The sequence below is a fragment of the Pontibacter sp. HSC-14F20 genome, assembly GCF_019599265.1.
Lineage (GTDB): Bacteria > Bacteroidota > Bacteroidia > Cytophagales > Hymenobacteraceae > Pontibacter.
The window spans coordinates 1-115,343 of the sequence record NZ_JAHZTC010000016.1; the positions used below are offsets into that span (position 1 = coordinate 1).

The following is a 115,343-nucleotide window of genomic DNA, read 5'->3' on the forward strand; positions in this document are numbered from 1 at the left end:
ATTTCCACCCTCTCCCGTTATCAGGCCCGCCGGTGCCAGGGCTGCCCGCTGCGGGGGCAGTGTTTTAAGGGCCAGGGCAACCGAATGATCGAGGTCAACCACCGGCTCCAGCGCCTGAAGGCCCGGGAGCGGCTCTTGAGTGAGGAAGGGGTGCGCCACCGCAGGCGCAGGGCCATCGAGCCCGAGGCCGTCTTCGGCCAGGTGAAGAGCAACAACCGCTTCACCCGCTTTAGGTTGCGAACACTGGCCAAAGCCGAAGTGGACTTCGGGCTGGCCGCCCTGGCCCATAACCTGCGCAAAATAGCTGGCAAGGGGGTAAAAGCCTTCCAGCAGGCCCTGGAAAGGACCGCCGCCGGCCTTTTACAGCCACTAAAACAGCCGACTGTGGCTCATGCCGGCCTGCTGGATCAGCTGACGGCTTTTTTCAGCCCGAGAGCCACTATTTTCCAGCTGGCCGCCTGAAGACCAAAAGCAACCGGATAAACGCAAAGAGGGCGCCCTTTCCGGACGCCCTCTTTTCTTTTATTTGAACTGCTTGAGTGAATGAGTGAGTTGGTGATTGAGTGAATTATTTATTCATTCATGAATTTTCGTGCTTTGGCCATGGTTGATAGAACTTCAGTGAATTCCTTTTGTAGGTTTAGAACCGCGGTAGTTGAAGTGCTGCCAGACTCTTCCAGAAGCTCGAGCCAAAATAGGCTTTCGTCGGCCTCTTCCACTACAATACAAAGCTTAGTATAAAATTCTGCTGATGACCGGGCTCAACAAGCCGCTCTATAATTTGCCGCAACTGATGTGGCAGAGCGTAGCAATTGTCGCCTCATAATTACTGCTTCCTGTGTCTTTGGCAAGTGCTTACTAAATTTAGTTACATCTAAGGCAAGTCGTTTTGTGCGCTGCCTGAACAGCTCTGCAAATTGATCTTTGGGTAAGTGTTCTTTATCCACAGTACTTTAATTTTGTTTCCTGTGAAATCAAAAAGTAACTGTTATTAGTTCAAAAACTTATCCAATCAAAATCACTCATCCTCTCAATCACTAACTCACTCACTCAATCCCCTTAGCTCCAAAACGGATAATCTGGCTTAGTTAGCAGATAGACGGTATAGGTCAGCACCACGCCATAAACGATGTGCGCAAAAATGAGTGTGATCAGGTAGGTGCGAAGCGCTATGAGAGGTGGTCTGAGATGCACCAGAAAAAACAGGTACCAGATGAACATTGCCATCAGACCATGGGCTAATCCAAAAAGGAAACCCCAGGAAACATTGATAAGCCCGACACCTGAGTGCCACAGCGCGATGTAGAAAAGAGCGAAAATAATCCCGACCAGGTAGTGCGCTACGGTGCCGTATACCTTGGTGCTGGTGGCCTCCGAAAGTGAGCCATCAGGTTGGGTGCGGTTCGTGAGCATAGTGCCCAGTATCCGGATCACCTTCATAACACGGTGCGTCGCAAATGAGAGCAGGTATAGGAAGGCGGTCATGGCGGCGGTGGCGGCAAGTCCGCCTATTACAGCGTGGAGAAATTTCATGTGGAGACGGTTTTTGCTGTTATACGAAATCAGGCTATGTAGTTATAAGAGGCTGGCCTACATGGGGTTTTACGAGGTATAAACAGCGCGTAGCAGAAGTATCAGAAAAAACGCCAAGCTGATACAAAGTGACGAGATCTTGTTCATGCGCATCGTGTTTTCGAAGTTTACCTCCTCGGGGTTCTGCCATGACCTTCGCACCCAACTCAGGAAAAAATAAGTAATTGGAGCGGTGAAAAGTAGGAAGACCAGAATGTTGAGCAACTGACCCAACGCCAGGTATAGCCCGATCAGAAGGGCTGCTCCCAAGCTCAGGGCTATACCTGCAAATACAAAAGTGCCCCGTATACCTAGCAGCAAACTCAGTGTTTTGTCTCCTCGTGCGCTGTCTTCCTGGTGCTGGTAAATTTGTGTGAGCGGATACGAACCGCAGAGAAAAGACGTGCTTACCAGGGCAAACCAAATATTGGGTGCTTGCAGAACCTGGCGAAACTCCAGATCAGATCCCACCTGTACCATCAAAAAAGTGAAGGCTCCCTGAAAAATTGTGACAACCAGTGTGCTGATGACCGGGTATTTCTTGAGCCGAATGTCACGGTTGCTGTAAGCCTTGGAAACCAGCAGGTATAGCGCAACCATCAGGGCAAACAGAGGAGAAAGTAAGAAACTGAGCAACAGGGCCAGCACATCAAATAGCAGCACCAGGTGAAACAACTCCTGCGTGACTTTGGGCGGTTGCCGCAGCCCACCGATGCTGCCTTCGTCCCGGTCGTGGTATGAGTTGTAACCGTTGCTGGCAGGGTATACCAACACATGCAGAATCAGGAATACGGCCGCTGCCCGCCACCAGGCATAGCCGTCTGTCACGCTAAGCGCAAACCAGTACACCGGCATCAGGTATACCGAAAACGGAATCCGCATGAGGGTCAGGGCGCTGCCGTATTTTCCGATGACAGGTATAGCGACTGGTTTCAAGGTGTGAATTGTTGATTGTTATTTGTTGATTGTTTTTGTCTCATTTACCAAAACTCTTTCATCTTAGGTTTTTAATTCTCAGATCAGACTTTACTCTTTTTTAATGTTGAAACCTGCCTATACAGCAATCAGCAATTTTATTAATCCGGATAGCCAAGCAGATAAATAACCTGCTGACCCGGTCCGGTACCGACAATGCCGCTGCGCCAGGTATAGCCGGGCGGCGTATGAACGTGCGCCAGCAACTCGTCGAGCATCCGTGGGTTGTAAAGCCTGAAAAGCGATACCAGGCCATCCCACATGATGCCCAGCGGGATAATTGGTATAAGGTACGTGAACAGGTGTCGGCTGAGTTTAAAAGGCCTGATAAAAGGTGTTACCAGCAGAATGACGATCGGGAAGGTAAGTAGGAAAATGATCAGTTCGGCCCATGTCTTGCCACCCCCCTCGAAGATGCCGATAGGTGCCCGTTGGTCGGCGGCATTTTGCAAAATGGCCGCTGCCTGCTGCGGTCTGAAATGATGAAATGAGGAAAAGATGGTGCGTAAGCCTTTTACCTGCGGCGGTACATTGGTGACATCCACTGGAGAGGCAATGAAATCGATCAGACCACCGGACTCGGCTTGCAGAAATTCGTAGGCGCCGATGTTAGGGTATAAGTCAGATAAGGTGACATGCACAGGCACTCCCATGCGCTGGCTCAGTGCTTCGCGTATACCTGCTATGCCGCCGCCGGCGCCGGAGCAAAGGTCAGTGAAGTGCGTCTGGCCGCTGCGACGGAGCAGATCCTCCAGCAAAGGTATAGCGGGTCCATAGGCTCCGAGATTCGAGATCATGAAGCGCAGGAAATCGAGCATGCCCTGGCGGAAAATGTGCGGAAACCAGGGCTGGTCTTCTAGCTCAAATAGGTGCAGGCGGAAGTTCAAGGGCAGCAGCGATTGTTTTGTTCGCATACTGCCCTCTTCTTATAAAGGTTGCTAGGGTAGCGTCGTGCCGCGCTGGCTCATCCAGGGATGCAGCTCCATGATCAGCTTGCCGGCTTTTACGGCCGGATCTGCCTCTGTCAACGCCTGCGCTTCCTCCAAAGTGGCTACATCAAAAATGAAAATACCACGCAGCTCACCATTGTCCAAGAACGGGCCAGCCATAACCAGTTTACCATCGGCGGCCATCTTCTGGATATGCGCCATGTGGCCACGCTGGATGCTGTTCACTTCGGCTGTGTCGGTTGGCTGGTAAGGGCCTTTTTTGAGCAAAGCCATGTAATAAGTTTTCATCTGGCTCATGTCCATCTCACCAGACTTTTTAGGAGCTTCCTGCGCTGTAGTAGCCGGAGCCTTTTTGGCAATAGGCTTTGCTTTGGATTGTGCCTGGGCACCTAACGTGCAGCAAAGGCAGAGTGCCAGGGCTATACCTGTGGTCAGTAGCAGTTTTTTCATGGGGTGAGTTGGGTTTGATGTTTTGGAATAGGTAAACGATTGTGCCACTATGCGGTGGTAATTGCAAGTAGAGGAATGATATGAGCTTAAATTGCCATCCTAGTGAATAGCGATTTTTTGACTGCTCTTTACGAAAAGTAACGAATCAACTGGCACTCTTTCCAGCTTAATTTTATATAATATGTAGCCTGACTGGGTAGCTGAACTTAGTGGTTGACTCAGGACAAAATTTGCTTTCTTGACGTAGAGCTTTATCGTATCTACTTTAGTGTAATCTGTAAAAGTAAAAGGTTGCCATTTTGGTCAACCAGGCTGTCATCCAGGGAATAAGTTTTCAATTGTGTTAACTCATCTTGCAAAAAAAAATTGTTCTCTAGAAGCTGTATCATTTCTTGCGTTGGTAAGCATGGATCCATTTGTCGTACTACCTGCTGTATATTTCAATTCAGGCTTTCCCGAAGGAGATTTGACATAGTAACTATTAAAGATGAAAAGTCGATGCTTCAATTTGATAGGCTCATGAACCCATATGCTACCAGGGTTAAAATCTAAAGAATCACTTATTAAAAGTTTACTTATAATAGGCAAGTATTCCGCTGCAAGAAACCCGTTTTCTTTAGCTAGTTCTCTGTCTAACCAGATACTATAACTTTCAGCATTTCTAACACTATTCACTCTAAGTGCTAGCAGCATTAGAAGTATCATAGCAATGGCTACAAGAAATGCTCTTTTAAGTTTAGCCATTATTCAGACTTTCTAAAGTACACTATAAGTGATAATCATGCTAAGCTAGTACTGATGTTAGCTAAAAGCAATTCTCTACTTCGTCACAACTCCCGCAGCGCCAGCCCCAATGCTGAAACCTTCACCGGAGTTGCTGAATAGCTGCCAGTATTCTTCCTGCGGCTTGCCCAGATCCGGCTTTAGCACCAAGCGGTCACCATTTACAAAAGTCAGGGCTATACCGTATGCGTCTTTTATTTCCGCGCTTTCCACCGCCAGTGCCTGGCTGCTGATCACAAGCCCTTGCAGACGCTGGTCGCGGAGGTTGGCACCGGGCACTTTCCAATCAAATTTGGGTGAGGGGAGGCCGGGCTCACGCTTGCGCATGAACACCTCGCTGTGTTTGATGGTCTCGCCGTTGGCAAGCTCAAAGGTCCAGGGGCAGTTCACAGCCAGGGTATAGAGGCCCACGTCCAGAATCAATCCGTGTGGCGTGGTATAGCTGGTTTTGCCGAAGTGGAAGTATTGCACCAGTTCGCTGCGGGTGGTTTTGGTAAGTGGCAGCCCATTGATCTTGTCGAATGCCGCCTGTAGTTGCTCTTGCATGGGGGTATAGGGAATGCTATGCACAAAGATAGGCAGGGCTGCCAAACTTATAACAGCTTCTGTATATCCCTAACTAAGTTTTATGCGTTTCTGGGAAAGTATTTGTACACAAAAGGTATATTTGCAGTAGATTAGAGAGAAGTGTTCCGGTAAAAAACGGGCAATCTGCCCCGATAATAAAACATGCTGCAAGAGCAAGAAAAAGAACAAGAAAAGCCACAGGTTAAGAAGAAGAGGAGGTCGGTTTACGGCAGTGTGATCGGCTATACCTGGAAACTGTTTCTGCTGGGGTTGATGGTGGTGATCGGGTACCTGGTGAGTGTGGAGTATAACTTCTTTTACCTTTTCGGCTCATCCCCAAGTCTGGACAGGCTGGAAAATCCGCGTAGCGACCAGGCCTCGGAACTATACACTGCCGATGGGCAGCTGATCGGGAAATATTTCCGTGAAAACCGCAGTCCGGTGAGCTACAAAGAGATGTCGCCTACGCTGATCAATGCGCTTATTGCCACCGAGGATGTTCGTTTTTACGAGCACGCAGGTATAGATCCGACGGCCATTTTCGGAGCCGTATACGACAACCTGCGCGGCGAAAGCCGCGGAGGCAGTACCATTACGCAACAGCTGGCCAAAAACCTGTACAAGACCCGCACCGACGATGCAAAGGGAGTGCTGGGCCACATACCTGGTCTGAACATCGTGATCTCCAAAACGAAGGAATGGCTCACGGCCATTAAGCTGGAGCAGCGCTATACCAAGGAAGAGATCCTGGCCATGTACCTCAACACCGTGGATTTTGGCAGTAACTCCTTTGGTATACAGGTAGCCTCCAAAACCTTCTTCAATACCTCGCCTGACAGCCTGAAGCCCGAGCAGGCCGCTGTACTGGTGGGATTACTCAAAGCCCCGACCTACTATAGTCCGCGCTTCAATCCGGAGAACTCTACCCGCCGACGCAACACCGTGCTGGGGCAGATGGCCAAGTATAATTACCTCACGCAACCTCAGGCTGACTCGCTGAGCAAGCTGCCACTGGAACTGGTATACAAAGTAGAAAATCACTACGACGGCCCCGCCACTTATTTCCGGGGAGCTGTGGCCGATTTCATGAAGGAATGGTGCAAGCAGAACGGCTACGACCTCTACCGCGACGGCCTCAAGGTATACACCACCATCGATTCGCGTGTACAGGCCCATGCCGAGGCGGCCATGGAGCAGCAGATGCGCACCCTGCAGCGCCGCTTCGACAATCACTGGCAGGGCAAAAACCCTTGGGTAGACGAGAAGAACAACGAGATACCGGGCTTTATTGAAGAAACCATCAAGCGCACTGACTATTACAAGCGCCTCAAAAAGAAGCACGGCGACAATGTAGCCGCCATCAACAAAGAACTGAACACCCCTCGCGACATGATGGTGTTTACCTGGGAAAACCCGGAGCGTGAAAAGAAAATGACCTTGTCCCCGCTCGATTCGCTGCGTTACTACAAGCGTTTCCTGCACGGCGGTATGATGACCATGGATCCCTTCTCTGGTGAGATTAAGGCCTGGGTGGGTGGTATCAACTACAAGTACTTTAAGTACGACCATGTGAAGCAGGCGCGTCGCCAGCCGGGTTCTACCTTTAAACCCTTCGTGTATGTGGCGGCCATCGATAACGGCTACTCGCCCTGTGACAAAATTGTGGACACGCGCATCACCATCAATTATGTTGAAAAAGGGGAGAAGAAAAGCTGGTCACCTACCAATGCTGACTGGGAATATACCGGAGCACCTATGACGCTTCGCCGTGGCATGGGTAAATCGGTGAACTCTGTTACAGCTCAACTCACCGAACTGGTTGGCTGGGAAACAGTGGTTGACTATGCCCACAAACTAGGTATAAGCAGTCCGCTGGATAAGGTGCCGTCTATTGGCCTGGGTCCAAGCGACGTGTCGGTTTATGAGATGGTAGGAGCCTATGGTACGTTCCCTAACCACGGTTTCCATACCGCGCCGCGTTTCATCACCCGCATCGAAGACCGTGATGGCAACCTGATCGAGCAGTTTGTGCCGGAACAGAAGAAGGTATTGAGTGAAGAAACGGCTTTCCTGATGATGCACATGCTCAAAGGAGGTATAGAAGAACCAGGCGGCACTTCACAAGCGCTCTGGGAATACGACCTTTGGAAAGGAAATGAGATTGGTGGCAAAACCGGTACCACCTCCAATCACTCCGATGGCTGGTTTATGGGCGTAACCAAAGATCTGGTAACTGGCGTGTGGGTAGGCGGCGAAGATCGAAGCATTCACTTCCGTACTTCCAATCTGGGCGAAGGGTCCAAAACGGCGCTGCCGGTATACGGGCTATTCATGGAGCGCCTCTATAAAGACAAAGACCTCGGCTATACCATGGGTCGTTTCCCGGGTCCGACCGTTAAGATCAGCAAGAAGTATAATTGCACCACTGTGCTTCCAAAAGCGGAGGAACCCGACTCCATTTTCTTCGATCTGAATTTTGAGATTCCGGAGTTAATAGATACTTTCTAAGCTATACCTGAATCTGGGAAAACAACAACGCCGGCTATGCCTATTAGCCGGCGTTGTTGTTTAGTTATATGCTATACCTGTGTCACCTGTCGGACAGGTATAGGGAATCAGCTTTTGTCTTTGCTCTTGCTGTAAAACGACTCCAGTGCCTCATCCAGGTAATTGTACTCGAAGGTAAAACCGGTCTGCAGCACTTTGTTAGCGCTCACACGCTGGCCACTTAATACTACATCACTCATCTCACCGAGCATCAGGTTAAGAGCAAAAGATGGCACTTTAGGCAATACCAGCGGTTTGTTCATGGCTTCAGCCAAAGCTTCGGTAAACTCCTGGTTCGTGATAGGGTGGGGGGCGACAGCATTGTATACACCAGCAAACTGCGTGTCTTCAATGGCCCGGATGTAAAGGCGGCACAGGTCGTCGATGTGGATCCAGGACATGTATTGTTTGCCGCTGCCGAGCGGAGCACCTGCCATCATTTTGATCGGCCGGGCCATCTGCGGCAGTGCGCCTCCTTTTTCGCTCAGCGCTATACCTGTGCGCAGGATGACGGTGCGTATGCCCAGGTCTTTGATTTGCCAGACAGCCCCTTCCCAGGCTTTGCATACTTCGGCCATAAAGTCCTCGCCATAGCTGCTCTCCTCCGACATCAGCTGGTCGCCTGAGTTACCGTAAATACCGATAGCAGAAGCCGAAATAAAGCCTTTGACGTGGTGATTTTGCTGGCGAAGGCCATTGAGTAGCAGTTGTGTGCTGTCTACCCGACTGCGCAGAATTTCCTGTTTCCGTTCTTTGGTCCATTTCTCCTCTGCCAGACCAGCACCTGCCAAGTGAATGATGTAGTCAGCGTGCGTGATGGCATTCTCATCAATAGTAGCTTTCTCTATATTCCAGCGAAAAGTCTTGTAGTGAGAGAATTTGTCGGGATTCCGGGACAGGTGCGCTACCTCATAGCCCTGATCAATCAGCATCTCCGAAAGACGTAACCCGATTAGTCCTGAACCACCTGATATGAGTATTTTCTCAGCCATAAGTACTAATCGTCGTTATAAATTATATAGAAATATATCTATACGGGTAAGGACTAACTGAAAGTTGCTTTCAACGATCAAAACCGGCAGGCAGCGCAAAGGTTCGCTCTAGCAGCGGGTTTTATTTCTTGCGGATGTGGTTCAGGAACTCGTTGCGGTACTGGTCCTGCTCAAACAAGCCGGAGTACTCCGCTGTGATGGTGCTGCTGCTCACATCGTTTACACCACGACTCATCACGCAAAGGTGATCCGCCTCAATCAGCACGGCCACATTTTCGGTCTTCAGCGCCTGCTTCAGCTCATTGGCGATCTGCATGGTCATGCGCTCCTGCACCTGCGGGCGGCGGGCAAAGTATTGCACAATACGGTTAAGTTTGGAGAGGCCGATCACATGCTCATTGGGCATATAGGCCACATGGGCCTTCCCGATAATCGGCACAAAGTGGTGCTCGCAGGAAGAGTACACGGTTATATCGCGCTCCACCAGCATCTGGGTGTACTTGTACTTATTCTCAAAACGGCGGATAACCGGCTTGTTTTCGGGGTGCAGGCCACTGAAAATTTCCTGCACATACATTTTGGCAACACGCAGCGGTGTGCCTTTTAGGCTGTCGTCTGTCAGGTCGAGGCCCATGGTATGCATAATTTCACGGAAATGCCTTTCAATGATCACAATCTTTTCTGCGTCAGAAAGGTCAAATGCGTCAGGGCGCAGCGGCGTTTCCAGAGAGCCCATCATGTGGTCATCCATCTCTTCCGCTTCGGTGCCCAGGTCCTGGTTATCCATTATATTCAACAAAGTTTCGTTCAGTTTCATAAAGCGTTACCGCCAATTCATATTCCCGGCTTATTTTATCACGCAATCGCTCCCAGATGACAACAGCAATGTTCTCGGCGGTGGGGTTCAGCTGCCTGAACTCCTCTGTGTCGAGGTTGAGATTCTTGTGGTCAAACCTGTCGATTACCTCTTCTTTTACCAACTCGCTAAGCTTTTTCATGTCGTACACATACCCGGTTTCCTCGTCCACGGCGCCCGTCAGTTTCACAATAAGCTCGTAGTTGTGCCCGTGGTAGTTGGGGTTGTTGCACAGCCCGAAAACCTCCGCGTTTTGCTCGTCGCTCCAGGCCGAATTGTGAAGGCGGTGTGCGGCGTTGAAGTGCTCTTTTCTGCAGATCGTTATTTTCATTGCGGTTTCAACAGTTGGGCCTGTGTTATTGTTCGCGTACGTGAAAAATTCACATTGGGCTAGCCGGGCTGTAAACTTACAAAGGTAAGCTTCGTGGTATCCAAACCCAAACAGAACAGCTGCTAAATTAATCCTGCTCTATATATCTGAAATCTGCTATGGATTAGCTATTTTCGTAGGTATACGATTGTTCCTGTCAAATCATTATTTCTAAGTAGAGTATGCGAGTAAAAGGATTGTTGGTAGCGGCCATGTTGCTGGTATCAGGTATGGCGAGTGCGCAGGTGATGCGTGTAGAAGAAAACGAACAGGTGGTAAGCGGCATAAAGCGCAGCGGTCAGCAGCTGAGCGTGCAACTGGACCCTAAGTTTGTAGAGAAGATCTGGAAAGACCATTTATCGAAGGAAGCGGGTAAGGTGAAGCACTCCAAAGGCGTTTATACGGTAGAGGAGGCAAAGCTCATCAGCATCAGCAAGCAGCCTGTGCGCGTTATTTCTACGGTTGGAACACATGCCAAGGGAAGCTACGTGTGGTGGTCGCTTGACATGGGCACAACTCACCTTGATAAAAACGAGACACCGGAGGTATACGCGGCGGCTGAGCAGTTTATGGAAAGCTTCGGCAAAAAGCTGTACCAGGAAGACGTGCTGTTGCAGATCAATGAAGCCGAAGCGGTGCTGCGCAGCACCAAGAAAGAGCAGGACCGTGTCGTGAAGCAAGCCAACGATTTGCAACTGAGCATCGAGCGAAACAAGAAACGCAAGCTGGAGCTGGAAGCTGAACTGGTGCGCAATGCCGACGAACTGCGCCAACTGGAGCAGAATGTGGAGTTGAACGTGAAGCAGCAGGAAGCCAGCCGCCAGCAGGTGCAATCTATGGAGAAAGCTGTAGATGAGGTGAGAACAAAATTGCGCGACATCAAATAAGGTATAGCTATACCTGTGTAAACATGACTCATCCCCGGAGTTTGAATCAGGGATAAGTAGAGCAGATTCCATAAGTTGGCCAGTGCCAGGCGGATGCGGTAAAGCGGTGTGGGAGTTTTCCTGCACCGCTTTCCTGTTCTATGGCAGCCCTGCCGGAGCAGGTTGGAGATGGCCTGGCGCAGCTCCTTTTCCAGCAGCGAGAGCAGGAAGGCGTAGACGAGCGTGACGATCTGCAAGAGTTTCATTCTATTGTCCCAGAACCAGAGCCTGCAGCTCTCCATGCCCATCTCCGACTTGTTGAAGCGGAAGGCCTGCTCGACCTGCCAGCGGCGGGCGTAGGCAAAGACCAACCGCCAGGCGTCCCGATCCGTGTGCACCTCCTCATTGGTGAGCAAATACCGGGCTTGATGCGCAGGGTTCGCTTGGCCTTCATGCTGCGCACAGCACACAGGCCCTGGCTTTTGAGGCTTTCGGTTTTCTCCTGCACGCTCTCGTCCCAGAGCAAGAGGGGCAGCTCCCGCTCCTGCTCCAGGAGCCTATCCACATACGTTTGGGCTTCACCCGTCAGGTAATCAGTGATGGCTTCGGCCGACCATTTTTTGCTCCTCAACAGGTTGGAGAGGCGCTTGGTGCCGGCCGGCGCCTTGTGGGGGGAGAGCAGCACCCCGCCCAGCTCGCTCAAAAGCAGGCCCGAGGAGCGGCTGCGGTGGCGCACCAGTGCCTGGCACAGGGCCTGGAAGGTCAAAACAAGGCGGTGGTCCAGCAGCCGGTCGAGCTGCACCAGGAAGGGAGCGAGGAAATCCTCCAGGCGGTGGGAGAAAAAACGGGCCTGGGAGAGAACCTCAGCCTGGAAAGATGCGTTTTTAGAAGTAGGAAACATAAAAACCTCCTGTTTTTAAATGGCCTTACAACCACAAAACAGGAGGTTCTTCTTTTTCATCCCATTCCTAAACTTCGGGATGAGTCATGTTTTAAGGACAATACGTTAGAGTTTCATCCAGCGCTGTATTTCCTGTTCGGCGAACTGTTCGTTGCGCCAGCCTACAAACTTGCTTTTGGAGGTTGGGTTGTGATGCACAAACCATTGCTGCAAAATGGCTTTAGCAGCAGGGTAGTCGGCCGTGAAGCTGTTATAGTCTGCAGCGTTTATGGACCGTTCGCTCGGCCTGGCTGGTACTGCTATGATCTTGTGGTCCAACTCACCGGCCGTTTCCAGTTGCAGCACCCCCACCGGGATTACTTCCATCACGGTGCCTGTAGCTACACCTCCGGCCAGCACGACTACTTCCAAAGGTTTTTTCTGTGCGTTGGTTTCGGTAGAAGGTATAAAACCGAAATTGGCCGGGTAGGGCAGGAAAGATATGATGCGATCCTGGCCGGCCTGCTGCTCTGCTTCAAATGTCTTGGTCTGTTGGTTATAGTGGTGTTTTATAGCACTGCCAGCCGGCACCTCGATCACGGCCTGCAACTGTTTCTTGGCGTTGTAAGTGGGTAGGGATGCATAGTCTGTCTGACAGGACGCCAGCAGGGCCAGTAGTAGCAACAGGAAGGTATAGCGTTGTAGTGTTATCATGGGTAAAGGGGAGGCAAAGGGTAGAGAGGTATAGCTGCAAATATAGCAAGCCTGGCCATAGCAGGTATAGCTTGGCTGGCAAAGCAGGTATAAAAAAGGGAGCCGTTTGCTAACAAACGGCTCCCTTTTTACTAAAACTATGGAAAACTTATGAAAACAGGTTCTTCAATTATCTTCTTTCCTTGATACGAGCAGCCTTACCTTGCAGCCCTCTCAGGTAGTATAGTCTAGCTCTTCTAACACGGCCTTTTCTTACAAGCTCAATCTTCTCGATAGATGGAGAAAGCAGTGGGAAAATACGTTCCAGACCGATCTGGTTAGACACTTTTCTTACAGTGAAAGTCTCACCGTTTGTGTTAACGTTCTTGCGCTGAATAACAACGCCCTGGAACTGCTGGATACGCTCTTTGTTCCCCTCACGGATTTTCACGTGGATGTTGATGGTATCACCAGACTGGAAAGTAGGGAAAGAGGCGCGCTTGTCTGTAGATTCCTGCTCGATAAATTTAAGTAATTCGCTCATGGCTATGTTGTTAAAGCTAAATATCTTCTTCAAAATTCGGACTGCAAAGATATGTAATTATTTATTACATAAGAATCTTTGCAGAAAAAAAATGTAAGTTTTTGAAACTTATACCTAAAAAGCGCAAAAGAAACGCTTTTTACAATGTTATGAAGCTGTTTTGCTACTCGTTCAGTAAATCGGGTCTGCGTTGTCTGGTGCGCTCCACCGCCTGCTCAAAGCGCCACTGCTCTATCTTAGGCCCGTCTCCGGAAAGCAAGATGTCTGGCACGGTCATGCCTTTGTAATCTGCCGGTCGGGTATAAACCGGCGGTGCCAGCAGCCCATCCTGAAAAGAATCCGTCAGGGCAGAGGACTCGTCGTTGAGCACACCCGGTATGATCCGGATAATGGCATCGGCCAATACAGCCGCTCCCAACTCGCCGCCAGACAATACATAGTCACCTATGCTGATCTCGTGGGTTACGTAATGCTGCCGCACCCGCTCGTCTACACCTTTGTAGTGGCCACACAGGATGATCACGTTACGCATCAGCGAGAACTGATTCACTATCTGCTGGTTCAGTGTTTGCCCGTCAGGAGTCATGTAAATAACAGCATCATACTCCCGTTCCGCCTTCAGCTCCGTGAGGAGTTTATCAATTGGTTCGATCATCATCACCATACCTGCTCCGCCGCCAAAAGCATAGTCGTCTATCTGACCATGTTTGTTGATGGCATATTTGCGAAGATCGTGTATGTGGATTTCTACCAGGTTTTTTTGCTGTGCTCTCTTAACGATGGAATGGCTAAAAGGACTGTCCAGCAGGTCGGGCTGGCAACTGATAATGTCAAATCGCATGATAAAGGGGGCTACTCGTCGCGGTCGTCAGCGTCATCAGGGGTGCCGGGCTGTGTGTATACCTCCAGCAAACCTTCCGGCAAGTTCACGTGAAGCACTTTGGCTTCGTGGTCGGCTCTCACAAATACTTCATCCAGCACAGGAACCAGCATTTCCTGACCGTTATACTCCATGGCCATCAGCTGTTGCTGCGGCATGTCGTAAAAGTCTTTCACGGTGCCAAGCGGGCCGTGGTTCTGGTCCACCACCTGGTAGCCGATCACTTCATGGAAATAGAACTGTCCTTCTTCCAGCTCCGGGAGCTCGTCGAGTGGCAGGTATAGGCTGACATTGCGGAGCTTTTCGGCTTGCTCTATCGTTTTAATATCCTCAAACGTGATAATAAAACGGCCTTTTTGCACGGGCTCCATCTTGTCAATAAAAAAAGGAATCAGCCTTCCTTGTTGTTCAAGAAAGACTGATTCCAGATCATCATAATCTTCGGGGTAGTCTACGTCGAAAAACGCAACCACTTGTCCCTTGATGCCATGGGTTTTGACGATATGACCTAACAGGAAGCAGTCATCAATGTTCATGGCCGATGTAATTTATGCTTGCTCTTCAGTAGACTCACCTTCAGCAGCTGGTGCCTCAGGAGCTTCTTCAGCTTCAGCAGCAGGAGCGTCAGCAGCAACTTTGGCAGCTTCACGCTGACGGATAGCCTCTGCACGAGCTTCTTTCACTTTCGTTTCAGCATCAAGAGCAGCCTTACGCTTCGCATCTTTTTCAGAGCCAAGGGTAGTACGCTTGCTTTCGATTTTAGCTTCTTTCTCTTTCTTCCACTCTTCGAAACGAGCATCAGCTGTTTCTTGTGTGATAGCGCCTTTTACAACACCGATCTGCAGGTGCTTCTTGTACAGAATACCTCTGTAAGAAAGCATCGCTTTCACTGTGTCAGTTGGCTGAGCACCGTTCATTAACCACTGGAACGCCTTCTCCTCACTGAAATCGATAGAAGCAGGGTTCGTGTTTGGGTTGTAAGTACCCAGTTTCTCGATAAACTTACCATCACGTGGTGATCGAGCGTCAGCTACTACGATATCGTAGATAGCGGCTTTTTTGCGGCCTCTGCGGGCCAGTCTGATTTTAACAGCCATTTTTTATATAAAATTTAAAGTCGGCGAAACCCGTCCGCCAGTTTTTAGAACCGCAAAGGTAATGATTTTGTGCCGATTAATGCAAGATATTTAGAAACTGATTTAAAAGACTCTGTAGGCGATGAGTAAGGAATAGGTATAGTGAGTAAGGTATAAGCTTAGGTATAGGCAGGACTAAGGAGCTATGACGTTAGATTGTACAAAGCCGCGCAACAACTGTCATCCTATCTTTGAAGCGTTGATTGGGAGTACAATTTAGAGGACTTGCCAGTTGTAGGATGAAGTGGTAGTTTTAAAGCAAAAGAAGAAGGGGAAAAGAGCAAGGCAGCGATGATTCATGGGTCCCTTAAGAGACCGTTCGAGATGCTGGTCCCTTTTCCCCCTCCTCTCCACCAGAGCTTGAACAGTTCATTAGGCCTTAGGAGCCTGCATGTAGGATTGATAAGCCCCGTGGAGCAGGATTTCTTCTTTCACTCTCTTAAACTACAGGAAAGATATGGAATCTATGGCAAAAGCCAAACACTATGTGGGCATTGACATCTCCAAGGACTACTTCGATGTGGCCCTGCCCCAGCAAGAGAAGTACCGGCACCTGAAGCTAAGCAACAGCCTGAAGGGCTTTGGGAAGCTACTCGAGGCTCTACAGGGACTACAGGCCTGCTGTGTGATGGAAGCCTCAGGCCCTTATTACCTGCAGCTGGCCACCTACCTGCACGCCAAAGGGATAGAAGTAAGTGTAGTGAACCCACTCTCTATCCGTCGCTTCTGCCAGATGCGCCTCACCCGGGCCAAGACAGACAAGGCCAAGACAGACAAGAAGGATGCCCAGATGATCGCCCGCTACGGCCTCTCTGAGCAGCCAGCGCTTTGGGTGCCGGAGGCAGGACACCTGTTGGAGCTACGCCAGCTGCAGATGGTGGCCGAGAGCCTGGAGAAGACCCTGCACCAGTACCGACGCCAGCTGGAGGCCCTTGCAGCGGCCCCACAAGTGAATAGACAGGCCAGAAAGAGCCTGGAGCAGTCGCTACACTACATCGAAAAGCAGGTGGAGAAAATAGAGGCCCAGATGCTTTTGCTTATTAAACAGCACCACCAGGAGCTCTTTGAGCAGGTGACCAGCATTCCAGGACTGGGCAAAAAGAGCGCCCTGTTGCTGGTGGTCATCACCGGCGGCTTCACCCGCTTTGCCCACTACAAGCAGCTGGTCAGCTACCTGGGCCTGAGCCCGAGGATCTACGAGTCGGGTACCAGCGTCAGGGGCCGGAGCAGGATCTGCAAGATGGGCATGAGCCGGGTCAGGGCTGTACGTGTGCTCCTGGTCGGCCATCAAGGCCAACCGGGCCTGCCGGGAGCTCTACGAGCGGCTCCTGGCCAAGGGGAAGGCCAAGCGCCTGGCTTTGATTGCGGTGGTAAACAAGCTCCTGCGCCAGGCCTTTGCCGTGGCGACTAAACAAGAGTTCTACTTAGAAAAAACATATTAAATGCATTGCTTTTTAACACAGTTCATCTCGACGGCATGGAGAGATCTGGGGTATTTCAAGAGTTCAGATTTCACACTTTGTTCGAAATGACAATGATTACCAATACTAGGCAGGCAACACCAAACAAAAAAGCCCTCCGTTTCCGAAGGGCTTTCTGTATGATTAAGCGTTGGCTTTTACTCTGGGTGGTCTGGCTGCTTTTACTTTCACAGGCTTCAGCTTGATGATACTCAGCTTATCCAGTGTCCAGATTACAGGCCAGGTTGGGTCTACTTCCCACCACTTCACACCGAAGTTCACACGGTTAGGCAGTTTGTGGTGGTTGTTTTGGAACAATTCGCCGCCTGTCAGGAAATCAAAGAAAAGCGAGTTGCGTGATTTGTCGTTGTTGTCGAAATTCTGGTAACCATACTTGTGTCCGCTCCAGTTTACGATAGCACCGTGCACCGGGCCCATCAGGAAGTGGATTGGCAAAAGCAGGAACATCCACCACTGCGTAGCGAAGGAGATGTAGAACATCACATAGAACACACCCCAGCCAATGCGTGAGAAATAGCTGTCGCCTAGTTTTTCGAGAGCTGACCAAAGCGGGTAGTCGCCATCGAAGCGGCGCTCCGGTTCCACGCGGTGGTTGAGCACGTCGTTGTAAATATTTTTGGTCTTCCACATCATCGAGAACGCATTGTTAGAGTAATGCGGCGAGTGTGGATCACGCTCCGTATCAGAGAAGGCGTGGTGCATGCGGTGCAAAATAGCATAGGCACGTGGCGATAGGAAAGAGGAACCCTGCGAAATGTACGTCAGCAGGTAGAAAGCCTTTTCCCAGAAAGGATTCATGGTGAACATCTTGTGCGCTGCATAGCGATGCAGGAAAAACGTCTGCACGAACAGCGAAAGGTACCAGTGCACTACGAAGAAAATAAGTATGGCCATTAAGCAATGAGTAGGTTGAAGTGATTATTACAGGTTCAGGTATAGCGGTACTAAAAGTAGGTACTAAGCCTTCGCAAAATTACGATCTGTTTTTATAGAAATAATAAAAACAGGTATAAAAGTTCAGAAAGATGATGAATATCAATTTTTGCTAATAAAGAATGAGGAATGAATAGCGGATAAATAATGAATGATGAACAATGAGGAATAGTATCGTCCAATGAGCTGAGCACAACGATCAATGAATAAGGAATGCCTGAGGTAGGGAGCTAAACTAAGGTATAAGTTAGTCGAACTTAGTATTCATTACTCACTATTTGTTAAACGGCGCCCAGATAGTAGCAGCAGGGAGCGGGGCGGTAGCGGTAATCATGGTTTTGAGGGTAGGGTGCTCAAATTGCAGGCTGCGGGCGTGCAACGCGATGCTCTTGTCAGGCAAGGGCTTGCTGGCGCCATACCGGAGGTCTCCTACAATGGGGCAGTTCATGGAGGCCAGCTGTACCCGTATCTGGTGCGGACGACCGGTAACGGGCTTTACCTCCAGTAGATAATTTTTGTCATGTTGCCCGACTAAACGATAGCTCAGTTCGGAGCGTAGACCGCTTTTGTTTTCACGGGCATAGGCTTTGGTTACATTGCGACTGCTGTCCTTAATGAGCCAGTGCACGAGCGTCTGCTCAGGTATAGCAGGCCGGTTGAACACGATGGCCCAGTAGGTTTTTACAGTCTTTTTGCTTCGGAAGAGTTCGTTGAGGCGGGTAAGGGCCTTTGAGGTTTTGGCCAGCAACACCACACCACTCACCGGACGGTCGAGCCGATGCACCACGCCAATGTAGACATTGCCCGGCTTGTTATACTTTTCTTTGATGTGGGCTTTGGCCAGGTCGGCAAGACATTCATCGCCTGTTTCATCGCCATGCACCAGCAAGCCAGCCGGCTTGTTTACCACCAGCACATGATTATCCTCAAAAAGAACATCTAGAAAAGCCATTGTGTTTAATTAGAAATTAAGAATTAGAAATTGTGGTTTTACGCCTCACCATTTTGCAAGGTGAAGCTTGTATACCTGCCTGATGGTATGAGCTTCTAATAATCACAATATCATTTCTAATTCTTAATTTCTAAATGATTTAATACGCTTCTTTCTCGTTCGGGAAATCTTTGCTCTTTATGTCTTTCACGTAGTTCTGCACAGCGTCGGTCATAATGGTATGCAGGTCGGCGTAGCGACGCAGGAAGCGGGGCTTGAATTCTTTGTTGATACCCAGCATGTCGTGCACCACCAGCACCTGACCGTCTACGTGCGGGCCTGCGCCTATACCTATAATCGGGATCTCCAGCTTCTCGGCAACACGTTTGGCCAGTTCAGAAGGAATTTTCTCCAGTACGATCGAGAAGCAGCCTAGTTCCTGCAGCAGCAATGCGTCGTCAATTAGCTTTTGAGCCTCAGCGTCTTCTTTTGCCCGCACGGTATAGGTGCCAAATTTATAGATAGACTGCGGGGTCAGGCCCAGGTGTCCCATCACGGGTACGCCGGCGCTCAGGATGCGCACAATCGATTCCTTAATTTCAGCACCGCCTTCCAGCTTAATGCCATGCGCGCCTGACTCTTTCATAATGCGGATAGTAGAGCGCAGTGCTTCCGAAGAATTGCCCTGGTATGAGCCGAAAGGCAGGTCCACCACCACAAAGGCACGGTTCACGCCGCGAATCACCGAGGAGGCATGGTAGATCATTTGGTCCAGGGTGATGGGCAGCGTTGTCTCGTGGCCGGCCATTACGTTAGAGGCCGAGTCACCGACAAGCAGTACATCTACGCCGGCAGCGTCCAGAATGGTGGCCATGGAATAGTCGTAAGCCGTGAGCATGGAGATCTTCTCACCGCGCTCTTTCATATTCTGCAGCTGGTGCGTGGTAACTTTTTTTACGTCGCTTTTATGAACAGACATAGGATGCTGGTTTGAGTTTGATTCAAAATTATAAAAATCAAAGCAAAAACAGCCACCCAATTTGCTGGTGTGGCTGTTCGGGGTTTATCTGAAGTTCATACCTGATCTGTTTCTGGTCAGGCGTAAATCGCGCAGCAAAGCAGATCGGGCGTTGATAGTTACATTATAGCCGCGCATCTGGCCGAAAGGTCGCCAGCCGATGCTCATCTCCCAGCAGTGCAGGTCGCGGTAAATGTCGAGGCTAGCGTTGGAAATGTTCTGGTTCGTAAAGTCATACCCGGCCATGTAGCCAAACTTCCACTTTTCAGTAAGGTTAAGCGTGCCCTGCATGCCAATGTTCTGCGTAATCGTTCCCGGGTTCAATGGTGTGCCCCCGGTATAGAAGATCGTGTAGTCCAGGTTCAGCGTCCAGGGGATGTTGAAATCTACATAGTCCGGCAGGAACTGGTCATTCGGGTTCAGCATACCGGGCAGGTTGGTCGGCGGTGGCGTGTTGGTTGACCGTGCTTCAGGGTTAAAGTTGGCCCGTACACTCAGGTTCGCATTAGTGAGTCTGGCAAGTTTAAAACCAGGAGACTCCAGCATAAAGCGGTCGATGCGGCGGTTGCCATCCGGACTAAGCTGATAAGGATCAAGGGTAGACGTAAAGTTGACATCAAACACTTTGAACAGGCGTGTGTTCATGCTGATGTTAATATTAGAAAGGCGCAGCGAGTCGGCAGCCAGGTTGTAAGAAGCCCCTATGTTCAGGTTATCGATCAAACTCACCTTTTCAGATTTAGCCTCTGTAGAGTCGCTGCGCGAGCGCACTTTCATCTCCACACGGTTGTTTATCTGCATGCTCAGGTTACTAGCCAGCCCTCCTGAAGGCACGTTGCCATTGAAGCGAGGCAGCGTCTGGAAGATCGGCTGGTTTGTCAGTGAGTCTATGGCTACCTGTGTGGTCTGCGTAAAGCCGTAGCGGCTCTCGTCACCGAAATTAGGGCGGTAGCCGTAGCTGATGCTCGGGATCATGGTATGGCGGATGGCCTCTACACGCTTGCTCTTCGGAAACTGCACGGTGCCGTACACAGTCGTGTTAAGAGAGGCGCCTGCCCCATACTCGTATACCCTGCCAAAGCTCGCTGTGTCGATGCGCACTGCCTGCTGCTCTTCGTCGTAGGTATAGGTCAGTTTGTTGTCGAACCAGGACTCGCGGTAGTTTACGTTCGGTGTCAGGTTGAAAAAGCGGAACACCTTGTAGTTACCCAGCCCGATGCTGAAGTTATGGTCGGCGCTCTTACGTCCGTTGCGCCACAGGCGATCCAGGTTGTTTAAATTAAGCGCAAAAGAGGTGTCGGTTTCTGTGCCATTGACTACAGGAATAGTACCCAGCCTGCGGGCCTGTACCTGGTTTGATACCTCATTACGAACCCGCACGTTGTAGCCGAACGTGAAGTTTTCGTACCATTTGCCTGTAGGCACTTCCTTCGAGAAGAGTTCATACAAGCTCGTCTGCGTCATGGCAAAGTTAAGGTCCGGCAGCGTGAAGCGCATAATGGTAGGCTGCGGTTTGCCGTCTTCTGTAAAACCACCGTTGTTCTGGCCCTGACTCAGCGTAGCAGTATAGCTAAAAGGGGAGTTCTGTATGTTCTTCTGGTAAGTGATGGTAGAGTTAAAGGTCGGGGCCAGGTATTCGTTCGGGCTGTTGTAGTTTACGCGGTTGTGCTGGCTGCTACCAGCACGCACGTTTGCCGAAAAGCGACCGCGACCCGGTTTCTGCACCGGACTATGCGACCAGTTAATGAAAGCCGTGCGCTGAGTAGGCGGCAGACCGGCCAGACTGTTCGTAGAGCGGTTCGGGTCAGCCACATCCGCTTCGTCATTTTTAAAGTAATCGTAGCTGATGTTTAGATTGCCACGGTACGAGTAGCGTTTGATGTACGTATTGTCTACAGTCACCTTATACCCGCCCAATGAATAGATGTCGCCGGTGATGCGGGTGCCAATGTAGTCATTGAGGGCCAGGTAGTATCCCCCGTTGCTCAGGTAAAAGCCCCGCGCACGCGATTCGCCGAAGGTCGGCACAATCACACCAGATGAGCGTTGATTCTTCGGTGTAGGGAAGAGGCCAAACAGAAAGCCGAGCGGCGTAGGTATATCAGCGATCACGAGGTTGAACGGACCCGACATAATCTTGTCGTTAGGTATAGCTTTGATCTTGCCGGCACTGATGTAGAAGTGCGGGTGCTCCAGATTACAGGTGGTGTACTTGTTGTGCAGACCGAAAATTTCGTTCGCTTCATTTTTTTTCACCACCTCGGAATGTATATACCCTTCGCCTTGTTGCGTTACTACTTCAGAGATCCGGCCACGCCTGGTCTTGTAGTTATAGGCAATGCGCTTAGCAGCGTAACTTTCCGCGCCGTCCTTAAATACCGGAGTACCAGTCTCCTGGCCCGCTGAGTCAGCGAGTGTCGTAGCCGTCAGGGTGTTGAGGTCGTAGTCGATCTGGATGTACGCCGCGGAAAGCTCCATGGTACCGTAATCAATTTTGGCATCTCCGTACAGATGCACTACTTTGCGGTCTACTTCAAACAGAATGGAATCTCTGGCAGAGTAATTGATTGTGGTCTCGATGTCGCCCTGGGGTGCCGTGGTCACAAGCGAATCCTGAGGTGGAGAGATGTTGACAGTGTCTTTTGGTGTAGCAGTACCGGGCGCACGACGTAACCTTTGGCCCAGTACAGGCTGGGCAGAAAGTACGGCGAGCTGCACCAGCAGCAAAAAGATTAAAATGTAGCGCAACTTCTTCAGACTTCCCTAAAGTTTTATTTATTTTGTACAAAGTTATTGTTTTAGCTTTTAACTAACGAGCGTTGTGAGAAATATTGTTACTATTTCAATTCTGGCCCTAAGTTTACTTCTACTCTCTTCCAGCAAGCTCGAATTCCGCGAGGCATACAAGCTGCGAACAGTGGTAATCGATGCGGGTCATGGCGGCAAAGACATAGGCTGTAACGGCAAAGTTTCGCATGAGGCTGATGTAGCCCTAAAATTGGCCCTGCAGGTTGGCGGGTTAATTGAGAAGAACGTGCCCGACGTGAAAGTTGTTTACACCCGTAAGGACGACACGTTTGTAGAACTGATCGACCGGGCCGGAATTGCAAACAAAAACAACGCAGACCTGTTTATCTCCATTCACCTTAATGCCGGACCTCCTGCTGCTTACGGTACTGAGACGTATACTATGGGGCTCCATACCTCCAATAACAACCTGGCCGTTGCCAAGCGCGAAAACGCTGTTATTCTACAGGAAGACGACTACAAAGAAAAATACGGTGGTTTTGATCCGAACTCACCACAGAGCCACATCATGTTCGCGCTGCACCAAAGTGCCTACATCGAAAATAGTCTGCGCTTTGCCCAGAAAGTAGAAAATGAGTTTAAAACACGTGTCGGCCGCACGAGCCGCGGTGTGAAACAAGCGGGTTTTCTGGTGCTCTGGAAATCCTACATGCCAAGTGTGCTGATCGAAGCAGGTTTCCTTACAAACCCTGCCGAAGAAAAATTCCTTAACGATAAAACCGGTCAGACGTATATGGCATCAGGTATATATCGTGCCTTCAAGGAATACAAGCAAGAGCTTGAAGCCATGAACTAATGCATAACGCAAACTCACCTACGTGAAAATATCAAAGGAAATTAAGGTTGCCCTGCTAGGTATAGCAGCAATTGTAATACTATATTTCGGGTATGACTTCCTGAAAGGATCCACAATCTTCTCCAAATCCAATACCTACTATGTCGTTTATGACAATGTGGATGGACTGACCATTTCTAATCCCGTGTTTCTGAATGGTATACAGGTTGGCCATGTAAAGGAACTGCGCCTGCTCACGGATCGTGCTAACATGGTACGCGTGGACGTTGAAGTCCGCAAGGACCTGCAGATCGGGGACTCGACTATTGCCAGTCTGGGTAACGCCGACCTCTTGGGTAGCAAAGCCATTACGCTGTACCTGGGCAATAGCGGCAAACCTTACAATGGTGGCGAAGAACTGATCGCCTTCAAAGAAACCAGCATTACCGACATGCTTTCTTCCAAGTCGGTGCCGGTAATCGATAAGGTAGACACCACGCTGGCCCGCGTCAACCGCCTCCTCGACAGCGAGGCAAAAGGTAACCTGCAGCAGATACTGGCCAACTCGAATAAAACGACGGAGATGGTGAACGAGATTCTGCGGGAGAACCAGCGCAACATCAACCAGATCACAGGCAACCTGAGCGAACTGACTTTGGCCCTGAAGCAAACGCAGCGTAACATCGACCGCCTTACACTGAATATGGCGGAGATAACGGATACGCTGAAGCGCGTGGAGATAAACAAACTGGTACGCGACGCCAACTCAACTGTGAACGAACTGGGGAATACGATTGCAAAGCTCAACTCCAACGAGGGCTCCCTGGGCCGTCTGATGAACGACGAGCAACTATATCAGAACATGAACCGCTCTACAGAAGCACTCAATCTGCTGCTGCGCGATATACAAGCCTATCCGAAACGCTATGTGCAGTTCTCCCTTATCGGTCGCAAAGACAGGTATAAAGTGGATGCCACGGGTCGCGTGATCACGCTGGAGGAAGTAAAAGAGCTACAGGATGAGAACCCGGACAAGTTCTACCAACCGGCGCCTGACTCTGTGAAGGTAGTGCCTGTTGATACCACAAAAAGGCAATAGTGCATCTTATAAAAATTGTATATTTGTGAAATCCGCCCTTAAAGCGGATTTTTCATTGTAAGTAGTCCCCTTATTTATAATAACCCCTTCATGGATATCGAATTCAATAAGAACGAAGACTCCCTCAAACAGCTGAGTTTCCAGCTGAAAAGCAAACTGAAAAAAGTACACCTGGGCGGCGGCGAAAAGCGCATCGCAAAAGAGCATGCCAAAGGTAAAATGACAGCTCGTGAACGCATTGACTACCTGCTCGACGAAGGAACCGAGTTTCTGGAAGTAGGCGCCTTTGCCGGCGAAGGTATGTACGAAGAAGTTGGCGGTTGCCCGAGCGGCGGCGTGGTGACAGGAATAGGTTACATCAAAGGCCGTCAGTGTGTAGTGGTTGCTAACGACGCGACCGTGAAAGCCGGTGCCTGGTTTCCGATCACAGCTAAGAAAAATCTGAGAGCACAGGAGATCTCGATTGAGAACAAACTGCCGATCGTATACCTGGTGGACAGTGCCGGCGTTTTTTTGCCGATGCAGGACGAGATTTTCCCGGACAAAGAGCACTTCGGGCGCATGTTCCGCAACAACGCTGTGATGAGTTCCATGGGCATTGTGCAGATTGCCGCGATTATGGGTAGCTGTGTGGCCGGTGGAGCTTACCTGCCGATCATGAGCGACGAAGCTTTGATCGTGGAAGGTACAGGCTCCGTATTTCTGGGTGGCTCATACCTGGTGAAATCAGCTATTGGCGAGAGCATCGACAACGAAACGTTGGGCGGAGCTTCTACCCACTGCGAGATTTCAGGCGTTACCGACTACAAGTGCAAAGACGATAAAGAAGCGCTGGATCATATCCGCACCATTTTTGATAAGCTGGGTGATAACCCGAAGGCTGGCTTCAGTCGCGTGGAGCCTGCTGCTCCGAAACTGGACGAAAAGGAAATCTACGGCATGCTGCCAGCCGATCGCACCAAGCCTTACGACATGATGGACATCATCCATCGCCTGGTTGATAACTCCGAATTTGAGCCTTACAAAGACCTCTATGGTCAGACGCTGATCTGCGGACTGGGCCGGATCGATGGCTGGGCGGTAGGTATAGTGGCTAACCAGCGCAAGATCGTGAAGAGCAAAAAAGGCGAAATGCAGATGGGCGGCGTGATCTACTCCGACTCAGCTGACAAGGCAGCCCGCTTTATCATGAACTGCAACCAGAAGAAGATTCCGCTGGTGTTCCTGCACGATGTGTCTGGCTTTATGGTGGGCAGCAAGGCCGAGCACGGCGGCATTATTAAAGACGGCGCAAAAATGGTGAACGCCATGGCCAACTCTGTCGTGCCGAAATTTACAGTCATTCTGGGTAACAGCTACGGTGCCGGCAACTACGCTATGTGCGGCAAGGCCTATGATCCGCGTCTGATCTACGCCTGGCCATCGGCGCAACTGGCGGTTATGAGCGGTGCAGCGGCAGCTAATACATTGTTGCAAATTCAGGTATCAGCCTTGAAAGCCAAAGGTGAGGAAATTACCCCGGAAGCGGAGAAAGAACTGCTCGAACGCATCACAGCCAAGTATAATGAGGAACTCTCGCCGTACTATGCGGCAGCCCGTTTGTGGGTCGACGGCATCATCGATCCGCTGGAAACCCGCAAGGTGATCTCGATGGGTATAGAAGCCGCTAATCATGCTCCGATCGAGAAACCGTATAATGTAGGTGTTATCCAAACCTAAGAATCAACGCGTGCTGGAGGTATGGTTACTAAGCAATTGTTCCTCCATCCCTATACCTGTCTGACAAAGCCGGATTCAGTTCGAACGTTAGAATGGTTATGGCTTCAGTTGACCATACTAAAATCTAACTGGGAAAGAAAAGCTTCGGCAGTGCACAGCGGACTTACGTAGAAATAAATTGGATTATATTTTACGTTCTGAAATCTTCCGGAAGAATCGGGGGTTAGTCTTAAGAAGGGCGGGGCTGCAAGTGATTGTGGCATTCGTGCTCTTCAATTATTATTGATTACGCTTTAACCATTTTGCATTATTTTGACAAAGAAGGAGATAAAGGCGATGATCTCGCTGTTGGATGATATAGATTATGAGGTCGCATCGCACGTAGAGCAGAAGATTGTGTCGCTGGGGGAGAGCATTATTCCGTTTCTGGAAGAAGAGTGGGAGGAAACTCTGAACTCGGACCTGCAGAAGCGAATAGAAGACCTGATCCATAGTTTGCAGTTTGACGGGCTTTTGCAGCGCATCAAGGACTGGAAAGAGCGTGGAGGACAGGACCTGGTAGAGGGCATGTGGCTCGTGAATACCTACCTGTACCCGGACACTGAACTGGCTACCTTATCGAAAGGATTGGATCAGTTGTACTTCGACGCCTGGACGAACATGAAGGAGAATATGCACCCTTATGACCAGGTGAAGTCGCTGAACAACTCGCTTTTCCGTGAAAAGAAGTTCTCGGCCAATACCAAGAACTTTCACTCTCCGTCTAACTCCATGATGCACCTGGCGCTGGAAACAAGGCGGGGAAACCCACTGACGCTTTGTGTGATCTACATGACCATTGCGCAACGGTTAGGAATGCCGGTTTATGGTGTGAACCTGCCAAATCTATTTATTTTGACCTATAAACTAGGTGAGGTGCAGTTCTACATCAATGTGTACAACAAAGGCCTGATGCTCTCGAAAGCAGACATCGACAACTACATCGTGCAGCTCAACCTCAACCCGGTAGATATTTTCTACGAACCATGCTCTAACATCGAGATTGTGAAAAGAGCGCTGCGCAACCTGGCATTTTCATTCGAAAAGACCAATGACCTGGAAAAGGCAACCGAAGTAACAAAACTACTAACGGCGATTACGGACGAGGATCCGACGGTATAAGCGCTGAGCGTTCAGGTATAAACATGAAACATCCCGGAGTTTAGGAATGGGATGAAAAAGGAAAACCTCCTGTTTTGTGGTTGTATGACCATTTAAAAACAGGAGGTTCTTATGTTTCCTACTTCTAAAAACGCATCTTCCCAGGCTGAGGTTCTCTCCCAGGCCCGTTTTTTCTCCCGCCGCCTCGAAGATTTTCTTTCCCCTTTCCTGCTCACCCTCGACAAGCTGCTGGACCGGCGCCTGGTGGCAACGTTTCTGGGGCTCTGTCAGGCACTGATCCGCCACCGCAGCCGCTCCTCGGGCCTGCTGCTCTCGGAACTGGGCGGGGTGCTGCTCTCGCCCGGCAAGGCCCCTGCCGGCACCAAGCGCCTCTCTAATTTGCTCCGAAGCAAGAAGTGGTCTTCCCAGGTGATCGCCGACTATCTGGCCGAAGGGGCCCGGCAGTATGTGGAGCGGCTCCTGGAGCAAGCCCCTGAGCTGCCCCTCTTGCTCTGGGACGAGAGCGTGCAGGAGAAGACAGAGCGTATCAAAAGCCAGGGTTTGTGCGCCGTGCGCAGCACAAAGGCCAAACGGGCGCTCAGAATCAAGCCTGGCTATTATGATCCCCCTACCCGCCAGCCGGTGCACGTGCCGGGCTTGCGGTGGGTGGGGCTCTTGTGCTGCGGCCTGTGGCAGGCCCCGCAGCTGGCCCGCTTTGCCTGGTGGAGTAGCCGGGGCGAGCAGGCCACCTCCCTGGCCCAGGTGCGCCTCTGGCTGCTGTTATGGGCCAGGGAAACCTTCGGCAAGGCCGTCTTGCATGTCTTTGACCGCGGCTACGCCTCGGCCAGGTGGCTGGGCCTGCTGCTGGCCCGCTCGGATCGCTTTTTGCTGCGCTGGCCCTCAAATTACAAGCTGCTGGACGTGAAGGGGCTTTTGAAGAATGCCTACCGCTTCTCGGTGGGCAAGAAAGCCACCTCCTCCAAAGTAGTGCGCGACATGGTGCGCCAGCTCACCTACCGCCGCAGCCTGGTGTGGATGCGCTGCCTGCACCCCGACTACCCCGACCAGCCGCTGACGCTGATCATCTGCCGGCCGGGCAAAAAGGGCCGCCCGCCCTGGTACCTGCTCACAAACGAGGAGGTGCACACGGACCGGGATGCCTGGCGCCTGGTCTTTGCCTACGCCAGAAGGTGGCAGGTGGAGCAGGCTTTCCGCTTCAACAAATCGGAGATGGGCATGGAGAGCTGCCGCCTCTGGTTCTGGGACAATAGGATGAAGCTTTTGCAGATCGTCACCCTGGTGTATGCCTTCCTGCTCTCGCTGCTGGACAAAGAGCTCCGTGAGGCGATCTCCAATCTCTTGCGGCAGGGCTGCCATAGAACAGGAAAGCGGTGCAGGAAAACCCCCACACCGCTTTACCGAATCCGGTTGGCATTGGCCAACCTCTGGAATCTGCTCTTTCTATCCCTGACTCAAAGTTCGGGATGATCCATGTTTTATCAACTCCAGGTATAGGACTGCTTTCCCGTTTCAGAAAGATGCCAGGTATAGCGTAACGATTAATAGCGCTTGATCATACAGCCTGTCGCGCGTTTATCGGTTGTGCTGATGTTTTTATTCGCCAGCACATCGTCAATTACGGTTTTAAGGTAATTGCTGCGTACGCCGCTTTCTACCTGTGGGCTGTCATCAATAGCGCCTTTATACTTCAGCACGAATTCGCCACCCATGTTGTGCAGCACAAATACTTCCGGGGTTTTAGTAGCCCCGAATTTCTGACTGATGCGCTGCCCTTCGTCTGCCAGGTATGGGAAACTGTAGTTTTTAGCCGCCAGATCCTGCATGGTATCGCTGCCTTCGCCCGCACCAACACCCGGATTAATGAAGATGAACTGCACGCCCCGCGCCGCATACGTACTCGACATAGTAACCAATCGGTTTTCGTAGAGTTTGGCGTAAGGACATTTGTTATCCGTAAATACCACAACCACAGTCTTGCTATCGGCAAAATTGCTAAGCGATACAGCATTTCCCTGCCCGTCTTTGAGCGAGAAGTCGGCCACTTTACTGCCCAACTGGTAGCTGCCCTGCGCAAATACACTGGCCGTGACCAGGAATGCTACGACTAAAGAAGCCAGATATTTCATGTTTGTTTGTTTAGGTGAGTGTAAGGAGTATCAACGATCCACACTATAAGTTAGTACGTGGTTATGAAGCACTTCGTGATGGATCTGGTACAATTTAGAAAAATTATCGGTAATAACATGTCCCTGCAATAAGTTGTTTTCAGGGCTATGAGAAGGCTCCACCAATAAGTTTTCCTTAAAAATAAGTCGTTTTTGGCTGTACATCTTGTACAAAGTTTCTTTGGCACTCCAGTACAGACAAGTCTGCTGTTCATCGTCAGCGGTATAAACCTTTTCCTGATCAGTCAAGAACTTGTCGGCTACCCGCAGCGCCTTCGCGCTTACTAGTTCAATATCTATGCCAACATCATACTTTTCAGATAGTATAACGGCAGCCATGCGGGAAGAGTGCGTAATGGAGAGCTGAAATTCAGTGCCTGCAAACACGGGTTTGCCTGTGGCGTCGCGTAACAAAGGCAGGGGCTCGCTGGTGAAATGTTGCAACAGTTGGTAAGTAAGCGCACGGCTGGCCAGCCATTCGCGCTGCCGTCTTGGGTGTGCCAGTTGCAGGCTCTCGTCAGGTATAAGATGGGCCGGCAGCAGTAGGCGCAATGCATCCGGGGCTTCGTCAAGAAGCCACACACCCAGCAGGGTATAGGAATCAAGTTCGCGGGTCTGGAGCAGGGGCATGGCGGTAATTTTTGGTAAGCAACGGATGGGTTCGCTGCGTTATTTGTTGTAAATTTAACTAAAATTAAGTGTAACAGACCAAGTACAGATGGCTAGCAAGATAGAAGTACAGAAAGTCGCCACCCTGACAGGCCACCGCGATTGTGTGTATACCCTGGAAGGCGGTGCTGCACCTGCCACCATTTATTCGGCGGGCAGCGATGGTATGGTGGCTTCCTGGGACCTGAACCAGCCCGATAACGGTGAACTGGTAGCGAATGTCACCACGTCGGTATATGCCCTGCGGTTGATGCCGGAGCGCAACCTGCTCCTGATCGGGCAGAACCAGGAAGGCCTGCAGATCATCGACCTGAAGAGCAAAGCCATCCATAAATCTGTGGCGCTACCCAAGGTGGCGATTTTCGACATTGCCTATGTGCCGGAAACAGGCCAGGTATACGTGGGGATGGGCAACGGAGGTATAGCCGTGATCGGGGCTGAAGACTTTGAACTGCGCAGCATGGTACGTAAATCGGACAAGAGTGTGCGCTGCCTTGCCTACAATAAAATTACCAACGAGCTGGCCGCCGGGTATAGTGATCATCTGGTGCGCATATTCGATGCCGGCACAATGGAGATGAAGTATGAACTGCCCGCGCATACCAACTCCGTGTTTACAGTCGTTTACTCTCCGGATGGCTCTCAATTGCTCACTGCGGGCCGCGATGCCCACCTGCGGGTATGGCAGGTACAGGAAAAATACAAGGAACGCGGCTATGTGATCGCCCATATGTATACCGTCAATCACATAACCTACAGCCCCGACGGACGCTATTTTGCGACCTGCAGCATGGATAAGTCCATAAAAGTGTGGGACGCGCAAACCTTTAAGCTGCTCAAGGTTATTGATAAAGTCCGAAATGCGAGCCACGGCACCTCGGTCAATAAATTATTTTGGTCGGCTCATCAGAATCAGTTAGTTTCGTGTAGTGATGACCGCACCATTTCGGTGTGGGATATAAAATTCAGTTTGGATCATGAAGATTACACCCTTAGAAATCAGACAAAAAACATTTGAGAAGGCATTTAGAGGGCTTGACAAGGACGAAGTAAATGCTTTTTTGCTGACCTTATCGCAGCAGTGGGAAAAGTTGCTCGATGAGAACAAAGACCTGCGCGGCAAGCTGGAATCGGCTCATCGTGAGACGCAGAAGCTGCGTGAGGTGGAATCTTCTTTATACAAAACACTGAAAACTGCCGAAGACACCGGTAACTCTATACTGGAGCAGGCTAACAAATCGTCGGAACTTAAGATTCGCGAGGCGCAGTTGCAGGCCGACCAATTGCTGAATACAGCCCGCAATCAGGCTCGCGTGGTGCTGGAGGACAGCCAGAAACAGGCCGAGCGTATGGTGAGCGAAATGCAGCAGGAGGTAAAAGCCCTGGAGCAGGATTACCAGCGTATGGAGTCGTACCTGGAGAGCATGGTGCGTGACCTGCGTAACCTGGCGAATGAGGCGCTGGAGAAAGCCGAGAAGACAAAGTCAAAACCTAAAACCAGTACTGCCAGTATTCTTTCAAGAGCGGCCGAACTTCGGGTAGAACAGCCCGAGCTGCTGCGTAACATGAAAGATATGGAAACGACAACAAACCGAACAATACAACTGCCAGAGGCTACGGCCACTGCAGCAACTGCTATACCTGCCATAGCCAGCACTGCTGGCTACGAGCCACTTGGCGATCCGGCCCCGGACGTGACACAGCCGCACCCGGAAATCCCGAACCCGGTAACGCCAGTGCCAAATGTGCCATCTCCGGAGATCGAGCAGCCAAAGCCAGACTACCCGGGTACTATACCTGCTCCGGAAATTGAGCAGCCTATACCGGAAATTCAGCCTGTAAAACCTGATCAACCGGAGATTCAACCGCCGATGACAGAGCCTTCGCGCAATAGCCTTTCAGACTGGGCGCAGAACCGACAGCCAAAAACGGCAAGTTCTTTTTTTGACGAGATTGGCTAGTTTAGGGCGAATGGGACAGATTGCACTGGAAGGGATGGAGTTCTTCGCCTTCCACGGTTTTTACGACGAGGAGCAAAAGATCGGCAATAAGTACGGCATCGACCTGTTCATTGAAACCGATCTGAGACGCGCCGCCGAAAGTGATGAATTAGGGGAAACCGTGAACTACGAAGTGCTGTATGCGCTGGCGCTGGAAGAGATGAAAGTCCCGGCCCGCCTGCTGGAGCACCTGGGCCACCGGATCATCGACAAAATCTATGATCGGTTCCCTTTTGTGCAGTCCATCAAAATAAATGTGTACAAGTTCAATCCTCCGCTAGGAGGAATCTGCAAGTGGGCCAAAGTGACATTAGAAGAGGCCCGATAAATTTACTTATTGATGAAGAGCAGCCGGTGCAGCAATGTGCCGGCTGTTTTCGTTTCTATCTTTCCAATTTTGAATTGGGATTCCCTCAGAGAGTAACAAGGCTCTTATAGGATGCTAAACAAGGTATAACGAACCTGTAATAGGCTCGGGGGAAGTTACACCAATTTCAAAAGCTCCGAAGCCGCTGCAAAAGCTGACTTCCTGCCTGCTGTTACTTCATCGGCTATACCTGGCAGTTGTTCTTTTACCTGCTGGTGTGCGAAAAAATTATCCTCTAGTCCCTGACGTATGGCTTCGTACATCCATTGCAGGTTCTGATCGTGGCGCTTCTTCTCGAAAAATCCATTTTTTTGCGTCAATTCCAGGTATGCGGCTACGGTTTGCCAGATGGTATCGAGGCCGGTTTGCTCCACTGCGGAACATACGGATACTTTCGGGAGCCAGCCAGAGGCGGCCATCGGGTATAGGTGCAGGGCATTTTGGTATTCGGCACGGGCGGCCTTGGCTTTCATGGCGTTCTCGCCGTCGGCTTTGGTAATGGCAATCGCGTCGGCCATCTCCATGATGCCGCGCTTTATACCTTGCAGTTCGTCGCCGGCACCCGCCAGCATCAGCAACAGGAAAAAGTCGACCATGGCATGCACCGCCGTCTCGGATTGGCCTACGCCTACAGTCTCCACAATAATGGCATCAAAACCAGCTGCTTCGCAAAGGATGATGGATTCGCGGGTGCTGCGCGTTACGCCACCCAGCGATTTACCAGCAGGAGAGGGGCGTATATAAGCCTGTGGATTGATGGAAAGTAACTCCATGCGCGTCTTGTCACCGAGTATGCTGCCGCCGGTACGCTGTGAGGTCGGGTCGATGGCCAGTACGGCCAGTTTTTTGCCTTGCTCCTGAATCAGGTAGTTGCCGAAAGATTCAATAAACGTGCTCTTGCCCACGCCTGGCACGCCGGTTATACCTATCCGCACCGATTTGCCGGCATGCGGCAGCACCTGGTTGATAACGTCCTGCGCCAGATCCAGGTCAGAAGCCAACCGGCTTTCCACCAACGTAATGGCACGACTCAGCATCACACGGTCGCCGGCCAGAATGCCCTCTACATACTTATCAGCACTGAAACGTTTTGCCAAGGCGGTATAGCGTTAGGTATAGAATCGATTGCCTTACAAATTTAGAATATATGCATTACCAAGCCAGTTATTTGTGCGAAACAAAAAAGCCGGACATCGCTGCCCGGCTTTAAAAGTCCATTCTATACCTTATTTCACGTTTGCAGATCTGGCTGTGCCCGATCGTATACCTTGCGGAAAGTTCGGCAGACCAAGATCACTCTTGCGACCACCTAAATGCAGTCCCGTGTCTACATAGCCACTTTCCTTGCCCAAAGCATCCGGGTTATTGATCACGCCTAAGTGAATGTTATCCTGACGTGCTACATACATTTTGCCATCCGCACCCATTTGTATAGCGCCGATGCGCGGACTGCCGGAAGTGCCAACCACTACAGCTGATTTGGCAATAGCATCCTCAACACCAGCCTGCAGATCGAATTGGATAATCTGTGCCTTACCGCCGCCTTTGCCGTTCGCGGATCCGTATAGTTTGGTGCCATCCGGAGAAAAGCAGACGCCATAAGCCTCTTCATAGCCTTTCAACAAAATGGGATCCGATACCACGCCGGTATTGCGGTCGAAACGGAGTACTTCAAAATTGCTGTCGCTGTCCCAGAGGGCGGCAGCCAGGCGGGTGCCGTCAGGAGAGGGAACGAGGTAGCCAATGGCTTTGCGGTGCGCGCCGCCATGTACGGTGCCCACATTGCTCATCACAGGCTCCACATTCACACCCTCGGCTGTCACCAGGTAGGCCATGTAAGCGTTGCTATTCCAGCGGTGCGCGATCACCCACCAGTCGCGGTTGTTGCTGTGGCGTATGGCCGTGAGTTTTTCGGTAGCTGGTGCGATCATGAACACGTTACGAGCCGTAATAGCACCATTGCCATCATCCTTGTTCATGTTCACCACACTGTAGCGCAAACCGTTAGACTGTGCCTGTATGTCGGTTGTGAAGATGTAAAAGACGCTGTCAGCAGCAGGCTTAGGTATAATCAATGCAGATTGGGTGGAGGACTTCATACCCATCAGGCCATTGCCGTTTGGCATCACGCGGTGGTGCTTATTCCAGACAGTGATGCCGTTGGTATAAAACAACAGGTTGCCCGCATTGTCAGAGATGGTGGCGCTGCCTTCTTCGGTTTGCAGCCTACTGTTAACTACCGCTGTTACTGTGTCGCCCCTAAAGATCAGACCGGCTCCTTTGCCGAAGTACCAGTTCGACGTCTCACCCTGCGCAAAAGTTGTGAAGGAACCTAAGAGTAGGGTAAATGCCGCTATCGTATGTTTAAACTGAATCATATCCTGTTTTCTGTATAACGCTGACTTTGCAAACTGAGTGCCAGTTTCTGAAGCAATCGGTAGATCAAGTATAGCAGGTGCTTTTTATACCTGATCTCTATAACGGAATACCCGCCTTACATAGCGCCGTGGTTCAGCTATAGTTTTACTGTTTTTGCAATAAGGTGGGTTCCTGCTCTGCAATTGGTCGCAGTTCAGGGTATAGGGCTATCAGTTTCAGGAATACACCATTGGTCCATCCGAAGCCGTCCTGGTTGGGGTACTCACCGCCGCCTGCGTCGAGCTCAAGGTTTTCCACGTTATACTTCTCCACCATTCTGCCTGTGTTCTCGTGCACTTCGGTACCGAGGGTGATCCAGCGCGTGGCGATGGTACGGGCCAGCTCTTCGTGCTCGTAATTGCGAAGCGCCTGAATACTCATCCACTGCAAAGGTGCCCAGCCATTCGGAGCATCCCACTGCTGATCGGTATGAACCAAAGTCGTGGCCAAGCCACCGGCCTTCAGGAAATCGTTTTGCAGACGCTCGGCTACAGCCCCGGCTTGTTTGCGTTTGGCCATGCAAAAGTAAAGCGGAAAAACGGCAGCCAGCGTAGGAATATCGGTGGATTTGCCCTGCACGAAATCATAATCGTAGAAGAAGCCATCACCATCGTGCCACATGTGCTGCAGTAGTGCTTTGCGACGGGCTTTGGCTTTCTGGCGGAACATCTTAGCCTCAACCGGATCACGCTCCAGTTCGGCCATCTCAGCCAATGTCAGTTCCATGTGGAAAAGCAGTGAGTTGAGGTCTACGGGCAGAATGTCGGTGGTGTGTATCGTACTGAGATTTTGCTTGTCAGCGAACCAGCGGCTGCTAAAATCCCAGCCAGATTCGGCAGCTGCCCTGATGTGGCGGTATACCTCTTCCGGATTTCGGCCGGACTCCTGCGCGATATGAACGTCTTCTTTGTAAGACTCGGGGCGTGGAGCAGGTTGGTCATCCCAGTAGCGGTTGAGGATGCTGCCATCCGGTAAGCGCACGACCCGCCGGTGCGTTGGATTGGCAGAGGTGAGTTGCTCAACTCCATCCATCCAGAAAGCATACTCCTTGCGCAGCGCGGAAGCATATTTTACCAACACATCGCGGCCTAGTTCCTGGGTGAGCAGGTGCAGCATGAGCGCATAAAAGGGTGGCTGGGAACGACTCAGGTAATAGCTGCGGTTGCCATTGGGTATATGACCGGTAGTATGGATCAGGTGCGTGAAGTTGTCGACCATGTGCTGGATCAGCGCTTTTTCGCCGCTTACCTGCAACCCCAGCATCGTAAAAAAGCTATCCCAGTAGTAGATTTCCTGGAAGCGACCGCCCGGCACTACATAAGCGTGGGGGAGAGGCAGTAGCGATCCGCCGCCATCTCCCGGCATACGGGTGAGCACAGGCCATAGCTGCCGTATATGTGCTGTTACAGATAAGCTGGTATCAGTTGTGAAGTTAGAGGACGGTTGCGTGGGCAGCAGAAAATGCTCCAGTACAAAGTCTTTCAGATCAAAGCCAGGCTGCTGGCGCTGCTCCCGGTAAGCCTGCAGAATATATGCCGGCTCCTGCAGGGGCACGCAGTCTGCAAAGGTTTTGGAATCCGGAAACACAGGCAGCAACTGCACATCACGAAAAAGCTCCTGTAAATCGGTCTCCGGTCGGTACTGCGCCTGTACCGGCAGAGGGGAGAAAATATAAGATAAAAGCAAAAGAATCAGATTTAGTACGAAGTATGATTTTTTTGATTTGCCTTGCCTCATAGTCAGCGCTTATTATATGAATGTGTATTCATACGAAATAAGGAAACAAGGGGCCAAGTATACTATTATACTGCCTGTTACACAAGCTCTAAACCCAGAAGATTATCTGTTTCCTCTATACCTGCAGGAAAATCTTGAAATTGTATGAAGAGTTGTGTTCGTCTGAAAGTGTTGCTTTTGTAATATAAAAAAGCGGGAGACAGCCTGAATAGCCTCCCACTTTTTGTTGAATTTTATACCTGATTGAATTACAGATACTTACATGGTGGTGCCCCCTGTGGTGCTACCACTTGTAGTGCCGGAGGCATCTGTGCCTGTACCGCCACTGGCATCTTCAGCCCGGTTGTCTTCCAGCGAGTCGCTGTCTATGTCCCGGGTCTCGATAGATTGATTATCCGGTACAGATTGCTGATTATCGCTACCGCAAGATGTTAACAGCAAGGAAGCTGAGCCTAAGCAGAAAGCGGCAGTTAGTGAGATCCATTGTTTTTTCATAGTCTGTTTTCAGTTGTAGTGAATTGTAGGAGATATATTCTGGTTGCGGCAATCAGAAAAGTGCCGCAACCAGAACGTGGTTATAACTAGTTGCCAGAGGTCGTGCCAGTTGTTGTGCCTGTATTAGTCCCGCCGGTGGTCGTTCCGGTCGTGGTACCAGTCGTGGTTCCGGTTGTTGTACCCGTAGTGGTTCCACTTGTTGTGCCTCCTGTCGTACCGCCAGTAGTTGTCATACCTCCGGTGGTAGTTCCGGTCGTCGTTCCGGTCGTCGTGCCCATCGTAGTATCCATTCCGGCAGTATCTTCAGGCATTACATAACCGTTACCTTCTATGCCGGTTTCCTGTGTGTTGCCCTCCATCGTTTCAGGTGGCATTTCTGAGTTACCACCCTGTTCTCCGCCGCAGGAGGACATAAGAAGAGCCGAACTTATAAAAAGAGAGGCAGCTGCTGTTTTCCAAATCATTTTCATAGCATATAGATTTTAAGTTACACATTCTCTCTTTTACGAATAATCTGGAGATGCACCGAATGAATATGCCGGTATAATATGGTGGTGACTACTTAATTATCAATAAGTAGTAATGCCAAAACAAAACAACAATTTAACGACTGAATGGATGCCGCATAAAGGATACCTGCCCCATGGCGTCTTTTTCGAAGCGGGCTAAGGTATAGGGCTCAAATTGAGAAGGGAAGTTCTGCTGGCCAGGTTGCACCTGATCGGGTGCCGGTTGATTATTCAGAAAGAAATAAACTCTTGTGGTGCCATACTTGGTATGCGGCATGTAATTGCCGTATTGCTCCATTTCCTTCCACAAGGTATCGGCTACGGTCACGGCATAAATCCTGACAATTGGGCCGGTATTATTCTCGTTTCGGTAAAAAGCCACTTCTTTAAAATCACCCTTTAGGTCGTCTACGCTGGGCAGTGAAAACGAGTCGTAAACGAAGTAGATAACAAGCGCAGCTGTGATGGTGAGGAGAAGGTATTTCGTTGATTTTGATGACATGAGTTACATTAATTAGCGTTGCAAAGGTACGGCTTAAAAAGGGCTGTAGCAAAGTACCGGCCCGCCGTATACCCTTCAAAAGAAGGCGTGTGCCTGAAAAACATCCCTCCCTGGAAAAGAAAAAGCTGCAGCCGACTAATGCAGCTGCAGCTTTCAATTTCTAACTCTGAACGCTTAACTTCCGGATTCCACGGCTCTCCTGATCAATTGCTCCAGGATATTCTGAGCTGCTACGGAGATGATCGTGCCCGGTCCGAACACACCTGTAGCGCCGGCCTTGAACAGGAAATCATAATCCTGGGCAGGTATAACGCCACCTACGATTACCATGATATCTTCGCGGCCGAGCTTGCGGAGTTCCCCGATCAGCTGCGGCACCAGCGTTTTGTGGCCGGCTGCCAGCGAAGATACTCCCACTACGTGCACGTCGTTTTCGGCGGCTTGCATCGCTACTTCGGCCGGAGTCTGGAACAGTGGGCCGATGTCCACGTCGAAGCCGAGGTCGGCGAAGGAGGTAGCGATCACCTTAGAGCCACGGTCGTGACCATCCTGGCCCATTTTGGCGACCATAATGCGTGGCCGGCGACCTTCTAGTTCCTCGAACTGATCAGCCAGCACTTTTGCCCGCTCAAAGTTCTCGTCATCGGAGAGTTCGGCAGAGTATATACCTGATATGGAGCGTATCACAGCTTTGTGTCTTCCGTAAATTTTCTCTAATGCATCAGAAATTTCGCCCAGTGTAGCGCGGTAGCGGGCCGCGTTCACAGCCAGCCCCAGCAGGTTGCCTTCCCCGGATTCCGCAGCGATGGTCAGTGCTTGCAGTGCTTCATTCACGGCCTGGTTATCGCGGCTTTCTTTTACCTGCGCCAGTCTGCGGAGTTGTGACTCACGCACCACCGTGTTGTCGATGTCAAGGATGTCGATTTCCTGAATCTGATCCGGGCGGTACTTGTTTATCCCCACGATCACATCCTTGCCAGAGTCGATACGGGCCTGCTTGCGGGCAGCAGCTTCCTCGATACGCATTTTGGGCAGACCAGTCTCAATGGCTTTGGCCATACCACCCAGCGCTTCTACTTCCTGAATCAGCTCCCAGGCTTTGTGTGCAATCTCGTGTGTAAGGGCTTCTACATAGTAAGAGCCACCCCATGGGTCCACCACTTTGTTGATGTTCGTTTCCTGTTGCAGGTATATCTGCGTGTTACGGGCAATGCGGGCCGAGAAGTCGGTTGGCAGCGCGATGGCCTCGTCGAGTGCGTTGGTATGCAAGCTTTGGGTGCCCCCCAGGGCAGCGGCCAATGCTTCCACGCAGGTACGGGTCACATTATTGAAAGGGTCCTGTTCGGTAAGGCTCCAGCCGGAAGTCTGGCAGTGTGTGCGTAGTGCCAGCGATTTCGGGTTTATCGGGTTGAACTGCTGGATCAGCTTGGCCCACAACATACGGGCAGCGCGCATTTTGGCGATTTCCATAAAGTGGTTCATGCCGATGGCCCAGAAGAAGGAGAGTCGCGGTGCAAATACATCGATGTCCATACCTGCCTTCAAACCGGTGCGCACATATTCCAGACCGTCAGCCAAGGTATAGGCCAGCTCAATGTCGGCAGTAGCGCCGGCTTCCTGCATGTGGTAGCCCGAAATGGAAATCGAGTTGAAGCGCGGCATGTTCTGCGAGGTATACTCAAAGATATCCGCAATGATTTTCATGCTCGGTTCCGGCGGGTAGATGTAGGTGTTGCGCACCATAAACTCCTTGAGGATGTCGTTCTGGATCGTGCCACTGAGCTGCTCCGGCGCTACGCCCTGCTCCTCTGCTGCCACAATGTAAAAGGCCATGATCGGTAACACGGCACCATTCATTGTCATCGACACCGACATCTCGTTCAGCGGAATCTGGTCGAAGAGAATCTTCATGTCCTCCACCGAATCGATGGCCACGCCGGCCTTGCCCACGTCGCCTACCACACGCGGGTGATCGGAGTCGTAGCCGCGGTGCGTAGCCAGGTCAAATGCTACCGAGAGCCCTTTCTGTCCGCCGGCCAGGTTACGGCGATAGAAAGCGTTGGATTCTTCAGCGGTGGAGAATCCGGCATACTGGCGGATGGTCCACGGCTTCTGCACATACATGGTGCTATAAGGCCCGCGCAGGTATGGTGGCAGACCAGCGGCAAAGTCCAGGTGCTCGAAGTGTTGCACATCCTCGGAGGTATAGTAGCTCTTGAGCGGAATTTGCTCGGCCGTTTTCCAGTCCTTCGGCTGCAGCGGGCCTTTCGGCCCGTGCTCTGCCTTGGCGACTCTGTTGATGTCTATGTTCGAAAAGTCAGGTTTCATGGGTTAATTTTTGAATGAGTGATTGAGTGAAGGAGTGAATAGGTATACAGTCAATTCAAACTCTCATCAATCTCCATTTATCTTTTATATTTCAGAATGAGCCAGCGCGTGAAATCATTTAAAAAATCAATTCGCTCAAACACTCATTCACTAATTCAGTCATTTTCTAACTCGCGTGCTCGGAGGTGATGACCCAACGGCCATTTACCTTTTTCCAGAGCTGCGACGATACACCGCCCATCAGTTTTTTGCCTTGCAAGTCTATCTTCCAGCGGTACACATAGTACACGGCTTCCGGTCCTACCTGCTCGATGTGCAACGGTTCGTAGGTATAGTCGCCCATTTTGCTGCGGTCGGTGAAGTCGGTTTTGAACATCTCCAGCACTTCCTGCCAGCCTTTTTCGGTGCCGTTACGGCTTATCCAGAGCATGTCCGGCGACTCCCAGTAAAAGTCCATCGCCTTTTCCAGTTCGCCTTTGTTCCAGGCAGCTACTTGTCCGTCAAGGGCTTGCTTAACTTCTGTTATCGCGTCGATCATGGTTGCTGGTTTGTTGTTTTTGAATGTAAAGGCTGTTACGGTCATCACCAGTATACCTGCTAACAGGTATAGCAGGCGGCTTCTAATGCTTATCGCCATTGTTTTCATCCCGTTCCAGGCGCCTCTGCACTAACTCTAAGATAGTCGACATGTCGCAGTCTTCGAAAATAAACTCGTCATACCCGTGGGCTACCAGTTCGTCTTTCATATGCTGCGGATCGTCGGCCATGATGATAGTCGACTTGGATTCGTGCTGACGAATCTTGGGTCCAAACTCGCGGGCATAGGTTGCTTCGGAAGTAGACACAACCACTACCTCGGCGGCTGCATGCAACAAGCGATCGGCAGCTGTTTCTACGTTATCATACTGTTGCATATCGGTTTCGAAACCGGCGCAGGTGAAAAATTCTTTTGCAAATGAGGCGTTGATATGGAGCTTGGCAGCCTGTCCGATCACGGCGATAACGGCCCGCGGACGACGTTTGCGCTTACGCAGGTGCAGTTCTGTGGCCATGCGCATCACCTCAGTCGGGTAGGCGGCGCGAGTTGTGTCGAACTCAGCGCGCTGGATCAGCTCCTCCGGGTCAAAATCAATCTTCTCTTTCGGGTTCGGAAATTTGTTAGTACCTACCAGCACCATGCGGCCTGTGGCGATGTCGCGGAACTTCTGGCGGTTTACTTCGGTGATTGAGCCCAAAATGAAACCATTTTCATAAGCGACCTCAAATCCTCCCTGTGCTTCCACTTCTTTAAACAAATCCCATGCTTTGGTGGCCAGTTCGTTGGTGAGCGACTCCAGGTAGTAAGAACCGGCGGCTGGGTCAACAGCTTTGTCCAGATAAGACTCTTCTTTCAGGATGATAGACACGTTGCGGGCAATGCGCTCCGAGAACTCATCTGAATCCTTAAAGGTGCTGTCAAATGGCAGTACAGTAAGCGAATCAGCGCCGGAGAGAACTGCCGACATGGCCTCAGTGGTCACGCGCAGCATGTTCACGTACGGGTCGAGCGTAGTTTGGTACCAACTGGAAGTCGTGCTGTGGATGCGCAGTTTGCCGGCCAGCGCCGGATCGGCCTGGTAGGCCTCCACTACGGCAGCCCAAAGCAGGCGCAGAGCCCGCAATTTGGCGATCTCAAAAAAGTAGTTGGTGCCGGCCCCCATGCAAAACAGCATGTTGCGTAACACCGATTCCAGAGGCTCACCAGCTGTGGTAAGACGATCGGTATAAGCTACGGCAGCACTCAGGGTATAGGCTACTTCCTGTGTGAGCGATGCGCCGATGCTGCTGAAACTGGTGCCACAAACCGTAACGCCGTAAAAGTCTGGGCTGTCTTTGGTAAGTTCGAGCACCTGGGTGATAATCTTGTTTTCGTCCTCGGTGAGCTGGCCTTTTCCTGACATCGGGTCGTAGTTCATAAAACCCTTCAGGTTGCGGTGCGAGATGTTCTGCTCAGAAAGCGAGGTATAGAGTCCTCTGAGAAAATCTGCCGGGTCGCTACCCAAGGTATAACTGACAGACTGCGAGGTCAGGTCGAGTTGCTCGGTCAGGTAGGCAACGTCGAAAGCCTGCGGATCTTCCACAATAAAGAGCACACCATCAGCGCCTCTGCTTAGGGCATCAGCGGCTTTGTCAATGGCTGTTATGCCGTTGCCATACGCTTTTATTTTCTGGATGTTCTGCCAGTTGTTGTCGCTGCCGGTGTTGCCGCGCAGAAAAGGGAAGTCACCCGGTTTCTGCTGAGCAAATGGCAGGTGTTGCGTGTCTTCGCGGGTATAGTAGGGCTTAATCGTGATGCCTTCGTAGGTATGCCAGTTCAGGCTTTCGAGTGGGGTTTCGCGCAGGTCTTTCTGTGTACGACTTGCCCAATCGGCTGCCGTGCCCGGCTTGAATTCTGAAAATAGCTTCTGCTCGTCAGTCATCGTGTATGGGTGTTATTTCCTGTAAATATATACTTTCTATTGCAGCTTATGAAAACGGGGAGAAGGTCTGGTGGTTTTTATCACGGCGTTTCTAGTTTACGTGAACCATAAAGCGCCGGTATAGCCAATTACCCAAAAGTAGCCAGATCGCTATAATGCAGACGGCCATGAGGTAATTGGATTTCCGCTTCAGCAGCTCGTTTTTTGTCTTTTGGCGATACTCCTGCACCACGTCGGCTTAGAAAGTTACCCGCGGATCGCGCTAGGCGAGGTACAGGGTATAAATATCCTCTTTTAATTTTCGAACTATGGCTTTCCACTGCTGCAGCATAGAATGTTGTTGGGCTGTTCCAAAAATTATGTAGCTTTAAAGGAAGCAAACCGTTGATCTTAAAAATGATACACCCTTATACCTTCCTTCAAAAAACACTGCCTCTCTGCCTGGGACTGCTGGTTACCATACCTGCTCTCGCACAGAACTCAAAACTGTTGACGAAGGCCAACACCATGGCCGACAAACTGGAACCGAAAGTGATTGAGTGGCGTCGTGACTTTCACCAATACCCTGAGCTAGGCAACCGCGAAACCAAGACAGCCGAAAAAATTGCAGACCACCTCCGAAAGCTAGGTATAGAGGTACAAACCGGCGTAGCTCATACCGGTGTGGTGGGCATCCTGAAAGGTGGAAAGCCCGGTCCTGTCGTGGCCCTGCGCGCGGATATTGACGGCTTGCCTGTAACAGAGCGTACGGATGTGCCATTTGCCTCTAAAGAGCGCAGTACTTACAACGGGCAGGAAGTAGGTGTGATGCATGCCTGTGGCCACGACACGCACATTGCCATGCTGATGGGTGCCGCCGAGGTGCTGGCAGGTATGAAAAGCGACCTGAAGGGAACCGTGAAGTTTATTTTTCAGCCTGCTGAGGAGGGATCTCCGGTAGGGGAGGAAGGCGGTGCGGCTCTGATGGTAAAAGAAGGCGTGCTCGACAAGGGACCTAAGCCGGAAGTGATTTTTGGGCTGCACATCAACTCACAGACGGAGGTCGGCACCATTAAGTATACGCCGGGCGGGACCATGGCGAGCGCCGATATGTTCCGCATTAAAGTAAAAGGCAAGCAGGTACACGGTGCCTACCCGTGGTCAGGTATAGACCCGATTGTGGTGTCAGCGCAGATCATAAACGGTCTGCAGACGATCATTAGCCGGCAGACGCACTTGCCGGAAGCTGCCGCTGTGATCACGGTTGGAAGCATCCACGGTGGTGTACGTAACAACATTATTCCGGAGGAGGTGCTGATGGAGGGCACGATCCGGGCTTTGGATGTGGAAATGCAAAAGAAGCTGCACGAGAAACTGAAGCTCACCGCCACTAAAATTGCGGAAAGCAGTGGCGCTGTAGCCGAAGTAGAGATCATCCCGCAAACCCCTGTTACCTACAACGACCTGGCCTTAACGGAGCGCATGCTGCCTACCTTGCATACCGTAGCAGGCCGCGATAAAGTGGTACTGGCCAAAGCTGTGACCGGAGCTGAGGATTTTGCTTTCTATCAGGAGAAGATTCCCGGATTGTTTCTGTTTGTAGGAGGTATGCCGAAAGGTGAAAATCCGGAAGCAGCCCCCCCGCACCATACACCTGATTTCTTTATAGATGAAAGCGGCCTGAAACTTGGCGTGAAGACCCTGACCAGCCTGACATTAAACTATATGGAAGGGAAAGGTAAAAAGTAGGCAGGTATAGTATAGACAGGTATAGAAAAGCCTCCCTCAGCACCAACTGAGGGAGGCTTTTTATTGAATAATTTATTGCAGCACGAGTTTTCCCGTTTCGATGGGCGAGAGCTGGCTGGTTAAGGTATAGGTATAGAGTCCCGAGGCCAGTTTGGCCGGACGGGCAAAGTCGTTTCTTCCCGGCCTCAAGGTATAGCTCGCCACCACCTTGCCCGTGATGTCGCGCACCAGCAGGTGGAGGGCCGGCAGATCGGGTGCCTCGATAGTGAATTCGCCCCGCGCCGGGTTCGGGTATAGCTTCGGCTTTTCAGTTGGGAAATCGTCACCGGAAGAGAGCGGACGCCGCTGCTCGCCCACATAAATGTACGCGAATGCCCAGGCATCCTCCACTTTGCTATAAGGGAGCCTGTCTGCCGTAAATTCTTCTACCGGTCTGCCTCGCATGCCAATAAGGTAGGGTTCTGTACGCTCCATGTCAGGGCCGGGCGTGAAGGAATAAGTAATGGCAAAACCATCCGCAGTATCGCGGAAAGTAAGCGACGTGTTGATCAGTTCTAAGGTATCAATCTCCCCGAATGGCCTGGCACTTAGTGGCAAGTCACTGGCCGGATTCTTTTTCAGGTAAAATTCCAGCTTCACCGGTTGGCCTGGCCAGGTCTGAATTGAACCATCGCCGTTCACCGTCAGGCGGTTCTTGTTCAGGAGACTCATTTTCGGTTGATCCGCCCGCTCGGTCACCTGGAAAGCCATATCGACTATCATATGGCCTATTTCCCTGCCGTCACGCATTTCTGTTACTTTCAAAGCGATCACATATTCTCCTTTTTGAACGGGATTTGGCCAATGGATTTCTCCAAACTCGCTCACTGTTAACCCCTCCGGAGGCCAATAACCGGGAACATCTGCAATCTCGAAAGAAGAAGATCTGTGTTTGGGAGTCACCAACTCATACACCAGGTAATCGCCATCTTCGTCATAGGCTAAGAAATTGTGGGTCCAGGGCTCACCCGTATAGGCTCCAGTAATTGGTGCGCCGGCAAGCTTCGCCCCATGCAGATTTTGAGTAGCGGTACCTGCCTTCACGCGTGTAATTATTTTTAAATTTATCAAGTCAGTGGGTGCTGCCATATTCATGATTCCCCCGTTCCGGTTCTCGCCAGTCCAATGCACGGTATAGTTTCCAGGCGCATCGTAGGTATGGCTCCAGGTAAAAATTTCCTTATCATAACGACTGGAGTAATGAGTAACGCTGCCTCTTTCAACCCTCGCGACCTTGCTATCACCCATACTTATGAATGCAAAAGGATCATCGGCAGATGAGGCGGCTTTTGTGTAAAGCGTAAACACAAAATCAAACTTTAGCGGATTCTCTGGATCGGCTGTATAGCTGATGTAGCCGCTGTAAATGTGTGTGGCCTGTACTAGCAACGGCGCAAAAAGCAAGGTAGCTAAACATAGAAGCAGGTATATTTTCTTCATATCCAGGTAGTTATAGGTGAAGGTTTATAAGAATACGATTTATAGGTATATTTTAGTATTATTTGTCTAATTATTTGACTATCTATTGCTTGTTCTATTCATACACTGTTTCCTAAAAGATAAATAAATGGCTATAGAGAATCTGGTTGATGCAGGTATAAAAATTAGACCTCAAAAATATAGCCAAAATCTTATATAACTGGGTGACAACGTGTAAGTTTTTAGTAATCGCGAAAGAAAAATTAATCCGCCTATTCTTTTTGCCCGGGCCCGACAATGTTGATAACTTTGGGGATAATTACAGCAGCATCCCATGAAGCGCCCTTTCCTAAAATACATCTCCGGACTGGCTCTGGCCCTAAGTCTGGTCGCCTGCCAGCAGCCCTTGCAACCCTCCGCCAACCTGAGCGAGACGGACGTAGCCGTTGACCATAACATCAAGGCCGATTCGGCTGTGGAGGCCCTGGTTGCCCCATACCGCGAAGAAGTGACCGTGAAAATGTCGGAGGTGGTGGGTTCGGCGCCGGTTGCCTTGGGCAAAGGCGACTACGAATCGCCGCTCGGCAACTTTGTAGTAGACCTGCAGCTGGCGCAGAGCGAACCAGTTTACGGAAAACCCATCAACATGTCCGTAACCACAGAAGGCGGTCTGCGCGTGCCGCTACCAGAAGGCAATATTACCACCGGCCATATTTTTGAGCTGATGCCGTTTGAGAACGAGATGGTCGTACTCACCCTCAGTGGCGAGTCCGTAAAGCAGCTGTTCGACGATGCTGCGGCCCGCAAGATCACCTACATCGGCAACGCAACCTATACCGTGGCTAACGGCAAAGCACAGGATATCAAAATCAAAGGCCAGCCCCTTGATCTCAACAAAACTTATACCTTGGTTACTTCCGACTATCTGGCCGGAGGCGGCGATAAACTCGACATGCTCAAGAATCCGATCCAATACGAGAAGCTGGGCCTTTTGCTACGCGACGCTATTCACCAGCACATACAGCAGCTCACCGCCGCCGGCAAGCAAGTGACCGTCCCGGCCGAAAAACGCGTGACCATCCTTCCATAAGCTATACCTGAACACATGAAGAGAAGAGACTTTTTGAAGCACACGGCCCTCGGCGCGGCAGGTATAAGCATGCTGGGTTTGCCTTTTTCGGCAGAGGCCGCCCGTGAAGGTATAAAACTGACCATCCTGCATACCAACGACCAGCACTCGCGCATCGACCCTTTCCCGGACGATGGGCGCAAGTATGGCGGTATGGGCGGTATGGCTCGTCGCGCGACACTCATCGAGCGCATCCGGCAACAGGAGCCGAACGTGCTTTTGCTCGACTCCGGCGACATCTGGCAGGGCACACCCTACTTCAATTTTTTTGAGGGCGAGCTCGAGTACAAACTCATGACCAAGATGGGCTACGACGCCGCCACACTCGGCAACCACGATTTCGATATCGGATTGGAAGGGCTCCAGAAGCAATTGCCGCTGGCTGGTTTCCCGTTCCTCACGGCTAACTACGATTTCTCCAACACGATCCTGAAAGATCGCTTTCAGCCTTACAAGGTGTTCGAAAAGCAAGGTATACGGGTAGGTATATTCGGGCTAGGTATAGAGCTCGACGGGCTGGTGAGCAAAAACATGTATGGCGAAACCGTATACCTGGACCCTGTTCAGAAAGCCCGCGAGACGGTGCAGGCACTGCGTGAAAAAGAGAAGTGCCACTTCGTTATCTGCCTTTCGCACCTTGGGTATAGTTACGACACCGACAAAATAGACGACCGCAAACTGGCCGCGCAGGTCAGCGGCATCGATTTGATTTTGGGTGGCCATACCCATACCTTCATGGAAAAACCGGAAGTGTTGCGACACGAAAGCGGGCATGAGACCATGATTAACCAGGTAGGGTGGTCGGGCTTGTTTTTGGGCAGAATAGATGTTACATTCAGCAGAAAATCAAAGCGTAGGACCGACACAAGGACCGCTGTCTTGGCTGTGGATAACCCTGTATTAACTTCGTGAATAAATAATTTTTTGTTTAGAATAAATTGGTCAAATTTGTAACCCCCCTGCCGTCAAGGTTAGGTTTGTTACACCCAACGGATCTTTTGTGTTTTGGAAAATTGGATGATAAAAGACTGTTCAACAGTATGGAGTAACTGTCTACAGGTAATTAAGGAAAGTATTGGCGAGCAGAGCTTTAAAACTTGGTTCGAACCGATCAAGCCTTTGTCCCTGCGTGACAATGTGCTCACCATACAGGTGCCTAGCCAATTCTTTTATGAGTGGCTGGAGGAGCACTATGTAGGTTTGCTGAAGAAGGTAATTTACCAGGAGATGGGCAGTGAGGGGCGCCTGGAGTACTCTATTATCGTGGATCGTGGAAACGAGTCTAACAAGCCGCAGACGGTCAACATCCCGACCAAGAAAATTCCGCAGGCTGTCGTTAATTCTTACCGGCCGGAGCAGAACTTCATCAAGAGCCCGTTCGAGTCGAAGACAATCGACCGCAACTTCCTGAACTCACAGCTGAACGGCGCCTATACCTTCGAAAACTACATTGAGGGAGATTGTAACCGCCTGGCGCGGTCGGCAGGTTATGCCGTGGCCAACAAGCCGGGTACTACTTCGTTTAACCCGCTGATGGTATACGGCGGTGTGGGACTTGGCAAAACGCACCTGGTGCAGGCCATTGGCAACCACATCAAAAACAGCAACCCGGATAAGTTCGTGCTCTACGTGTCTTCCGAGAAATTCGTGAACCAGTTCATCGAGTCGCTCAAGACCAACAACGTGCAGGACTTTGCCAACTTCTATTTGCTGGTAGACATCCTGATCATCGACGACGTGCAGTTTTTGAGCGGCAAGGAGAAGACGCAGGAAATGTTCTTCCACATTTTCAACCATCTGCACCAGTCCGGCAAACAGATCGTGATGACCTCCGACTGTCCGCCACGCGACCTCAAAGGCTTAGAGGAGCGTCTGTTGTCCCGCTTTAAGTGGGGCCTCACCGCCGATTTGCAGAGCCCGGATTTTGAGACACGTATGGCCATCATCCAGAAAAAGATGCAGGGCGACGGAATTGATATACCTGACAACGTAGTGGAGTACCTGGCCTACAGCGTAGACACCAACGTGCGTGAACTGGAAGGTGTACTTATCTCGCTTATTGCGCAGTCCTCGCTAAACAGAAAAGAGATTGACTTGGAGCTTGCCAAGCAGGCCCTGAAGCATATTATTGAGGATGTAGAGACGGAAGTAAACCTTGACTTCATCCAGAAAACGGTGGCCGAGTACTTCCAGGTGAGCCTGGACTCGCTCAAAGCCAAGACCCGTAAGAAAGAAATCGTGACAGCGCGTCAGGTGGCCATGTACTTTGCCAAAGAGTTTACCAGCCATTCGCTCAAGTCAATCGGTTACCATTTTGGTGGCCGCGACCACAGTACGGTGATCCACTCGGTGCAGACTGTTTCTGATCTGATTGATACCGACAAGAAGTTTAAAGTGAGCATTCAGGAACTACAGAAGAAATTCAAGTCCAAGGCGGGTTAAGCTATACCTAACTGAAACGCTATACCTAAAACAAAACTGCCGCTACTATACCTGAGTAGCGGCAGTTTTTGTTTTAAAGCTATACCTGTCGGGCTGGTTCTAAAAAGGAGAGGGCTATACCTGCGCAGATATAGCCCTCTCCTTTTATTGATTATCGTATGCTAGTTCACTTTTTTTGCCTTTTGCAAAAGGCGTATACCTAAAGTTGCTACAATTATGGTGGGCACTAGCAGCATCACTAAAGTCGCAGTATTGGTATACGGATTGAATATTTGATAAGCAAAACCAACTACCAAAATGGTAGCGGCTAGGCAAAAACGGAACAGCTCGGATGACATTTTCATCAGTGTATACCTTATGCCAGATTGGCTTCTGTTACTTCAAAATTATGCACTGCTGCCAGTTCACGTATTCTGCTTTTCACTTTCTCGATGTCACGCTTCTTGCGCACTTGCTTCAGGTCGAGGTATACCTTGTTGCCGTCGCGTTGGGTGATGCGCAGGGCCATAAGTGATACGTGCACCGCTTCGATGTCAGGTATAGCCGTGATCATTTTGGTGCGAAACACGCCATTCTTCTGCACGATGTACTCCTGCGTTACTTCAATGTAAGATTGTATACCAAACACAGAGGTGTTCTGCAGGATCACGTAGCCCAGAAAAACAACAGACAAACCGAAAAATATGTAGTACAGGTAATTCTGGTCGCCAGTCGGGTTTTCGCTTACAAGCAGCATAGTAGCCCAGGCCAGCCAGAAAAGGGTGAGCACTAGTTGTACCGTAAACGAAAGCTTAGCATTGCGCGAAGGGCTTAACTGGACTAAAAGCGACGATCTTGCATTACCGGCTGTTGGCATATAGGCGTATTAAAGTGAAACAAACGAGCACAGTTTAGGTGCAAGCTGCAATATAGTAATTTTATTTTTTTAGTGAAGCTGTTAATGTGATCTCAGGCACGGCACCCAGCGCCTTCGAAATAGGGCACTTGGCTTTTGATTCTTCGGCTAGTTTCTGAAATTCATCGTCGCTTATACCTGCCACACTAGCCTCGGTGTTCAGTTCGATCTTCATCACGTGCGGTCCGCCGTCTTTTTCGCCCAGGTGCACGGTGGCAGTTGTCCGAACTGACTCCGGCTCGTAGTTGGCCTTCTCGAGCAGTGCACTCAGGAACATGGAGTAGCAGCCGGCATGCGCCGCACCGATCAGTTCTTCGGGGTTGGTGGCCGACGCGTCGTTTTCGAAGCGCGAGGCGAAGGTATAGCCTGCTTTAAAGTTACCGGTGCCTGACTCAACTTCTCCATTACCGTTTTTCAGGCCTTTGTTCCATTGGGCCTTTGCTGTGCTTTTTTTCATAATTCTTGCTGTTAGTGTTGTTTTTAGATAAATCCAATACCTATAAACTACAGCGGGACGTTTTTTGTTAACCCTAAAAAAATAGAGCGGAGTTAAAACATGGCGAACAGCTATGGCAAAGCCCGTTAATCTGGCTATATTTACCCCTCCAAAAAAACAAATACCATATGGGTGTGAAAGCATGGCTCAGTAAGCCGCTAGCTGCATATGTGCACAAAAAACACCAGTCCTGGATACAGAACCCGGTAGAAGCGCAACAGGCTGTTTTTGAGAATATCATCAAAAAAGCACAGCAGACCGCCTTTGGCCGTGACCATCATTTTTCTGAAATAAAGACCCACGCCGATTTCGTAGAGGCCGTTCCCGTGCGCGACTACGAGGGCCTTTCCTCATACTTTAACCGGGTAAAAGAAGGGGAGCAAAATATTATGTGGCCCGGCAAACCGCTCTACCTGGCCAAAACTTCCGGTACTACTTCCGGTACCAAGTACATCCCGATCACCAAAGACTCTATACCTAACCACATCAACGGAGCGAAAGACGCGCTACTTTCTTACATCCATGAAACAGGCAATTCAAGCTTTCTGGATGGTAAAATGATCTTCCTTTCGGGTAGTCCGGTGCTCGACGAGGTAGGAGGGATCCATACCGGTCGTTTGTCAGGTATAGTGAACCACCATGTGCCGGGCTACCTGCGCACCAATCAGTTGCCGAGCTACGAAACCAACTGCATCGAAGACTGGGAAACCAAGCTCGACCAGATCATTGAAGAAACCATTGAGCAGGACATGACGCTCATTTCAGGTATACCGCCCTGGGTGCAGATGTACTTCGATAAACTGATGCGGCAGACAGGCAAGCCGATCAAAGATATTTTCCCGAATTTCTCGTTGTTTGTGTACGGTGGCGTGAATTTTGAGCCTTACCGTAAAAAACTGTTCGAGTCGATCGGGCGCGAAGTAGATTCTGTTGAAACATTTCCGGCCTCTGAAGGGTTTTTCGCCTATCAGAACGAACAGCACGACAGGGGCCTTTTGCTTTTGCTGAACGCCGGGATATTCTTTGAGTTTATACCTACGGATGAGTATTTCAACGAGAAGCCAACCCGTCTCACTATCGGCGAAGTGGAAACAGGCGTGAACTACGCGCTGGTGGTCAGCAGTAATGCCGGCCTCTGGGCTTACTCTATTGGCGATACCGTGAAGTTTACTTCTGTGAAGCCTTACAAACTGATCGTGAGTGGCCGCATCAAGCACTACATTTCTGCCTTTGGCGAGCACGTAATAGGCGAGGAAGTGGAAAAGGCGATGCAACGCACCATGCAAAGTTATCCGATGGTGGAGCTGGTAGAGTTTACAGTGGCCCCTTACGTGAGTCAGGACAAAGGACAGTCTTTTCACGAGTGGCTGGTGGAGTTCTCTATTCCGCCTGCTAACCAGGAGGCATTTGAAAAAGAGCTGAACGCGCAATTGCAGAAATTGAATACATATTACAATGACCTGATCTCGGGCCATATCCTGGCAGATCTGAAAATCAGGTCGCTGCCGCAGGGGACGTTCCGCCACTATATGAAGTCGCAGGGCAAACTTGGCGGACAAAACAAAGTGCCCCGCCTGAGCAACGACCGTAATCTGGCCGATGGCCTGATCGGGTCGGCAGGCGCTCTTAACACTAACGAAAGCGAATGAAACGAATTGCCATACTTGGCTCCACAGGCTCCATCGGCACACAAGCCCTGGAAGTGATCGCAGCCAATCCTGATAGTTTTGAGTTGGAGGTGATCACCGCCTTTAACAATGCCGATTTGCTAATTGCGCAGGCACTGGCTTTTAAGCCCAACGCTGTTGTAATAGCCAACGAAGCCCTGTACGAGCAGGTGCGCGATGCCCTGCATCATGAGGACATTAAGGTATACGCCGGATCCAACGCCCTTAACTCGGTAGTGGAAATGGGCACAGTAGATATGGTGCTAACCGCCATGATGGGCTACGCTGGTTTGCAACCGACTATCCGCGCCATTAATGCCGGTAAAGAGATCGCCTTAGCTAATAAGGAAACCCTGGTGGTAGCCGGACAACTGATTACCGAGCTGGCACGACAGCAAGGCGTGAACATTTACCCGGTAGACTCGGAGCACAGTGCCATTTTCCAGTGCCTGGCTGGTGAATTCCATAACCCGATCGAGAAAATTATACTCACCGCTTCGGGCGGGCCTTTCAGAGGTCGCAAAGCTGACGAGCTGCGGCAGGTGACACGAGCGCAGGCGCTCAAGCACCCGAATTGGGAGATGGGAGCCAAGATCACCATCGATTCGGCTTCATTGATGAACAAAGGGCTGGAGGTGATTGAGGCGAAGTGGCTGTTTGGTCTGAAGAATGAGCAGATCGAAGTGGTGGTGCATCCGCAGTCCATCATTCACTCGCTGGTGCAGTTTGAGGATGGCTCCATCAAGGCGCAGCTCGGCCTGCCCGACATGAAACTGCCGATCCAGTATGCGCTGAGCTACCCCAACCGACTCAAAAACGACTTTCCGCGCTTCAACTTTCTGGATTACCCGCAACTTACCTTCGAACAGCCAGACCTGGAAACTTTCCGAAACCTGCAGCTGGCGTTTGATGCCATGGAGCGTGGCGGAAACATGCCCTGCATCCTGAATGCAGCCAACGAAATCGCTGTGGCTGCCTTCCTGCGCGAGGAAGTGGGCTTCCTGGAGATGTCCGATATCATCGAAGACAGTATGGCAAAAGTTGCGTATATTGCGAATCCTTCTTACGAAGACTATGTTACAACAGACAGAGAGACACGTGCTTATGCGACAGAAGCGGCTGGGAAACTGAGCCTCTAAATGTCGCTATCGGGCGTTTATTTTTTGTCAAGATCATCGATTCTAAATTTATTTCTATTAAATGGATATTTTAATAATGGTGGGCCAGCTCCTTCTAGGCCTTACACTGCTAGTAGGACTGCACGAGCTGGGACACATGTTGACTGCCAAATGGTTTGGCATGCGGGTTGAGAAGTATGCAATAGGGTTTCCTCCGAAAATATTTAGTAAAAAAGTAGGCGAAACGGAGTACATACTGGGCGCCATTCCGCTCGGCGGCTTTGTGAAAATTACAGGTATGGTGGACGAATCTTTGGACACCGAGGCCCTGAAGAAAGACCCGGAGCCTTATGAGTTTCGCGCCAAACCAGCCTGGCAACGTCTTATTGTGATGATGGGTGGCATTATCGTGAACGTGATCACGGGTATTGTTATTTTCATCGGACTGAACTACTACTATGGCGAGAGCTACCTGCCGGCCAGCGAGGTGAAGTACGGGGTGCAGCCAAACGAGATGGGGCAGGAACTGGGTTTTAAGCCGGGCGACCAAATTGTGGCACTTAATGGCAAGCCACTCGAGAAGTTTGAAGACGTGTATTCCATGGATATGCTCTTGGGAAGCAACTCATACTATACCGTGGAGCGTAATGGTGAGCAGGTAAAAATTCCGATTCCGGTAGACTTTATGGACCGCATGGCCGACAACAAAGACCGCATGCTGTTTGTGCAGCCACGTGTGCCTTTTGTGGTGGGTGAGGTAGTGCCGAGCAGCGCAGCTTCTAAAGCGGGTTTGCAAACAGGCGACTATATTATGACGGTGGGCGGAGAGCCTACACAGTTCTTTAGTGAGTTTCAGGAAGTTATAAAGAAACACGCGGGCAAGTCGGTAGCCCTGGAAGTGGAGCGTAACAACGAAGTGCTGACCCTGAACGCCGAAGTAAACGAAGATGGTACGCTGGGTTTTTACCAGAAGCCACTGCTATCGTACGCCACCCGCGATTACAGCATCGGGGAGGCCGTGCCACTGGGAACCTCACAGGCATTTGCCGTTATTACAAACAACATCAAGGGCTTCGGGAAAATATTCAGAGGCGAGGCATCAGCTTCCAAGTCGTTGAGCGGACCAATAGGTATAGCCCAGATCTTCGGCGACACGTTTAACTGGTACAAGTTCTGGTCGATCACAGGTATGCTGTCGATGGTGCTGGCCTTTATGAACTTCCTGCCGATTCCGGCGCTGGACGGTGGTCACGTTGTATTTTTAACATACGAGATGATCAGCGGACGCAAGCCTTCAGATAATTTTTTGGAGAACGCTCAAAAAGTGGGCATGGTTTTATTGTTGGGCTTAATGGCTTTTGCTATATTTAACGATGTATTCAAGATAATCTTCTAACCAAAGATTCCTGTATGAAAGCCATCGTGAAGAGCGTATTAACTTTTGCCATTCTTTTTGTTTTATTTGCATTTAATCAAGCCGGTGCTACACCAGTAGCATCGGCTTTTTCTATACCTGCGCAGTCTGCCGCCGCCGACACCGTGTACCTGGTACAGCAAGGCGATACGTATTACAGCCTCTCACGCCGGTTTAATATTCCGCTCGACTCGCTGCAGAAGTGGAACGGCACACAGCTGAACATGGGCCAGACGCTATACCTGACACGCCGCGGTGCCAAGGGAAGTACTGTAGCTGCAAAGCCTGCAACAGCTGCCCAGCAAGGTAACATGGCGAAAGCTACGCCGACAACTGCCAGTCAGCCGACAACACCAGCGAAGCAGCCAGCCATAACAAGTCAGGCTACTCCAAAGACTCAGGCCACCAAGCCAGCCGCCGCATCACCTGCACAGTCAACAAGAACGACCAGCACAGCTAATCTCACCGGCCCGGCACGCACGCAGGCAAGTACATCAGCCTCAGCTTCTACACTGCCTACTCTGGAAAGTAAGGTGAAGCAGCGGATTCTGGTGGTACCTTTTGATCCATACCTGTATTTTTCTGACGCTGACGACGAGATCGCCCGCCATTCTAAAATACCGCGCCAGAACGTCCGCCATGTGTTCCGTGGCAGATTGAATGCCCTGCTGGCTCCCGAAGGATACGAAACCATTAACCTGCTAGGCGGCGTGTACCGCGATAGTGTGAGCGAACTGAGTACCTTGTACAAATCCCTGAGCTATGGTTATCAGGACAACAAACAGTCCCGCTACAACCATCAACCAACCGTGAAAGCAAAAGAACGCGAAAATGCACTGGATTGGGTAAAGCGTCAGAAAGAGAAAGTGAATATCAGAGGCGGACAGCCAGCCACGGTACCTGTTGCGCAGGACGAGAACAAGCACTTCGGGGTAAAGGTGAAAGATCCGAAATTCTTCACACACTTCAACGGGCAGTATGGCATCGATTATTACGTTTTCATCAACCAGTTTGAAGTGAAGACCAATTACGAAAATTGCCTGGACCGTGCCAGTTGGAACTACGAACGCGACTTTCTTGTACACTATTCCATTTACAACAGCAACGGCGAGCTCGTGTCTGGCAATAAAGTGAAAGTGCCTTACCAGTCCAACATGAACGACGTGCAGCGTATTGTGACCGACAACATGCCTAACATGGCAAAACGAGTACTGGCCGATCTGCCGCAAGCTCAGAAATAAGCGATTCCTAATTCCGTTTTCTAAGCCAGCTTAGCTTAAAAACTGCACTCACGGCGATGGTGGCCATCATGGAGCCAGTCAGAAACGACACAACTATTCCCATTGGAGAACGCATAAAGGCACTGGCGTATAGAGCGTAGCCCATAAAGGCTATACCTGCTATACCTATACCTGACCAAAACACAATCTTTTGCTTAAGACTCACTTTGTCAGGTATAGCCACGGTTGGCTGGCGCCAGGTATAAAGCAGTATGAGCGGCGCGCCCACCAATGTGCTGCTATGTTGCACGATGCGGCAAAGCATAACCTCGAATCCCATCACATTTACCATGCTTGTCAGTAATGGCCATCTACTTGCAAAGTGGCCCGTCTCGTGCGTGAAAGCGTCCCAGAAAATATGTGAAGCGGCGCCTAGTATGGCTGAAAAGGCAAAGACGAACCAGCGCTCTTTTAGAGAATTTAACCAAGCTGGTTCCGGTACGGCTAAGGCGCGGCGTTTAAACCAATCGGGGAGGTGTGCTGTCGCTGGCCGCCGCACGATCAGGTGAAAGATGGTTGCTATAGCCAGCGCGACAGGCAGGTTAAAGTACAGCAAGCCCTTCAGGCTATGGCCGCTGTGCTTAAAAAAGGGGAGAAGCAGGAAATACTGAAAATCCGGTGCGATGCTGCCTGTAATAAGACCGGTAGCAGAAAACCAGCGGCTGTGTTTAAGCAAGGGCAGTACGGCAGCAGGATGCGCGGCAGTAAACGGCATAAGGTATAAGAAACGATAAAGCTACCTTCCTATACCTCGCCCTTGCAATACTGGTTTTATCAAACGAAATTCTACACGGCGGTTGATGCGGCGGTCTTCTTCTGTCTTTTCTTCGCGCAGGGGTTTGCTGCTTCCGTAGCCATAGGCGTCAATGCGGCCATCCTCAAGGCGCACCTTGTGCTGGATGTACTGCAAGATGGCATCAGCACGGTCTTTCGACAGAATCTGGTTAAACTCAGAATCACCGGCGCTGTCGGTGTGGCCTGCAATTTCCAGCCGGAATCCCGGGTTTTCTACCAGAAAGTAAGCTACCTCATCTAGAACTGCGTGCATTTCGGGTGTAATATTCGACTCGTTTGGCTCAAACTCAATGTTCCTGAACACGATCGGAATGTTGTGATCGATTACCTGGGTCATAATCTGCAGAGAAGTGTCCTGCCGCAAAGCCAGTTCCCGCTCAATCGTGAAGAAATCCGGGCTCTGAATGATCATCATGTAGCGCGAGTTATCGATCAGGTGGAAGGCAAACGAACCATCCGGCCGGATGTACTTCGATGAGATCTCGATGCCGTTGTCGAGGTCGATGATGGAAATGATGCCTGAAAGCGGTTTGTTGGAAACAGAATCGCGCAAAACACCTTCCACTTTGGTCACGGCGAGCGGGTGAGCTTCCATGGGCAGCGGGAAAGAGTAGAGATCCAGGTTCTTGAGGTCGCTTTCTTCGGAGCGGGCGTAATACAGGTTCTGCGACTGCGAATCGATGGTGAAGTAGTACTCGCTGCCCCGCCCGTTCACGAGCGGACCGATGTTGCGTGGCTCCTGCCATTTGCCGCCCACCAGGTAAGTCTTGTAGATGTCGAAATCACCGAAATTGAACAGCTGACCGCGGGAACTGAAGTACAGTACCTTATACTTTGGATGGTAGAAAGGACTCACCTCACTTTGGCGCGTGTTGATGATCGGCCCCATATTCTGCGCCTTAGCCCACTGTCCGTTCTTCAGTTTGTGCGTGAAATAAATGTCAGACAGGCCAAAGCCACCCAGGCGGTCGGAAGCAAAATAGAGCGTGTCTTCGTTAGGAGACAAGGTAGGCTGCGAGTCCCAGGATGGGCTGTTCACATTCGGACCCAGGTTCTCGATTTCGTGCCAGCTTCCGTCGGGCTGTAGACTTGCTTTGTACAGGTCGCAGTTGCCAAAGCCGTCCGGCGATTCGCAACGGGCGAAGTATAGCGTCTTGCCATCGCGGGTAAGTGTGGCGGAGCCTTCGTTGTAAATGCTGTTGATGGGCTTGCCAAAAGATTGTGCCTCGGTCCAGTAGCCGTTGCTGTTCTGGGAGTAGTACAGGTCCTCGTTTGGCTTGCTCTCTATACCTTGAAAAGTGCGCTTGGAGGTAAATATAAGTGTATTGTTGTCGGCGCTGAGGGTAGGGCCGTAGTCTTCATAAACCGAGTTGATGGTATTGCCCATGTTCAGGTATACCCCGCGTGGCGGCTGGTATGTCGAGATGGACTTGCGGTACTCTACCAGTTCGTAATAGTAGCTGAGCGGCACGTAGTAATCCTTAGTGTTCTGCTCCAGCGAGTCATAGTAGGATTGCACCTGGCGGACGTCGCTGCGGTGGTGCTTGAGTACGAGGCGGTATACCTCCATGGCCTGGCTCAGCATACCCTGGCGTTCATAAAGCTGGCCCAGTCGCCAGAGCAGGTTGGTATCTTTGTAGAAGTTCTGTACCCCGAAATTGCGCACATAACCCTCTAGTAGCTTGAGGGCTTGTCCATACTGTTTGCGTCTTTCCAGCCGCTGAATCTCCGAAAGTTTTTTGGAGTCTTTGTAGTGGGCAATCCGGTTCAGGTTGGGGAAGTCCAGGTGCATTTCCTGGTTAGGAGCCTTTTTCTTTACCTTCATGTCAGGACCGTCTTGTAACGGCGTATGCTTCAGCTGGCCCAGACACAGTAGCGGAGCCAGCAACATCAGCAGGAAGAGAACAAGGGCGTTAAGTCGTTTCATCGGCACAGAGCGTGATACCTGAAACCAAAGATATTATTTTTTAGCCTATGTTCTGAAACGATTTATTAATATTCCCTTATATTTTGGAGAGAAGTGCCAACGCTGCTACCAACGCGACAATTTAGACGGGCATCAGCACTTGGCACAGCTCTTGACACTAATACACTCCACAGGCATAAAGCGGAATTTCCGTTATCTTTATGTCAATTTGGCACTGATACAACCTATGAACTATACACTGAAGAACTTCCTTAACCATCTTTTAATCGGAAACATGTCGTTAGATGATAGCGACGATCTGATTCCGGTAATCACCACAGACCCTGACGAAGAAATGCTGCCGGAAGACATGCCGGACGAACTGCCTTTACTGGCGGTGCGCAACACAGTATTGTTTCCGGGGGTGGTATTGCCTATTACTGTTAGCCGCAAAAAATCAGTGCGCCTCGTTCGCAAAGCCCATAAAGGCGACAAAATCATTGGCGTGGTGGCGCAGCGCAACACCAACAGCGACGATCCATCTGCTGAAGACCTGTATGAGATCGGCACGATGGCCAAAATCCTGAAAATGTTGGTACTGCCCGATGGCAATACGACCATTATCATTCAGGGTCAAAGCCGTTTCAAAATAGAGGAGGTTACGCAGGAAGACCCCTACTTGTCGGCCAAGGTAAGTTACTGCAAAGACACTTTCCCGAACAAGAAAAGCAAAGAAGTAAAGGCGCTGGTACACTCGCTGAAAGACGCGGCTGCCAAGATGCTTAAGCTAAACCCTGAGATTCCGCAGGAGGCGCAGGTCGCCCTTGATAATATTGACAGCCCGAGTTTCCTGACACACTTCCTTTCGAGCAACCTGAACGTGGATGTGGCACAGAAGCAGATACTGCTGGAAGTAAACGACGGTGTGGAGCGCGGCACGCAACTCCTCGAGATCATGCTGCGCGAGATCCAGTTGCTGGAGCTCAAGCAGGAAATTCATACCAAGGTACATACTGACATCGACCAGCAGCAGCGCGACTACTTTTTGCGCCAGCAGATCAAGGTGCTGCAGGACGAACTGGGGCAGGAGGGGCCCGATCAGGAAATCGAACGCTTCCGGGAACGTTCTATGAAAAAGAAGTGGCCGGAGCAGGTTGCCAAGCATTTTAACAAAGAGATCGAGCGACTGGCCCGCCTCAATCCGCAGGCAGCTGAGTACCCGGTGGCGGTCAACTACCTGGAGTTTCTACTGGATCTGCCCTGGAACGAAACTACCAAGGATAACTTTAACCTGAAGCGCACTAAAAAAATACTCGACGCCGACCATTACGGTTTGGAGAAGGTAAAGGAGCGCATTATTGAGTACCTGGCTGTGCTCAAGCTGAAAAAGGACATGAAAGCGCCGATTCTGTGCCTCTATGGCCCTCCGGGTGTAGGTAAAACCTCACTGGGGCGATCTATTGCTACGGCTTTAGGCCGTAAATATGTCAGAATGTCACTGGGTGGCGTGCGCGATGAAGCAGAAATTCGTGGTCACCGCCGTACCTATGTGGGCGCCATGCCGGGCAAGATCATTAGCCAGATCAAAAAAGTAGGATCATCTAACCCGGTTATTATCCTCGACGAGATAGACAAACTGGCCTCTGACTTTCGTGGCGACCCGTCTTCGGCTTTACTGGAAGTGCTGGACCCAGAGCAGAACCATACCTTCATGGACAATTATCTGGACGTGGAGTACGACCTCTCGAAAGTGCTTTTTATTGCTACAGCGAACTCACTCGATACTATACAGCCTGCCCTGCGCGACCGTATGGAGATTATTGAACTGACCGGCTATACCTTAGAAGAGAAGACTGAGATCGCAAAGCGCCACCTTGTGCCAAAGCAGGTAAGTGAGCATGGCCTGGAGGAGGAAGATGTGAAAATGTCGAAAGCCACTATCCAGAAAGTAATTGACGATTATACCCGTGAGTCAGGTGTGCGCAGTCTGGAACGCAAGATCGGGCAGGTTGTGCGCAACACGGCCAAGCAAAAGGCGATGGAGGAGAAGTATACCCCAGCCATTAAACCGGAAGACGTGGTGAGGATTCTGGGGCCGGAAACTTTTGATAAAGAAATTTACCAGGATATTGACACGGCTGGTGTGGTAACAGGCCTGGCCTGGACCTCAGTAGGCGGCGATATTCTGTTTATTGAGTCTATCCTGAGCAAAGGCAAAGGCAAGCTGACGCTTTCCGGCCAGTTGGGCGATGTGATGAAAGAATCAGCCATGACCGCGATCTCATACCTGAAAGCCCATGCCGAGCTGCTGGAAATTGACTACCGTTTGTTTGACCAGTACGACCTGCACATTCACTTTCCGGAAGGCGCTGTGCCAAAAGACGGTCCGTCGGCAGGTATAGCCATCTTCACTTCCATTGCCTCGGTATTCACGCAACGTAAAGTAAAGTCGCGCCTGGCCATGACGGGCGAGATTACGCTGCGTGGCAAGGTGCTGCCGGTAGGAGGTATAAAAGAGAAAATTCTGGCTGCCAAGCGGGCAGGTATAACCGATGTAATTCTGTGCCAGAAGAACCGCAAAGACATCACAGAAATACCAGAGCAGTACATCAAGGGTTTGCATATTCATTACGTAGATAGAGTGGATGATGTGGTACAGATTGCTTTGCTAAAGCAGAAGGTAAAGCACCCGCTGAAATTGGTGGTGACGGAAAATGGGAAGGGTGATGAGTAACGGTTGCTGATTAACTTTAGTTAGTAACCGGATTTTCAATTTTTAAAAAGAGAAAATGTTAGAATCAATAGAGCATTTAACACCAGCCCAGATTGTAGAGGAGCTGGATAAATATATTATCGGGCAGAAAGATGCCAAACGCAACGTAGCCATCGCGCTCCGCAACCGCTGGCGCCGCATGAATGCCGACGAAAGCATTCGCCGCGAGATCGTGCCCAACAATATCCTGATGATTGGCGCCACCGGTGTGGGTAAAACAGAAATTGCCCGCCGTCTGGCCAAGATCGCCGACGCACCTTTCACCAAAGTGGAAGCCTCCAAGTTTACAGAAGTAGGCTACGTGGGACGCGATGTGGAAAGCATGGTGCGCGACCTGGTAGAGCAATCGGTGAACATGGTGAAAACCAGGAAAAAGGAAGAAGTGAAGCAGAAAGCCGCCGAGGTGGTGGAAGACATCATTCTTGATGCACTTATACCTCCGATTCAGGGTGGTCGCGCGACACCAAGTTTCTCAAGTACTTCCGAGCCAAACGGTATGCCCGATAACGATTACGAACTGAACGAGCGCACCCGCGAGAAATTCAGAGAGAAGATCCGCAATGGTGAGCTCGAGGACCGCAAAATTGAAATCAGGGTACAGCAGAGCGCCATGCCAGGTATGGGCGTGATGGGGCCAGGTATGGACGAGGCTTCAATGATGAACATCCAGGAGATGATCAGCGGCATGATGCCCAAGAAGACCAAAAAGCGCAAAGTAACTATTGCCGAAGCCCGCAAGATTTTGCTGGAAGAAGAAGCCGCCAAACTGATCGATATGGATGAGGTGAAGGAAGAGGCGATCTTCAAGGCAGAGAACTCTGGCGTTATCTTCATTGACGAGATTGACAAAGTAGCCAGCGCAAGCAGCAAAGGTGGCGGTGGACCTGACGTGAGCCGCGAAGGTGTGCAGCGCGACTTGTTGCCGATTGTGGAAGGCTCTACGGTGAACACCAAGTATGGCGTCATCAACACCGACCATATTTTGTTCATCGCCGCCGGTGCATTCCACGTGGCCAAACCATCGGATCTTATACCTGAGTTGCAAGGCCGTTTCCCGATTCGTGTGGAGCTGCAGAGCCTGACCAAAGATGACTTCTACCAGATCCTGAAGTTCCCGAAAAATGCCTTAACAAAACAATACGAAGCGCTGCTGAGAGCAGAGAACGTAGAGTTGAGCTTTGCCGACGAAGCGCTGGATGAAATCGCTTCCATCGCATTTGAAGTAAACTCAGAAGTAGAGAACATCGGTGCCCGTCGTCTGCACACGGTGATGAGCCGCCTGCTCAACGACATCCTCTTCGACGTGCCGGACAAAATCGGCGCTAACGCCCACATCGTCGTAAACCGCGAGATGGTGCTCGAAAGGCTGTCTGACATGGTGAAGAACCGGGATCTGAGCCAGTATATTCTTTAAAGTTCAGGAGTTGGGATGGTAGGGGCAGGTCGCGACCTGTCCGAATCTTGACCGGTCCTTGCAGTAAAGGCGTAAGCACTAAACCCGTGGCTGATATATAAATGCGGGTCTGTGACTTGTGCAAAGAAAGGCTGGTGTTTCTGTGAAGGCAGAAGCACCAGCTTTTTGGGTTGTGAAAACCTCTGTCAACAGGTATAGGTATAACCAAATCTTGAATCCCATTCGTACTTTAAGAGAAGAACTCATAACTCCAAAACTTTCATGAACTACTACTTCATCACCGGAACGAGCAAAGGTATAGGCAAAGCCATTGCGGAGGAATTGCTTCAGGACGAGAACAACGTTGTGATTGGCGTGTGTCGTAACAGCACCATACAGCACAAAAACTACCGCCACCAACCCCTCGATTTTTCGGATATACCTGCCGTGGAGCATAACCTGCACAAGGTGTTTATTCCTTACAGTGACGCCGAAAAGCTTGTGCTGATTAACAATGCCGGCGTGTTGGGCGATATTGGTTATGTAGGAGAAGGTATGCCGAATGAACGTTTTGAGTTTGTGTTTGACGTGAACGTGATTGTGCCCGCCATGCTGATGAACAGTTTTCTGCATGTATACCAGCCGTTGCAAGTGCCCAAAGTGATTGTGAACGTTAGCTCAGGAGCAGGGAAATACCCGATAGATGGTTGGGCCAGTTACTGTGCTTCCAAGGCAGCGATTGATATGATGTCGCAAACGGTACAGCAGGAGCAGACCGTGCGCGGCTCCGGAGTTAAGGTATTCTCCTTGTCGCCGGGTGTGGTGGATACCGCTATGCAGGAGCACATTCGGGAAAGTGATGTGGAGAAGTTTAGCAATGTGCAGCGGTTCAGAGATTATAAAGAACAGGGCGAACTAGCCTCTCCGGAAGAAGTGGGTCGCAAAGTTGTCTGGTTCCTGGATAATACCGATGGTTTTAAGGATGTTCTGGTATCAGTGCGGGATATGTAGGTATAGCCTGCAGTTGCAGCACAAATATTGAATTAAATCTAGACAGCAAAACGCCCTTCTGATAAAGAAGGGCGTTTTGCTTTTAGAACTCAGGTATAACTATACCTCGGGCAACCCTTCAAAGGTATGACAGTCCTAGTTTATACATTGTCTAACCGCTTGATACTTAAAAATATATACTTTGTACATAATTTGCTAAATTAATATAGTTATGCTAAATTAGTATACCTGATATTTAAAACTGCTATACCTCAGTCTGTTATGAAGCATCCCATCTGTCCGCGCTGCAGTGCTATGGAAATCGTGAAAAGCGGCATTATCAACGACAGACAGCGTTATCGCTGTAAAAAATGCAGTTACTACTTCACTGTAAACAAGCTTGGGAAAGGGATTGACAGCTATTATGTGACCAAAGCGCTACAACTCTACATCGAAGGCATCAGCTATCGCGAGATCGAGCGGATTTTGGGTGTGAGTCACGTTTCCATCATGAACTGGGTGCGTAAGTATAAAATAAAGGCGCCAGAGCAAACCGAGTACCATCCGACTTACAAAATCCTGAACCATACCGAACTGGTGGAGCACATGAAGAACAGCGCCAACCTGAAAGGGGCCGGCATGATGATCACAGAACTCGGCGACAAGTACATGATGATCAAGTGGAAGCGGTTTAAGGACTAAGTGAATTGCTAAATTGTTGATGGTTAAATTGTTTTTACTGGTATGGTAGCTACTATCACCCTTGCTCGCGTCCTGCGAGTAAGAAGCTATTAGGTGGTCTTCCTGAAGGTGTTCGGAATTTTCAACTGGCCACTCATGCACGATTAACATCCCCCTTCAAAGAGGAACTTCTGCTACTGCCAGTTTGCAGGTATAGCTCCGTGACAAATACCCTGGCAGTTGTAGCAAGACATCCTTGCCCCTTAGACTATGAAACAGATAGCAGTAGCCAGTTACACTTTACGACACTCCACTGTTGGGGGTGAAGGGGTCCCCCTGTCAAGAGCGGTCAGCGAGTGGGGTAGGTTCTCTCTATTTTTTCTTTATCGAGGGCCCCTACCCACTACTGTTCGAAACCTACTCAAGTGACGAATTTTTCCATTTTGGCAGGGTCCCCTCCGCAGAGCAGCACGATCTGTCTGACTATTTCCACGTCCAATTCCTGGGCAAAGCGCAGCCTGGCGCGGCGGTCGCTGTCGAGCTTGTTGAGCTTGCGGTAGACGATGAGCAGCAGGGCCACGATCAGGGTCATGTAGCGCATGACCTGGATGCCGTTCACGTCCCGGGTGAGCAGGTGCTCGAGCTGCAGGTGCTGCTTGAGGAACTTGATGAGCACCTCGATCTGCCAGCGCTCCTGGTAGATAGCCGCTACCTGGTAGGCATCCAGCCAGGCGATGTTGGTGACAAAGCAGATCTGCTCCCCCGATTCCAGGGTGGCCTTGACCAGGCGCAGGGGCTTTTCGAGGTAGCTTCCGGGCTTTTCCCGGAAGCTCACCCAGGCATCGCTCAGCACGGTGAGGGTCGTCCCCTCGGGCCGCTGCCCCACGGCCAGCCGCTCCCGCTCGATGCAGTGGGAACCCACCTTGCAGCGCGTGACAAAGAGGCGGCCCCGCTCGTCGAGCTCCTTGAGCGCTTTGCGCGACTGCACGCCTCGGTCGAAGACGACGATGCCCGAGCGGGAGATCTCACTGGAGAGGATCGTCTCGGGCAGGGCGCAGTCCTCGCTCAGAGCCTGCCGGTTGGTGAACACGCGCACCTGGCAGGGCAGGCTGCCTTTCATGGCCAACGTGCACTTGAGCTGGCCACTGTCCTTGCTGCCCGCACGCGTGCGCATGCTCCAGGCCACCAGCCGGGCCGAGACGGCGATCAGGGTGGAGTCGTAGCGCACGAGCGCATGCTGCTCGCCCAGCAGGCGGTTGAAGCGGGCGAAGAGCAGCTCGAAGATGGCCCGGAAGAAGTCGGGCCGCATGGTCACGATCCGGTCCCGGATGGAGTTGTAGCGTGTGGTCTGCCCCTGCCCCACATCGGCCAGGGTCCGGAACTGCATAGAGCAGTAGAGCTCCTCCATCACCCGAAGGCTTGCTTTGCCCCCCTCCAACAGCGAGAGCAGCAGCAGTTGGAACATCACCCGCCCGCTGAGCTTCTTGACCTGGTGGTCCACCCGCGTCCGGGCCGCCAGCTGAGCAAGGTCCTGGTCAGGGATAAATGCCAGTAAATCCTTCGCCTTCATATCAGCCTCCTTTCATGTATGCCCGTTACATAATACGAACTTGACAAGGTTTCGAACAGTAGTGGCCCCTACCCCCATCAAGGGGAAAAGTAAGGCCCGCCCGGCCAGGGCAAGCTATAAAACAACTCCATTTGCTATACCTGCAAAAGCCGCCGCAACGCCAGTTACAAACTGACTCTAAGCAACTACCAGTTACACTTCGCTAAAACTGGCAGTATAGCCAAATTTTATGGTAAAATCGACCCTGAAAATCCATAATAAAGCCCATTCTTCTACGTATGTATACCAACTTACCAAATATATACACCCCTTTACCCTTTTTCATAAATCTTCCTTAAAATAGATAAAGAATTCTGGAAAACAGCTGACCTCTCTTCACCTTAACATTTAGTATTCCAAATGAAGAAATTGTTACTATTTGTTGCGGCAGGGCTGGTGCTTTGCTGCGCAGGAAGGAGTGCGTCCGCTCAAGGCTCTACGGAGTACGGGGCAGGTATAAAGCTGCCCCTCAATGAAGACGGCAGCAAGTATATCCGCTTTATCACCTGGCACCAGGTATGGGTTAGGTATAACGAGCACAATTCGGGCACGATCCGTAACGGCGAGCCTGTCGATAATACGCTCGATTTTGGTTTGCGCCGTTCCCGCTTCCTGACCTATTCGCAGATCTCACCGCGATTTTTAGTACTCCTGCACTTTGGGGTGAACAACCAGAATACTTTGAGCGGTGGAGCAAACCCGGCTCTGGATGGCAAGAAGCCGCAAATCTTCATTCATGACGCCTGGACGGAGTATAAGGTGTTCGACACGGAGCTGTCAATAGGGGCGGGCCTGCATTACTGGAACGGCGTTTCGCGCATGACCAATGCCAGTACGCTTAACCTCATGACCATCGATGCGCCTATCTTCAACTGGGCCACCATCGATGCCGCCGACCAGTTTGGTCGTATGCTGGGCGTGTATGCTAAAGGCAAACTCGCAAAGCTCGATTATCGCGTAGCAGTGAATGATCCCTTCCTGACGAACACGGCAGAGGCGATTGGTCAAAATGCCAACTACAATCCACGGAACAATAATAAGGTATACCAGGGCTATTTTAATTGGCAGTTCTGGAACCAGGAATCAAACCTGTTGCCCTTCATGGTGGGCACCTATCTGGGTACCCGGCGTGTGTTTAACATAGGCGCAGGCTTTATGCACAATAAAGACGGCATGTGGCGCGAAGAAAATACCGTGGCAGGTATACAGACCGTGAAAGAAAACATCAGCCTGTTTGGTGTAGATGCTTTCCTGGACCTGCCGCTCAACACCGAAGCCAACACAGCCCTCACAGCCTATGGCGCTTATTATAACTATAACTTCGGGAGAAACAATGTGCGCAACATCGGTATTATGAACCCGGCGCAGGGCGGTGGCGGGCTCCGTGGCAATGCCTTCCCGACCATCGGCACCGGCGATATTTTGTACGGGCAGGTGGGCTACTTGCTGCCGGAAGACCTGATCACCGAGAAAGCCAGACTGCAGCCATACGCCGCCTATAGCTATGGCAATTTGGATGGGGTGCAGAACAGCGGCGGCGAAAAAGTGACTGTGAAAATGCTCGACCTGGGCGCTAACCTCTTACTCGAAGGCCACCACTCCAAACTCACGCTCAACTACCGCAACCGACCTGATTTCACAAATCCGGATAACCAGAAATACCGCCCGGAGATCACACTGCAGGCCATGATTTATTTGTAACAGAACCTTAAAAACAAATCGCTATACCCATGGAAAATAACAAGAACAGAATGCAGGAGTACTGGCAACGCAACGTGCGCATCCTCCTGACGCTTTTGGGCCTTTGGTTCGCCGTGTCTTATGTCTTCGGTATTTTGCTCGTCGACGAGCTCAATCAGTTCCGGCTGGGAGGTTTTAAGCTGGGTTTCTGGTTTGCGCAACAGGGCTCTATCTATGTGTTTGTGCTGATCATCTTCATTTATGTGTGGCTGATGAACAGGCTAGACCGCGAATTTGATGTGCACGAAGATTAATCTCCCACCACAAAAACCTTAAGACAATGGAAATCTTAACCTGGACATATATCATCGTGGGCATCACGTTCGCCCTCTACATCGGCATCGCTATCTGGTCGCGGGCGGGCTCTACCAAAGAGTTTTACGTGGCAGGCGGCGGCGTTTCCCCGCTGGCCAACGGAATGGCAACGGCTGCTGACTGGATGTCGGCTGCCTCGTTCATCTCCATGGCGGGTCTTATCTCGTTTATGGGCTACGACGGCTCGGTATACCTGATGGGCTGGACCGGCGGCTACGTGTTGCTGGCACTCTTGCTCGCCCCATACCTGCGCAAGTTCGGCAAGTTTACTGTTCCAGATTTCGTGGGTGACCGCTACTACTCCAAAACTGCCCGATTGGTGGCAGTAGTCTGTGCTATTTTCATCTCTTTTACCTATGTAGCTGGGCAGATGCGCGGCGTGGGTATCGTGTTCTCCCGCTTCCTGGAGGTGCAGATTGAAACCGGCGTGATCATCGGTATGATAATCGTGCTTTTCTACGCTGTACTGGGCGGCATGAAAGGCATCACCTATACCCAGGTGGCGCAGTACTGCGTGCTTATTTTCGCCTACATGGTGCCTGCTATTTTCATCTCGATGATGCTCACGGGCAACCCGATTCCACAGTTGGGGATGGGCGGCACATTGGCCGATGGCACCTACTTGTTAGATAAACTCGACGGTTATCTTCCGGAGCTTGGTTTCACAGCCTATACCGACGGCAGCAAAGCTACAATTGACGTGTTCTTCATTACAGCTGCTCTGATGGTGGGAACGGCTGGTCTGCCACACGTTATCGTGCGCTTCTTCACGGTGCCAAAAGTAAAAGACGCCCGTAAGTCTGCAGGTTATGCGCTGGTGTTTATTGCCATACTCTACACAGCTGCTCCGGCCGTAGGTGCGTTCGGTATGTACAACATGCTGCAGACCACCAGTAACCAGCCTATTGCGAACATGCCGCAGTGGGTGAACAACTGGGAAAAAACAGGTCTGATTGGTGTGGATGACAAAAACGGAGATGGTCGCATTCAGTATGTGAAGGACCCGGCTGTGAACGAGCTCAAAATCGATAAGGACATTATGGTGCTGGCCAACCCGGAAATTGCGCAGCTGCCTAACTGGGTGATTGCTCTGGTAGCGGCCGGTGGTCTGGCTGCGGCTCTTTCTACGGCGGCTGGCCTTCTGCTGGTGATCTCCACATCCATCGCCCACGACTTGCTCAAAAAGTCTGTCATGACAAGTATATCTGAGAAGCAGGAACTGGTGGCAGCACGTGTAGCTGCTACGTTTGCGGTAGTTGTGGCAGGCTACTTCGGTATCAATCCGCCGGGCTTTGTGGCCGAAGTGGTAGCTTTCGCCTTTGGTCTGGCTGCTGCTTCATTCTTCCCTATCATCATCATGGGTATCTTCTCGAAACGCATGAACAAGCAAGGCGCGATCTGGGGTATGGTTTCGGGTCTGGTGTTCACAATAGGCTATATTTCCTACTTCAAGTTCATCAACCCGGCCGCCAACCTGCCTGAGAACTGGTTCATGGAAATATCACCGGAAGGCATCGGCACTGTAGGTATGCTTATCAACTTTATCGTGTCCTTCGTTGTGTCCCGTTTCACGCCAGCCCCGCCAGCCCATATACAGGATTTGGTAGAGGATATCCGCATCCCGAGAGGTGCAGGCGAGGCAGTGGCGCATTAATGTTTAATTGATTGTTGATGGCTAAATGGTTAAATTGTTGGATGGTTGATTCGGTGGCTTTACCATCGGTCAGCCATTCGGCAGTTTCACTAACGCGCTAAATCACTCGCTAAATCACAACCATGCGTGACCGCTCCAAAGGCAGACGACTCTTTTTCATCAGCGCCCTTTTCGTGGTGTTGCTGAATTTTCCATTGCTCTCGATTTTCAACTCGGGTGGTACGGTGGGCGGTGCCCCGGTGCTATACCTGTACATCACGGTGATGTGGCTCCTGTGCATTGGCGCGATTGGTTTTTACATTAATCATCAGGATTCCAGAAAACAGAAGAAATAAACATGAACTACTGGCTTGTCATCGGTGCGTCATTCTTCTACCTGGCTTTGCTCTTTGGGCTGGCTTCGTGGGCAGAAAGGCGTTCGGCCGCAGGCAGAAGCTTTGTGGGCAATCCATACATTTATGCACTTTCAATAGCGGTATACTGTACCGCCTGGACCTATTACGGTTCGGTGGGAAGGGCAGCCACAACGGGCCTGGGTTATCTGGCTATCTACATCGGCCCAACGCTGATGGCACCGCTCTGGTGGGTGGTGCTGCGCAAGATCATCCGCATTTGCAGGGTGCAGCGCATTACCACCATCGCCGATTTCATCTCGTCGCGCTATGGCAAGAACGTCACGCTTGGCAGCATCGCCACCATTGTTTGCGTGCTTGGTATTATACCTTACATCTCCATTCAACTTAAGGCCATCGCCAGCAGCCTGGACATTTTAACCGGTGCAAACGAGGTGGGTCGGAGCCCGATGTTCGGCGATACGTCTTTCTTCATTTCGCTGGGCCTGGGGCTGTTCACCATCGTGTATGGCACGCGGCACGTGGAGGCCACCGAGCGGCACGAAGGTATGGTAACGGCCATTGCATTCGAGTCGCTCTTCAAGCTGGTGATTTTCATTGTGGCAGGTGTTTTCGTGACCTATGGGGTGTTCAATGGCTTCGGCGACATCATGCAACAGGCTACTCAGCTGCCCGATTTTGAGCGGATGATGACCTTTGATAGCGACAACGGCTTTTCGCAGTGGTTCTGGATGGTCGTGTTGTCGATGCTCGCGATTCTGTTTTTACCGCGCCAGTTTCAGGTGGCCGTAGTTGAGAACGTGGACGAACAGCACCTGAACAAAGCCATGTGGCTGTTTCCGCTATACCTGTTTGCTATCAATATTTTCGTGCTGCCCATAGCCTTTGGCGGCGACATTCTGTTCGGCAATGCAGGTATAGACGCCGACATGTTTGTGTTGGCTATACCTCTTAACGAGGGCCAGTCCATACTTGCTCTGCTGATATACCTGGGCGGCTACTCGGCCGCGACGAGCATGGTCATTGTAGCCACCATTGCCCTGAGCGTGATGATCAGCAACAACCTGGTGATGCCGCTTCTGGTAGGTATACCTGCCATCAAAAACCGCTACCAGAACCAGTTCACGAAGCTCTTACTTTTCAGTCGCAGGTTGGGTATTCTGGTGATTTTGTTACTCGCTTACCTGTACTACAAGGGTGTGGCGGAGCATTACTCACTCGTGGAAGTCGGGCTGGTGTCGTTTGCGGCGGTTGCGCAGTTTGCACCGGCCATTATCGGGGGCATTTTCTGGAAAGAAGGCACCAAAAACGGGGCGCTGGCAGGTATAGTGGTCGGCGCAGCAGTCTGGTTCTATACCTTGGTGGTGCCGTCGATGGTGGGGGTGGGTATGCTGCCGGATGCTATTCTGGAGCATGGTCCGCTAGGTATAGCCTTACTCAAGCCTTTCGAGTTATTCGGTCTGCAGGGCATGGATTACATTTCGCACGCTATGTTTTGGAGCATGTTCCTGAATGTGGGCCTTTACATTGGCGTGTCGCTATTGAGCAGGCAAACATCGCAGGAGCGCAACCAGGCGGAGGTGTTTGTGGACATCTTCAGGTACTCCACCGTGTTCGAAAGCTCCATCGTCTGGAAAGGCACGGCGTACATACCTGACATTAAATCCTTGTTGGTGAACTTCCTGGGTGAGAAAAAAGCCGAAGTCGCCCTGAAAGCCTACAAGCGCAAGTACCCCGAGCCGGAAGATGAAACCGGCAAGGCCGACCCGAAGCTGGTGACCTACGCCGAGAAGGTTTTGTCGGGAGTTATCGGATCTTCGTCGGCCCGCATCATGGTGGCGTCGGTAGTGAAGGAAGAGAAAATCAGCATTGATGAGGTGCTCAACATCCTGAAAGAATCGCAGCAGCTGATTTCCATCAACAATGAACTGCGCCGCAAGTCCCTGGAGCTGCGCCGGGCCACCGAGCAACTCCGCAGCGCCAACGAACGGCTCCGACACCTTGATGAACTTAAAGACGAGTTTTTGTCAACAGTCACGCATGAGCTCCGCACCCCACTGACTTCTATTCGGGCGCTTTCTGAAATTCTGTATGATAACCCCGAAATGGAGCGCGCGGACCAGGAGCATTTCCTGCAAACGATTGTGAAGGAGTCCGAACGGCTGACGCGGCTGATTACGCATGTGCTGGATTTGGAGCGCTTCGAGTCGGGCAAGCAAAAGCTTAACCTCGGGCCAGTGCAGATAGAAGAGGTGGTGCGTGAATCGGTGGAGGTGCTCGGGCAATTGGTGCAGGAAAAAAACATTGACCTGGTAGTGGATGTGCAGCACAACCTGCCGGTCATCAGCGGCGACAAAGACCGCCTGATGCAGGTGCTGGTCAACCTGGTCTCCAATGCCGTCAAGTTCTGTAATCCTAAACAGGGCCGCATCATTGTGTCGGGTTACTACATCGACGGCGACATAAAAGTGAATGTGGTAGATAACGGCAAAGGAATCGACCCGGAGTTTCACAAACAGATTTTCGATAAATTTTACCAGGCGCAGAACCAGAACATCCGCAAACCCGAGGGCAGCGGACTGGGACTGGCCATCTGCAAAAAGATAATTGAATCACACCAGGGGCGCATTTGGGTGGAGAGCGAGCCGGGCAAAGGGTCCCGGTTTTCGTTCGTGCTGCCTGTGAGAGTAAATGTGCCCGCAAACGTATAAAACTATGAGTACCAAAGAGAAATTGAAGGTGTTGGTCGTGGATGATGAACCGAGTATCCTGATGCCGCTGGAGTTTTTGATGCGCAAAAATGGCTATCAGGTATACATTGCCCGCAACGGCACCGAGGCCATGGAGAGTGTGGACAAGGAGCGGCCCGATGTGGTGTTGCTCGACATTATGATGCCCGACGTGGACGGCTACGAGGTATGTCGGCACATACGCGGACAGGAAAATATGGACGGGGCCAAGGTGATTTTTATGAGCGCCAAGACCAAAGACGCTGACATCAAAAAAGGCTATGACGTAGGGGCAGACCTGTACATTCCAAAGCCCTTTTCAACGCGCTTCCTGATAGAGAAAATCAAGGAACTGACAAAGAGTTAATCGTAACAAAAGAAAGTGGAGATATGGATACAGTAACCCAAACCAACAGCTCGTATGCCGAGGCCTACGAAAGAAGCATACAGGACCCCGAAGGCTTCTGGGGCGAACAGGCGCAGCAGATTGCCTGGTTCGAAGAGCCAAAGCAAATCCTGTCCACCGATGAAAACGGCTTCTACCGCTGGTTCGCGGGCGGCAAGCTCAACACGTCTTATCTGGCCCTAGACTACCACGTAGAGAACGGCCGCGCCGACCAGACTGCTCTGATTTACGACTCACCCGTTACCAACACCATCCGCAAGTACAGCTACCGCGAGTTCCGCGACATGGTAGCCCGTTTTGCCGGTGCCCTGCGTGGTTTGGGTGTGGAGAAAGGCGATACCGTGGTGATTTACATGCCGGTTATACCTGAGGCTGTGGTCGCGATGCTGGCCTGCGCAAGGTTAGGTGCTATTCACTCAGTAGTATTCGGTGGTTTTGCGCCGCACGAGCTCACGGTGCGCATCGACGATGCCCGTCCGAAGGTGGTTGTCTCCGCTTCCTGCGGTATTGAGTTCGACAAGCATATCCCCTACAAGCCGCTCCTCGACAAAGCCCTGAACGACAGCAAGCACAAGCCCGAGCATACCATCATTTTACAGCGTCCTTACGTGGAAGCCGACATGGAGCCTGGCCGCGACCTCGACTACATGGATGCGTTGCAGAAAGCTCAGCCAGCCGACCCGGTTCCGGTTGATGCGCACGACCCGCTCTACGTGCTCTATACCTCCGGCACCACCGGCAAGCCAAAAGGCATCATCCGCGATAACGGCGGCCACGCTGTGGCGCTCAAGTTCAGTATGAAAGCCGTGTATGGCGTGGAGCCCGGCGATGTGTTCTGGGCCGCTTCGGATGTGGGTTGGGCTGTGGGGCACTCATACCTGGTATACGCCCCGCTAATCCATGGCTGCACCACAGTGCTGTTTGAAGGAAAACCCGTGCGCACGCCGGATGCCGGCACTTTCTGGCGCGTCATCATGCAGCACGATGTAAAGGTGCTCTTTACGGCACCAACCGCCATCCGCGCCATCAAAAAAGAAGACCCGAGTGGCATAGAGAAGATCAAGTATGACCTGCCCTCGCTCAAGTACCTGTTTTTGGCTGGCGAGCGCTGCGACCCTGCCACCTACTATTGGGCAAAAGACTTGTTGCGTATACCTGTGATCGACCACTGGTGGCAAACCGAATCGGGCTGGCCGATGGTGGCGAACATGGTCGGCTATGGTCTGAAGCCAGCCAGAGCAGGGGCAGCGGGCCTGCCGGTGTGTGGGTATAAAGTAGAGATTTTGGGTGAGGAAGGGCAAGAGCTTATACCTGCGCAGGAAGGCTACGTAGCCGTGAAGTTGCCGCTCCCTCCGGGCTGTCTGCCAACGCTTTGGGAAGACAACGACCGCTTTTTTAAGTCCTATCTCGAGCGTTTCCCGGGCTATTACATGACCGGCGATGGGGGCTATATGGACGAAGATGGCTATATTTATATCATGGGCCGCATTGATGATGTCATCAACGTGTCGGGTCACCGCCTCTCAACCGGAGAGATGGAAGAGATGGTAGCCTCACACCCTGCCGTAGCCGAATGCGCCGTGGTAGGTATAGCCGACGACCTACGCGGCCAGCGACCGGTTGGGCTGGTGGTGCTCAAAGACGGACAAAACATCAGCGAGCAGCAGTTAGAGCAGGAGTTAATCGCCCTGATTCGGGAGAAAATCGGCGCCGTGGCCTACTTCCGCAACGCGCTCATTGTGAATCGCCTGCCCAAAACCCGCTCCGGCAAAATTCTTCGCAAAATACTACGCAACATTGCCGACGGTGTGCACTATGCTATACCTTCTACCATCGACGACCCGGCTATTTTAACCGAGATACATGATGACCTGAAGGAGCGGAAAATTGGGAATGCTTTTTTGGAGTAAATTCCTGTAGGGGCAGGTCATGATCTGTCTGAATCGTGCACCTTTAACTGATTGAATAAACCTTAAATACCAATAACAAACCGATATCATGCCTAACATTCAAATCAAGACTTATCAGGAATACGAAGAAGCCTATAAGCGCAGTGTGGAAGACCCGGAAGGGTTCTGGTCCGATATAGCGAGCACGTTTACGTGGCGCAAGAAATGGAACACCACCCTGGAATGGAACTTCGAGGAGCCGAATATAAAGTGGTTTAAGGGCGGCCGGCTGAACATCACGGAAAACTGCCTTGACCGCCACCTGAAAACTCGTGGCAACAAGCTCGCCCTGATCTGGGAACCCAACGACCCAAAAGAAAGATTTATCCGCTATACCTATCGCGAACTCCACGAGAAGGTATGCCAGTTTGCCAATGTGCTCAAGAAGAACGGTGCCAAAAAAGGTGACCGCATCTGTATCTACATGCCGATGATTCCGGAACTGGCTTTCGCTGTTTTGGCCTGCGCCCGTATTGGGGCCGTGCATTCGGTGGTGTTCGCCGGTTTCTCGGCTGTAGCCATGGCCGACCGCATCAACGACGCGCAGTGCAGCATGGTGCTCACTTCTGATGGTTTGAACCGCGGCGCAAAACAGATTCCGGTGAAGCGTGTGGTAGACGAGGCTCTGGAGCGTTGCGATTCGGTACAGAAAGTGATTGTAGTAGAGCGTTTGGGTTGGGCTGTGAATATGGTAGAAGGCCGTGACGTGTGGTACCACGATGAAGTACAAGGAGTGAGCAAAGACTGCCCTGCCGAAGAAATGGACGCTGAAGACATGCTCTTCATTCTCTATACCTCTGGCTCCACGGGCAAACCGAAAGGCGTGGTGCATACCTGCGGCGGCTATATGGTATATGCTCAGTACAGCTTCAGCAACGTGTTCCAGGTACAGGAAAACGACATTTACTGGTGTACTGCCGACATCGGCTGGATCACCGGCCATACCTATCTGCTTTACGGTCCGCTTTTGTCGGGCTCAACATCGCTGTTGTTCGAAGGCGTACCGACCTTCCCGGATATGGGTCGTTTCTGGCAGGTGGTCGATAAGTTTGGCGTCAATATTTTCTACACCGCGCCAACTGCCATTCGCTCTCTGATGGGCGGCGATATTGATGATGTGCTTTCATACAGCCTTGATTCACTCAAAGTGTTGGGCTCGGTGGGTGAACCGATAAACGAAGAGGCCTGGCATTGGTACCATACCCACGTTGGCAAGGAACGCTGTCCGCTGGTGGATACGTGGTGGCAAACCGAAACCGGCGGCATCATGATTTCTTCTCTGGCCAACGTGACGCCTATTAAGCCTGCCCACGCGGCATACCCACTCCCAGGTATCCAGCCGATTCTGGTGGATGCAGAAGGCAAGGAGATAACAAATAACGAAGTAGAAGGCTATCTCTGCATGAAGTTCCCGTGGCCAGGCATCATCCGGACCACCTACGGCGACCACGAGCGTGCTCGCCTGAGCTACTTCTCGACCTACAAAGGACTGTACTTTACAGGCGACGGGGCCAAGCGCGACAAAGACGGTCTGTACCGAATCATCGGTCGAGTAGACGACGTAATTAACGTATCCGGTCACCGCTTTGGAACAGCCGAGATCGAAGAAGCCATCAACCACAACGACCATGTGGTGGAGTCGGCTGTAGTGGGTTATCCGCACGACGTGAAAGGGCAGGGCATTTATGCGTTTGTTATCTGCAAAGAAGTGCCGGAGCGCGAAGATTACCTGCGTGCCGAGATCATCGAAACAGTCGTAGAGAAAATCGGTAAAATTGCAAAACCGGATAAAATTCAGATTGTAAGCGGACTGCCCAAAACCCGCTCCGGCAAAATCATGCGCCGCATTCTGCGCAAAGTAGCGGAAGGCGATACGTCTAACCTGGGCGATACATCTACCTTGCTCGATCCGGATGTAGTGGATGAAATTAAAGCGGGTGCTTTATAAGTGTTTTTAGTTGATAAGTTTAGTTGAATGCGTAAAGTCCTGCGACGTCTGTTGCAGGACTTTTGCATTTCAGGCTTGTTTGCTGATGACAGGTATAGAGGGGCCTCTGGCCAAGGTATAGGTATAGCGGAAATGTGGTTGTGTATGAGGCCAGTTTGTAACTGGCGTAGCAGCGGCTTTTGCAGGTATAGCAAACCGTATAGTTCTATAGCTTCGCCTGTGCGGCGGGCACCTACTTTTTTCCTTGATGGGGTAGGGGCCCTCGATAAAGAAAAAATCAAGGGCCCCTACCTCCACTCGCTGAACGCTCTTGACAGGGGGACCCCTTCACCCCCAACAGTGGAGCGTCGTAATGGTGCACCTGGCTCAGGAGATCTATTTCATAGCTTGAGGGGCAAGTTAGTCTTGCTATACCTGTCAGTGAAATGAGACAGTTACGACATTGCCTACACCTAACAATCAGTAATGACAGAAGTCCCCCTTTGAAGGTAGGGCTGTTAAGTTCTAACATTCGTAAACTAAAGTGTTTAGCAATATAGATTTGAGGAGATGGGAACATGTCAAGTTAGTTTGCTCGAGTGCCTGCGCTAGGTGCCCGACTTTCGCCGCGCCCAGGGGCGTCGCTACCCCCTGGCCGAGGTTCTTTGCATGGTTGTGATGGCCATCATGAGCGGCCGCTGCGCCTACCGGGAGATAGGGCGCTTCCTTGGCCACAACCTCGAGGAGCTCGTCTCCTGCCTGGGGCTCGGGCGCAGGCAGCTCCCCAGCCACGTGACCGTCCGGCAGGTGCTCACCCATGTCGACTTCAGGGCCCTGGCGGCGGCCTTCCGCCGCTGGGCGGCCGGGCAGGGGCGGCGGGTGGTGAGCATCGACGGCAAGAGCCTGCGCGCCACGGTCAGCGAGCACGACAACGAGCGGCAGAACTTGGTGGTGCTGGTCAGCGCCTTCTGCCAGCAGACGGGGCTGGTGGAGGAGGTGGAGCGCTTCGAGAACGGCAGGCAGAGCGAGATAGGCAGCGTGCGGGAGCGGATGCAGCAGCGGGGCCTGCTGCTGACGCTCGACGCGCTGCACTGCCAAAAAAAACAGCCGGTCTGATTGTCTCCCACCGCCAGCACTACCTCATCAAGGTCAAGGGCAACCAGTCAAAGCTGCTCTCAGACATCAGGCAGGCTGCTGCCCAGGGGAGCCCCGTAGGGCGCTGGCAGGAGAGCGAGCGCAGCCGGGGGCGGGAGACGCACCGCACCCTGTGCTTGTTTGCGGCCAGCGCCTGGGCAAAGGCCCAGTGGCCCGGGCTGGTGTGCTACGTCCGCCTGGTGCGCCGGGGCAAGCGCCAGGGCCAGGACTACGAGCGGAGCAGTTACTACATCTGCAGCCTCAAAAAGGCGGAGGCGGCCCTGCTGGCCCAGGTCATCCGGGGGCACTGGGGAATCGAGAACCGGGTGCACTGGGAGAAGGATGTGACCCTGGGGGAGGACGGCAACGGCATCCGTAGTGGGCAGGCGCCCGAAAACCTGTCGCTCTTGAAGAACATGGCCCTGAACATCGCCCGCAAAAGCGGGTTTCAATCTATGAAGGAGGCCATCACCGCTTTTGCAAATAAAATTGGTTTGATGACTAAATTAATTAGAACTTAACAGCCCTACCTTCGAAAGGGGCAGGCGGATGTTAATTGTGCAACGCTTCTTCCCTTGTTCTTAGGGGAAGGCTGGGATGAAAGGGGTGTGTTTAATCGTTTGCGATAATCCTGCAGATCCATTTTAATCCTATGAATCCTGATTCTGACAACTCTTGCAATCCTGTCTCCAAAACCGTACCTTCAACAGGTATAACCCTGCGCTATGAAGCCTTCCAACGTCATACAGGAACGCGTTTACGAATTTCTGAATAACTACCCGCCCTTCAATCTGATTGACCCGGAGAAACTGCGGGCTTTGGCCAGGCAGGTGCGAGTGCTATACCTGGAGCCGGAGCAGGTTTTGTTTGCGCAGGGCGATACGGCTCACAATTTTTTTTATATCGTGCGTCAGGGCTCCGTGAGGTTAGAGCAAAGCACCGAAAATGCCAGTCCGAAACTACTCGATGTCTGTGATGAGGGCGATGTGTTTGGGGTGAGGGCGCTGATCGCCAAACTGAACTATTCCTCTACCGCTACCGCATCGGAAGAGTCGCTGGTCTACGCTATACCTATTGCTGAGTTCGAACCGGTACTGACAGAAAATCCGCGGGTGGCACTGTACTTTGCAGCGGGTTTTGCGGCGGGACAGCCGGTGCGAAACCCAACCTTACGTGATGCGCAGCGGGCTCGGGTGGGGCTGAGTACCATTGCCCCTTCGTCTATACCTTTGCACCTCGAGGATGTCCTCAAAATCGACACTACCAAAACCCTGATTGCTTGTCCGCCCAATACTTCTATCCGACTGGCTGCTCAGATGATGAGCGATAAAGATTCCAGTTTTATGATGGTGGTGGATGGTGAGCAGCGGCCGTTGGGTATTCTGACCGACACCGATTTGCGTCTCCAGGTAGTGGCCGGACACGTTACTATTGATGCTCCGGTAGAAGTGATCATGTCGGCACCCGTCATCACCACTGTTCCCAATCCGCCCATGGCTGATGCACTGATCAATATGATCCGGCACAAAGTGAAGCACCTCTGCGTGACCACCGACGGCACAGTAAATTCCAGCGCTATGGGTGTGCTCACTGAGCATGATTTGTTGCTGGCGCAGGGCAATAACCCGGCTGTGCTGATCTCAGAGATTCGCCAGACCCGCGACATTGCCTCGCTGTCAGGTATACGCGACCGTGCCGAGGAGTTGCTGCTGAAGTATCTGGAGCAGGAGGTAAGCATTTCGTTTATTGCCAACATCATCACTGAGATAAACGATGCCATTATTGTGCGGGCGCTGCAGCATGCTGAAAAGGAGTTGGGCGAGCCGCCAGTTCACTACTGCTGGCTCTCACTGGGCAGCGAAGGGCGCGAAGAGCAGCTTCTCCGCACTGATCAGGACAATGCGTTGGTGTTCGAAGATAAGAATGCCGCATTGGAAAAAGAGCATCAGGCCTACTTCCTGAAACTAGGGGCTATCGTACGCGATATTATGGTGCAATGCGGTTTTGAGAAGTGCCCTGCCGATATGATGGCCAGTAACCCGAAGTGGTGCCAGCCGCTCCACACCTGGAAACAATACTTCCACAACTGGATACACGAACCGACCGAAGAGGCGCTCATGCATACCTCCATTTTTTACGATTACCGCCCCGTGTACGGCGACTTCAGTCTAAGTCGGCAGTTGACAGATTACATCTACAACAACATTCAGCAGGAGCGAATTTTTCTTCCTTTCCTCGCCAAACACGCACTGCAGAGTCCGCCGCCGCTGAGCTTTTTCCGCAATTTTATTGTAGAGCGGGGAGGGGGGCACAAAGACAAGTTCGATATCAAACTGCGCGCCATGACACCGCTCGTGGATGCTGCCCGGGTACTTACCCTGGACAACCGCATAGACGGCGAGAACAACACGCTCAAGCGCTTCGAGAAACTGGCCGAGCTGGAGCCGCAGAATGCCGGGCTATACCTTGAGGCGGCCATGGCCTACGAAATTATGATGCGCTTCCGGGCGCTCAACGGTCTACGGAACAAAAATTCCGGGCGCTATCTCAATCCCAATCAACTCAACAAGCTCGAGCGGCAGACGCTACGCAGCACTTTTAAGCCCATCAGCGACATACAGGAGCTCCTTCAGGTGCGCTTCCAACTTAACTACCTCGGCTAATGGAGTGGCTTAAAGCGCTTTTATACCAGCTGAAACCCGTTGATAAGAACGCCCCGCCTTTTTGGCTCAGGTATAGTGATGCCCTAAAAGAACAACTACCTGGCAGTACCTCACTTTCCGAAGCCGAGTTTGTGGTGTTCGACACCGAAACTACTGGCCTGGACCAATGCACTGACAAAGTGCTTTCCATCGGGGCCATAAAAGTGCGTGGCTTGCAGGTGCTCGTGTCGGAAACTTTCGAATGCCTGGTGCAGCAGGAGGGAGCACCTACCACCAAAAGTGCCGAAGTACATGGGTTGTTATCAAAGCAGTTGGAACAAGGTATAGCCGAGCGGGAAGCAGTAGAGGGTTTTGTCGATTTTATTGGAAACGCGATACTTGTAGGGCAGCATGTGGACTTCGACATCGCGATGGTCAACCAAATGCTGAAGCGGCAAAGTATAAAAGACAAGCTCCGCAACCGCTCCGTCGACACGGCCCAACTGGCCATCCGGCTGGAGCGCCGCCATGCCGATAGCCATACCTTGAAAACAGGAGAGTATAGCCTCGATGCCCTCTGCGAGAGGTATAGCCTGCCTACTCATGACCGCCACACCGCCTCCGGCGATGCCTTTGCCACGGCTCTGCTGTTACTCAAACTGCTTTCATTGGCTAAAAAGCGGGGGATTGAGACGGTGGGGGACTTGGTGAGGGGCTAGTGAATTAGTTTTTTATGTACGGAAACGTATAATTTAATGCTGCTAAGCTGATGCCTTGCTGCCAAAAGCCTGGTCTCACAAGAATTAAATAGACCGTAAATTAGAATTGTTACCCAATGAAACAACCTTTACACTTCATCTGCTTACTGGCGCTTGTAATTTCAGGCTTCACAATGGATAGATCAAAACCTATTGATTATCTCAATATACCTGGTCCAATTAACTTTAATGACACAAATTTTAATCTGGTGTGGTCTTCTAATCCTAATGCCAACTATTTCAAGCAAGAGTACATACCTGCCGGAGAGGTAGTTGAGAGGTATAACCAGATGATCCTGGTAGAGGTTGTATTCGGTGACCTGACAGTAGAAGATGCTGTGAAGGCACAGGTGAATGTGATTCAGCAAAGAAAGAAAACAGATCAAGTGGCCCAGTATCAAATAATCGAGAATCCAAATACAGGGGAGATTATACTTGACTTTTTAATGAGCGCCGGCACCAAAAAGAAGCTCGATGTGGTAGAATGGAATGCCTATCGCTATAAAGCTTTTGAAGATGAAAAAGGGCGAAAAGGGATTCTATTATTTGCCATAAGCAGACGTGGATACAATGAAAACATAACGCCTTTTCTAAAAGGGCTAAAAGATGAAAGAGTAGGTATAATAAATCTGCTGGGGGCGTATGAAATGCCTACCGTAAGAGTTAAGCAGTAGCTTAAACACTGCTTTTGATATGCAATGTTTCATTTAGGCCTGTCGTTACATGATTTCCATGCTAAAACCTGTTGCTGACGTACATGCTTAGATGATCAGTCATTTTTTAAGTATGAAAACACTCCTCTTAAGCTTGCTTTTAAGTCTGGCTCTTGTTTCCGGAACTATTGCCCAGGAAACGATTCCTCTGAAAGAGTATTTCAGAGATCTGAAACAGGTAGAGGTGACTATTCACGGGCAGGTATATAACTTTCTGTTCGACACGGGAGGAGGTGAAACCTTTATTGCGCCCGAAGTCGCCAAAGAACTGGGCTATACTGCGTATGGCCGTGGTACTGCTTACCGGATGAAAGGAGAGCGGTTCAGTTATCAGAAAATAGATTCTGTTGCTATACAGGTAGGGAAAGTGTCTTTTCCTGCTGCCACGGTTGGTGTCTGGGACATCATGGACATTTTGCCGGAAGAGCTCCCCAAAGTAGATGGGGTGCTCTCACTCAAAACATTTCAGGATAAGGTGCTTACCATTGACCTGGCCGCCAATCAGATGACACTGGAGACAACAGCCTCACTCAGAAGACAGCGCAGCAGACTTACTCCGCTAAAGAGCCGCTTTGCCACCGGATTGGACGGCAGTGAACTCTCCATTTTTCTGGAAGTTCCACGCCAGGGGCGCTCTTACTGGTTCCTTTTTGACACAGGCAACATCAGCGAATTGCTCTTGTCGCATCACACGGCCGCAGCATGGGGCCTGCAAGACGACACCACCTCCCAGCGCATCGCTCTCAACCCCATTGCGCTACAGCTAGGCAACCGGAAATTAGTGAGCCCGGCAGCAGCCGAAAGCATCCTGTACGACGGGGTGCTCAATTACGGGATGATCAGGCAGACCAGGTTCACGATTGACTTTAAGACGAAAGAGGTATGGATGCACTAATACTGCTGTTTTCTGTGCCAATTATATATATTGCCTTATCGCAATAAAACCGATATCTGTTTAACTAACACACCATTATCCCTGATTTTATGAAAAAACCACTTCTAGTATTTGCGCTTGGTACTTTACTGATGACTGGCTGCAACAGCACGCCCGATACCAAGGAAACAACCATAACCAAGCCCGAACCTGATACGGCACCAGCCGATACAGCTGGGGTGGAAATGGATAATACAAGAGTAGAAATAGAAGAAGCTGCTGCTGAAGTGGACTCCTTACTGAATGAAATTTAACGGATAGCGCAGCATGGAAAAGCTTTTCATCAGAACCCTCGGATTGGGTATTGCACTTGGCCTTACAATAGCCGTTACTGAATCGGCAATGGCCCAACAAGGCAAGGGTAACTCTAATAAACAAGCTGCTGAGGCCAGCGAAGAGCAGGAGGCCCGCGAGAAAAACCAGAACGTCAGAGCCAATAAGGATAACCAAAAAGACAATCAGAAAGATAACCAGATCAAGGATAAGCATGAGAGAGAGCAACGCGACCTTGCTCAGAAGCAAGGCAAGCAACAAGCCGATGACGCAGGCAAAGGCAATGCTTATGGCCAGGAAAAAGGTGACATGAGAGGCCGTGAATTTGGGCAGAACAGAGCGGCTGGTGCCCGCCTGACAGGTGAGCAAAGAAAAGCGGAACTTGTTACGACAGTGGATGAAGGAGACAGCAAGGTAAAAGAAGCAAGAGACCGAATTGCGAAGGCAAAAGACGAACTGGAAAAAAACAGGAAATCCGGAAAGATGTCAGATGCTGAACTGGATGGAAGAAGAGTTGCCATTGAGCGTGCTGAAAATGCAGTTCGTGTGCTCGAGGAAAGAATTAACGCTGGCAGAGCTAAATTGCAATGATAGATTAAACCCGTCTATACCTAACCGGCCTGTAGCAGCTACGCGTTATTAGCCTGGCTGTTGCAGGCTTTTTTGTAGACGAGGCCGATTGTATTCAGAATGAATATACCTATACCTTATCTTTGCCCGGAATTAGACTTTAGACAAACTTAATAGATGTCCAGAAAAGCTTTCAATGCAGAAGGAGCAGTGGCTGTAGGGCCCTACTCGCATGCCGTAGAATCCGGAGAGCTGGTTTTTCTCTCTGGCCAGACCCCGATCGACTCCACTACCGGTAAACTGGTGCAGGGCGATATTGCCGCGCAAACAGAGCAGTGTTTTCAAAACCTGTTTCAGGTGTTGGCAGCAGCCGGCCTGAGTCCTGATGATGTAGTGAAAATAAACGTCTTCCTGACCGATATGGCCAATTTTGAGTCGATGAACAAGGTATACGCTACCAAATTCACTACACCATACCCTGCTCGTACCACCATCGGGGTGGCTTCGCTGCCGCTGGGGGCGCAGGTAGAGATAGAGATGATTGCCAAAAGGAAATAGCACGATGATCGACGAAAAACACAATCCCTGGACCACCCTGTCCAGCAAACAGGTATACCAAAACCCCTGGATCAGTGTGCGCGAAGACCAGGTGCTCAACCCCAATGGCGGCGAGGGCATTTATGGCGTGGTAAGCATGAAGAACAAAGCTATCGGCATTATCCCTATCGATGACGAAGGCTATACCTATCTGGTGGGGCAGTACCGCTATCCGCTCAAGGAGTACAGCTGGGAAATTCCGATGGGCGGCGGCCTGATCGAAAATGACATACTGGAGTCGGCGAAGCGGGAGCTGCAGGAGGAAACAGGCTTTACAGCTGAAAAATGGACCAACATCGCCCGCCTCCATACCTCCAATTCCGTTACAGATGAGGAGGGCTTTGTTTTTCTGGCACAGGAACTAAAGGCTGGCGAAACCGCTTTTGAAGAAACGGAGGAGCTCCATATCCGGCGCGTACACTTTGAAGAGGCCGTACGCATGGTTATGGATAACGAGATTACCGACGCCATTAGCGTGGCAGGTATACTCAAAGCGGCTATACTTTTGCAGCAGGACAAATAAGTGGTTTTTGCAGCAACCTAGCCGGAGCGCCCCGATTGATAACTGGTGGATTATTCTTACATTTGAAGGCATGAGAGCGCTTAAATACCTGTCCCATCGTTTTTATACAACCTGGTGTGTTACCTGGTTTGTGATGCCGTTTGTGGTCACGTATCCGTTTCAGGCAGTGCTTATACGCAAGCAGCGCTGGTACCCGCGCGTGCACAGCATCAACCGTTTCTGGTCATCATCGGCCCTGCGCATGTTTCTGGCGCCGCTACAGGTGGAGTGGCGCATGCGCTTCGAACGCAGCAAGCAGTATGTTTTCACGCCGAACCACAGCTCATACCTCGATATTCCGTTATTGCTGCATGCTATTCCGGGTTTTATTAACTTTGTCGGGAAAAGCTCGCTCACCAGAATACCGTTATGGGGCAAGGTATACGAAAAGCTATATATTGCCGTAGACCGCAAGAGCGCCATCAGCAGTGCCAAGAGCTACATACAGTCCGTGCGGACGCTGGAGCAAGGGCGCAACCTGGTCATCTTTCCGGAGGGCACTATACCGCCAACGGCAGGTGAGGAGTTGCTGGCTTTTAAGGACGGTCCTTTCCGCCTGGCCATCGAAAAGCAGTTGCCTGTGGTGCCGGTTACCATGCCCTATAACCACAAGTTTCTGCCTGATCTGGATGGCAAACTAAAAGTACGCTGGCATCCGCTCAAGATCATTATACACGAGCCGATCGAGACAAAAGGGATGACGCTGCAGGACCTGCCTGCTCTGAAAGAAAAAGTATTTCACATCATTCAAGAAGAACTCAAGAAACACAATAAAGTAGATGTCAACCGATATACAAACCATTAGAAAAATCGCGCACCTGGCGCGACTGGAGTTTAACGAAGAGAAAGAGCAGGAGATGCTGCAGGACCTGAATAAGATCCTGAACTGGGTAGACCAACTCCGCGAACTCAACACTGAAAGCGTAGAGCCGCTCATTCATATGTCAGAAGAGGTGAACGTGATGCGCGAAGACCAGGCACAAAATACAGTAACGCACGACGAAGCGCTAAAAAACGCCCCAAGAAAAGACTCCGATTATTTCAGAGTGCCGAAAGTGCTCGAATAGTCTGACGGTTTGTCTATGAACAAAATCAAGTTTTGGAACAGTTGGGATGCCGATACCAGGTTTCCCTTTCTGTTTTTGCTGATCGTAGCCGTGCTGGCGCTTATGCTGGGGGTATACCATTACTTTACCGGCGAGAGCAGCTTCCTGGCCTGGGACAAGCTACCTGAACTACAGGTGGTGCAGGTGCCGGTGCACGAGTTTTCGCGGCTGCTGGAGCCGTTCACCCTGTATGTCGACGGCTACCTGCTCACCGAGCAGTACGATGTGGCGATGCCTGCCCTTAATAAATTTGCTGCGGTGGCACTAATGCTGTTGCTGGCCCTGTGTCTGGCTTTCTATACTGCGGCAATCACCACCATGAAGCGCATTCCTTACTTTGCAGGTATGCTCTTGCTCATGATGCTGCTCGCTGCTTTCAACCTGGATCTTCTGGGTGTGATTGGCAGTAATACCGGACAGACCACGCTGCTAGTTTCGATCGTGCTTTTTGCGCTGGCCACCTACGCTTTTCAGGCATTCTACCAGCAGGTTTCCTTTACTGTGCGGGTCATGGCGATGATTGCGCTGATCAGTTTGCTGGGGGCCTTCATTTACTCGGAGTCCGACTTTTCGCCGCTACTGACTAGCCTGCACTTGGCCAACTACAGCTCGCTAGCGCTTATGGTAGCCTCCCTGCTTTTTATGATCTGGGTTGGCTACGAAAACATCAATGCCTTGCTTTGGGTCAATACACAAGCCGCTAAGCCGGAACGCCGCTTCAGCGTGTGGCAATTTGTGCTGGTGAGTGTGCTATACCTGGTAAACCTGGCACTGCTATACCTGCGCCACGTAGGCTATGTAAAAGGTGACTTTTTTTACATAAATGCCTTTGTTATACTGCTGTTCTCGGCAATAGCCGGTTTTTGGGGCATGCGCCAACGCGAGTCCATTTACGGCAGACTTTTCCCTTTTAGGCCCACTGGCGCTGTCATTTATCTCGTTTTTGCTACCATTACTTTCCTGAGCATCGGCTATGCTTATGCTACCGCCAACGATTCTGCCATTTCGGTTTTTCATAACCTGATCGTTTACACGCATCTGGCCTTCGGTGCCTTTTTCTTTTTGTATGTGATGGTGAACTTCGGGGAGTTGATCAAGCAGCGGCTGGCCGTTTACAAAGTAGTTTACCAACCCAAAAAGCTGCCGGTGTATACCATTTACACCATGGGAGCCATTCTGTTGGTCATCCTGGTGATGCGCACGCAATTCAGGGTATACTTCAACGCCTACGCGGGCTACTACAGCTACCTCGGCGACCTATATCAGGGTTCTGAAAATCCGATTCTGGCAGAGCGATTCTACAGAGAGAGTGACCTGTTTGATAACCACAACATGAAAGCAAGCTTCAGTTTGTCGGCCATGTACCGTGCGCAGAACGAGCGCAACAAGGAAATCCTGAGTCTGCAGGAGGCGCTGGAGCGGACCCCAAATCCAAAGCTTTACATTCGGCTGGCCAACCTGTATGACCGCAAGCAATACTTTTTCGAGAAGCTGTATGTGCTGCAGCAGGGAGCGGAGGCCTTTCCAAAGAACGGGGAAATCTATAACAACCTGGCCCTGCTGTATGCCCAGACCAGTGTGCACGACAGTGTAGCCTACTACTTTGATCTGGCCCAGCGCCACGCAGAAAACCAGGATCTGGTGCGTAGCAACCGCCTGGCCTACTATACCCGTCAGGCACAGCCAGAGGAAGCCAAAGAGTTGATAACAGAGATACGCTCCTCTAAATACAAGCCGCTACGCAGCAACATGGCCACACTGAACCAGTTGCTGGGCCGCACTTCTGACATCAAAGAGGATGATTTTGTGCCTGACTCGCTGGAACAGGTAGAGGACCTGACACTATTTTACAACAAAACCATTGCTAGCGTAAACAAAGGCGATACATCGTTGTTGAAACCGATCAACCGCTACCTGGCCTCGCAGGAAAACCGGCTCTTTATGGAAGACCTGCTATACCTGAAAGGACTGGTGCACCATTACGATGGCCGGCCGAAAGAGGCACGCAGCGTGGTAGAGAACCTGGCACTGGCTGCAGGCGAACGCAGCGGCTATTATTATAATGCCTTAGGGCACTGGATGATGGAGGAAGAAAACTACGGTGCTGCCGCCCATTATTTCAAAGAGGCCAAAGACAGGGGTTTTACGCAAGCCTTCCTGCCGCATGCTTATGCGCTGGCGCTCAACCACCAGTCTGATGAGGCTGTGGTGGCGCTCCGCGACGTCGCCTTTACAGAGTTAGAGTCTGCTGTTGCGGTGGCGCAGTCGCTGGAGGAGGTGCTGGAACAGCCGCCGTCTACCATCATCACAAAAGCTCCGGACCATGACAAGGTGCAGTACCTGATTGCCTACCTGCCCGACCTGCTGCCAGCAGATATAGACCGTATTGTGAAAAGTGTGCAGGAGAAAGACCTGCGGCGTGAGGCACTGGTGGCCAAGGTAGATTACTACATGGAAAAACGGCAGTGGAAACTGGCCAATGAGGCTATTAAAGAGGCTGCCGCCGAACTGCAACCCGAAGGAGAGCTCCGCTCCAGGCTTAACCTGCAGCAAATGCGCCTGTGGCTTAATACCAAGAACCAGGATGTGTTGGTGAAGCGGATGGACAACCTATACCTGACACCGAAAGACAAGAGGCAAAAACTATACTTCCGGGCCAAAATAGCCGAAATAAAAGGCCGCGATCGCGAAGCTTCCGAACGATACAGCCAGGCGCTAAAAATGCTGCTTTTCGACGAACAAGTTGTGGAGGATGCCGCCGCTTTCTTTGCCAGGTATGAGCCAACCGATATGCAGGCCTATGACATCCTGCTGGACGGGATCACCTATAATCCATACTCTGCCAGACTCTACAAAGCCTACGCATTGGAGAGTGTAAACAGGGGACTAATCAGTTACGCAGACCAGGCGCTTGTTTCGTTGCGCAGCTTGCTTCCTGCTTTGGAATATAGTACTTTTAAAGAGAAATTTGATAAACAACGCCGAGCTAAGGAGGCAGAGGCGGACCAATGGCAACTCTAAAACAGGTTCTATGAGCACCATCATTGAGACACATGATATTTCGAAAGTATACCGCATGGGCAGCGAAACCATCCATGCACTCAAGTCTGTGTCTATCAAGATCGAACGAGGAGAGTATGTAGCGTTTATGGGGCCCTCAGGCTCCGGAAAGTCAACACTCATGAATATCATCGGCTGTCTGGATACACCTTCAGGAGGGCAGTACGTCCTGAACGGAAACGATGTGAGCAACATGACCGATAATGAGCTGGCAGAGGTGCGCAACAAGGAGATCGGTTTCGTATTCCAGACCTTTAACCTGCTGCCGCGCCAGAGCTCACTCGAAAACGTGGCCCTGCCGCTGATCTACGCCGGGTATAACAAGTCGACGCGTGAGGAAAAAGCCCAGAAAGCGCTGGAAAGTGTAGGCCTCGGTAACCGTGGTAAGCACAAGCCGAACGAACTGTCGGGTGGTCAGCGCCAGCGTGTGGCCATTGCCCGTGCACTCATCAACGACCCAAGTATCATTCTGGCCGACGAACCGACTGGTAACCTCGACACCAAAACCTCTTATGAGATCATGGAGCTGTTCGAGAACCTGCACGCCAAAGGCAACACCATCATCATGGTAACACACGAAGAGGATATCGCCAAGTATGCCCACCGCATTGTACGCCTCCGCGACGGATTGGTAGAAACAGACGAGATTAACCACGATGTGACTTCGCATGCAGATCTAAATGCTGCGCAATAGCTCATGAAAATATATACCAAGACAGGCGACAAAGGCACTACTTCCCTTATCGGAGGTACCCGTGTAGCTAAGTCGCACTTACGCATAGAAGCCTACGGCACCGTAGACGAACTTAACTCTTACATTGGGCTGGTGCGCGACCAGGAAGTGAACAAGAGCCGGACTGAGATCCTGAAAGAGATACAGGACCGCTTATTCACCATCGGCTCCACGCTGGCTACCGATCCTGACAAAAACACCAAAATGATTACCCCGGACCTCCACCCTGAGGACGTAACACTGCTGGAGCAGGAAATTGATAAAATGACGACCGAAGTGCCTCCGCTGCGTTCTTTTGTGCTGCCAGGTGGTCATCAGTCTGTTTCATTCGGGCATCTGGCGCGCTGTGTTTGCCGTCGTGCCGAGCGCCTGGCCATTCGCCTCCAGGAAGAATCGCCTGTAGATGAGCTGGTGATCATATACCTTAACCGCCTGTCGGATTATCTGTTCGCTCTTTGCCGAAAAATGACGTATGAGTTACAGGCTGAGGAAATTGCTTGGAAGCCCCGCGTCTGATTGCATTGTTCAACTAATAACTCCCTTTATTTATGTCAGTTGATACCCTAACTATACCTGCTGAGACGGTTACGCAGAGCCGTATCTCTGAGCTGGACTTTAACAATATTGAATTCGGGAAAATCTTTGCCGACCACATGCTGGTAGCCGACTACAAAGACGGTGCCTGGCAAACCCCTGAGATCAGGCCCTACGGCAACATGTCGCTTAGCCCGGCCACATCAGCCCTCCACTACGGTCAGGCCATCTTCGAAGGTATGAAGGCCTATAAAAACGCTGAGGGTGATATCCTGCTGTTCAGGCCGCTCGATAACTTCAGGCGATTGAACATTTCCGGAGACAGGATGTGTATACCAGAGCTGCCTGAGGAAATCTTCATGCAGGGATTGGAACAACTGCTTCGACTAGATGCTGCCTGGGTACCGCCAACAGCAGGTTGCGCTCTATACATTCGTCCGTTCATTTTTGCTACCGACGACTTCATTGGTGTTCGTCCTTCGTCAAGTTACCGTTTCATGGTGTTTAGCTGCCCTGTAGGTGCTTATTATGGCCAGCCGCTGCGTGTCGCCATTGAGCCGGACTATGTACGTTCAGCCGAAGGAGGCGCAGGTTATGCCAAGGCTGCGGGCAACTACGGGGCTGCGCTATACCCTGCCCGCAAAATGCAGGAGCGCGGCTACCACCAACTTATCTGGACGGACGCACGCGAGCACAAGTATATTGAGGAATCTGGCACCATGAACCTGATGTTTGTGATTGATGGTAAAATCGTGACACCTGCCGTGAGCACTACAATCCTATCAGGCATCACCCGCGACAGTGTACTGCAGATCGCCCGCGACAAGGGTATACCTGTAGAAGAGCGTAAAGTGGCCGTGAGCGAGATTGTGGAAGCGCACAAAGCCGGCAAGTTGCAGGAGGCATTCGGAACAGGAACAGCTGCTACCATCGCACAGATCGCTACCATTCATTATGATGGCGAAGACATGGACCTGCCGGCAATAGAAGGCCGCGAGATATCCAATGGTTTAGCCGAAGAACTTGACCGCATTAAAACTGGTCAGTCACCGGACCCACATAACTGGATCTACAAGATCAGTTTATAAATAAAAACCAAATAGTAAATGCTGGATTGTAAGCGCGTGCTGTTTACGGTCCAGCATTTTAGCGTTTAATACAAAAACATAAACACATGACTTCAGAACAAATGAAGGAATTAAAGGCTCGCGTAGAAGCCTTGAGGAGGTATCTTTGACTACGATGCCAAGAAAGAGCAGATAGCCGAGACCGAGAAACAGACGCTGGCGCCTGACTTTTGGGATGATCCGAAGGGAGCAGAGAAAATTCTCAAAGAGGTGAAGTTACTGAAGGTATGGACAGACCACTACGAAGAGGTAGAAAAGTCGCTGTCTGACTTGGAAGTACTCTTTGATTTCCATAAAGAGGGCGATGTGTCGGAAGAAGACATAAAAGAGGAGGCGAAAAAGGCAGAGGAGGCCATTGAAGGACTGGAATTTAAGCGCATGTTAAGTGGCGAAGAAGATCAGCTGAGCGCCATCCTGGAGATAAACCCTGGTGCAGGCGGTACCGAAAGTCAGGACTGGGCCGAGATGCTGATGCGCATGTACATTATGTGGGCCGAGTCGCATGATTTTGGCGTGAAGCAGGTCAACTACAATCCCGGTGACGGTGCAGGTATAAAATCGGCCACACTGGAAATCACCGGTGACTTTGCCTATGGCTATCTTAAGTCAGAGATCGGAGTCCACCGCCTGGTTCGTATTTCGCCATTCGACTCAGGTGGTCGTCGCCATACCTCGTTTGCCTCCGTATTTGCTTATCCGGTGGTGGATGATACGATCAACATCGAAGTGAACCCGAGCGATATTGAGTGGGACACATTCCGGTCGGGGGGCGCTGGTGGTCAGAACGTGAACAAGGTAGAGACGGCTGTGCGGTTAAAACACAAGCCAACCGGTATTGTGATTGAATGCCAGATCGAGCGTTCGCAGCTGATGAACAAGGAACATGCCCTGCGTATGCTCCGATCGAGGCTCTACCAGATCGAGATGGAGAAGCGTAACGAGGAACGCGACCGCATTGAAAGCACCAAAAAGCGCATCGACTTCGGTTCTCAGATCCGCAACTACGTGCTGCACCCTTACAAGCTCGTAAAGGACATCCGGACAGGTGTGGAGCGGTCGGATGTGCAGAATGTACTGGATGGCGACTTAGATGAGTACATTAAGGCGTTTCTGATGCAGGCCTAGTGTCGTGACATACAGCACAAAAAAGGCTTCCTGGAAAGGAAGCCTTTTTTGTGCTGTAAAGATTGATGACTTAACCTGTCACGATCACACGTACCTCCATGGCACGGTGTACAGTTCCATCCGATAGGGTTACCCGAAAGAAAAAGCGGATCACATCATTGACCTGAAGATCTGCCAGTTCAGCATCCACCAGAGGAGCGGGCAGCGGGTTGGTAGGTATAGAGAACGTCACGGTGCTACCTGGTCCAAGGGTCTGGCTTGTCAGGTTAGGGGCAGTGTTTCTGGTAATTACTGCATCCGGAGATCTGGCAGCAAGGCCAGCCGGAGTAGTGGCCGTAGGCAATGTCGGGCTAAGGTTAGGAGCAGCGGCAGCACCATTACGGAATCGCTGCGCTGCGGCTGCCACAGAGGTGATCTCCTTGCCCTCCGGCACCCTAATCTCTATCGATATATTACCATTCGCGATCGCATTCTGATTAATCAGGAAGGCATTTTCATCAAGCAATGCCTGATTATTAGGTCCGACAGATTGCGGGAAAGTAATGGCAGCCTCCGGTACCGGGTCGGTATTAGTCAGGCCATCAAACTCATCTTTTTCGCAACTAATCAGTGTTAAGCACAGAGTAACTATAGCCATGTACTTAACTGTTAAATTCTGGATCTTCATTTTTAAATCACTTTAAAGTCAAATACACTATTCACTCATCCACCAAACTGGTACCAGTAAGCCCGCCGGATAATCCTGCAGTGGTACGTTCTCCGCGTTACCCTGAATTTCTCCAAGTGCGTAAGGCCAGCGGGTAGGAATTCTGGTGACGCCTACCTGAGCGTTCTGGGCAAGTTCGAGTCTTGGATATCCTGTCCGCCTATAGTCGTTATAGGCCTCGTAGGCGTTTCCGACCGAAGAGGCCCATTTATCCCTGATGAGGATGTTGAGTTTGCCTTCCGTAGAACTGGCCGACTGAAATGCCGCTACCCGCCTGTTAATGTAAACCGTCGCGTCTGCATCGAAGTTGGCTGGTACGCTGGCAGCACTCACAAAGGTTTTGATGTCATCAAACTGAGACTGGAGCGCCTGCCTGAAATACTCAGCCGGGTCTCCGGGAGTGCCAAGCGTAAGGGCAGCCTCGGCAAGCCAGAAGTTAACCATAGTCAGGGTTACGAGGCGTATTGGGGCAGCGCCGCCATTCGAAATAGTACCATCAGCATTCTGTGTGCCGTTACCGACCACATACACTCCCCAGCGCGACCTGTTAGGACTCGTGAAGGGCACAGATGTAAATGCACCATTGTCATAAGTGACATAGTTGCCATTGGTTCGGGTAAAGAACACGGGCAACCTTGGGTCGTTCAGAGCCGAGAGTGAATCATAGAAGCGCTGGCTCAGAATCATGTCATTGATACGTGTCTGGTGCTGGTACATGTAGATCGGGTTGAACGAGCCCGAGGAGGCAAAGAAGTTGATATTGAAGTTCTCTACATTAGATGAGATCAGGTTCCCTTCGTTTACAAGCTGGGTAATGGCACTTGCAGAGTTCGGGTTGGTCTTACGGCTTTGCAGGTATAGTTTCAACTTGATTGAGTTGGCTGCTTTTCGCCATCTGTCCAGGTTGCCTCCGTATACCTGATCCCCAAGTGAGGCAGCCGTAACAGTGGTTTTGTCCAGGTCGGCAAGTCCCTCGTCCAGTAACTGCGCAACCCCCGCGTATACCTGTTCCTGTGGATCATAGCCAGGTTTGGGGAATTCCTCGATGTTCAGTGCCTGCGAGAACGGCACATCGCCCCACAGATCCGTAGCCACAAGGTATACATAGGCCTGCTGGATACGGGCCATACCTGCGTAATGGAAGTTTTCCTCCTCACGCCCCTGTTGCACGATCTGCTCCAGGTCATCCAGTAGCGTGGAATAAATTGTGTTCCACTCGTTGTTCTCCGGTGAAATACTGTACCGGTCAAATGGGTCCGTTTGTGTACCTGTGCCTGCCATTTGTTGCATCCAGAGCGAGCTTACGATCTGGGCGGTGTTCCCCACAAAGAAGCCTGTACCTATCTGTGCCCCTGGAAGAAGGCTTTGCACCGAAGCGTTCGGCAGGTTGTTCGGGCTCACGTTCACATCCAGGTAATCGTCGCAGGCGCCGGCGATTGCCAACATAAATGCCAACACCACACCTTTTATTATAGTTATCTTTTTCATATGCTTTGGTGTCTAGAGTTAGAATGTGAAACGCAGGTTTACACCGTAGTTTCGGACTGATGGAGGAGAGTTAAACTCAAAGCCCCTGGTGTTACCGCCGAGCTGGTTTGACTCTGGGTCGGCATGCGGCAGGTTGGGCGCATAGAAGAAGAGGTTACGGCCGGTGACGGATATGCTAGCCGCCCCAAACGGAGTACGCTCCAGTATCGCCGCAGGCAGTTCGTATCCCAGGCTTACTTCACGCAGCCTAAACACAGATGCATCAAACACCGCAAATTCGTTTGCTGCGTTCAAAGCTACCCAGTACTCTTGGGCAGATATCTGTGTGGTGTTAGGGCTGGAGGTGCCGTCTGCATTCAGGACTACGCCCTCAAACAGGTAGGGACGCTCTCTGTCTGTTTGTTCATCGAGCACTCCCCTCAAACGCGCAATCTGAGTTTGTCGGGAGTAGAAGTCCCCTCCGTGCACGTACTGTAGCAACACGTTCAGGTTAAACCCTTTAAAGCTGAAGGTATTGCCCAGGCTGCCCCACCAGTCCGCGTTCGGGTCTGCAATGATACGTGGGTTCTGATCCACCACCGGCACACCTGTGTTCGGGTTGATGATGAAACGGCCCTGTTCATCACGCAGGAAGGCAGATGACTGGATCACACCGAAAGGCTGGCCTGGAATCAGCACAGGGCTAAGTCCTGTGAAAGCGCCGGTTCCGGCACCGGTCAGCAAAGTGAACTGGTTGAGTCCGGGTGCCAGTGATACCACTTTGGACTGTATGTCTGTGAAGTTCACGTTGACATCCCAACGGAAACCACCTTCAGAAGTAAATGGTGAGCCGGTGGCTGATATTTCCCAGCCTTTGTTCTGGATTTCACCGGCATTCTGGGTAAAGGTGGTAAAGCCTGTTGAGCCCGGTACGTCCACGTTGAAGATCTGGTCAGTGGTTTTGTTGAAGAAGTAATTCACATCGAGCGAAGTTCTTCCGTCAAACAGACCTAACTCAACACCAGCTTCATAGGAGGTGGTGAACTCAGGGTTCAGGTCCAGGTTACCGCGTCTGTTGCCGCGTGTAACAGCAGCTACAGTCCCATTGAATGGGAAACTGACGCCCGCCACGTTATTACCGAATCCCTGGTTTATAAACACTGTGTTGGTTAGGTATATACCGGCATCGTTACCTACACGCGCATAGCTGCCCCTCAGCTTACCATAGCTGAGAATGGGATTGGCAATGTCGAAGGCATCTGTGAATACGAAGCCAACGCTGGCAGCAGGGTAGAAGTAGCTGTTGTTGTCGAGCGCCAGTGTGGATGACCAGTCGTTTCGTCCCTGCAATTCCAGGAACAACCAGTTCTTATAGGAAAGACCGAGCTGTGAATAAAGACCCACCAATCGACGCTGTGTCTCCGTGTTCGTTGGAAATATGTTGGTATTTGTGTGGTTGATCAGGTTATAAAATTCCGGTGTGATCAGGTCTTCCGCTCTGATGTTCCGGTTATCCGTATGAATGGTGTTGATCTGGTTACCCACTAGGAATCGCAGGTTGATATCTTCGTTCAGGTCTTTGGTGTAGACACCGAATATATCCTGGTTAAACTGACGGTAGAAAATGTCATCGTAGATCTGGGAGCCCCGACGATTGAGGGCCGTATTACCGTTCGAGTTAATTGAGCCAAAGGCAATTGCCTCACGACGTCTGTCAGAGTACTGGTCCAGACCAATACGGTAGGTAAAGGTCAGGTCCTGAAAGAACTGAGGCTTCCAGTTTAGGGTGGCACTGGTAATCGTTCTGTTCACCTCGCTTTCATAAAAATTCTCATTCACGCTCCATCGTGGGTTGTCGCGGGCGAGCAGCGTAAATAGTGTAGGAGCCTGTTGGCCGGGGCCTATTTTATACGGCACGTTGTTGATGTCGAAACTTCTGGGTGTGAAAGGAAGCGTAAACCAGGGGCTCGTACCAGAGTTGCCCTGCAAAGAGCCTTCCTGCTCCGTATTAGCATAAATAATAGAGGCATCGAGCGATATACCATACGATAGCTCAGCTGTACCGGCAGCACGAAGCGAGAAACGGTCAAGACCGCTGTTCGGAATGATGCCTGACTGGTTGGTACTGTTGGCGCTGAAGATATACCTGGTGTTAGCGCCCGCGCCGGCTAGCTGCAGGCCATTGTCGAAGATGGTGCCTGTCTCGAAAAAGTCTTTTACATTATCAGGGTATGCTCTGTACTCCAGTGTCTCCTGCGGGTTGCCTGGGGCGTTGGGTACAGTAGTTATACCTGGCGTGCCAAACCTTGGTCCCCAACTATCGGTCACATTCGGGCTATAGCGGAAGTTAGTGCCTTGGCCATAATCATTTTGGTACTCTGGCAAGCCGTATACGTTCTGCAGGTTGAAAGAAGAGGTAACAGTCACCTCAAACTTCTTGTTGGCATCACCTGCCATCCCTTTCTTGGTTGTGATGATGATGGCACCGTTCGCGGCTCTGGATCCGTAAAGCGCCGCAGCGGCAGGCCCCTTCAGCACGGTCATCGATTCAATATCGTTCGGGTTAATGTCGAGGCCACGGTTAGAGTAAGCAGCGCCACCAACGGTAGGAGCGGAGGTAAAATTGGTGGAGTTATCAATTGGGATGCCGTCGACCACAAACAGCGGCTGGTTGTTACCTGTGGCGGAGGAGATACCCCTGATGAATACCTGTGTTCCTGCACCCGGCAAACCGCTCGATGAAATGATTTCCACACCCGCAACCTTACCCTGTAGAGCGTTAACCACGTTTGGTTCAGAGCGCTGTGATAACTGTTCGCCTCCTACGTTCTGCACGGCATAGCCCAGCGATCGTTCGGTACGCTCTATACCTACTGCTGTCACCACCACTTCCTGCAGCTGTCGGGTGTCCACGCTTAAGGTTACATTGATGGTTGATTCGTTGCCAATATCACGCGTGATGGTGGTATATCCGATAAAGCGGAAGGCAAGCGTGTTAGAGCCTGCCGGCACATTGATGGAGTATTCGCCGTTTGCCCCGGTGGCAGTTCCGACCGAGGTGCCTTGCACGAGTACAGCAACGCCGGGCAGCCCCTGCCCGGTTTCCTGATCTGTTACTGTACCTGTAACTGTTCTAGTCTGTGCTATGCCTTGTTGCAGAAAGACGAACACTAGAATAAAACTTACTAGTAGTAGTTTTCTCATGGTCCCAAAAGATTTTGGTTTCATTAAAATGTATGAAGTCAATTTGGCAAAAGTGCCACGAGATGGGGCACTTACAGAGAGGTAGTAGGAAGAGCCATTATACAGCTTGGACCTATAGAATCAAGCTAAAAGTCTAAACATTAAATAAGAATATCTGCTTGTTGTTTAATGATAAAATTCAATTAGTTGATCATAACATTATACGTTTTAAATTTTATTTAGACATTGAATTATAGTATTTTAACTAAAAAATAATGTTGTTATACTATACTTAAGGTATTTATATATTCATATTTATGCAATATGATTAGGTGTCTGGATTGCTTTAACAGGAGGGTGGGTAGAAGAGATTCAGTGCCGCTTTGAAAAACCCATAGAATCATAAAGACTTTAGCTCTTGCTACAAATTTTTGCTGCGCTTCTAAAAATAGAAAAGAGATTTCTGCTTAGTTGCAGAGCGTAATTTGAATAACTACATCAATGTTATAAATCTGTGTGTGTTATAACATTGAATAAGAATCACTTATAAAACAGAGAACTGATCAGTCCTAATTTGTTTGGTAATATTAAAAGGAAAATTTAAACAGGTTTTTTGTAAAGTATTGTGCTAATCAACTGATTAGGGAGATAAAAGGCCATTAAGATCACTGGTAGACTTGTAATAACATAAGATGAATGCTTAATGTCCTCAGAAAGAAAGTGATAAGTGCCCTAAAATTTAATTAGCATTATTGTATATATTGGAAATTTATTCTTAGTTTGGAGCATTCAAATTGTGAATAAAGTTTATTTAAATGCTGAATAGGCTTTCTCATTACTACTTGATAGCTAACATGAACACAGTATGCGGTTTTTACAACAATACAAAGAAGACCCCTGTGTATTTGCTGACATTTTGACTACGCTTACTTTAAACCTTAAATCTTAACTACTATTTATCTTTCACCTCAATTAACAGACCAATGAAAAAACTACTACTATTGAGTTTTGCGCTGGTGTTCGTCGTGCTTCAGCAGGCATTGGCGCAGGGCAAAACTGTTACGGGTACTGTGACTGACCAGTCGACTGGCGAAGGCCTTCCTGGTGTTGCAGTGCTTGTAAAGGGCACTAGTTCCGGTACGGCTACCGGAGCAGATGGTACTTACTCTATTAATGTGCCGGCGGACGGCAACACACTCGTGTTCCGTTTCCTCGGTTACAAAACTACTGAGCGTGCAATCGGAACAGCTGCTACAGTGAACGTAACGCTTGAAGTCGACCAGAGACAACTTGATGAAGTTGTGGTGGTGGGTTACGGTACACAGCTTAAAAAGGACGTAACAAGCTCCATTGCACAGGTAAAAGGTGAGGAAATCGCCAATCTGGCAACGCCGAGCTTTGACCAGCAGTTAGCAGGTCGTGCGTCAGGTGTTGTTGTGCAGCAGCCATCCGGTATCCTGGGAGCCCCTCCCGTTATCCGTATCCGCGGTACGAACTCTATCTCTGGTAGCAACTCTCCACTTGTTGTAATCGACGGTATTCCCGTGCTGACAGGTAACGTAGGTGCTTATGCTTCTTCTAACGCACTTGCTGATATCAACCCGAACGATATCGAGTCATTCGAAATCCTGAAGGATGGTGCTGCTACAGCAATTTACGGCTCACGTGCCTCTAATGGTGTTATCCTGGTGACAACCAAAAAAGGAAAGCAGGGTCAAATGAAGGTGAGCTATGATATGTATACTGGCTGGGCCAGCCCAATCAAGGTACATGATCTTCTAAATGCTGAGCAGTTTGTTGAGATTGCGAACGAGAAGTACGTAAATGCTGGCAACGCGCCACAGGCATTTATGGACGCCAACGGAACTAACACGGACTGGAATGACCTTGTTTACAGAACGGGTTTCCAGCAGAGCCATACTATCTCTGCTTCAGCAGGTACTGAGAAAAGCAAGTACTACTTTTCTTTGGGTTACACAGATCAGGAAGGTATAGCTGTAGCTAACGATTTGAAGCGCTATACCTTACGTGCCAACTTGGATCAGAAAATATCCAATCGCATCACCTTCGGCCTGAATTCCGGTCTTTCTTATCAGCGTAACAATGGCGTATCTGTAGGTTCCAATAGCTTGAGTGGTAATACTTTCGCAGTGATCCGTATGTTGCCAAACGTAGGGGCATATGATCCAAATGACCCTACAGGTTATAACCTTGATGATGGTAACCCGGCTGCTTTGGGAAGAGGTGCAAACCTTATCCACATCAATAACAATACGCCGAACATCCTTTTTAGCTTGGACAATAATATTCGTAAGTCTACGACTTACCGTGCTAGCGGTAATGCCTTCTTGGATTTCAAGATTTTGACTGGCCTTAACTTCAGAACAGTTTTAGGTGTTGACCTTTCACTGCAGGATGACTATGGTTATATGGACCCACGCCATGGCGATGGTAGAGGCTTAAATGGCTACATAGACCAGATTTATTCTCCATACACTACTTGGAACTGGCAGAACATCCTGTCTTATAACAAGTCATTTAACGATGTACACAACATTGATGTGACAGCCGTAGCAGAATATAACAAAACAAGTACCTCATTCTTCAACGCCTTCGGTTCTGGTATCTCTGATCGCCTTTTCAAAGATAACCTTGTGACTGGAACAATGGCTAACCAAGAAATTGCGGGTGGTATTGGTGGAAGCGGTCTTTCTTCTTACTTAGGCCGTGTAAACTATAACTACAAAGGAAGATACTATGTAGGTGGCTCACTCAGAGCGGATGGTCTTTCTAAGCTTTCTCCAGATAACCGTTGGGGTTATTTCCCAGGTGTTTCTGCCGCATGGCGTGTGTCTGAAGAAGAATTCTTCAAGAACTCAAGCGCTCTGAGCGTTATCACTGACTTCAGAATAAGAGGTAGCTACGCAGAAGTGGGTAACTCTAGTATTGTAGGTGGTGATTATCCTTATCTGGGCTCTTTTGCTCCTCGCCCTTACGGTGGCCTGAGTGGTATTGCTTTCAGTAACACGGGTAACGGTGACCTGAAGTGGGAAACACAAGAAATCATTGACTTCGGTGCTGACTTTGGCCTGTTCAATGGTCGCCTGAACCTGGAAGTTGCTTACTGGCAGAAGAATAACAAGGACATGGTGCTAGGTGCTCCAACTCCTCCTTCGCTTGGTTTGCCAGGGAACCTAATCTATAGAAACATCGGTACGATGAAGAACGATGGTATCGAAGTATCTTTGAGCGGTGCAGTACTTGAGAAAACCAACTTCTCATGGAATGCCAATTTGAACTTCTCTACTCAGAACAACAAAATAACTGCTCTTGTAGATAACCAGGATCAGATATTTGACTATACCATCCATAGAGAAGGTGAGTCTTTCAACTCTCTTTATGGCTACATCTATGAAGGTGTGAACGTTGCAAACGGAAACCCAATCTATAGAAAAGCCGATGGTAGCTTAGTTCAGTCAAGCCTCCAGATCGGACAATCTGGCTACAAGGTTTATGACCCAGCTAACCCAAGCGATATCTCAAAGGCTTCAACCCTTGGTACTGCTGACAAAGTTGTGTTAGGAAGCGCTCTGCCTAAGTGGTTTGGTGGCTTTGATAACAACTTTAAGTATGGCGACTTTGACATGAACGTGTTCTTCCGCTTCTCTGGTGGTAACAAGATCATGAACCGTACACGTCAGGACTTACTGAACCAGACCTTCGAGAACAATGGTACTGAAATTCTTGGCAGATGGCAGTCTCCAGAGAATCCTGGTGATGGTGTAACTCCGAAACTTTATCAGGGTAGAGGTGTAGCTGCGAACAATGACGGTCAGACATCCACACGTTTTGTTGAGGATGGTGACTTCTTGAAACTAAGCAATGTAGCCATCGGTTACACGCTGCCTTCGTCTCTTACAAGCAAAATTAATGTTCAACGCCTGAGAATGTATGCACAGCTTCAGAATGCATTCACTATCACTGGTTACAAAGGTCTAGACCCAGAAGTATTTACTTCTACCGGTGTTGATTTTAATGGTAACCCGCAGCAACGAGTAGTTTCTGTAGGCCTGAACTTAGGATTTTAATTAATATTAAATTACTGACACAATGGAAAATAGAAATTTTCTAAAAAATAGATTGAGGCTGGTATTGATGGCTCCTGCACTTGCGCTGGCAGTTATGATGACCTCCTGCGAAAAGGAAACAATAGAATTGCTTCCAAAAGACCGAATTACAGAAGAAAGCGCGTTCCAGGACCCTGAAAGAATTCAGCTAGCTATGCTGGGTGTGTATGATGCCGCCCAGACAGGTTTCTATCCTGGTGGCCAGCGTGGGTATCCTTTTGGAGCTGCAGCCACTGCTCAGGCTGACATGCGAGGGGAGGATATGCTGAATGTTGCTGCTTTCTATGCCTTTACATACGAGTCTACGTTCAACGCAACTACTACATTGAACAATGTGGTTATGTGGGAATCATTATACGGTCTTGTAAACAAAGCCAACATAATGATTGACGGTTTGAAGACGGCTGCTGAGGCAGGCGTAATCACCCAGGAACAAGCAAATTCTTATGAAGGGGAGGCAAGATTCCTGCGTGCACTGGCACACCACGAACTGCTGTTGAACTTCGCAAGACCTTATAATGAGACAGGAGACGCTTCTCATTTAGGCGTGCCTTACCGTAGATTGGCTGTAAACGATCCTGCAAGTGTGGATGAAGCCAAATCTCAGGGAAGACACACCGTGAAAGAAAGCTATGCTATGCTGTTAGAAGACCTTGACTTCGCTGAGCAGCACATAACTGTTTCACAACTCACCAGAGCCTCCAAAGGAGCGGCGATTGCTCTTAAAACAAGGGTGAAACTGCACATGAGAGACTGGAACGGTGTCATTACAGAAGCAGATAAAATTGTTTCAGGCTCCGGACCATTCACTAGCCCAATTGGCAATTATGCACTGACAGCCGCACCTGAAGGTCCATTTGTTGGTAATAAAGGAAACAGCGAATCTATTTTCTCTATCCTGAACTCTACAGATGACAACCCAGGTACAAACGCTGCTCTGCCGGCTATGTATAGAGGAGAAAACCGCGCCCTGGTTGCGATCAGCCCTACCATCTGGAACCAGACTTTCTGGCCAAAGGAGGATTTGAGAAGAACAGACCTTGCTGGTACTTATGCTGGTGGTGTATTCACTAAGAAATACATTGACCTGAGTGGTTGGTCTGACAACACTCCTATTATCAGGTATGCTGAAGTGCTTCTTAATCTGTCTGAGGCAATCGCAAGAACAGAAGGTGTAAATGACAAAGCAGTAGCCCTTTTGAACAGCGTAAGAAGCAGATCGACTTCTGAAACATATGCTACGTCAGGAGCATCCGCTGCTTATCTGAACATCAGCAGTGCTAATGACCTGCTTCAGGCTATCATGAACGAGCGCAGAATCGAGTTTCTTGCAGAAGGTTTACGCTGGAAGGATATTCACAGAACAGCTAAAAACGGTGAATTAGGTGTAAACGGCGTGCCTGCTAAAGTTGCTTATGGTGCTGTTAAACTAACAGACTGGGTTGCAGCAAGTGGTGAACTGAGACCTGCTCTCTTTACCAGTATTCCGGCAATACCATATGCGGATAACCGCTTCCTGTGGCCAATACCAACTTCTGAGATCACTACTAACCCTGTGTTAGCTGCTCAGCAAAACCCTGGATACTAAGCCTTACGGATAGTATAGATTTAAAAAGCCCTGTCAGCGGAAGTTGACAGGGCTTTTTTTTATTTTTGTTATTCAAACTTCTATACACACCATGGCACTTCTACGAAATTACAGTGGCTATACCTTAGAGGCAGGTATAGATGAGGCTGGCCGCGGTTGCCTGGCTGGCCCTGTGGTGGCCGCTGCCGTTATACTGCCGCCAGACTATAGCCACAGCTTACTGAACGATTCAAAGCAACTGAGCCATAAGCAAAGGCTGCAGCTACGGGTAGATATTGTGCGGGATGCGGTAGCCTGGGCAATAGGAGAGGCGAGTCCTGCTGAGATTGACCAGATCAACATTCTGCAAGCAACTTATCTGGCGATGCATCGGGCCATCGGGGGGCTAAGCCTGGAACCGGAGTATCTTATTGTGGACGGAAACAGATTTAAGGTATACGGCGAGTTGCGCCATGCCTGTATTGTGAAGGGTGATGGGAAGTACCTGTCCGTTGCGGCGGCCTCTGTGCTGGCCAAAACGCATCGGGACGAGCTGATGTGTGCGCTTGCAAAAGAACACGACACTTACGGCTGGGAACGTAACGCAGGATATCCCACAAAAGAGCATCGCAATGGCATTGCGCAGTTTGGGGCCACGCAACACCATCGCCAGTCATTCAGGTTACTGTCAGAAGAGCAATTGTTATTATTCCCTAACAAGGAGACAGAAGGGCTTATTTAAGCTTTATGAGATCAAGAAACAGTGTAAAGTTGTCGAGAGAAGAGGGGCTGGCCTCAAAATTTTCAAAGCTCATCGGCTTTACGATATAGCCTGCCACGTTCAGCTTTTGCGCAGCCATACGGTCTGTCTCCTCGTTTGAGGTAGTCATAATGAAAACCGGGATATGGCTGAATTCAGGCTCATGGCGCAGCTCGGCCAAAAATTCCAGCCCATTCATACGCGGCATATTGATATCGAGTAAAATAACACTGGGTGCAGGGGATATTTTGGGCACACCTGTTCCTCGCAGCATGTCAAGCGCCTCACGGCCGTTGCGGGCTACATGAGTCGGATGGGTAATGCCTATTTTTTTAAGTTCGCGTTCTACATTCATAATATCCAGATAATCGTCTTCAACTAAGAGGATATTAACGTCTTTATTTATCATAGCACTTATGGGAATTCAATGATCAAATCTAATATAATTATTTCAATTATGCCTGATTTTTAGGCCAGGTAAAACTGAATGTTGCTCCCTTGCCGGGGCTCGAGGACACCCAAATGTTGCCCCCATGGTGTTCTACGATCTTTTTCACGATGGCCAGACCTACGCCTGTACTTTCTACTGCGTCGCGCTCCTGCAGGGTCTGAAAAATCACGAATATACGCTCGTGGTACTGCGGCTCTATACCTGGCCCATCGTCTGATACCGAGAAGGTATAGAAGTTCTCCGACTCCTGGCAGGTAATGTTAATATGGCCGTCCTGGCGATGGTGGTACTTGATGGCATTTGAGATCAGGTTGAGAAAAACCTGGTGCAAATGTACCCGCTCCGTATAAATGTGGGGCATATCTGGCCCGATTTCAATGTTAAAGCCTACCGGTGGCGAGGTCATATCCGTTACTTCTGCCAGCAGTTGCTGCACGTCTACCATCTCCTGGGCATAACTGTTGCGATCTACGCGGGCAAGGGCCAGTATACCATTGATCAGGTTTTCCATACGGTGTACCCGCACGCGCATCATTATCAGGTACTCCTTTATATTGTCAGGCAGGTTCTGCCCCATGTCTTCCTCTACCCACCGCGACGCCACTTCTATACCTCTCAAAGGTGCCTTCAGGTCATGCGATACGACATAGGCAAACTGGTCGAGTTCTTTGTTCTTGCGATCCAGTTCAGAGAACGTTTCATCAATCGTGGCCGACATCCTGTTCAGGGAGTACGACAACTGGCTGAGTTCATCTTTGGAGGTGTCCACGATCTGGGTCTGGTATTCTCCCTTCGAAATTTTTTCGGCCAACGTCACCATCTGCATGATGCGATTAGAGATGATGCGGGTAATATACCACGCCCAACCAAGGCCTAGGAGCACCGACAGTATGGTAAGAACGGTGGAAACCTGCCTTGTAGTATTGATACTGACATTCAGGCGCTCATTTCTCTCTCCCCGCAAGGTATACTCATGGGAGTTGAACACGCGGAAGTCGCTTCGGATAGTATCCATCAGCACTTTCTCACCCAGCACCAGCGTATCGAGTTTCATGTCGAAAGCACGGGAGGAGTATTCGAGCGTGTCGCCTCTTTTCATTTCGATGAGCGGCTCTGCATACTCTGTAATCCAATCATCGTGTGTATTGATGATCTTATCAAGTTTCTGCTTCTGACTCTCAGAGGCGGTATAATTTCTCACATCATCTCGTAGCCTGCTGAGCAGCCTTCGGGCTTCGTAGTAAGGCTCCAGAAACACTTCGTTTCCGTTAAGCAGGTAGCCTCGCAAACCAGCTTCCATATCGATGATATTACGTTGCAAAGAAGCAGAGTTTCGGACCACAATCTGAGAGCGGGTTACCCAGCGCATGTTCTCGATCACATCCTCCGACAACCTGAAGTTTACGATGGCAACAGTAGTAAAAAGCAGCGATATCAGGACGAACCCGATAAACAGCTTGGTTGATAGCTTCATGAAATATTATCTGATGAGCGCCGGACTGAGCTTTTGATGAGACAGACGATATCCTGCTAAGTTAATAAAAATGATGCTAAGCAAACTAAACTGCCAGGTAATACGGGTAGCAGGCTGCTTGAGACAATAAGGCGAGGGCACACTTTTCCTGTGTGCTAATCGGTAGAGAGTAGTAAATGGCATGATCCTTTTGGCTAAAAAAGTGATGGCTTGATTTACGCACCGACCCCGACAAGGTTATACACAAAAGAGTGTTGATAAAGGTTGACAGCAGGCAGTTAGCCCTAGAAATAGCATTTAAGCTATACAGATCAAGTTCCTGCATAAAATTTCAGAAGCGGTTTTATTTTACTTAATTTTGGGCATCTACTTTATTAGCAATCAAATCTGATATGGAACTCAAGAAAATAGCTTTGAATGATGTGCACGAGTCGCTGGGAGCGAAGATGGTGCCTTTTGCTGGGTATAACATGCCCGTGCGCTACTCATCTGATATGGAGGAGCACAACACGGTGCGCAACGCGGTAGGTATATTCGATGTGTCGCACATGGGTGAGTTTATGGTAAAAGGCCCTGAGGCACTTGACCTGATCCAGCGCATCACCACAAACGATGCCTCTAAGCTAACGCCAGGCAAGATTCAGTATTCCTGCTTCCCGAACGAAGACGGCGGTATTGTAGACGACCTGCTGGTGTACTGCATGGCTGAGAATGAATACATGCTGGTGGTGAATGCCTCTAACATCGACAAGGACTGGGCCTGGGTAAATAAATTCAATACCAAAGGCGCTGAGTTGCAGAATATTTCAGATGAGATGTCGCTGTTTGCCGTGCAGGGCCCGAAAACGGTAGAGGCCCTTTCTTCGCTTACTTCTGTAGACCTTGGCAGCATGACCTACTATACCTTCGAAAAGGGTGATTTTGCCGGTGTGCCCGATGTTATACTCTCTGCCACAGGCTATACCGGTTCCGGCGGATTTGAGATTTATGTAAAGAATGAGGATGCCAAAAAGGTATTCGACGCGATCATGGAAGCTGGCAAAGAGCAAGGTATAAAGCCAATTGGTCTGGGTGCCCGCGATACGCTGCGCCTTGAGATGGGCTTCTGCCTCTATGGCAACGACATCAGTGACACAACTTCTCCTCTGGAGGCTGGTCTGGGCTGGATCACCAAATTTGACAAGGAGTTCACCTACTCTGAAAACCTGAAAGAGCAGAAAGCAGCCGGTGTGCAGCGCAAGCTGGTTGGGTTTGAGATGCTGGAGAAGGCTATACCTAGAGCACACTACGAGATAGTAAACGCCGAAGGTGAGAAGATAGGCGAGGTAACTTCAGGCACTATGTCACCATCGTTGGGCAAAGGCATCGGTATGGGCTACGTGCAGACCGAGTATAGCAAACCGGGTACTGAAGTATTTGTACGCGTGCGCAACAAAGACATGAAAGGCCAGATCGTGAAGCCACCATTTGTAAAGAAATAATTTGATTGTTGAATGGTTAGATTGTTTAATTGTTTGAAAACAGACGATTTAACCATTCAACAATTTAACAATCTAAGATTCAAAGAATGCCGAGTATAGATGTGTGCTACAGCCCAGAGCTGTTGCACTTGTATGAACTGGAGGGGAAGGCAGTGGTGGCCGTGGACATTCTGCGTGCTACCTCCACTATGGTGACGGCCTTTGCGCATGGCGCCACCGATATTATACCTGTGATGCAACTGGAAGAGTGCCGCGCCTATGCCGGGCAAGGCTGCCTGACCGCTGCGGAGCGCAACGGCATTAAAGCCGAAGGCTTTGATCTGGGCAATTCGCCTTTCGCCTACATGAACGGACAGGTAAAGGACCGCACCGTGGCCATCACAACCACCAACGGTACACGTGCCATCCGTTTGTCAGAAGCAGCACAGGAGATTATTGTAGGGGCATTTCTTAACCTGGAAGCTGTGGCGCAGCACTTGCGGGAGCTGCAATTGGACGTACTGGTAGTTTGTGCCGGCTGGAAAGGCAAATTTAACCTGGAAGACACGCTTTTTGCCGGTGCACTGGCCGAGCGTCTGCAGGGCGAGTTTGAGTTTGAGAACGACGCCACACTGGCTTCGTTATACCTGTACCACGCTGCCAAGAGCGACATGGTCGCTTTCCTGCGCCAGTCCTCCCACGTGCGTCGCCTCGAAAATCTCGAAATCCACAAAGACATCGAGTTCTGCCTCCAGCACGATACCTACAATGTGCTGCCCGTTTGGAAAGGAGACAGGCTGGTAAACTTAAAAGATTCCCGAGTTCTGAGTTCTGAGTCTTGAGTTATAGAAAATGAAAGATATTTCTTCCAATGCGAAATAGATGCTCAGGAAAGGAGATTAAGAGAAAACTAACTTAGGACTCAGAACTAATCTTCACCTCAGTTTCTCGTTCTGCTTATGCCTTTCGCTGTCGCGGGAGGTTTTCTTTTCCAGGTTTTTACGAAGCGCTTCGGTGAGGTCTATACCTGTCTGGTTGGCGATACAGATGAGCACGAAAAGCACATCCGCCAGTTCGTCGGAGAGTTGCTTGCCCTCATCGCTTTTCTTAAATGATTGCTCACCATATTGCCGGGACATGATGCGGGCTACTTCACCTACTTCTTCCGTGAGAATGGCCATGTTGGTCAGTTCGTTGAAATAACGAACGCCGTTCTCTTTGATCCAGTTGTCAACGATCGTTTGGGCTTGGGCAATGGTCATAAGGTATAGGGGCTTTAATTATTTGCCAAATTTAATGACAAAATCAACGTAAGGCACACCGATCAGGATAGATTCCGCAATATCACCGTTGTTTATAAAAGCCAGGTCAACCGTCAGGCGCTCTCCCATAAACCGCACGCCATACGAAATCAAACCATAGTAGCCGTCGCTGGGCACCAGCCAGTTCTCCGACACCAGGCCCACCCGACGACTTATCCGCTTCATGCCACTCAGGTTGAGCACCGGCCTTTTTGAGAATTCGTCGTCCACAAATCCATAGCCCATACCCAGTGTTACGTTATCGTCGGTGTTGCCATAGGTCACAATGCCATAGCCTATACCTAAGCCGGAGAAACCTTCATCAAGCCCGATCACATTCATGTACAGCAAACCGCCGCCGGCCCGCCATTTGTCATTTACCTCAAATGTAGCCTTTGGTGTGATGTAGAAAGCCGGTGTGCCCGAGAAAGTGGAAATCAGTTCGAAGCCGCCGCCTATGGTAATGTTGTCGGTGACACCAATGTTGATAGAGTTGAGCAGCAGGTAGGTGTTCTGGTAGTAGGCTTCGCCTTTCTTAAGGCTGAAGGCAGAAGGAGAGAAAAGATAGCGCGTTGCATTGGGGTTTTCGAACCAGTACTCGCCATCGCGCATGCGGCTATCATCTACGATCTTGGTGCTTTTGATCTGGATATGTGGAATCACAATTTCGCCGGCACTGTCGGTTTGCAGGCGTATGCCCCCGTCCGTTTGCCCTAAAAATATACCCTGAATCACTGAGCCATCGCGGGTTTCGACGATCCAGCGCTTGCCCACCACGCTTTTGGTGAGCGTGGTATCGGTCTGGGCCTGAGCGCCGGTTGCTATACCTGTCATGAATAAGGAGCACAGCAGCAGCCGGCCAAGGAATTGCGGCAGCCAGGCTGCCTGATAAGGTATAGCTTTCATATAAACCGTCCGGTTAGGTATAGCTGAATTAGGTAGAAATATATAGATAATTCCTTTTGCTTATCCAGCTTGCTTTAGAATTATTCGGAGCGGTTTATTCCCGGTTTTTGGAGTCTATCACAATCGTAACCGGACCGTCGTTGAGCAGGGCTACTTTCATGTCGGCGCCAAATTCACCGGTCTGCACTTTCTTCCCCAAAGCCTCTTCCAAAAGCGCTACAAAACGCTCATACAAAGGTATAGACACAGCTGGCGGGGCTGCCTGAATATAAGAAGGACGGTTGCCTTTTTTCGTAAGCGCATAGAGCGTAAACTGACTGATCACCAGCACATCACCCTGCACATCCTGCACACTCAGGTTCATTTTATCTTTATCGTCGCTGAAGATGCGAAGCTGAACTACTTTGTTGGCAATCCATTTGAGATCTTCTTCGGTATCGTCGTTGGTGAAGCCGGCAAGCAATAGCAGCCCGAGGCCGATCTCGCCTTTCACCTGGTTGTTTATGGTAACAGAAGCTTGGGTAACGCGTTGGACAACGATGCGCATAAGGTATACCTTTGGTTCAGTTGCAAAGGTAGGAATTCTGGCCTATCTATACTTGACCTCGTTTTCCCTTAATCAACGTAGCCTTCATACCTGATCCGGTTCACTTTGCCGTTTTTCAGGAAAAAGCGCAGCGAGATGGGAGCCCCCTCTACAGTAGTCGCCACAATCTCGGAGTTGGTTTGCAGGATGCGCACGTCGTAGTTCTTGAGTTTGGTCATCAGCTCGGGCTGACTCATACCTACCTTCATATTGTTGCGGAGCGCTATACCTGCGTTGCGGATGTCAGCCACCTGCAGCAGCAGATCGCCGGTTTGGGAAGGAGCATAAAGCTCGATCACCGACTCGCCAAAGCGGATAGTAAAGATCGTGTCCGTGATAGCAGGGTGGTGCAGGTTCTCCACTGGGTCGGCATCGAGCGTGAAGTCCGTGCTGATACGGGCAAAGTAGGCATCCAGCTTTTTGCTCTGGCGGTAATCTGACAGGAACGGGTTGCCCAGGAAATCAATGGTAGCTGGCGGACCGGCTGGCTGGCGATGGACCAGTAGGGTGTCGGGCGCTACCTGTTGTCGGTTGCGCTCCTGTGGTTCTTCTGCGAGTTCTTCCTGTGTTTCCTCCGGGCGACAGGCGCCCGCATTGGTGCTGATCAGCAACAGCAGGACCAGCAGGCGTACAGAAAGGCTGTACCTGTGTCGTAGGCTGAGGCTGAAAAGATGTAACATGGTATAGGTTAAAAAGCGGGGAAGCAAATTATACTTTTCATACGAGAACAGACGTTCTTAAAGTTTTGTTTAATTGGAAATTTATTCTGTAGATTCTGCGGGGTATAAAGTATAATTTTGCGGCAAATATCCACATTTATGTCATTACAACAAATAGCTTTGGTCACTTGCCAGAGCCTGGGTGATTATACCACCAATGCCGATAGCGAAGATGAGCGTCTGTACCGTTTTTTAGCCGAAAAAGGCCACGAAATTTCTTTTCAGGTATGGGACAATGAGCAGGTAGACTGGACCTCATTCGATGCCATCATCATCAAGTCTCCCTGGGACTACTTCGATAAAATACAGGCCTTCTATACCTGGCTCGACAAGCTGGAGGCGCTGGGCTGCCGCGTGCTCAACCCGGTTCAAACGCTGCGCTGGAACGCCGATAAGGTATACTTCAAAGCGATGCAGGCGCAAGGTGTTAAGATTGTGCCAACCGTGTGGCTGGAGCAGGGCTCTACATTCAATCCTGAGAGTGTATTTGGGGCGATCGGGCAGGAGAAAATCATTGTGAAACCGCGCGTGAGCGGAGCAGCGAAGAACACCCTGGCCATCAGCAGAGCAGAGGTAGGCGATTATACAGCGCGCATCAATGCCTTGCTGCAGGAAGAACCGTTTCTGGCGCAGCCTTTCCTTGAGGAGATCAAAACACAGGGCGAGTGGTCCTTCCTTTTCTTCAACGGCAGGTATAGCCACGCGGTGCTCAAAACAGCCCGGGCAGGCGATTTCCGGGTACAGCACTTTTTCGGGGGGAGCGTGCATACTCCAAAACCACCGGCCAACATGCTCGAAACCGCTACTACCATTGCAGAGCAGTTTGCACAGGATTGTCTGTATGCCCGTGTGGACGGAGTGGAGCTGAACGGCGAGCTGGTGCTGATGGAGCTTGAACTGATCGAGCCTTTCCTTTTTCTGAGCACGAGTGAGGGATCCCTGGAGCGTTACTATCAGGCACTGCTGGAATTGACAGAGCATACTAACGCCAGGGTATAATCTATACCTTGCCTATACCTTACTCTGAAAGACGAGCACCGGCAATGGCGCATGCAGCACCATCTTTTTGGCCAGGCTGGGGTTGAAGAGTGAGTCGAATGTGCCGCGCTCCTGGGTAGTCAGGGCCAGCAGATCGATTGTTTCGCTGCGGGCAAAGTCCTGCAAGGCCTCCGCTACATCCTCGCCTTCGAGCAGGGCATAACGGATGTCGTTTTCGGGTGCACCGTGCTGAAGGTCTTGCTGCAGTACCAGTAACTTTTCACGGTCTTCTTCGGGGTCGTCGGAGATATGCACGCAGTAGATCATGGGGTCCAGATGGCCGAATATTTTCCGGATGCGGTCAATATCGGCCACGTCCGTTTTGCCGAAGTCAGTAGCGTAAAGGATGCGGCCGGGTATAATGCCATTGAATTGATTTGGTATCGTCAGCACGGGCACACGCGCCTCATCAATCACCTTGGTCGATACGGTGCCAAACACTGCCCGTCCGATGCTTGCCTCGCCTTTGGTGCTCATAATGACCAGGGAAGGACGGAAGTGTTCTGCCTGTTCAGGTATTTCCTCTTCGGGCAGGCCATGAACAAGCGTCCGCTCGATGTGCAGGGTGCTGTCCATGCTGCGGGCTTTTTGCATCAATTCCTCATACAGGGCTTCGAGTTGCTCCAGCGCTTCGGTTTCGTTGCGGTGCAGCACACGCTCGGCCAGCTGTTCTGAGGGATTCAGGGTGGCAGCGCTGGACGGCACCGGATTGGCATCGGCCAGGTAGTCCTGAAAGCAGTGGAGCAGCAGCAGCTTGGCGCCCGGAACACCGGCTGCAAGTTGCAGGGCGTACTGGCTGGCCTTGGTGGAGCCTTCCGAAAAATCAACAGGTAAAAGTATCCGGAACATGTTTGGGAGGTTTGGGTTGGCCCCTATATACGCACAATGCCCTGCCAGGTATAGGCTGTAGCCGCTAAACAGGTATAGATATCAGGATATTTTGGGTATGAAATGGTACGGAAGGCGCTATACTGGGGTGTTTTCTATTTTTTTCGGTTAATTTGTAGCTTCATACACCCCGCTATGCCGAAACGCATTGTCTTTTTCTTCATCGCATTTGTAACACTTGCCTCGTTGGCCTACTATGGCTTTAGCAGGTGGCAGGACGCACAGCAGAAGGTGAACCTCTGGACCCTGGTGCCTGAAACGGCAGCTTTTGTGGTGGAAACCAATAACCACAACAACCTGAAAAAGCACCTGGAGGAAACCGCTCTATGGGAAAGTTTCTCGTTGTTGCCGGTGGTGCAGCGCTTTCAGGAGCACATGACCATGCTTGACAGCGTGGCACCCGGCAACCAGCGCCTCGAGCGTTTCCTCGACAAAAAAAATATTCTCACCTCGATTCACGTGCTTGGCAAGACCGATGTGGAGTTTGTGTATTACATCCCGGTGGCGTCGGTAGGGGAACATCGTTTTTTGCGCACGCTTACCGAAAACATCGTCAAAAATCCGGTGTTTAAGGAAAATACGCGCGAGTACCAGGGTATGCTGCTCACCGATGTGACCAATACTCAACTGGGCAACAGCTTTACCTTCTTCTCTTATCACAACAACATCATCCTGAGTGCTTCGCCTGTGCTGGTGGAGGAGATCGTGCGCCGCATCAACCGGGGTAAACTCAGCTCCGTTGCCGCAGACTACCAGAAAGTGAATTACCTGAGCCAGGCCGATGTGTACGCCAACGTGTTTGTGAACTACCGTGCCCTGCCTGACCTGTTAGGGCTTTTTGTGCAGGAAGACCTGATGCCGCAGGTGCGCTACCTGAGCAGCTTTTGCCGCAACGCCATGCTGGAACTCAAGCTCGACCAGAATAAGGTTTTCCTGAATGGTTTTTCTAATCCGGAAACGCTAGAAGGCTCCTTTCAGACCAAACTGCAGCCAGCCAAGCCCCGTCCCCTCGAAATTAAACTGTTGCTGCCTACGCGCACAGCCATGCTGATGCATTTTGGAGTGGGAGAGGTGGCCCGTCTGCGCGATGGTAAAGCTCCTGCCGACGCGTACAGCCCCGCCATCGACAGTCTGGCCGGCTCTTTTAACCAGGAGATCGCGCTGGCTTACATGGAGTCCTACAACATGAACACGAGCCCCGATAAGATGGTGATTGCCCGCATGGAAGGCGGCGGCAAAACCGACGCTCGCCTACAGGCCCTGGCACAACAGCTTAGCAAAGCCCAGAACAAAAAGGTCTATACCGAAAAGTACGGCAACTATACCTTGCAACTGCTGGACCTGGAAGAATTACCAGCCC

At 50.6% G+C, this 115,343-nt stretch carries 99 protein-coding genes and 3 pseudogenes (1 of these 102 running past the window's edge); 55 read left to right on the forward strand and 47 right to left on the reverse strand.

Features of this window, described 5'->3' with window-relative positions:
- Positions 1–312: pseudogene (locus K3G39_RS14990) on the forward strand (transposase); the annotation flags it as partial.
- A 260-nt stretch (positions 313–572) separates the two neighbouring features.
- Here K3G39_RS14990 and K3G39_RS14995 read toward each other — a convergent pair.
- The 7 genes and pseudogenes from K3G39_RS14995 to K3G39_RS15025 form a co-directional block, all read right to left on the reverse strand.
- Positions 573–947, reverse strand: a pseudogene (locus K3G39_RS14995) (four helix bundle protein).
- A 112-nt stretch (positions 948–1,059) separates the two neighbouring features.
- Entirely contained in the window at positions 1,060–1,533 is a 474-nt protein-coding gene (locus K3G39_RS15000) for a hypothetical protein (protein WP_220626995.1), read from the reverse strand.
- A 69-nt stretch (positions 1,534–1,602) separates the two neighbouring features.
- The gene (locus K3G39_RS15005; protein WP_220626996.1) at positions 1,603–2,508 is read right to left on the reverse strand and encodes a UbiA family prenyltransferase; all 906 of its coding nucleotides are present in this window, start codon (positions 2,506–2,508) and stop codon (positions 1,603–1,605) included.
- Positions 2,509–2,648: 140 nt separating this feature from the next.
- Complete coding sequence (locus K3G39_RS15010) at positions 2,649–3,461, reverse strand: class I SAM-dependent methyltransferase (protein ID WP_220626997.1); 813 nt, start codon at positions 3,459–3,461, stop codon at positions 2,649–2,651.
- Positions 3,462–3,485: 24 nt separating this feature from the next.
- Complete coding sequence (locus tag K3G39_RS15015; protein ID WP_220626998.1) at positions 3,486–3,947, reverse strand: YciI family protein; 462 nt, start codon at positions 3,945–3,947, stop codon at positions 3,486–3,488.
- 348 nt (positions 3,948–4,295) lie between these two features.
- Positions 4,296–4,691 (reverse strand): hypothetical protein, encoded by a 396-nt coding sequence (locus K3G39_RS15020; RefSeq protein WP_220626999.1) that lies wholly within the window; start codon positions 4,689–4,691, stop codon positions 4,296–4,298.
- A 75-nt stretch (positions 4,692–4,766) separates the two neighbouring features.
- Positions 4,767–5,276, reverse strand: coding sequence for a hypothetical protein (locus K3G39_RS15025; RefSeq protein WP_220627000.1), 510 nt, complete (start codon positions 5,274–5,276; stop codon positions 4,767–4,769).
- Between the two features lie 183 nt (positions 5,277–5,459).
- On the opposite strand from K3G39_RS15025, the gene K3G39_RS15030 reads away from it, so the two are divergent.
- On the forward strand, positions 5,460–7,805 hold the full coding sequence (locus tag K3G39_RS15030) for a penicillin-binding protein 1A (RefSeq protein WP_220627001.1): 2,346 nt from the start codon (positions 5,460–5,462) through the stop codon (positions 7,803–7,805).
- A gap of 107 nt (positions 7,806–7,912) precedes the next feature.
- Here the strand turns inward: K3G39_RS15030 and K3G39_RS15035 are convergent, their stop codons facing one another.
- The 3 genes from K3G39_RS15035 to K3G39_RS15045 form a co-directional block, all read right to left on the reverse strand.
- Entirely contained in the window at positions 7,913–8,836 is a 924-nt protein-coding gene (locus K3G39_RS15035; RefSeq protein ID WP_220627002.1) for a TIGR01777 family oxidoreductase, read from the reverse strand.
- 121 nt (positions 8,837–8,957) lie between these two features.
- Positions 8,958–9,623, reverse strand: coding sequence for a GTP cyclohydrolase I FolE (gene folE, locus K3G39_RS15040; RefSeq protein WP_220627093.1), 666 nt, complete (start codon positions 9,621–9,623; stop codon positions 8,958–8,960).
- Positions 9,616–10,023: a 6-carboxytetrahydropterin synthase gene (locus K3G39_RS15045; protein ID WP_220627003.1), complete on the reverse strand. Its 408-nt coding sequence runs from the start codon at positions 10,021–10,023 to the stop codon at positions 9,616–9,618. Before K3G39_RS15045 ends, folE begins: the two co-directional genes overlap by 8 nt.
- Positions 10,024–10,244: 221 nt before the next feature.
- On the opposite strand from K3G39_RS15045, the gene K3G39_RS15050 reads away from it, so the two are divergent.
- Complete coding sequence (locus K3G39_RS15050) at positions 10,245–10,949, forward strand: DNA repair ATPase (protein WP_255594389.1); 705 nt, start codon at positions 10,245–10,247, stop codon at positions 10,947–10,949.
- 241 nt (positions 10,950–11,190) lie between these two features.
- On the opposite strand, the gene K3G39_RS15055 is transcribed toward K3G39_RS15050, so the two are convergent.
- The 6 genes from K3G39_RS15055 to K3G39_RS15080 all read right to left on the reverse strand — a co-directional run bounded on the left by K3G39_RS15055 (position 11,191) and on the right by K3G39_RS15080 (position 15,022).
- A complete protein-coding gene (locus tag K3G39_RS15055) occupies positions 11,191–11,829 on the reverse strand; it encodes a hypothetical protein (RefSeq protein WP_220627004.1) in 639 nt (212 codons plus the stop codon).
- A gap of 105 nt (positions 11,830–11,934) precedes the next feature.
- The gene (locus tag K3G39_RS15060) at positions 11,935–12,522 is read right to left on the reverse strand and encodes an inorganic diphosphatase (protein ID WP_220627005.1); all 588 of its coding nucleotides are present in this window, start codon (positions 12,520–12,522) and stop codon (positions 11,935–11,937) included.
- Positions 12,523–12,691: 169 nt separating this feature from the next.
- Positions 12,692–13,045, reverse strand: coding sequence for a 50S ribosomal protein L19 (gene rplS, locus K3G39_RS15065; protein ID WP_007657440.1), 354 nt, complete (start codon positions 13,043–13,045; stop codon positions 12,692–12,694).
- A gap of 163 nt (positions 13,046–13,208) precedes the next feature.
- Entirely contained in the window at positions 13,209–13,886 is a 678-nt protein-coding gene (gene trmD / locus K3G39_RS15070; protein ID WP_220627006.1) for a tRNA (guanosine(37)-N1)-methyltransferase TrmD, read from the reverse strand.
- An 11-nt stretch (positions 13,887–13,897) separates the two neighbouring features.
- Positions 13,898–14,461, reverse strand: a complete 564-nt coding sequence (gene rimM, locus K3G39_RS15075) for a ribosome maturation factor RimM (protein WP_220627007.1) — start codon at positions 14,459–14,461, stop codon at positions 13,898–13,900.
- Between the two features lie 12 nt (positions 14,462–14,473).
- Positions 14,474–15,022: a 30S ribosomal protein S16 gene (locus K3G39_RS15080; RefSeq protein WP_220627008.1), complete on the reverse strand. Its 549-nt coding sequence runs from the start codon at positions 15,020–15,022 to the stop codon at positions 14,474–14,476.
- Between the two features lie 496 nt (positions 15,023–15,518).
- Between K3G39_RS15080 and K3G39_RS15085 the strand changes: the two genes are divergently transcribed.
- Positions 15,519–16,472, forward strand: a complete 954-nt coding sequence (locus K3G39_RS15085) for an IS110 family transposase (RefSeq protein ID WP_255594390.1) — start codon at positions 15,519–15,521, stop codon at positions 16,470–16,472.
- Positions 16,473–16,665: 193 nt separating this feature from the next.
- Here K3G39_RS15085 and K3G39_RS15090 read toward each other — a convergent pair whose 3' ends face one another.
- The 4 genes from K3G39_RS15090 to K3G39_RS15105 all read right to left on the reverse strand — a co-directional run bounded on the left by K3G39_RS15090 (position 16,666) and on the right by K3G39_RS15105 (position 22,172).
- Entirely contained in the window at positions 16,666–17,436 is a 771-nt protein-coding gene (locus tag K3G39_RS15090) for an acyl-CoA desaturase (protein ID WP_220627009.1), read from the reverse strand.
- Positions 17,437–17,749: 313 nt separating this feature from the next.
- On the reverse strand, positions 17,750–18,427 hold the full coding sequence (locus K3G39_RS15095) for an RluA family pseudouridine synthase (protein ID WP_220627010.1): 678 nt from the start codon (positions 18,425–18,427) through the stop codon (positions 17,750–17,752).
- A 139-nt stretch (positions 18,428–18,566) separates the two neighbouring features.
- Entirely contained in the window at positions 18,567–19,385 is an 819-nt protein-coding gene (gene panB, locus K3G39_RS15100; RefSeq protein ID WP_220627011.1) for a 3-methyl-2-oxobutanoate hydroxymethyltransferase, read from the reverse strand.
- Between the two features lie 84 nt (positions 19,386–19,469).
- Positions 19,470–22,172: a putative LPS assembly protein LptD gene (locus K3G39_RS15105; protein ID WP_220627012.1), complete on the reverse strand. Its 2,703-nt coding sequence runs from the start codon at positions 22,170–22,172 to the stop codon at positions 19,470–19,472.
- A 73-nt stretch (positions 22,173–22,245) separates the two neighbouring features.
- Between K3G39_RS15105 and K3G39_RS15110 the strand changes: the two genes are divergently transcribed.
- From K3G39_RS15110 to K3G39_RS15130, 5 genes are all read left to right on the forward strand, one after another.
- Positions 22,246–23,028, forward strand: coding sequence for an N-acetylmuramoyl-L-alanine amidase (locus tag K3G39_RS15110; protein WP_220627013.1), 783 nt, complete (start codon positions 22,246–22,248; stop codon positions 23,026–23,028).
- A gap of 22 nt (positions 23,029–23,050) precedes the next feature.
- Entirely contained in the window at positions 23,051–24,106 is a 1,056-nt protein-coding gene (locus K3G39_RS15115; RefSeq protein ID WP_220627014.1) for an MlaD family protein, read from the forward strand.
- 90 nt (positions 24,107–24,196) lie between these two features.
- The gene (locus K3G39_RS15120) at positions 24,197–25,825 is read left to right on the forward strand and encodes an acyl-CoA carboxylase subunit beta (protein WP_220627015.1); all 1,629 of its coding nucleotides are present in this window, start codon (positions 24,197–24,199) and stop codon (positions 25,823–25,825) included.
- A gap of 312 nt (positions 25,826–26,137) precedes the next feature.
- Positions 26,138–26,986, forward strand: coding sequence for a transglutaminase-like domain-containing protein (locus tag K3G39_RS15125; protein ID WP_220627016.1), 849 nt, complete (start codon positions 26,138–26,140; stop codon positions 26,984–26,986).
- Positions 26,987–27,097: 111 nt separating this feature from the next.
- A complete protein-coding gene (locus K3G39_RS15130; RefSeq protein ID WP_220627017.1) occupies positions 27,098–28,453 on the forward strand; it encodes a transposase in 1,356 nt (451 codons plus the stop codon).
- A gap of 71 nt (positions 28,454–28,524) precedes the next feature.
- Here the strand turns inward: K3G39_RS15130 and K3G39_RS15135 are convergent, their stop codons facing one another.
- Positions 28,525–29,112, reverse strand: a complete 588-nt coding sequence (locus K3G39_RS15135) for a thioredoxin family protein (protein ID WP_220627018.1) — start codon at positions 29,110–29,112, stop codon at positions 28,525–28,527.
- A gap of 30 nt (positions 29,113–29,142) precedes the next feature.
- Positions 29,143–29,781 carry a 4'-phosphopantetheinyl transferase superfamily protein gene (locus K3G39_RS15140; RefSeq protein ID WP_220627019.1) on the reverse strand — a complete coding sequence of 213 codons (639 nt, stop codon included), beginning with the start codon at positions 29,779–29,781 and terminating at the stop codon, positions 29,143–29,145.
- 88 nt (positions 29,782–29,869) lie between these two features.
- Here K3G39_RS15140 and K3G39_RS15145 point away from each other — a divergent pair, with 88 nt between their 5' ends.
- Genes K3G39_RS15145 through folB form a run of 3 tightly spaced genes read left to right on the forward strand, consistent with a single transcriptional unit; the run spans position 29,870 to position 32,148 of the window.
- Complete coding sequence (locus K3G39_RS15145) at positions 29,870–30,838, forward strand: WD40 repeat domain-containing protein (RefSeq protein ID WP_220627020.1); 969 nt, start codon at positions 29,870–29,872, stop codon at positions 30,836–30,838.
- Complete coding sequence (locus tag K3G39_RS15150) at positions 30,798–31,781, forward strand: DivIVA domain-containing protein (protein ID WP_220627021.1); 984 nt, start codon at positions 30,798–30,800, stop codon at positions 31,779–31,781. Before K3G39_RS15145 ends, K3G39_RS15150 begins: the two co-directional genes overlap by 41 nt.
- Before the next feature lie 10 nt (positions 31,782–31,791).
- The gene (gene folB / locus K3G39_RS15155) at positions 31,792–32,148 is read left to right on the forward strand and encodes a dihydroneopterin aldolase (protein ID WP_220627022.1); all 357 of its coding nucleotides are present in this window, start codon (positions 31,792–31,794) and stop codon (positions 32,146–32,148) included.
- A 155-nt stretch (positions 32,149–32,303) separates the two neighbouring features.
- Here the strand turns inward: folB and meaB are convergent, their stop codons facing one another.
- The 9 genes from meaB to K3G39_RS15200 form a co-directional block, all read right to left on the reverse strand.
- Positions 32,304–33,284, reverse strand: coding sequence for a methylmalonyl Co-A mutase-associated GTPase MeaB (meaB, locus tag K3G39_RS15160; RefSeq protein ID WP_220627023.1), 981 nt, complete (start codon positions 33,282–33,284; stop codon positions 32,304–32,306).
- 129 nt (positions 33,285–33,413) lie between these two features.
- On the reverse strand, positions 33,414–34,565 hold the full coding sequence (locus K3G39_RS15165; protein WP_220627024.1) for a hypothetical protein: 1,152 nt from the start codon (positions 34,563–34,565) through the stop codon (positions 33,414–33,416).
- Between the two features lie 145 nt (positions 34,566–34,710).
- Entirely contained in the window at positions 34,711–36,291 is a 1,581-nt protein-coding gene (gene treF, locus K3G39_RS15170) for an alpha,alpha-trehalase TreF (RefSeq protein WP_255594391.1), read from the reverse strand.
- A 309-nt stretch (positions 36,292–36,600) separates the two neighbouring features.
- Positions 36,601–36,837 (reverse strand): hypothetical protein, encoded by a 237-nt coding sequence (locus K3G39_RS15175; RefSeq protein WP_220627026.1) that lies wholly within the window; start codon positions 36,835–36,837, stop codon positions 36,601–36,603.
- A gap of 86 nt (positions 36,838–36,923) precedes the next feature.
- Positions 36,924–37,307, reverse strand: a complete 384-nt coding sequence (locus tag K3G39_RS15180) for a hypothetical protein (RefSeq protein ID WP_255594392.1) — start codon at positions 37,305–37,307, stop codon at positions 36,924–36,926.
- Positions 37,308–37,440: 133 nt separating this feature from the next.
- Positions 37,441–37,848 (reverse strand): hypothetical protein, encoded by a 408-nt coding sequence (locus K3G39_RS15185; RefSeq protein WP_220627027.1) that lies wholly within the window; start codon positions 37,846–37,848, stop codon positions 37,441–37,443.
- A 174-nt stretch (positions 37,849–38,022) separates the two neighbouring features.
- A complete protein-coding gene (scpA, locus tag K3G39_RS15190; RefSeq protein ID WP_220627028.1) occupies positions 38,023–40,176 on the reverse strand; it encodes a methylmalonyl-CoA mutase in 2,154 nt (717 codons plus the stop codon).
- 166 nt (positions 40,177–40,342) lie between these two features.
- Positions 40,343–40,813: a DUF4440 domain-containing protein gene (locus tag K3G39_RS15195; protein ID WP_220627029.1), complete on the reverse strand. Its 471-nt coding sequence runs from the start codon at positions 40,811–40,813 to the stop codon at positions 40,343–40,345.
- Entirely contained in the window at positions 40,797–42,635 is a 1,839-nt protein-coding gene (locus tag K3G39_RS15200; RefSeq protein ID WP_220627030.1) for a methylmalonyl-CoA mutase family protein, read from the reverse strand. Before K3G39_RS15200 ends, K3G39_RS15195 begins: the two co-directional genes overlap by 17 nt.
- Positions 42,636–43,031: 396 nt before the next feature.
- Here K3G39_RS15200 and K3G39_RS15205 point away from each other — a divergent pair, with 396 nt between their 5' ends.
- Positions 43,032–44,363 (forward strand): amidohydrolase, encoded by a 1,332-nt coding sequence (locus K3G39_RS15205; protein ID WP_220627031.1) that lies wholly within the window; start codon positions 43,032–43,034, stop codon positions 44,361–44,363.
- A 72-nt stretch (positions 44,364–44,435) separates the two neighbouring features.
- Here the strand turns inward: K3G39_RS15205 and K3G39_RS15210 are convergent, their stop codons facing one another.
- A complete protein-coding gene (locus tag K3G39_RS15210; protein WP_220627032.1) occupies positions 44,436–45,842 on the reverse strand; it encodes a T9SS type A sorting domain-containing protein in 1,407 nt (468 codons plus the stop codon).
- A 313-nt stretch (positions 45,843–46,155) separates the two neighbouring features.
- On the opposite strand from K3G39_RS15210, the gene K3G39_RS15215 reads away from it, so the two are divergent.
- The 3 genes from K3G39_RS15215 to dnaA all read left to right on the forward strand — a co-directional run bounded on the left by K3G39_RS15215 (position 46,156) and on the right by dnaA (position 49,392).
- A complete protein-coding gene (locus tag K3G39_RS15215; protein WP_220627033.1) occupies positions 46,156–46,911 on the forward strand; it encodes a 5'-nucleotidase C-terminal domain-containing protein in 756 nt (251 codons plus the stop codon).
- 15 nt (positions 46,912–46,926) lie between these two features.
- A complete protein-coding gene (locus K3G39_RS15220) occupies positions 46,927–47,862 on the forward strand; it encodes a bifunctional UDP-sugar hydrolase/5'-nucleotidase (protein ID WP_220627034.1) in 936 nt (311 codons plus the stop codon).
- Between the two features lie 105 nt (positions 47,863–47,967).
- Positions 47,968–49,392 carry a chromosomal replication initiator protein DnaA gene (dnaA, locus tag K3G39_RS15225; protein ID WP_220627095.1) on the forward strand — a complete coding sequence of 475 codons (1,425 nt, stop codon included), beginning with the start codon at positions 47,968–47,970 and terminating at the stop codon, positions 49,390–49,392.
- A gap of 355 nt (positions 49,393–49,747) precedes the next feature.
- On the opposite strand, the gene K3G39_RS15230 is transcribed toward dnaA, so the two are convergent.
- Both K3G39_RS15230 and K3G39_RS15235 read right to left on the reverse strand, forming a co-directional pair.
- Complete coding sequence (locus K3G39_RS15230) at positions 49,748–50,248, reverse strand: hypothetical protein (protein WP_220627035.1); 501 nt, start codon at positions 50,246–50,248, stop codon at positions 49,748–49,750.
- Positions 50,249–50,309: 61 nt separating this feature from the next.
- Complete coding sequence (locus K3G39_RS15235; protein WP_220627036.1) at positions 50,310–50,744, reverse strand: OsmC family peroxiredoxin; 435 nt, start codon at positions 50,742–50,744, stop codon at positions 50,310–50,312.
- 167 nt (positions 50,745–50,911) lie between these two features.
- Here K3G39_RS15235 and K3G39_RS15240 point away from each other — a divergent pair, with 167 nt between their 5' ends.
- From K3G39_RS15240 to K3G39_RS15255, 4 genes are all read left to right on the forward strand, one after another.
- On the forward strand, positions 50,912–52,432 hold the full coding sequence (locus tag K3G39_RS15240; RefSeq protein WP_220627037.1) for a GH3 auxin-responsive promoter family protein: 1,521 nt from the start codon (positions 50,912–50,914) through the stop codon (positions 52,430–52,432).
- The gene (locus tag K3G39_RS15245) at positions 52,429–53,589 is read left to right on the forward strand and encodes a 1-deoxy-D-xylulose-5-phosphate reductoisomerase (RefSeq protein WP_220627038.1); all 1,161 of its coding nucleotides are present in this window, start codon (positions 52,429–52,431) and stop codon (positions 53,587–53,589) included. Before K3G39_RS15240 ends, K3G39_RS15245 begins: the two co-directional genes overlap by 4 nt.
- A 61-nt stretch (positions 53,590–53,650) precedes the next feature.
- On the forward strand, positions 53,651–54,964 hold the full coding sequence (rseP, locus tag K3G39_RS15250; protein WP_220627039.1) for an RIP metalloprotease RseP: 1,314 nt from the start codon (positions 53,651–53,653) through the stop codon (positions 54,962–54,964).
- Positions 54,965–54,978: 14 nt separating this feature from the next.
- Positions 54,979–56,223, forward strand: a complete 1,245-nt coding sequence (locus K3G39_RS15255; RefSeq protein WP_220627040.1) for a LysM peptidoglycan-binding domain-containing protein — start codon at positions 54,979–54,981, stop codon at positions 56,221–56,223.
- 7 nt (positions 56,224–56,230) lie between these two features.
- Here the strand turns inward: K3G39_RS15255 and K3G39_RS15260 are convergent, their stop codons facing one another.
- Together K3G39_RS15260 and K3G39_RS15265 are read right to left on the reverse strand one after the other, a co-directional pair.
- The gene (locus K3G39_RS15260) at positions 56,231–56,977 is read right to left on the reverse strand and encodes a DUF4184 family protein (protein WP_220627041.1); all 747 of its coding nucleotides are present in this window, start codon (positions 56,975–56,977) and stop codon (positions 56,231–56,233) included.
- Positions 56,978–56,998: 21 nt separating this feature from the next.
- Positions 56,999–58,984, reverse strand: a complete 1,986-nt coding sequence (locus tag K3G39_RS15265) for an OmpA family protein (RefSeq protein ID WP_220627042.1) — start codon at positions 58,982–58,984, stop codon at positions 56,999–57,001.
- Positions 58,985–59,210: 226 nt separating this feature from the next.
- On the opposite strand from K3G39_RS15265, the gene lon reads away from it, so the two are divergent.
- The 4 genes from lon (at position 59,211) to K3G39_RS15285 (ending at position 64,821) form a co-directional block, all read left to right on the forward strand.
- Positions 59,211–61,697, forward strand: coding sequence for an endopeptidase La (gene lon, locus K3G39_RS15270; protein ID WP_220627043.1), 2,487 nt, complete (start codon positions 59,211–59,213; stop codon positions 61,695–61,697).
- Between the two features lie 55 nt (positions 61,698–61,752).
- Positions 61,753–63,150: an ATP-dependent protease ATPase subunit HslU gene (gene hslU, locus K3G39_RS15275; protein ID WP_220627044.1), complete on the forward strand. Its 1,398-nt coding sequence runs from the start codon at positions 61,753–61,755 to the stop codon at positions 63,148–63,150.
- Between the two features lie 261 nt (positions 63,151–63,411).
- Positions 63,412–64,140 (forward strand): SDR family NAD(P)-dependent oxidoreductase, encoded by a 729-nt coding sequence (locus tag K3G39_RS15280; RefSeq protein ID WP_220627045.1) that lies wholly within the window; start codon positions 63,412–63,414, stop codon positions 64,138–64,140.
- A 261-nt stretch (positions 64,141–64,401) separates the two neighbouring features.
- Complete coding sequence (locus K3G39_RS15285) at positions 64,402–64,821, forward strand: helix-turn-helix domain-containing protein (RefSeq protein ID WP_220627046.1); 420 nt, start codon at positions 64,402–64,404, stop codon at positions 64,819–64,821.
- Positions 64,822–65,221: 400 nt separating this feature from the next.
- Here K3G39_RS15285 and K3G39_RS15290 read toward each other — a convergent pair whose 3' ends face one another.
- Positions 65,222–66,370, reverse strand: coding sequence for an IS4 family transposase (locus tag K3G39_RS15290; RefSeq protein ID WP_220627047.1), 1,149 nt, complete (start codon positions 66,368–66,370; stop codon positions 65,222–65,224).
- A 399-nt stretch (positions 66,371–66,769) separates the two neighbouring features.
- On the opposite strand from K3G39_RS15290, the gene K3G39_RS15295 reads away from it, so the two are divergent.
- From K3G39_RS15295 to prfB, 24 genes and pseudogenes are all read left to right on the forward strand, one after another.
- Positions 66,770–68,110 (forward strand): hypothetical protein, encoded by a 1,341-nt coding sequence (locus tag K3G39_RS15295; protein ID WP_220627048.1) that lies wholly within the window; start codon positions 66,770–66,772, stop codon positions 68,108–68,110.
- 29 nt (positions 68,111–68,139) lie between these two features.
- Complete coding sequence (locus K3G39_RS15300; protein ID WP_220627049.1) at positions 68,140–68,403, forward strand: DUF4212 domain-containing protein; 264 nt, start codon at positions 68,140–68,142, stop codon at positions 68,401–68,403.
- A 26-nt stretch (positions 68,404–68,429) separates the two neighbouring features.
- Positions 68,430–70,118, forward strand: a complete 1,689-nt coding sequence (locus K3G39_RS15305) for a sodium:solute symporter family protein (protein WP_220627050.1) — start codon at positions 68,430–68,432, stop codon at positions 70,116–70,118.
- A 122-nt stretch (positions 70,119–70,240) separates the two neighbouring features.
- On the forward strand, positions 70,241–70,453 hold the full coding sequence (locus K3G39_RS15310; RefSeq protein ID WP_220627051.1) for a hypothetical protein: 213 nt from the start codon (positions 70,241–70,243) through the stop codon (positions 70,451–70,453).
- A 2-nt stretch (positions 70,454–70,455) separates the two neighbouring features.
- The gene (locus tag K3G39_RS15315) at positions 70,456–73,182 is read left to right on the forward strand and encodes a sensor histidine kinase (protein WP_220627052.1); all 2,727 of its coding nucleotides are present in this window, start codon (positions 70,456–70,458) and stop codon (positions 73,180–73,182) included.
- A 4-nt stretch (positions 73,183–73,186) separates the two neighbouring features.
- Positions 73,187–73,567, forward strand: coding sequence for a response regulator transcription factor (locus K3G39_RS15320; protein WP_220627053.1), 381 nt, complete (start codon positions 73,187–73,189; stop codon positions 73,565–73,567).
- Between the two features lie 23 nt (positions 73,568–73,590).
- Positions 73,591–75,516, forward strand: a complete 1,926-nt coding sequence (locus K3G39_RS15325) for a propionyl-CoA synthetase (protein WP_220627054.1) — start codon at positions 73,591–73,593, stop codon at positions 75,514–75,516.
- 88 nt (positions 75,517–75,604) lie between these two features.
- Positions 75,605–77,503: an acetate--CoA ligase gene (gene acs / locus K3G39_RS15330; protein WP_220627055.1), complete on the forward strand. Its 1,899-nt coding sequence runs from the start codon at positions 75,605–75,607 to the stop codon at positions 77,501–77,503.
- A 603-nt stretch (positions 77,504–78,106) separates the two neighbouring features.
- A pseudogene (locus tag K3G39_RS20950) lies at positions 78,107–79,137 on the forward strand (ISAs1 family transposase); the annotation flags it as partial.
- A gap of 204 nt (positions 79,138–79,341) precedes the next feature.
- Positions 79,342–81,279, forward strand: coding sequence for a DUF294 nucleotidyltransferase-like domain-containing protein (locus tag K3G39_RS15345; protein WP_220627057.1), 1,938 nt, complete (start codon positions 79,342–79,344; stop codon positions 81,277–81,279).
- Entirely contained in the window at positions 81,279–81,977 is a 699-nt protein-coding gene (locus K3G39_RS15350; protein ID WP_220627058.1) for a PolC-type DNA polymerase III, read from the forward strand. The genes K3G39_RS15345 and K3G39_RS15350 overlap by 1 nt, the downstream gene beginning before the upstream one ends.
- A gap of 116 nt (positions 81,978–82,093) precedes the next feature.
- On the forward strand, positions 82,094–82,690 hold the full coding sequence (locus K3G39_RS15355) for a hypothetical protein (protein ID WP_220627059.1): 597 nt from the start codon (positions 82,094–82,096) through the stop codon (positions 82,688–82,690).
- Between the two features lie 112 nt (positions 82,691–82,802).
- Positions 82,803–83,624, forward strand: coding sequence for a retropepsin-like aspartic protease (locus K3G39_RS15360; protein ID WP_220627060.1), 822 nt, complete (start codon positions 82,803–82,805; stop codon positions 83,622–83,624).
- An 89-nt stretch (positions 83,625–83,713) separates the two neighbouring features.
- Positions 83,714–83,917 (forward strand): hypothetical protein, encoded by a 204-nt coding sequence (locus tag K3G39_RS15365; protein ID WP_220627061.1) that lies wholly within the window; start codon positions 83,714–83,716, stop codon positions 83,915–83,917.
- A 13-nt stretch (positions 83,918–83,930) separates the two neighbouring features.
- A complete protein-coding gene (locus tag K3G39_RS15370; protein WP_220627062.1) occupies positions 83,931–84,527 on the forward strand; it encodes a hypothetical protein in 597 nt (198 codons plus the stop codon).
- Between the two features lie 156 nt (positions 84,528–84,683).
- On the forward strand, positions 84,684–85,064 hold the full coding sequence (locus K3G39_RS15375; RefSeq protein ID WP_220627063.1) for a RidA family protein: 381 nt from the start codon (positions 84,684–84,686) through the stop codon (positions 85,062–85,064).
- Positions 85,065–85,068: 4 nt separating this feature from the next.
- Complete coding sequence (locus K3G39_RS15380) at positions 85,069–85,626, forward strand: NUDIX hydrolase (protein WP_220627064.1); 558 nt, start codon at positions 85,069–85,071, stop codon at positions 85,624–85,626.
- Between the two features lie 70 nt (positions 85,627–85,696).
- Positions 85,697–86,470 carry a 1-acyl-sn-glycerol-3-phosphate acyltransferase gene (locus K3G39_RS15385; protein WP_255594394.1) on the forward strand — a complete coding sequence of 258 codons (774 nt, stop codon included), beginning with the start codon at positions 85,697–85,699 and terminating at the stop codon, positions 86,468–86,470.
- Positions 86,445–86,732, forward strand: a complete 288-nt coding sequence (gene gatC / locus K3G39_RS15390) for an Asp-tRNA(Asn)/Glu-tRNA(Gln) amidotransferase subunit GatC (protein ID WP_220627065.1) — start codon at positions 86,445–86,447, stop codon at positions 86,730–86,732. Before K3G39_RS15385 ends, gatC begins: the two co-directional genes overlap by 26 nt.
- Before the next feature lie 15 nt (positions 86,733–86,747).
- On the forward strand, positions 86,748–89,792 hold the full coding sequence (locus tag K3G39_RS15395) for a tetratricopeptide repeat protein (protein WP_220627066.1): 3,045 nt from the start codon (positions 86,748–86,750) through the stop codon (positions 89,790–89,792).
- 10 nt (positions 89,793–89,802) lie between these two features.
- Positions 89,803–90,525 carry an ABC transporter ATP-binding protein gene (locus K3G39_RS15400; protein ID WP_220627067.1) on the forward strand — a complete coding sequence of 241 codons (723 nt, stop codon included), beginning with the start codon at positions 89,803–89,805 and terminating at the stop codon, positions 90,523–90,525.
- Positions 90,526–90,528: 3 nt separating this feature from the next.
- Complete coding sequence (locus K3G39_RS15405) at positions 90,529–91,080, forward strand: cob(I)yrinic acid a,c-diamide adenosyltransferase (RefSeq protein WP_220627068.1); 552 nt, start codon at positions 90,529–90,531, stop codon at positions 91,078–91,080.
- 32 nt (positions 91,081–91,112) lie between these two features.
- A complete protein-coding gene (locus K3G39_RS15410; protein ID WP_220627069.1) occupies positions 91,113–92,186 on the forward strand; it encodes a branched-chain amino acid aminotransferase in 1,074 nt (357 codons plus the stop codon).
- A gap of 86 nt (positions 92,187–92,272) precedes the next feature.
- Positions 92,273–93,350 (forward strand): peptide chain release factor 2 gene (gene prfB, locus K3G39_RS15415; RefSeq protein WP_220627070.1). Its coding sequence is split into 2 segments (ribosomal slippage): positions 92,273–92,332 and positions 92,334–93,350, totalling 1,077 coding nucleotides; the frame shifts between segments, so codons are not numbered across the junction.
- 70 nt (positions 93,351–93,420) lie between these two features.
- Here the strand turns inward: prfB and K3G39_RS15420 are convergent.
- Genes K3G39_RS15420 through K3G39_RS15430 form a run of 3 tightly spaced genes read right to left on the reverse strand, consistent with a single transcriptional unit; the run spans position 93,421 to position 98,727 of the window.
- Positions 93,421–93,987 carry a hypothetical protein gene (locus K3G39_RS15420; protein WP_220627071.1) on the reverse strand — a complete coding sequence of 189 codons (567 nt, stop codon included), beginning with the start codon at positions 93,985–93,987 and terminating at the stop codon, positions 93,421–93,423.
- 57 nt (positions 93,988–94,044) lie between these two features.
- Entirely contained in the window at positions 94,045–95,544 is a 1,500-nt protein-coding gene (locus K3G39_RS15425) for a SusD/RagB family nutrient-binding outer membrane lipoprotein (protein ID WP_220627072.1), read from the reverse strand.
- An 18-nt stretch (positions 95,545–95,562) separates the two neighbouring features.
- On the reverse strand, positions 95,563–98,727 hold the full coding sequence (locus K3G39_RS15430; protein WP_220627073.1) for a SusC/RagA family TonB-linked outer membrane protein: 3,165 nt from the start codon (positions 98,725–98,727) through the stop codon (positions 95,563–95,565).
- A gap of 962 nt (positions 98,728–99,689) precedes the next feature.
- Between K3G39_RS15430 and K3G39_RS15435 the strand changes: the two genes are divergently transcribed.
- The 3 genes from K3G39_RS15435 (at position 99,690) to K3G39_RS15445 (ending at position 105,142) form a co-directional block, all read left to right on the forward strand.
- Positions 99,690–102,794 carry a TonB-dependent receptor gene (locus K3G39_RS15435; protein WP_255594398.1) on the forward strand — a complete coding sequence of 1,035 codons (3,105 nt, stop codon included), beginning with the start codon at positions 99,690–99,692 and terminating at the stop codon, positions 102,792–102,794.
- Positions 102,795–102,861: 67 nt separating this feature from the next.
- The gene (locus K3G39_RS15440; RefSeq protein WP_255594399.1) at positions 102,862–104,421 is read left to right on the forward strand and encodes a RagB/SusD family nutrient uptake outer membrane protein; all 1,560 of its coding nucleotides are present in this window, start codon (positions 102,862–102,864) and stop codon (positions 104,419–104,421) included.
- 91 nt (positions 104,422–104,512) lie between these two features.
- On the forward strand, positions 104,513–105,142 hold the full coding sequence (locus tag K3G39_RS15445) for a ribonuclease HII (RefSeq protein WP_220627074.1): 630 nt from the start codon (positions 104,513–104,515) through the stop codon (positions 105,140–105,142).
- On the opposite strand, the gene K3G39_RS15450 is transcribed toward K3G39_RS15445, so the two are convergent.
- Together K3G39_RS15450 and K3G39_RS15455 are read right to left on the reverse strand one after the other, a co-directional pair.
- Positions 105,135–105,569, reverse strand: coding sequence for a response regulator (locus K3G39_RS15450; RefSeq protein ID WP_220627075.1), 435 nt, complete (start codon positions 105,567–105,569; stop codon positions 105,135–105,137). The two genes, K3G39_RS15445 and K3G39_RS15450, sit on opposite strands and share 8 nt — an antisense overlap.
- Positions 105,570–105,615: 46 nt before the next feature.
- Positions 105,616–107,085 carry an ATP-binding protein gene (locus K3G39_RS15455; protein ID WP_220627076.1) on the reverse strand — a complete coding sequence of 490 codons (1,470 nt, stop codon included), beginning with the start codon at positions 107,083–107,085 and terminating at the stop codon, positions 105,616–105,618.
- A gap of 392 nt (positions 107,086–107,477) precedes the next feature.
- Here K3G39_RS15455 and gcvT point away from each other — a divergent pair, with 392 nt between their 5' ends.
- Together gcvT and K3G39_RS15465 are read left to right on the forward strand one after the other, a co-directional pair.
- Positions 107,478–108,566: a glycine cleavage system aminomethyltransferase GcvT gene (gene gcvT / locus K3G39_RS15460; RefSeq protein WP_220627077.1), complete on the forward strand. Its 1,089-nt coding sequence runs from the start codon at positions 107,478–107,480 to the stop codon at positions 108,564–108,566.
- 86 nt (positions 108,567–108,652) lie between these two features.
- Positions 108,653–109,387: a 2-phosphosulfolactate phosphatase gene (locus tag K3G39_RS15465; protein ID WP_220627078.1), complete on the forward strand. Its 735-nt coding sequence runs from the start codon at positions 108,653–108,655 to the stop codon at positions 109,385–109,387.
- 93 nt (positions 109,388–109,480) lie between these two features.
- On the opposite strand, the gene K3G39_RS15470 is transcribed toward K3G39_RS15465, so the two are convergent.
- From K3G39_RS15470 to K3G39_RS15485, 4 genes are all read right to left on the reverse strand, one after another.
- Positions 109,481–109,807 (reverse strand): nucleotide pyrophosphohydrolase, encoded by a 327-nt coding sequence (locus K3G39_RS15470; RefSeq protein ID WP_220627079.1) that lies wholly within the window; start codon positions 109,805–109,807, stop codon positions 109,481–109,483.
- Between the two features lie 18 nt (positions 109,808–109,825).
- Positions 109,826–110,752: a hypothetical protein gene (locus K3G39_RS15475; protein WP_220627080.1), complete on the reverse strand. Its 927-nt coding sequence runs from the start codon at positions 110,750–110,752 to the stop codon at positions 109,826–109,828.
- A 94-nt stretch (positions 110,753–110,846) separates the two neighbouring features.
- On the reverse strand, positions 110,847–111,299 hold the full coding sequence (gene dtd, locus K3G39_RS15480; protein ID WP_220627081.1) for a D-aminoacyl-tRNA deacylase: 453 nt from the start codon (positions 111,297–111,299) through the stop codon (positions 110,847–110,849).
- A 68-nt stretch (positions 111,300–111,367) separates the two neighbouring features.
- Entirely contained in the window at positions 111,368–112,018 is a 651-nt protein-coding gene (locus K3G39_RS15485; RefSeq protein ID WP_220627082.1) for a hypothetical protein, read from the reverse strand.
- 138 nt (positions 112,019–112,156) lie between these two features.
- Between K3G39_RS15485 and K3G39_RS15490 the strand changes: the two genes are divergently transcribed.
- Entirely contained in the window at positions 112,157–113,056 is a 900-nt protein-coding gene (locus K3G39_RS15490) for a RimK family alpha-L-glutamate ligase (protein WP_255594400.1), read from the forward strand.
- Positions 113,057–113,068: 12 nt separating this feature from the next.
- Here K3G39_RS15490 and K3G39_RS15495 read toward each other — a convergent pair whose 3' ends face one another.
- Positions 113,069–113,944, reverse strand: coding sequence for a universal stress protein (locus K3G39_RS15495; RefSeq protein WP_220627083.1), 876 nt, complete (start codon positions 113,942–113,944; stop codon positions 113,069–113,071).
- Between the two features lie 174 nt (positions 113,945–114,118).
- Here K3G39_RS15495 and K3G39_RS15500 point away from each other — a divergent pair, with 174 nt between their 5' ends.
- On the forward strand, positions 114,119–115,343 hold the beginning of the coding sequence (locus tag K3G39_RS15500) for a hypothetical protein (protein WP_220627084.1). 1,490 nt of this gene lie beyond the right edge of the window; 1,225 of the gene's 2,715 nt are visible here — the first part of the coding sequence; the start codon lies at positions 114,119–114,121; its stop codon lies beyond the right edge, outside the window.

What these genes read in the sequence shown, in the direction of transcription:
- K3G39_RS15195 (WP_220627029.1), bottom strand. Translation starts at nt 40,813, where the DNA reads ATGGCGATAAGCATTAGAAGCCGCCTGCTATACCTGTTAGCAGGTATA.
- K3G39_RS15465 (WP_220627078.1), top strand. Translation starts at nt 108,653, where the DNA reads ATGCCGAGTATAGATGTGTGCTACAGCCCAGAGCTGTTGCACTTGTAT.
- K3G39_RS15475 (WP_220627080.1), bottom strand. Translation starts at nt 110,752, where the DNA reads ATGAAAGCTATACCTTATCAGGCAGCCTGGCTGCCGCAATTCCTTGGC.
- K3G39_RS15445 (WP_220627074.1), top strand. Translation starts at nt 104,513, where the DNA reads ATGGCACTTCTACGAAATTACAGTGGCTATACCTTAGAGGCAGGTATA.
- K3G39_RS15015 (WP_220626998.1), bottom strand. Translation starts at nt 3,947, where the DNA reads ATGAAAAAACTGCTACTGACCACAGGTATAGCCCTGGCACTCTGCCTT.
- folE (WP_220627093.1), bottom strand. Translation starts at nt 9,623, where the DNA reads ATGGATAACCAGGACCTGGGCACCGAAGCGGAAGAGATGGATGACCAC.
- K3G39_RS15045 (WP_220627003.1), bottom strand. Translation starts at nt 10,023, where the DNA reads ATGAAAATAACGATCTGCAGAAAAGAGCACTTCAACGCCGCACACCGC.
- K3G39_RS15420 (WP_220627071.1), bottom strand. Translation starts at nt 93,987, where the DNA reads ATGGCTATAGTTACTCTGTGCTTAACACTGATTAGTTGCGAAAAAGAT.
- K3G39_RS15290 (WP_220627047.1), bottom strand. Translation starts at nt 66,370, where the DNA reads ATGAAGGCGAAGGATTTACTGGCATTTATCCCTGACCAGGACCTTGCT.
- K3G39_RS15490 (WP_255594400.1), top strand. Translation starts at nt 112,157, where the DNA reads ATGTCATTACAACAAATAGCTTTGGTCACTTGCCAGAGCCTGGGTGAT.
- K3G39_RS15255 (WP_220627040.1), top strand. Translation starts at nt 54,979, where the DNA reads ATGAAAGCCATCGTGAAGAGCGTATTAACTTTTGCCATTCTTTTTGTT.
- rimM (WP_220627007.1), bottom strand. Translation starts at nt 14,461, where the DNA reads ATGAACATTGATGACTGCTTCCTGTTAGGTCATATCGTCAAAACCCAT.
- K3G39_RS15345 (WP_220627057.1), top strand. Translation starts at nt 79,342, where the DNA reads ATGAAGCCTTCCAACGTCATACAGGAACGCGTTTACGAATTTCTGAAT.
- K3G39_RS15175 (WP_220627026.1), bottom strand. Translation starts at nt 36,837, where the DNA reads ATGAAAAAACAATGGATCTCACTAACTGCCGCTTTCTGCTTAGGCTCA.
- K3G39_RS15385 (WP_255594394.1), top strand. Translation starts at nt 85,697, where the DNA reads ATGAGAGCGCTTAAATACCTGTCCCATCGTTTTTATACAACCTGGTGT.
- K3G39_RS15140 (WP_220627019.1), bottom strand. Translation starts at nt 29,781, where the DNA reads ATGCCCCTGCTCCAGACCCGCGAACTTGATTCCTATACCCTGCTGGGT.
- K3G39_RS15215 (WP_220627033.1), top strand. Translation starts at nt 46,156, where the DNA reads ATGAAGCGCCCTTTCCTAAAATACATCTCCGGACTGGCTCTGGCCCTA.
- K3G39_RS15435 (WP_255594398.1), top strand. Translation starts at nt 99,690, where the DNA reads ATGAAAAAACTACTACTATTGAGTTTTGCGCTGGTGTTCGTCGTGCTT.
- K3G39_RS15295 (WP_220627048.1), top strand. Translation starts at nt 66,770, where the DNA reads ATGAAGAAATTGTTACTATTTGTTGCGGCAGGGCTGGTGCTTTGCTGC.
- acs (WP_220627055.1), top strand. Translation starts at nt 75,605, where the DNA reads ATGCCTAACATTCAAATCAAGACTTATCAGGAATACGAAGAAGCCTAT.
- K3G39_RS15280 (WP_220627045.1), top strand. Translation starts at nt 63,412, where the DNA reads ATGAACTACTACTTCATCACCGGAACGAGCAAAGGTATAGGCAAAGCC.
- folB (WP_220627022.1), top strand. Translation starts at nt 31,792, where the DNA reads ATGGGACAGATTGCACTGGAAGGGATGGAGTTCTTCGCCTTCCACGGT.
- K3G39_RS15410 (WP_220627069.1), top strand. Translation starts at nt 91,113, where the DNA reads ATGTCAGTTGATACCCTAACTATACCTGCTGAGACGGTTACGCAGAGC.
- K3G39_RS15430 (WP_220627073.1), bottom strand. Translation starts at nt 98,727, where the DNA reads ATGAGAAAACTACTACTAGTAAGTTTTATTCTAGTGTTCGTCTTTCTG.
- K3G39_RS15080 (WP_220627008.1), bottom strand. Translation starts at nt 15,022, where the DNA reads ATGGCTGTTAAAATCAGACTGGCCCGCAGAGGCCGCAAAAAAGCCGCT.
- gcvT (WP_220627077.1), top strand. Translation starts at nt 107,478, where the DNA reads ATGGAACTCAAGAAAATAGCTTTGAATGATGTGCACGAGTCGCTGGGA.
- K3G39_RS15095 (WP_220627010.1), bottom strand. Translation starts at nt 18,427, where the DNA reads ATGGCTTTTCTAGATGTTCTTTTTGAGGATAATCATGTGCTGGTGGTA.
- K3G39_RS15055 (WP_220627004.1), bottom strand. Translation starts at nt 11,829, where the DNA reads ATGTTTCCTACTTCTAAAAACGCATCTTTCCAGGCTGAGGTTCTCTCC.
- K3G39_RS15355 (WP_220627059.1), top strand. Translation starts at nt 82,094, where the DNA reads ATGAAACAACCTTTACACTTCATCTGCTTACTGGCGCTTGTAATTTCA.
- K3G39_RS15200 (WP_220627030.1), bottom strand. Translation starts at nt 42,635, where the DNA reads ATGACTGACGAGCAGAAGCTATTTTCAGAATTCAAGCCGGGCACGGCA.
- panB (WP_220627011.1), bottom strand. Translation starts at nt 19,385, where the DNA reads ATGTCTGTTCATAAAAGCGACGTAAAAAAAGTTACCACGCACCAGCTG.
- dtd (WP_220627081.1), bottom strand. Translation starts at nt 111,299, where the DNA reads ATGCGCATCGTTGTCCAACGCGTTACCCAAGCTTCTGTTACCATAAAC.
- trmD (WP_220627006.1), bottom strand. Translation starts at nt 13,886, where the DNA reads ATGCGATTTGACATTATCAGTTGCCAGCCCGACCTGCTGGACAGTCCT.
- K3G39_RS15010 (WP_220626997.1), bottom strand. Translation starts at nt 3,461, where the DNA reads ATGCGAACAAAACAATCGCTGCTGCCCTTGAACTTCCGCCTGCACCTA.
- K3G39_RS15470 (WP_220627079.1), bottom strand. Translation starts at nt 109,807, where the DNA reads ATGACCATTGCCCAAGCCCAAACGATCGTTGACAACTGGATCAAAGAG.
- K3G39_RS15325 (WP_220627054.1), top strand. Translation starts at nt 73,591, where the DNA reads ATGGATACAGTAACCCAAACCAACAGCTCGTATGCCGAGGCCTACGAA.
- K3G39_RS15235 (WP_220627036.1), bottom strand. Translation starts at nt 50,744, where the DNA reads ATGAAAAAAAGCACAGCAAAGGCCCAATGGAACAAAGGCCTGAAAAAC.
- K3G39_RS15380 (WP_220627064.1), top strand. Translation starts at nt 85,069, where the DNA reads ATGATCGACGAAAAACACAATCCCTGGACCACCCTGTCCAGCAAACAG.
- dnaA (WP_220627095.1), top strand. Translation starts at nt 47,968, where the DNA reads ATGATAAAAGACTGTTCAACAGTATGGAGTAACTGTCTACAGGTAATT.
- K3G39_RS15025 (WP_220627000.1), bottom strand. Translation starts at nt 5,276, where the DNA reads ATGCAAGAGCAACTACAGGCGGCATTCGACAAGATCAATGGGCTGCCA.
- rseP (WP_220627039.1), top strand. Translation starts at nt 53,651, where the DNA reads ATGGATATTTTAATAATGGTGGGCCAGCTCCTTCTAGGCCTTACACTG.
- K3G39_RS15135 (WP_220627018.1), bottom strand. Translation starts at nt 29,112, where the DNA reads ATGAAATATCTGGCTTCTTTAGTCGTAGCATTCCTGGTCACGGCCAGT.
- K3G39_RS15240 (WP_220627037.1), top strand. Translation starts at nt 50,912, where the DNA reads ATGGGTGTGAAAGCATGGCTCAGTAAGCCGCTAGCTGCATATGTGCAC.
- K3G39_RS15405 (WP_220627068.1), top strand. Translation starts at nt 90,529, where the DNA reads ATGAAAATATATACCAAGACAGGCGACAAAGGCACTACTTCCCTTATC.
- K3G39_RS15440 (WP_255594399.1), top strand. Translation starts at nt 102,862, where the DNA reads ATGGCTCCTGCACTTGCGCTGGCAGTTATGATGACCTCCTGCGAAAAG.
- K3G39_RS15165 (WP_220627024.1), bottom strand. Translation starts at nt 34,565, where the DNA reads ATGATTCAGTTTAAACATACGATAGCGGCATTTACCCTACTCTTAGGT.
- K3G39_RS15450 (WP_220627075.1), bottom strand. Translation starts at nt 105,569, where the DNA reads ATGATAAATAAAGACGTTAATATCCTCTTAGTTGAAGACGATTATCTG.
- K3G39_RS15120 (WP_220627015.1), top strand. Translation starts at nt 24,197, where the DNA reads ATGGATATCGAATTCAATAAGAACGAAGACTCCCTCAAACAGCTGAGT.
- K3G39_RS15020 (WP_220626999.1), bottom strand. Translation starts at nt 4,691, where the DNA reads ATGGCTAAACTTAAAAGAGCATTTCTTGTAGCCATTGCTATGATACTT.
- K3G39_RS15310 (WP_220627051.1), top strand. Translation starts at nt 70,241, where the DNA reads ATGCGTGACCGCTCCAAAGGCAGACGACTCTTTTTCATCAGCGCCCTT.
- scpA (WP_220627028.1), bottom strand. Translation starts at nt 40,176, where the DNA reads ATGAAACCTGACTTTTCGAACATAGACATCAACAGAGTCGCCAAGGCA.
- K3G39_RS15185 (WP_220627027.1), bottom strand. Translation starts at nt 37,848, where the DNA reads ATGTCATCAAAATCAACGAAATACCTTCTCCTCACCATCACAGCTGCG.
- K3G39_RS15365 (WP_220627061.1), top strand. Translation starts at nt 83,714, where the DNA reads ATGAAAAAACCACTTCTAGTATTTGCGCTTGGTACTTTACTGATGACT.
- K3G39_RS15000 (WP_220626995.1), bottom strand. Translation starts at nt 1,533, where the DNA reads ATGAAATTTCTCCACGCTGTAATAGGCGGACTTGCCGCCACCGCCGCC.
- K3G39_RS15090 (WP_220627009.1), bottom strand. Translation starts at nt 17,436, where the DNA reads ATGGCCATACTTATTTTCTTCGTAGTGCACTGGTACCTTTCGCTGTTC.
- K3G39_RS15370 (WP_220627062.1), top strand. Translation starts at nt 83,931, where the DNA reads ATGGAAAAGCTTTTCATCAGAACCCTCGGATTGGGTATTGCACTTGGC.
- K3G39_RS15425 (WP_220627072.1), bottom strand. Translation starts at nt 95,544, where the DNA reads ATGAAAAAGATAACTATAATAAAAGGTGTGGTGTTGGCATTTATGTTG.
- K3G39_RS15305 (WP_220627050.1), top strand. Translation starts at nt 68,430, where the DNA reads ATGGAAATCTTAACCTGGACATATATCATCGTGGGCATCACGTTCGCC.
- lon (WP_220627043.1), top strand. Translation starts at nt 59,211, where the DNA reads ATGAACTATACACTGAAGAACTTCCTTAACCATCTTTTAATCGGAAAC.
- K3G39_RS15060 (WP_220627005.1), bottom strand. Translation starts at nt 12,522, where the DNA reads ATGATAACACTACAACGCTATACCTTCCTGTTGCTACTACTGGCCCTG.
- K3G39_RS15230 (WP_220627035.1), bottom strand. Translation starts at nt 50,248, where the DNA reads ATGCCAACAGCCGGTAATGCAAGATCGTCGCTTTTAGTCCAGTTAAGC.
- K3G39_RS15085 (WP_255594390.1), top strand. Translation starts at nt 15,519, where the DNA reads ATGGAATCTATGGCAAAAGCCAAACACTATGTGGGCATTGACATCTCC.
- K3G39_RS15130 (WP_220627017.1), top strand. Translation starts at nt 27,098, where the DNA reads ATGTTTCCTACTTCTAAAAACGCATCTTCCCAGGCTGAGGTTCTCTCC.
- K3G39_RS15455 (WP_220627076.1), bottom strand. Translation starts at nt 107,085, where the DNA reads ATGAAGCTATCAACCAAGCTGTTTATCGGGTTCGTCCTGATATCGCTG.
- gatC (WP_220627065.1), top strand. Translation starts at nt 86,445, where the DNA reads ATGTCAACCGATATACAAACCATTAGAAAAATCGCGCACCTGGCGCGA.
- K3G39_RS15205 (WP_220627031.1), top strand. Translation starts at nt 43,032, where the DNA reads ATGATACACCCTTATACCTTCCTTCAAAAAACACTGCCTCTCTGCCTG.
- K3G39_RS15245 (WP_220627038.1), top strand. Translation starts at nt 52,429, where the DNA reads ATGAAACGAATTGCCATACTTGGCTCCACAGGCTCCATCGGCACACAA.
- K3G39_RS15220 (WP_220627034.1), top strand. Translation starts at nt 46,927, where the DNA reads ATGAAGAGAAGAGACTTTTTGAAGCACACGGCCCTCGGCGCGGCAGGT.
- K3G39_RS15300 (WP_220627049.1), top strand. Translation starts at nt 68,140, where the DNA reads ATGGAAAATAACAAGAACAGAATGCAGGAGTACTGGCAACGCAACGTG.
- K3G39_RS15150 (WP_220627021.1), top strand. Translation starts at nt 30,798, where the DNA reads ATGAAGATTACACCCTTAGAAATCAGACAAAAAACATTTGAGAAGGCA.
- K3G39_RS15400 (WP_220627067.1), top strand. Translation starts at nt 89,803, where the DNA reads ATGAGCACCATCATTGAGACACATGATATTTCGAAAGTATACCGCATG.
- K3G39_RS15315 (WP_220627052.1), top strand. Translation starts at nt 70,456, where the DNA reads ATGAACTACTGGCTTGTCATCGGTGCGTCATTCTTCTACCTGGCTTTG.
- K3G39_RS15495 (WP_220627083.1), bottom strand. Translation starts at nt 113,944, where the DNA reads ATGTTCCGGATACTTTTACCTGTTGATTTTTCGGAAGGCTCCACCAAG.
- K3G39_RS15485 (WP_220627082.1), bottom strand. Translation starts at nt 112,018, where the DNA reads ATGTTACATCTTTTCAGCCTCAGCCTACGACACAGGTACAGCCTTTCT.
- rplS (WP_007657440.1), bottom strand. Translation starts at nt 13,045, where the DNA reads ATGAGCGAATTACTTAAATTTATCGAGCAGGAATCTACAGACAAGCGC.
- K3G39_RS15260 (WP_220627041.1), bottom strand. Translation starts at nt 56,977, where the DNA reads ATGCCGTTTACTGCCGCGCATCCTGCTGCCGTACTGCCCTTGCTTAAA.
- K3G39_RS15350 (WP_220627058.1), top strand. Translation starts at nt 81,279, where the DNA reads ATGGAGTGGCTTAAAGCGCTTTTATACCAGCTGAAACCCGTTGATAAG.
- K3G39_RS15285 (WP_220627046.1), top strand. Translation starts at nt 64,402, where the DNA reads ATGAAGCATCCCATCTGTCCGCGCTGCAGTGCTATGGAAATCGTGAAA.
- K3G39_RS15030 (WP_220627001.1), top strand. Translation starts at nt 5,460, where the DNA reads ATGCTGCAAGAGCAAGAAAAAGAACAAGAAAAGCCACAGGTTAAGAAG.
- K3G39_RS15265 (WP_220627042.1), bottom strand. Translation starts at nt 58,984, where the DNA reads ATGAAACGACTTAACGCCCTTGTTCTCTTCCTGCTGATGTTGCTGGCT.
- K3G39_RS15035 (WP_220627002.1), bottom strand. Translation starts at nt 8,836, where the DNA reads ATGGCTGAGAAAATACTCATATCAGGTGGTTCAGGACTAATCGGGTTA.
- K3G39_RS15145 (WP_220627020.1), top strand. Translation starts at nt 29,870, where the DNA reads ATGGCTAGCAAGATAGAAGTACAGAAAGTCGCCACCCTGACAGGCCAC.
- K3G39_RS15180 (WP_255594392.1), bottom strand. Translation starts at nt 37,307, where the DNA reads ATGAAAATGATTTGGAAAACAGCAGCTGCCTCTCTTTTTATAAGTTCG.
- hslU (WP_220627044.1), top strand. Translation starts at nt 61,753, where the DNA reads ATGTTAGAATCAATAGAGCATTTAACACCAGCCCAGATTGTAGAGGAG.
- K3G39_RS15375 (WP_220627063.1), top strand. Translation starts at nt 84,684, where the DNA reads ATGTCCAGAAAAGCTTTCAATGCAGAAGGAGCAGTGGCTGTAGGGCCC.
- K3G39_RS15360 (WP_220627060.1), top strand. Translation starts at nt 82,803, where the DNA reads ATGAAAACACTCCTCTTAAGCTTGCTTTTAAGTCTGGCTCTTGTTTCC.
- K3G39_RS15320 (WP_220627053.1), top strand. Translation starts at nt 73,187, where the DNA reads ATGAGTACCAAAGAGAAATTGAAGGTGTTGGTCGTGGATGATGAACCG.
- K3G39_RS15395 (WP_220627066.1), top strand. Translation starts at nt 86,748, where the DNA reads ATGAACAAAATCAAGTTTTGGAACAGTTGGGATGCCGATACCAGGTTT.
- K3G39_RS15210 (WP_220627032.1), bottom strand. Translation starts at nt 45,842, where the DNA reads ATGAAGAAAATATACCTGCTTCTATGTTTAGCTACCTTGCTTTTTGCG.
- K3G39_RS15050 (WP_255594389.1), top strand. Translation starts at nt 10,245, where the DNA reads ATGCGAGTAAAAGGATTGTTGGTAGCGGCCATGTTGCTGGTATCAGGT.